The following is a 115,343-nucleotide window of genomic DNA, read 5'->3' on the forward strand; positions in this document are numbered from 1 at the left end:
ACACGCTGACACTGCGCGGCAGCGCAAAGGGAGACGGCTATACCATCGGCTTCGGCGACTGCATCGGAACCGTCCAACCACCGATCGAAAATCCGTTCAAACGCAACTGAAAATTAAAATCACCCGCAAGGGCACCGGAGGACACCCATGGCAAAGGCATTCGCATCCCAAGGCGACCTGACAGAAAAGAAAATCACGTTTGATGAGATCGGCGAGGGGCTTTACGCCTTTACCGCCGAGGGCGATCCGAACTCTGGCGTCATCATTGGCGACGACAGCGTCATGATTGTCGAGGCACAGGCGACCCCGCGCCTGGCCAACAAAGTGATCGAGTGCGTCCAATCGGTGACCGACAAACCGATTAGCCATGTGGTCCTGACCCACTACCATGCCGTTCGTGTGCTGGGCGCCAGCGCCTTCAACGCCCAGCAGGTGATCATGTCCGATGTGGCCCGCTCGATGGTCGTGGAGCGTGGGCAGGAGGATTGGGACAGCGAATTCCAGCGTTTCCCGCGCTTGTTTGAAGGCCACGAAAGCATCCCAGGCCTGACCTGGCCTACCACCACTTTCAGCGATAGCATGACGGTGTATCTCGGCAACCGCCGCGTGGACATCAAGCAGATCGGCCGCGCCCATACGGCTGGCGACGCGGTGATCCATGTGCCGGATCAAAATGTGATGTTCACCGGGGACATCGTCGAGGACCATTCGGCGTGCTATTGCGGCGACGGCCATTTCGAGGACTGGGGCGGAACGCTGGACGCGATCAAAGCCTATGACGTGGACGCCATCGCTCCGGGCCGCGGCGCGGCGCTGGTCGGAAAGGACGCAGTCGAGCGCGCCATTGAAAGCACTCGCGACTTCGTAAACTCGACATACGGCCCGGCCAAGCGTGTTGCAATGAAGGGCGGATCGCTCAAGGACGCCTGGGACGCGGTACGAAACTCCTGCGACCCCAAGTTCAAGGACTACGCGATCTATGAGCACTGCCTGCCGTTCAACGTCAGCCGTGCCTATGACGAAGCCCGTGGGATCACCCATCCACGCATCTGGACCGACAAACGGGATCTGGAAATGTGGGAACAGCTGCAAGGCTGATCCCCACCCTTCTCGCCCAAACTCGGCAAGGTCGGTATTCCGCTGCTCCGGGACCGAAATCCCCTCGCCTTCAAGTTTTAAGGCTGCCGATCAAAACGCATCAGACGCGGTGCGTCCCCCGGTCATCATTGTAGGCGGGGGCCATCGGTTTGGCCATTGCGCTGGATTTGGCCGGCAGGGCAATCCGGCGCGTCAAAACTGCTGCACAAGAAAACTGACGACATGTGGCATTTAGACCTCCAGACCGGCTGGGATTTGCACCGCAATGAAGAGCTGGAGGAGGAAAAATACGCAGACATCTGTATGCAACGCTGGGCGAGAATGTGGATATGAAATGGTCTGGTCGCCGATCTACACCTTCCGGTGTCGCCGCATGACCAATTTCCGCCACAGGCGCGAGGTCTTTGCTGGTGATGCTGCGCACCGGATATCGCCATTTGGGGCACGCGGTGCGAATTCCGGGTTTCAGGATGCCGACAACCGCCGTTGGAAGCTTGGCCTCGTCATTTTGGGAAAGGTGCCTGAGCCCCTTCTTGACACTGACGACGACGAGCAAATTTTTGGGATGCCACCCTCAAACAGACGGAACGCCATGCGTTTGCGCGGCCCCTTGTGAGTCCAGGACGTCTTATCCTCGTGCTGGCCAATCACATTGTTCACCATGAGACTCTCTAACAAGCGCTTGTAGCCTCGAAGTAGTGAATACTGAGGGCAGGAAACAATAGCGCCGGCTTGCTGCGTCAACATACAAAAATGGCAAATGAAGGCGGCCTAGAGAACAAGAAACGACACCTTGCCGGTATCGGCAAGAAAACTTTTTTCGACAACTTAGCACCACAGGTGCATGTACCGCTGCATCAAACCTACAGACCCGCTGACGGCAGAAAGTAGGTGCGTTTTTCGCACCCTTGGTGCCTTGTGTGTTGGCGGCAGTGCCAATCTCGTGCCAGGTTGACAACTGGAAAGGGCCAAAAACCTTTTTCAGACCATTTTTGGACGTTAATCGAAAGAACAAGGCCATCATGAAAACAGTCGACAAAGCCATGAGCCTATTGCGTCAGTTCTCGCTGGAAAATCTGGAAATCGGATTGAACGAATTTGCGCGCGCCACCGGCGAAGACAAAGCCGTGGTTCGCAGGTTGCTGATTTCACTCACCAAACATGAGTTCATCGAACAAAATCCAGAGAACCGAAAGTATCGGCTTGGACACGCCTTTCTGTCATTGGCACGATTGCGAGAAGCCACAGTTCCGATGATCAAAGCCACACAGGTCGTTTCGCAGTGGTTGTCGGCGCAGGCAAATGAAACCGTTCATGTTGGCATCCCCGGAGCCACCGGTATGTCGACCGTGTCCTTCACTCTGCCTCCTCGGGGGAACGTCATAAACCTCCGCCCCGCAGATACTTATCCGTACCATTCTTCGTCTTCTGGGCTCGCTTTTTTGTCATTCTGTTCCGACGAAACCCGAGAGCGATTATTGGCGCAAAATCGTGAAAAACTAACTAAATTTACCGTGACCGAGGTCGATGAGCTCCTCAAGCTCATAGCTCAGAATCGTGACCGCGGATATTCCACGACTCGCAACACAGTCGAATTGGGTGTGGCAAGCGTGGCGATGCCTTTCTTCACCGATGGCAAAGACCCGGCAGGCACCATAGCAATTGCCGTTCCGGACCTGAATATGGACGACGCGCGTTGTGACGAATTGGCTAAGCTGTTGAAAACAGCAGTCGAACAACTTGAGACCGCGCTGACCGGTTCTGCGCGGCAAACAGGCGCGGGATAAGTTGTCCTTTGGCGTCTTTTTTTGATACGGTGCGATAATCGCACTGGTGGTGCTTTTTTCTTTGCGCTACCCTTTTACTCTGTCAAAAAATACGGGTTCGCGCGAATGAGGTCCGCACTCCAAAAGGCCTGATTTGCAACCAGTTGAAAACCTGCGGATTGCCTGCAACGCGGGCTGAAAGGTTGATGTGATGGCCCACTCTCTTCCCGAACAGGCACCTGTTGTGATTGTCGGCGGCGGAATTATCGGCGTGTCGACTCTGTATCACCTGGCAAAGCGTGGCGTGCCAGCCGTTCTGGTCGAGCGTCGGAAAATCGCAAGCGGCACGACCTGGCATGCAGCGGGGATCGTAGGGCAACTTCGTGACAGCACCGCGCAGACAGAGCTGGGCAAATATACAGCACGCCTGTTTCGCAGTCTGGAAGAGGAAACCGGGCAAGCCACTGGATACAAACCGAACGGCACGATTAACCTTGCGATTGGCGATGTGCGGCATGAACAGCTGCTGCGCAGTCATGATCACGCGGTTCGGATGGGGATCGAGACTTTCCTCCTGTCGCCGGAAGAACTGAAAGAAAAGTGGCCCTGGATCGAAGCGGATGACGTGAAATCGGCCTTTTTCGTGCCGTCAAACGGTCAGGTGAACCCTTTGGACGTATCGGTGGCGCTCAGCAAAGGGGCCCGCGCCTTGGGGGCGCAAGTGTTCGAGGACACCAAGGTCAATCAGCTGATTATTCGTGATGGCAAGATTACCGGAGTCGAGACGGATAAAGGTGTGATCGCCACGAACAAAGTGCTGCTGGCAGGCGGCATGTGGAGCCACCTGTTCGCCAAAGCGCACGGCGTCACGGTGCCGCTGCACGCGACCGAGCATTTCTACATCGTCACCGAACCAGTCGACGGTCTTCCAAAGACACAGCCGATCCTCAACATCGCCGAGGAAAGGACCTACTGGAAAGAAGATACCGGCAAGCTGCTGATCGGCTCGTTTGAAAAGCACGGCAAGCCTTATGGCAAGGACGGTATCCCCGAAGATTTCGAGTTCGACGAACTGCCCTTTGACATGGAACATGTCGAACCGAACCTCGAAAAGATGTTCGAACGTATGCCCGCCTTGGGTGAGATGGGCATTCAGACTTTCTTTAACGGGCCCGAGAGCTTCACTCCGGATGGCCGCCCCTATTTGGGCCCGACAAGCGAGATTAAAGGCTTGTTTGTAGCCACGGGCATGAACTCGAACGGCATCCTGAACTCGGGCGGTGTTGGCCTGACAATGGCGGAATGGATGACTCAAGGGGCTCCGTCGCGCGGGATGGGTCCGATGCTGGCCCGCCGGGCGCACCCGTTCCAGCGCAACACCAAATACAACCACGACCGCAGCGCAGAATCCGTGGGTTTCCACTACGGAGTCAGCTGGGTCGGCCGACAAATCCACTCGGCCCGTGGCGTACGCCGCGTTCCCCTGCATGACCGCCTCAAGGAAGCGGGCGCGACCTTTGCCGAACGGATCGGGTGGGAAATGCCGATGTATTACGACCCGCAACAGAAGGGTTGGAACGAAGAACCAAACCTATGGTGGAAAGACTGGTCTGGCCATGTGCAGACCGAATGCCTAGCCGCCCGAGATGACGCAGTTCTGATCGACCAGTCGATGTATTCAAAGATACAAGTTCAGGGCCCGGATGCGGTCAAGGCGCTGAACAAGGTCTGCGGCGCACAGATGGATGTCGAGGTTGGCACTTCGGTCTACACTCAGTTCCTGAACGCACGCGGCGGGATCGAAGCGGATGTTACCGTGACCCGCACCGCGCATGATTGCTTCATGGTCATCACCGGCCACCCCAGCCAGATGCGCGATCAAGGCTGGGTCAAGGACCATGCCGATCCGGACTGGCGTTTCGAGGTATTCGACGCGACCTCGGCCTATGGCTTGATCACGATCCACGGCCCCAAGTCCCGTGAGATTCTGGCGGCCATTTCAGGCGACGACCTGTCAAATGAGGCTTTCCCCTTCGGCGCAGCTCGCGAGATCGACATGGCCTATGCCCGCGGTTGGGCCATCCGTCGTTCGTTCCTGGGTGAGCTCGGGTATGAGCTGATGATGCCCACCGAATTCGTGGCTGGCGTTTATGAGGCGCTAATGGAGGCAGGAGAACCACGCGGCCTGCGCCATATGGGTATGTTTGCGATGAATGCGTGCCGCTTGGAAAAGGGCTTCCGACACTTTGGCCACGACATCGCAGAAGATGATACACCTTACGAGACCGGGCTTGGCTTTGCCGTGGCCCTGGACAAGGAAGACGACTTCCTCGGCCAGGCCGTTCTGGCCGAGCAAAAGGCAGGCGGCGCGGCTACCGGTTCCCGAACCGTGTCGTGTATTGTCCAGGGCGTGGATGCCAAATCCGGGCCTTACCTGATCCACAACGAGCCGGTCTGGAAAGACGGCCACATCGTGGGGCATGTGACGTCCGGCGATTGGGGGTTCCGGCTTGAGGCGATGGTCGGTTTGGCAAGCCTGCACCGCGACGAAGGAGTTTCAAAAGCCTGGATCGACGAAGGCGGCTTTGACGTGCAGATCGCCGGAAAAATGTACCCGCTGAAGGTACAGCTGGCTCCGTTCTACGATCCCAAAGGCGAGATAATGCGCGGTTAAGGAAGCCAAGGCAAAGGGAGGATTTCATGGTGGACAAGACCATTCTGGTCATCGGTACCTACGACACAAAAAATGACGAGCTGGAATTCATGGCCAGCAAGATCCGCGCATTGGGCGGTAGTGTGACAACACTGGATGTCAGTGTGCTGGGCGATCCCGCCAAACCGACCGACTATTCGAAACATGACGTGGCCAAAGCTGGCGGCAGTTCCATTCAGGCAGCAGTCGACAGCGGCAGCGAACATGTGGCCATGCAAATTATGTCCGCCGGTGCCTGTGTATTGGCCCGCCAGATGCACGAAGAAAGCCGGATTGACGGTGTGATTATTTTGGGCGGCACAATGGGTACAGATTTAGCCTTGGATGTCTGTCAGGCCCTGCCGATCGGCGTGCCAAAATACGTGGTATCGACTGTATCCTTTTCGGCTTTGATCCCGGCAGAACGCCTGTCGCCCGACATTCAGATGATCCTGTGGGCCGGAGGGCTTTATGGATTGAACGCGATCTGCAAATCCTCGCTGGCGCAGGCAGCTGGTGCTGTCCTGGGTGCAGCCCGCGCCGCAGAACCCGCTGTCAGTGGTCGCCCCGTGGTGGGGATGACATCGCTTGGCACGTCCTGCCTGAAATACGTCAAAACCCTCAAACCGGCACTTGAAGAACGCGGTTATGAAGTGGCGGTGTTCCACGCTATGGGCATGGGCGGCATGGCTTTTGAACAAATCGCAAGCCAGAATGGGTTCGTCTGCTTGATGGACTTTGCCGGCTGTGAACTGGGCAACCTGATGGCTGGCTCTGTCGTAAACGCGGGCAAGGACCGGCACCGCGCAGCAGGGCGTGCGGGTATCCCGCAAATTGTGGCTCCGGGATGCATGGACCTGATTGATTTTGCCGGTTGGCAGGACATCCCGGAACAGTTCAAGGACCGTCCAATCCACACCCACAACAAGCTGGTCAAGAACACCTACTATAACGCCGACGAACGGTGTGAGATTGCCCGGGAAATGAACAAACGTCTCGGGGAAAGCAAAGCGCCGACGCATCTGATCATCCCGCGCGAGGGGATCGAGGAATGGGATCGCCCGGGTGGCGATTGTCACGACGCTGAGGGGCTGGCGGCATTCATCGGGGAACTCAGCGCCACAGTCGCACCCTCGGTTCAGGTCACAGAATTGGACGCGCACATCAACGACCCCGAATTCAGTGCCGCAGCGCTGGAGATTTTCGACCAATGGGTTGCCGACGGAAAAGTCCCCGCAGGCATCAACTGACCAAACTACGCAACAATTTTCGTCACTAGGGAGGACATTATGACGAACGTTTTCAAAATGGCTTGTGCGGCCACCATACTTAGCGCAACAGCGGCTCTCGCCGAATACCCTGAAAAGCCGGTTTCCTTTGTCGTGCCGTTCCCACCGGGTGATTTGGAAGACGTTCTAACCCGCATCATCGCTGACAAGTTTCAAGAAATGTACGGTGTTCCGGCAGCCGTGGTAAACAAGCCCGGCGGTGGCGGAGGCCCGTTCCCGGGGGCTGTCGAGGTGGCAGGCGCACCAGCGGACGGCTACACGATCGGCTCGTTCGTGATCGATGTGCCGGTCGTTGGGCCGGAAATCGGCATTCCGGAATTGAGCCCGAACCCGTTTGATCCGGTCGGCATCTTTATGACCTACCCGTTCGTGATCGCCACCCTGAAAAGCCAACCCTATAGCAACTGGGAAGAACTGGCTGACTATGGCAAAGAGAACGATGTTTCGCTTGGTCACTACGGCTCGTTCCTTGCACCGACACAGGTAACATTCGCCGCAGCGCAAAAAACCGGATGGGACTTCGGCTCCGAGGCAGCGTTCGATCTGCTGGACTGCAACGTTCTGGCCTCGGGCGATGTGGATATCGTCAATGCCACGATCCAGACTCTGTTGCCCTGCATCGACGATCTGACGATCCTCGCAACCATCGGCGAAGAGCGTACGCCGCTGACACCGGATGCACGGACCGTGGGTGAGATCGTTCCCGAACTGCCCCTGTCGCTGTGGAATGGTCTGTTTGTGCCCAAGGGTACGCCGGATGATGTGAAAGCCAAGATCGAAGCAGCCGCTACTGCGGCGCTGGACAGTGACGCCGCCAAGACTCTGGCGCAGGAAACCGGCGTGCTGATCTATTGGAAAGACGCTGCTGAATCGAATTCTCAGATCGAGTCTGACATCGAGGTCAACGGCGTAATCACTGAACTGCTGGAGTAACGGCCAAGGTGTGAGGGGTGGCAAACCCCTCACACGCTTCCAGAACGTTAAACCAGCTCGCTTCAGATCAGGGAAGAGGACCAGTCGTGACACGCATCAAGTTTTTCCAGGAACTGTTTCAAAGATACCGGCGCCCCGGGGACAAAGTCTTTGCTGTTGTGTTCCTGCTGTTTGCCCTCTTCCTGTTCAGCCAACTGGGCGAGCAAACCCAGTGGGTCAAACGCACGAAATGGTTTGCGCAGCCGTCGCTTTGGCCGACCGTTGCGGTGTGTGGGATGGTTTTATTTGGCGCCTTTCATGCATTGGGCTCGTTCGTCTCTCCGCGCATTCCCGGCCGTTGGCGCGAGGTCGTGTTCTGGCTTCGCTCGCTGGAATATGTGCTGTACTTCCTGATCTATGTGGTTCTGGTGCCGCTGTGTGGTTACCTCCCCTCAACACTGGTTTTCGCTCTTTTTCTGTCGCTACGGGCCGGGTTCCGCAGCAAACAGGCATTGGGGCTGGTCGTTCTTTTCGCGTTCAGCGTCGCGATAATTTTCCGTGGCTTTCTGCAGGTCAAAATCCCCGCCGGACAAATCTACAATCACCTTCCCGATGCGCTCCGAGCCTTCGCGTTGACCTATCTCTGAGGCTGACATGGACACTCTTCTTTCCGGTATTTCGCTTCTTGCACAATGGGACGTAATGATCGCCCTGATCATAGGTTCCATCGGCGGTGTCATCATCGGTGCACTGCCCGGCGTCGGCCCTGCTGTTGCCATTGCCATTCTGTTGCCCGCAACCTTCGCATTCGAGCCGATCGTTGGTCTGACCCTTCTGTTGGGAATTTACGGCTCGTCCATGTACGGCGGTGCCATCCCTGCGATTCTGATTAATACGCCCGGTACGCCAGTGAATGCGCTGACAACTTATGACGGTTATCCCATGACCAAACGCGGTCAGGGCCACCGGGCATTGTCACTGGCCTATTCAGCATCATTTTTCGGCGGCATCTTCTCGGTCATCTGCCTAATCGTGCTGTCACCCCTTCTGGCCCTGATCGCACCGCATTTCGGCAGCCGAGAGATTTTTCTGGCCGCATTCATGGGTATCCTGCTGGTTGTTGTGGCGCATCGCGGTCAGACCTTTGCCGCCGGTATGCTCGCCTGTTTCGGTATCTTTCTGAATACTGTCGGTCTTGAGCCCGTCAAATATACGCGCCGCTTCACGTTCGAGCAAAGCTGGCTGACGTCGGGATTCGATCTGATCGTTGTGGTGCTGGGCTTGTTCGCGATCAGTCAGGCCTTCTTGCTGCTGATAGACAAGGATCACGCACCCAGTGACACGCATGTCGAAGGCAACATGTTTTCCGGCTTGAAAGAGTTGCTGGGGATCAAACGCATCGCAGGCGTCTCCTCCTCCTTAGGCGTCTTGATGGGTATGATCCCCGGCGTCGGTGAATTCACCGCGCAATTCCTCTCTTACACCTACGCGCAAAAAACGTCGAAAGACCCGGAATCCTTCGGCAACGGCTCTCCCGAAGGTCTTGTCGCATCCGAGGCCGCAAACAACGCAGTCCCGGGTGCGGCGATGATTCCGCTGTTGGCCCTTGGCATCCCGGGCGAAGCGCTGACAGCGATGATGCTGTCGGTGTTTTATGTCCACAACGTGATCCCCGGCCCACAGCTGTTCGAAAACCAGCTGGACTTTGTCATGGCGCTTTATGTGGCGCTGATCCTGCTGAACGTGATTGTTCTGGTGTTCCTGCTGTTTTCGACCAATCTGTTGTTGAAGATCATCCAGATCCCGACCCGGTTTCTGGGCATCATGATCCTGACTCTGTCCTTCATCGGCGTATATTCCCTGCGCAACTCCATCACCGACTGTGCCGTTGCAGCGGGGTTCGGTGTGTTTGGTTTGATCCTCAAACGGCTGAACTTGCCGATCGTCCCGATCATTCTGGGCATGGTTCTGGGCGGCATCATGGAGGTCAAGCTGCGCAGCGCCATGGCGGCGGTCAAAACTCCGATCGATTTCATCAGCCGTCCGATTGCCGCGATCATATTCATCATGATCATCGGCATCCTGATCCTACACGTCCGCACCCTGATCAAAGAGCACAGGGCCAAGACCAAACCCGAGCCGCTCGGACCGGATACCGAACATTCAAGCCAGCAGGGATAACAACATGTTGAACCAGGAAAAAATCGACGGGCTGAGATATGCCGACATTCCCTTGCAAGGAAATTTTGTTGATGGACAGATCGTTCCGTCAGCCTCGGGCAAAACGCTGGACGTTCTGTCCCCGATAAACGGTCAGGTCATAACCCGGATTGCCGAAGGCGAGACAGAAGACATGAACCGAGCCGTGGCTTCGGCCCGGGTGGCGTTCGAGGACGGTCGCTGGTCCCGCATGGCCCCGGCGGCACGAAAGAAAGTGCTGTTGCGTCTGGCCGATCTGATCGAAGAACGGGCGCTCGACATCACGGTTTTGGGGGTTCGCGACAACGGGACCGAGATCAACATGGCCCTGAAGGCCGAAGCCCTGTCTGCGGCCCAAACCTTTCGGTATTACGGCGAGGCAATCGATAAGGTCTATGGCCAGATCGCTCCGACCGCGCACAACATTCTGGGCCTCGTACATCACGCGCCAGTCGGAGTCGTCGGCGCGATTGTTCCCTGGAATTTCCCGCTGATGATCGGCAGTTGGAAGATTGCTCCGGCTCTGGCTGCAGGTAATTCCATCGTGCTTAAACCGGCAGAAAGCGCCTCGCTGTCGCTGTTGAAAATCGCCGAACTGGCGTCAGAGGCTGGTTTGCCCGACGGCGTCTTCAACGTTGTGACCGGCAAAGGCAGCGTCGTGGGCGAGGCTTTGGCACTGAGCCTGGATGTGGACATCATGGTCTTCACCGGGTCCGGTGCCACAGGGCGCCGGTTGCTGGAGTATTCGGCCCGGTCGAACCTGAAACGCTGCTACCTGGAATTGGGCGGCAAATCTCCCAACATCGTGTTCAACGACGCCAAAGACCTAGCCGAAGCCGCAAAAGTGTCAGCGGCTGGGATTTTTCGCAATTCAGGTCAGGTCTGCATCGCCGGCTCACGCCTGCTGGTGCAGGAAGACACTGCCGAGGACTTCATTGCGGAAATGGCACGCCACGCGCAGGCTTACCGCGTCGGCGACCCCCTGGATCTGAACAGCCAGATTGGTGCTGTGCATTCAATGTCAGAGCTCGAGGCCAACCTGGCCTTTGTAAACCGAGCCGAAGCCGAAGGCGCGGAATGCCGCTCGGGGGGCCAGCGTATCCTTAAAGAAACCGGTGGGTACTACATGCAGCCCACGATTATGGCCGGGGTCAAACCGGGCAGCGATCTGTTTCAGAACGAAGTGTTCGGGCCGGTGCTGTCAGTCACCACGTTCAGGGACGAAGACGAAGCGGTCGCGCTGGCCAATTCCACGGTCTATGGCCTGTCGTCAGGCGTCTGGACAGCCGACCTCAGCCGCGCCCACCGCATGGTCGATCGCATCCGCGCCGGGATCGTGCATGTGAACACCTATGGCGGTTCTGATCTGACCGTGCCGCTCGGGGGTGTGCGCCAGTCTGGCAATGGCCACGACAAATCGCTGCACGCGATGGAAAAATACTTCGACCTGAAATCCGCCTGGATTCAACTTTAACTTCTGGAATGACTGCGATGGCACTCTCTCCCAAATCTGCAGAGCTGATTGAACGGCGCAACAAGCTGTTGGGTCCCAATGTCTCGACCTTTTATGACGAACCCGTTCATGTCGTGAGGGCCGAGGGTGTCTGGCTGTGGGATGCGGATGGGCGTAGATATCTGGATTGCTACAACAACGTGCCGCATGTCGGGCACTGCAATCCGCGTGTGGTTGATGCGATCTGCCGTCAGGCATCGACCCTCAACACCCATACCCGCTATTTGCATGACGGTATTCTGGACTATGTCGAGAAGCTGACCGGCACCATGGACGCGTCGCTGGACACCGCGATCATGACTTGCACCGGGTCCGAAGCCAACGACATTGCCCTGCGCATGGCCGAGGGCATGACCGGTAAGCGGGGCGTCATCGCCACCGATGCGACCTATCACGGCAACACCTCACTGGTCAGTCAGTTGAGCAAATCGAACGTGCCGACCGTGGGTTTTGGCCTGGGTCAGTATTTCCGCTTTGTCAAAGCGCCCGACAGCTATCGCAACCCCGACCCCGACGGCACCAAATTCGCTGACGCTGTAGCCGAGCAGATCGCCGAACATGAGAAATCCGGCGTTGGGTTTGCCGCCTTGGTGCTCTGCCCCTATTTCCTGAATGAAGGCTTCCCGGACAATCCTGATGGCTGGCTGAAACCGGCGGCGGATGTGGTGCGCAAGGCCGGAGGCTTGCTGATTTGTGATGAGGTGCAATCCGGCTTTGGCCGCACCGGCACCCATATGTGGGCGCATCAGAAGATGGGCATCGTGCCCGATGTGATGACGCTGGGCAAGCCCATGGCCAATGGCCATCCGGTGGGGGCCGTGGTGACTCGGTCTGAAATTCTGGCGACCTTCCGCAAAGGGTACCGCTATTTCAACACCTTCGGCGGCAACCCGGTCTCCTGCGCAGCGGCCATGGCCGTGCTGGAAGAAATCGAAGACAAGCAACTGCTGGCAAACGCCAAATACGTGGGTGACCATGCCCGCGCGCGGTTGGAGGCATTGGAGCAGAAGTACGACTTCATCGGCGATGTGCGCGGGTCGGGCTTGATCTTTGGGGCTGAAATGGTGACTGACCGGGACACCAAGGAACCTGCCAGCGAATTCACCGACCGCGTGATCAACGAAATGCGCCAGCGGGGCATCATTCATTCCAAACTGGGGCGGCACAAGAACACGCTCAAGATCCGCCCGCCGATGCCATTTTCCACGGAAAATGCCGATCTGTTGTTCGACACGCTTGATGAAGTATTGGCGGAAACATCGCTATGACCGTTGCAGAGACGATCAAAAAGGCACTGTCGCTCTGGGGGTTCGGAGGCTCAGATTGCCAACTGGTCGCAGAGCGCGAAAACCGGGTGTTCAGGGTAGATCATCAGGGCCAGGTGTATGCCCTCCGCCTGCATCGGCCGGGATATCGCACCGATGCCGAGCTATGGTCGGAACTGGAATTGATGGCCGCACTGGCGAAAGGTGGGCTTTATGTCCCTGCCCCGATCGCTTCGGCTTCGGGAAAGTTCCTGCATGTGCTGGACGGGATTCAGATCGACGTTCTGACCTGGTTGTCTGGTGCCCCAGTCGGAAAGTCAGGGACCACTCTGGAGCTTGACGACCGCGCCGGATTGTTCCGCGGTATAGGGCGAGAAATGGCACGGATGCATGTGCTGACCGACGCCTGGACTCCACCCGAAGGCTTTACCCGCTGCGCTTGGGACCGCGCCGGACTTGTCGGTGAGAAACCTGTCTGGGATCGTTTCTGGGATAACCCTACCCTCTCTGACGAAATCCGAACCTTGTTCCTGAAGGTCCGGAATGTTGCGGTTCAGGAATTGCAACGCCTTGAACCGAATTTGGACTATGGCCTCATCCACGCCGATCTGGTCCGTGAAAATGTGTTGGTTGACGGTGACAAGTTGCAACTGATCGACTTCGACGACAGCGGCTATGGATTCCGACTGTTCGACCTCGCCACGACCCTGCTCAAGAACATCGATGAGCCCGATTATCCCGAGCTGCGCGCCGCCTTGATCGAGGGGTACAGATCTGTGCGCGACATCGACACCACGGCGCTGGACCTGTTCCTACTGCTCAGATCCGCAACCTATGTGGGCTGGGTCATCACCCGGATGGAAGAAGAAGGATCAGAAATCCGCAACGAAAGGTTCAAGCACAACACCCGCAAACTGGCGCAGGCCTATCTGGCGGGTCGGGAGGATTCATCATGAAACGATTTGACGGAAAAACCGCAATCATAACCGGTGCCGGAACGGGTATCGGTGCGGCAACGGCCTGTCGCATTGCCGAGGAAGGCGGCAATGTCATCCTGACCGGACGGCGGGTCGAACCTATCGAAGCCGTGGCCACCCGCTGTGATGGTATCGCGATTGCCGGGGATGCATCGTCTGCGGAACACATGGATCACCTCGTCGCCACTGCACAGGACAAGTTCGGCGGCCTTGACATGATGGTCTGCAACGCTGGTGGCTTTGGGTTTGGCACATTGTCGGACATCACGGATGACGATTGGGCCAAGGCCGTGCAGGCCAACCTGAACACAGCCATGGTGGCCGCACGATCCGCGATGCCTGCGCTGATCGAACGGCGAGGCAACTTACTGATGATGGCATCAATTGCCGCCTTGGCTGCCGGTCCCGAGGCGTGCGGATACGTCACTATGAAGCATGGGCTACTGGGCTTGACCCGATCAATTGCCCGCGACTTCGGCCCAAAGGGCGTTCGCTGTAACGCCATCTGCCCGGGGTGGGTGCGTACAGAGATGGCCGATGCTGAAATGGCGGAGCTGGTCGAACGAAAGAACCTGACTTCGATCGAAGAGGCCTATGCCCTTGTGACGCGCGATGTGCCTATGGGGCGTCCCGCCACTGGCGATGAAGTCGCTGCCGCCGTGGCGTTCCTGTGCTCGGGCGATGCGTCCATGATTACCGGCGCAACCCTGACCGTGGACGGCGGTGCAACCATAGTCGACGTCCCAACGCTGGCATTTTGATAACCCGGCTCTGTTTGAGCCAAAGACGACCAAAAGTTTCGATGCCGACAGGCAATCTACGGAGAACCATGAAATGAAAGACTCCAATTTCTTGAAAGAAAACAACGCCCGGCATTTCTGGCATCCGATGGCACATCCTGGCGACAGCCAGAAGAACCCGCCCACCATTCTGACCGGCGGTGAAGGGGTAAGTATCGTCGATATTGACGGGCATAAGGCCATCGACGCTGTAGGCGGTCTGTGGAACGTCAATCTGGGCTATTCCTGCGACCCGGTAAAGCAGGCCATCTCCGAACAGTTGAACGCCCTGCCCTATTATTCAACGTTCCGCGGCACCAGTAACGACAAGGCCATCGAGCTCTCTTATGAGCTGGCTCAGTTTTTCGCCCCCGACGGGTTGACCCGCGCGTTCTTTACATCAGGCGGTTCAGACTCGGTCGAAATCGCACTGAAACTGACGCGGCAGTATCACAAGGTGCGCGGTGAGGCCGGGCGTACCAAGTTCATCAGTCTGAAACAGGGCTATCACGGCACGCATTTCGCGGCCGCCTCGGTCAATGGCAATCAAAAGTTCCGTGCTGCCTATGAACCGATGCTGCCGGGTTGCTTCCACATCCCGGCGCCCTGGACATATCGCAACCCGTTCGACGAGACCGACCCCGAACGCCTAGCGCAACTTTGCGTCAAAGCGCTGGAGGCCGAAATCGCCTTTCAGGGCGCGAACACCGTAGCTGCCTTTATCATGGAACCGGTTCTGGGCGCAGGTGGAGTGATCCCGCCACACAAAAGCTTTATGCCAATGGTGCGCGAGGTCTGCTCGAAACACGGTGTCCTGCTGATCTCGGATGAAATCATAACCGCATTTGGCCGCACCGGCAGCGAAAGCGGCGCACGGCATTGGGGCGTGCAGCCCGACATCATGACCACCGCCAAGGCCATAACCAACGGCTATTTCCCATTCGGCGCGACGATGATTTCCGGTTCAGTCGCCGAGGTGTTCGAAAGCGACACCACTGGCAAGGCCTCGGTGGATCAGGGTTACACCTACTCAGGCCACCCTGTCGGGGCGGCAGCGGCGCTGGCCGCGCTTTCGGAAATCAATCGTCTGCGGGTTTGGGAAAATGCAAGCCCGCGTGGGGATGAGCTGTTTGCCGGATTAAAGAAGTTGGCCGACAAGTATGATGTAATCGGCGATGTGCGCGGCGGCGAAGGCCTGATGTGCGCGCTGGAACTGGTCTCGGACCGGTCAACCAAGGCACCGGTCGCAAAGCATCTGCCGTTGCAGGTGCAGAAAGCGGCCTATGAGGACGGTGTGATGGTCCGGGTATCAGGCAACAACATCATCTTGTCGCCACCGCTGATCATCACATCCGACGACGTCGCCAAGATCCTGTCGGCGCTCGATACTGGTCTGGCGTCGCTGTAAGGGTGGCCTTTCAGGGTCATGCAGGGGCGATTGCCTGCTTGACCGCGAGAGCCGCTTTATCGTCGACCGAACCGGCTTGCTTGGAATAGATCAGGAATGAAACAGAAGGACCCCAGTATGACCGCTCCGATCTATGCCATTGGTGATATTCACGGACAACTGGGGCAGCTTGAAACCGCGCTGTCCCGAATAGAGCGAGATGGCGGTCCAGATTCCCAGATCGTGTTTCTGGGCGACTACATTGATAGAGGTGCGCATAGCCGCGAGGTGATCGACCTGCTGGTCGAGGGTCTTGCCACGGGCCGAAACTGGGTTCCCCTGTTGGGCAATCACGACCGGATGTTTGCGATGTTCATGGAAGACTATCCCCGCCATGACTCTCAGTTTCTGGTTGGGTATCATTGGCTCGACCAACGGATCGGCGGTATGGAAACGCTTCGGTCCTACGGGGTGGAAGTGTCCGATGGGGATCGGCTCTATCAAGTACATCAACGCGCGCGCGCGGCGGTCCCGTCAAATCACGTCGAATTTCTGCGAAACTGTCCCTATTTCCACCAGCGGGACGAGTTACTTTTTGTTCACGCTGGGATCAGGCCCGGAGTGCAATTGGAAGATCAAAGCAAAGATGACCTGATCTGGATTCGTGGCGAATTCCTGAACGAGACAAACGAACATCCATGGTTGGTGGTGCATGGGCATACACCAGTGCGAAAAGCGGAACATTGGGGAAACCGCATTAATCTTGATTCAGGCGCTGGTGTCGGGCGTGCAATAACCGCTGCTGTGTTCGAAGGACGGACCTGTTGGGAATTGACAGATCAAGGTCGCGTTCGGCTGGACCCTAAGTTTGGCGTGGCATCGACCACTTAGTGCAGGTCAGGCGCTGGTTTCGTTTCGGCACGTTGTCCTATGAGGCGCCCGGAGTGGTCGACATCAAAACCCAACAAGACCGGCGCACGATCCGAGTTGGGTTCCCTAGAACCCTGATCCCAGCCCCATCCCCGGCTTGCAGACACATCGCTTGACCAAAACACTCTTCACGAAATCTACCCAAAAGTGCCAGTCGTCGAAAAAACACTTATGTCAGCTGAATTTTGTGCACACATTTCTGCGGATATTGACGAGCCTCAGCACAGATTGGAATGGTGCAGCACTAAATCTGTTCAAGCGCGGCACTGCCTTTGCCCCGCCGCTCGGACGGGAAAATCGTAACCTTCATCATGCCGTTCGAATACTTTTAAACCTGATTGGCGATGTACTGGTGTACCCGCGTTTCGGCGCTTTCGGACAATAGCGCGCTGGCAACGCGCCATTCCACATCTGCGACCTGCGCGGCCGAGGCCACCACACTCAGGGCCAACCTGTAAATCGCGGAAACCTAGCAAAGAAAAGTTCGTGCTGATACCGGTAAATATCCGCTACATAGTTCCGCATTTGTAATAACATCTGTGCCGCATCCGGAGAGCGTGAATGTCCGCAAGAATGCCCAAGATCCCTTCACTCAAGCTATTCGTCGAGGTCATGCACGCAGGCACGATTGCTAAGGTCGCCGAGCAGATGCACCTGACGCCGTCTGCGGCCAGTCGGATGTTGTCTGCATTGGAACGCGATCTGGAACTCACGCTGTTCCGCCGTGAGCGGCAGCGGCTGATGCCGACCGAGGCGGCGGAAACTTTCCTGCCCGAGGCCATGCGCGCGCTGAACGTAATGGATGAACTGCCCCGAATATCTGACGCTATACGCGACGGCGCGAATAGGGAACAGTTGATCCGTATCCTGAGTTTCCCGCGCTTGGCGGAACAAATCATGCCAGCTGCCGTGCAACGATATTATAGGGAAACCGGCTCGGATACGCGCATCAACATCAGCGTCGAAGCGCGCCAAAACCTGAAACGATGGGCAGCGTCACGCATGTTCGACGTCGCCCTCACCTCGGTTCCTGTCGTCCATCCCGGTGTACGTGGAGAGCCGATCATAGACTTTCCTCTGTGTGTGACTTTGCATCGCGATCATCCTTTGTCAGGAGACCGCGAAATACCGGTACAAGCCCTGGCGGATGCGCCCCTGTCGTTAATCGAGGAGGGTTCGATTTTGCGCCAACGTATTGCAAAGGTGTTTGACGAAGCAGGGCTTGTTCCAAATGTCCGCCAGGAAAGCGGGACAGTTGACGTGTCGATTTATATAGGGTTGGCGGCTGGCAGCATAACAATAAACGATGGGATTTTCCCCAAATCGTTGTTAGAACAAGGTTTTGTTTTGCGCCGCCTGAAAACGCAGCATAGCGTTCCAGTCGGTTTCGTTATCCCCCTCGACCGCAAAGTCGAAGGGGCCGCTGCTCATTTCATGGACGCAATCCGGCACGAGGTTCTGGCCTATCGCAACAACCTGAACAAAGTACTGGATGCCGATTGACCCAAAGTCTCAGATACTTTCCAGATTGACCTCTTTGCCGGGGACAGGCGAGGCCGCAATCGACCCTGCGCCTCTTACAACATCATAGCCACCCAACGCTTCGATCCGGGCCAGCTGATCGGCTTTGCTGCGCGCGTCCATAGCTTCGGGGTCGATCCGTTCGCGCAGCAGCGCGACCAACTCTGCCTCTTTCGGGTGGCTGCTCTTATTGGCAAGCAAATCATTTGCCTCATCAGGATCAGAGGCCAGATCAAACAGCTGATTGGGCATGTTTACGTGGTAAATCAGCTTCCAATTGCCATCTCTGATCAGAAAGCTGGAATTTAGGCTGCCCATGGCGTGATATTCGACAAAGCCTGGCCGCGGGTCCTGCCGCCCGTCGATCACCTGCAAGAGCGAACAGCCTGGAAGGCCTTGGTCATGTGATGTGGACACGTCGAACAGATCCAGAATTGTCGGAAACAAGTCCACGTGACCGACGCAATCAGAAACCGTCTTAGCCTCTGGCAAACCAGGACCCGCCATAATCAGGGGGACACCGGTAGAATGCTCATGTAGATTGGCTTTGCCCAAAATGCCGTGGGCGCCGATTGCCTCGCCGTGATCAGATGTATAGGCCATCCATGTCGTGTCGGTAAGGCCCAGATCATTCGCCTTGTCGATCACCTTGCCGATCTCCGCGTCGGTTTGGCTGATTAGCGCACAATAGCCCGCATAAGCCTGTCGCATGAAGGTTTCGTCCATACCTTCGGGCAGTTGGTTCATCCACGCCAGATAGGCCATCGCCGGGTGGTCGTAACGATCAGGCGCATCCCAAGTCGACGGCAAAGGCATGTCCTTGGGTGGGTACAAATCCCAGAATTCCTGATCAGCTCGGAACGGCGGGTGCGGGCTGGGATACGATACGATCAAGGCCCACGGCTCAGGGTTATCGGCGTTTTTGTGCAACCATTCAATCGCCCGTTCAGTGATCTGACGGTCGTAGATCTGATAATCGGTCTGGCCCGGGCCCGAGTTGCCGTAAATCGCCTTGTGCCCCGAGCGGCTTGGCACGCCTTCTTCGGTCGCCCGCAGCAACGTCAGCGGAGACCCAATGCCGCCAACGACGTGCATCGTGTGAATTTCCTCGGTGAATCCGTTGTCGTCCTTTTCTGAGCGGTAATGCAGTTTCCCTATGGCGGTGACCGAAATACCTTCATCCCGCAATCGATGATGCCAGGTTTTTATCGCCCCGTCGTACATCGTTGCGTTGTCCCAATACCCTGTCTGATGCGGGTAGCGCCCGGTTGCAATCGCGGCGCGTGCCGGGCAGCACAATGTCGTGGCGGCATAGGCATTCTCGAAAAGGACACCGCGCCGTGCCAGACAATCAAGGTTCGGAGTCCGCACATGTGAATGGCCTGCGGCGCCAAGAAAACTGCGCGCATGGTTGTCCGTTACAAATAAGATCAGGTTGTTTGTACGTGTCATGATTTCCCGCCAATTTTGCCGTATTGGCGTCGATAGATATCCTCAATATCTGCCGAAGTTGTTGCGTTTTTGGAAACACCTGCTTCCGAATTCAACGTCGTTGTTCGCGTGGTTTTGCTACTGGCAATTTTCGCTCGATCCGAAGACAAAGCGCTTGCAAAGAGATACTTTTCGAAAAGCCCAATGGATGAACGTCACATCCAGCTTTTGACCGTATTACGTAGGGTTTCAGTCGCCAAAGCTTGGATCTGGCCGCGTTCATCATCTTCGGCGATGCTCACCATTAACAGCAACGACACGGCCAGGCGCATTGCAAACTTGATCTGGATCGCAGAGAACTGTTGGCTCGAATAGGCTAGGACGTTGTCACGCACCGTGTTTACGATATCGGCCTCATAATTTTTGTCCGCCTCACGGATTCGATCATTCATCATCATCGCCTTGGTCAACTCGACGGCCAATGAATGGTCAAAGGCAGTGTGCTCTTCGATGTGCCGACGGAACAGATAAGCCGCCAAGTCCGCGGCGTTCATTGGTTCGGTCAGTTCATTCAATGCCTGTATGTTTACGCGTTTTTCTTCAGCGAGCCACTCGTCATACAGGCGTCGAAAGATGTCATCCTTGTGGGCAAAGTACCGATAAACCGTGCCGATCCGGCATCCGACGGCATCCGCGACGTGGTTTGTCGTAAAGTTCTCGAACCCACGATCAACAAGGACTTGTCGAGACGCTGTAAGGATTTCCTCCACTTTTTCTTGTGCGCGTAGTTGAAGCGGTGTTTTGCGCATCGCGCTCTTTTCTCTTCTAAAATTTCAGCATTCGCGTGAGTTCGCCCAACCAACTTAGCAACTTCAAATACGAGGAACCAGCAAGGTCGCAGAGTGCAGCTCATAAAAATGATTATTTACTCATTTTTATAATTCTCGTAGCGCCCCCAACTATCGAGGCAACAATTTTGAGGTCATCATGTCCTGCGATGAAGTGGATCAGGCATTCCTGCGCACAGAACTTAAGGGCACCCAAAGCGAAAACACTTTTGCTGGCGCGCTGAGTTTTATGCGTCGTAAGTACTCGCGCGATCTTTCCGGGGTGGACGTGGCAGTCACCGGAATCCCGTTTGATTGCGCAGTATCGCACCGGCCCGGCGCCCGGTTCGGACCAGCAGCTATTCGCAAGGCATCGGCCCATTTCGCGACCGGCCCGATCTGGCCCTGGCGGTTCGATCCCTTTGATACCCTCGCCGCTATTGATTATGGCGACTGTCCAGTCGACTACGCGAATGCACCATCTATCGACGCAACGATTGAAGACCACGTCCGCCCGATTGTCGAAAGCGGAGCTTATCTGCTGTCGCTCGGTGGCGATCACTATTGCTCGTACCCGCTTCTCAAGGCGGTTGCTGCGGCCCATGGGCCTCTGGCCCTGGTTCACTTCGATGCGCATCGCGATGTCGAACCGTCCGACAACCGCGTGCAGGACCATGGGGCGATGTTCGGCTACGCAATCGAAGACGGAGTGATTGACCCCCAAAAAACTGTACAGATCGGCATTCGCACCACCTTTGAAGACGAAGGTGACTACGGTATGACCATCCTCGGCGCAGACAAGGTGCACGCCAGTCGCGCAAGTGAAATCGCTAAAATTGTTCGCGAGGTTGTGGGCGATAGCAAATCGTATCTGACCTTTGACATTGATTGCCTCGATCCCGCTTTCGCTCCGGGCACCGGAACGCCGGTCCCCGGCGGCTTGAGTTCCTGTCAGGCCCTCGCGATCTTGCGAGAACTTACCGACATCAATTTTGTTGCATCCGATTTGGTCGAGGTCCTGCCCGCCCACGACGTCAGCGACACCACAGCGCTGGCGGCGGCGATGGTCTGCGCCGAAATGCTCTGTCTTCGGGCAGCGCGTGTACGCCAGGCATCCTGACCAAACCAGCAGAGGGCCAAATGCACCGCTTTCACAAACAACTCTCTGGGAGGAGAACCAATATCGACGAAAGACTGTTGGAGAGTTGTAAGCCGAAACGGGCATCGACCTCGTCTATGATGTCAACGAAAGCAACGAAACGCTAAAAACCAAACTGTTGGCCGGAAACGCAGGCTATGGCGTTGTCGTGCCTTCAGCCTCATTTTTTAAACGCCAAATTCAGGCACGTGTCTTTCAGCCATTCAACATGACGAAACTGCCCAACGCGAACCATCTTTGGGGCGCGATCCGCAACAGAACGGGCGTCTACTCTGGCGTAACTGACCATTCCGTCACCAATATGTGGGGCCCACCAGAATCGGCGTGAACCTTCCCCGCGTGCGCGAGTTTCTTAGGGAAGATGCTCCCATCGGTTCCCGGGAGCTGGTCTTTAACCCAAAGTACATGGAAGAACTGTCCGAATTTGGCGTCCACTTCCTGGATGCACCAACGGAAATCATCCCGTCTGCGCTGAAATACATCGGCGAAAACCTGATTGCACAGGACACAAAGGGCTGCGACCGGAATGTGAACGAAAATCAAGTCAGGTATTTCAAGGCAATCGTGCCATTGCGGCTTCTGACCTTGAAGGTGGTCGCAAATTTGGTCGCGTTGGCAAAAGGTTCCGAGTGTCCGCCTGTTGGAAACGGCCAGTTGCTATTGGATAGCACTTGCCTTGGATTGCGCCGCAGGCTTTGTAGCTGACCCAGCCACCTATTTTCTGCGATCTAGGCGAGCAACTGGAATATGCGGCTGATCAGAAGCTTTCCCTCAATACTATCTATCAACTAGATATATTGTAATTAAACACATCGCCCCAACACCTGTAGAAGCATCGCCGAAACAGGAGATATCACTATGACAAAGAAGATCACCATAATCGGCGCCACCGGGCATCTGGGCCATCGCGTTACCACCAAGCTCATCGAAAAAGTCGCGGAAGTGACCGCCATCGTGCGGGACCCGAAAGCGGCAAAAACAAAGCTGCCCGCAGGGGTTCACCTTGTGCAGGGAGATGTATCTGATCCGGCCAGCCTGGTATCAGCTTTGCAAGGGACTGAGACGCTTTACATCACACTGAACACCGAGTCGCTGGACACCACCCTGCCCTTCCACACCGAACGGGAAGGCGTGATCAATATCGTCGCGGCAGCAAAAGAAGTCGGCGTTCAGCACATCATGCAAATTGCAGGTGTTGACTATGCCTATCCCGAGTTTTCAACCGAAGGCTTGGCATATGGAACCAATGCGATCCGCAAGCATGGGATCGACGCCATCAAAGCGTCCAGTATCCCTTATACATTCTTCTATTGCTCGTTCTTTCTGGATTCACTACCCAAGCTTTTGATGGATAACCAACTGGCCGTGATCGGAAATCACGTCCATCCGATCTGGTTCACAAACTCCAGCGACTTGGCGGAACTGGTGTTCAATGCCATCGGCAATGATGCGGCCAAAAACAAAGAATTCGCGGTTCAGGGCCAGCAAGCCAAAACTTACACCGAAGCGGCGACCGAATTTTTGGAGACTTACGCCCCCGAGGCAGAAGTCATTCAATTGCCGATGGAGGCGGTTGGACAGATGGGCCTGCCGGAAGATCAGGCCACTTTTATTGAGCACGTTCTGACATTCGTTCAGCAACTGAAGGAAGAACAAGTGGCCGGTGAAACATGGGAGGCTCTTGGCGCGCCAAAATACACGATCTCCTCATTCGCCAAAGAGCTTCGCGAGGAAGCTTAAGCCGAAGCAGAGTTCTGAATATTGGCGGATTTTGCCAGTTTTTTCACCAGATTGGCGGTTGCCTGGCCCATCGGCCTTTCGAATGACCAGACCATATCCACCGCGCGCTCGGCATAAGGTTTGGTCTCGAATTGCAGCGGCAGGATTTTAAGGGCGCCAGTTTGAATGAAGGCATCTACCGCATGCAAGGGCAGCGCCGACCACCCCAGGTCGGCCTGCACAAGCTCGATGGCCTCGGCTGTGGTACTGACCTGCCAGATCGATGGCGAGGCCTTAAGGATCGCACTGTTGGGATTATCGGCCTCTTTCAATAAGATCTGACGATGCAGGCGCAACTCCTCCCATGAAACCGACGACATATTCGCCAGCGGGCTTTCCGGATGGCTGACGCAGACCAGCCTCAGAGTTCCCAACGAGCGAAAGTCGAGCGCTTCTGGGATACCCTCGGGTTCCAGAATAATACCCAGATCCACCGCGCCCTGAACGACCAGCCGTTGAATTTCCCCGGCGGTAAATGACTGGATTTCCACATCAACGGATGGGAATTCAACGCTGAACGCGCGGATGATCTCTCCTAGGTTGGCCAGCTTGATATGCGGCGCCATGGCAAGCGTGATGCGGTTCTCTACGGTCATGGACAAGGCATCGGCAACGGCCAGAAACCTGCTGCGGCGTTCCAACAGAATTTCAGCCTGCGAGATCAACGCCTCACCAGCCTTGGTCAGGGTCGGGTACCTTCGGCTACGGTCGAAAAGCGTCAGATCCAAATCGACCTCAAGATTGGCAACCAATGTGCTGATCACCGATTGCGCTTTTTTACATTTTCGGGCTGCCGCGGAAAATGACCCCTCGCCGTGGGTTGCGACGAATGCCTCTAATTGCTCAAACGATGCGCGCATAGCGGTGCTCTGCCATCTATCTATTTACCATATGGTATCCACCTTTATTGATCTCTCCACCCAAGTACAACCGTTACAAGGACATAAATTCAGGAGAACACACATGAGCTTTGGCGGTCGGGTTGTACACGCAGTACTGTTTGAGGTCTTCGCGCTTTTGGGCATTGCGCTATTGCTGCCGATGATCTCGCATGTTGATGTCCACAAAACACTGATCCTAGGTGTGTTCTTTTCTTTGGCAGCGATGCTGTGGAACGTGGTTTTCAACACAGGGTTCGATTGGTACCTGGCGAACATCCGCAGAAACACGCACAAGTCGGCGGCGGTGCGGGTTGTTCATGCTTTGCTGTTCGAGGGGACATTTGTCGCGCTGACCCTGCCTGTTCTTGCCTGGGCCCTGGGTCTGACAATAAGGGGCGCAATGAAACTGGAAGCAGCGCTGATCGTGTTTATTCTCATCTATACATTTTTCTTCAATATTGTGTTTGATTGGTGTCGCGTGAAACTCACCAACCCGACGGTGTGTTGACCGGGCAAATTGTAACCCCGCGTCGTCGACGCCGAGTGAAAACAACCCGTCGCGGAATACAAGATTTGACGACATCCGGCCGGTTTGATCGAGCGCCCGATGCCAAGTCTTTCTATCCGTTTGCGGACACTTGTTCGCATTTGCCGCCCAGTGAATTGTCCCAGAATGCGTTCGGGAACGGTCAGCTCAGGTCTTCACCTTTTTGGCACCGTTAAGGTCTGCCTCGAGTAGCGATTTCAATTTTGGACGCCAGACGTCTGCCAAAGCGTCTTCACGTGTCACCAACGAGATGTTTCGAAACAATGGCCGAGGCTCACAGGGCAAGACAAGAACCTGGTCTGCACCGTAACGAATGACATCCGCTTTTGGCAAAAGCGCGTATCCGATCCCGTGTTTGACGCAGTTCACGATCGTTTCGATATTATCCAGGATGATCACATCATCGGACTTCAATTGCATTTGGTCGCAATGTTGGGCGATCAGTTTTCCAATGCCCGACGACGGGATGAAGTGCAGAAAGGGATAGGCTTGAGATAGCTCAGCTAGCCCGCCGGCCTTGCTGTACAATGGCGCTGTCACCACCATCTCTTCGCGGATAAGCGTTTCGCAGCACAGCCCATATGTTGCTTCGGAAATTTCCGTTACAACAGCCGCGTCCAGTTGGCCGTTTCGCACCTGTTCACACAATGCCTCGGACAGTCCTGTACTTGTGCCGAACACTGCTTTTGGAGCCATCTTCGCGGCGCTCGTGAGAAATCTGGGCAAGATCCGAGCGCCAGCAGAAGGGACAAATCCGATCCGGTAGGACCCCGTTAGTTCATGCGTTGACACGCAGCGCGATTTCAAAACCGAAAAGGCATCGACTATGGTCTTTGCGTCCTGGGCAACCCGAATTCCCAACGGGGTCAGCTTGGGCGGTCGGTACCTGCGATCGAACAATTGAGCCCCAAGTTCTTCTTCCAAGGACTTCATCTGCATGCTCACCGCCGACAACGTCATGTTTCGGATTTCCGCTGTGCGAGTGAAAGAGCTTTGTTGCGCGATAGTAACCAGAGTTTCAAAGGCTGAAATTTGCATAAATTCAACAAACCTTAATTTAATGGCAAAGTAAATTCGATTGAAAAAAACATGTCATACCTCACATACTCGTGAGCAGAGAGGATGACCCAATGTTTGATCAAGGAACAAATTCGTATCAGGCAATTGCTCGCGAACTGGCCGCCGGGTTTGCAGAACGAGCGGGTTATTGGGATGAAAACCGCACGTATTGTTGGGAAAACGTGCGCGAACTTACCGAAGCCGGGCTTATGGGGATGACGATCCCGACAAAGTTCGGGGGGCTGGGAGCCTCGTATTTTGACGTGGTTCTGGCGGTCGAGGAAATCGCCAAAGCCTGTGCACTGAGCGCCCGGATCGTGGTCGAGGCCAATATGGGCGGCATCAGCGCAATCATGGCGTACGGAACAGACGAACAGCGCGCCTTTGTAGCTCCGCTTGTCCTTTCAGGTGATAAGCCCGCAATTTGCATAACAGAGCCAACCGCGGGCAGCGCTGCGACCGAGATGCAGACGACCGCCCGGCGTGTTGGCTGCAAGTACTTGATAAACGGCACAAAACACTGGATCACGGGTGGCGGCGTTTCGAAGCTTTATCTGATTTTTGCGCGCGTTTTGGATGACGACGGAAAAGACAAAGGGATAACTGGTTTTCTGGTTCACTTTGACCCTGAAAACGGCATCGCCCCCAAAGGGTTCGATGTGATCCGCCACGAGCGGACCTTGGGTCTTTGCGGTATGCCCGAAGCTGAGTTGCGCTTTTCCGATCTGGAAGTTGATGAGCGGTTCGCACTGATAACTCCCTCAGGGATAAAACGCGGCTTTGCGGATCTGATGACCGCATATAACAGTCAGCGTGTTGGCGCAGGAACAGTTGCCATGGGCATTGCATCAGGTGCGCTGGAACATGCAAAAAGATACCTGCGCGAACGTCACCAATTTGGCCGCCCGCTGCAGGAGTTCCAGGGCCTACAATGGATGATTGCGGATATGGACACAGCGGTTCATGCGTCTCGTCTGATGTTGCACGAGGCTGTGCAAGCATTGGGTTCAGCTGGTTTTCCTGACATGATGATGGCGGCTCGGGCAAAGGCATTCGCCTCCGAACAGGCGGTGAAAGTGGTCAATGACGCCCTGCAAATTTTCGGAGCCCGTGGATATGGTGCCCAGGAACCGATCGAACGGATGTATCGCGACGTCCGAATGTTCACAATCGGTGGCGGCACTGCTCAGATTTTGAAAACACAGGTCGCAGGTTCGTTGTTGGGTATCAAAACACCGCAAACAAGGGATGGATACGCAAAGCTGGCGGGTCGGTCCTCGTTTACGAACTAACCTGACGCCCGGTTCTCGCTATAAGCTGTTCGAGTTTGACACGTTTATAAACACGCATGACGGGTTAGGCGCCCAACATGGTTTCGCACAGAAATAGACATTTTCTTTGTTTAAATGGCTCAAAATAAAGTTGCCACCCGAGCCCTTTTGAAGGCTGGATGGCAACTCAGTAGAAACTGTGCGGGGTAGCCGGCCAAGCAGCGCCTGAATTTCAACGGCGCTTATACAGAAACAAAACCTGACCGGTCGTCGTTTTATCTGATGTGCTTCCTCCTATTGCGGCGATAGCTGCGTTGGTGATTTCGTATTAGTCCTGATTGCTCCAGTGATCGCCATTTTTATAGTCATCGCGACGCTCTTCCGCGCGGTCCTGGGCATCTTCAAAGTTGTCTTTCTGGATCGCGCCGCCCACAGCACCAACTGCAGCACCGGCCGCAGCGCCACCTACGATGCTTTCGCCCGCAATACCGGCAACGGTGGCGCCGACAACCGCGCCTTTGATGGCTTTGTCAGTGACGTAGTCCGCCTGGGCTGCGGCCGCCATTGTGATCAGGATTGCTCCGGAGATTGGTGCGATAAAGAGGTTCTTGTTTGAGGTCTTCATTGGGTTCATCCTTGTTCTGGTCAGCAACCACTGCGGCTGCCGTGTGCCCATGAACTAGGTGGCCCGATGGCGGGTATTCTTTTGGAGACGGGACAAGGTTTTGTGGATCCTGGACATCTTCAGGATCTGTGGGTTTCAAAGAACAAATGGACTTACCGACCGGCCTTTCGGAACCTGGCGGGCGTCTCACCCGTCCAGCGCTTGAACGCCACCGAAAAAGCCGCCTGATCTGCAAAACCAAGCATGAAAGCTACGCGCGCGACACCCTCGCCACTGCGCAGCATTCGTTTGGAAAGATCACACAGCACGCCTTCCAACAGCTGCTTAAAGCTTGTGCCCTCGGCTGACAGGTGACGTGTCATCGTACGCCGGGTCAGCCCAAGCTCGCCGGCTATTTCATCCCCGTTCGGGATTGGCCCGGGAAGGCGTTCGCCAAGCATGTCCACGATGCGGTCCGCGAGGCTCTTGACGACGTCCGGTTGGGCTTTCAACTGCTCTTCTCCGTGCTTGCGCAAGTGCCCCAGCAAGGTAGGGTCAGCGGTCGGGATCCGAAAACTCATGCCGTTCGAAGGTAAGCACAGCGCGTAACCCGCTTTGAAACCTTCCACGGCACAACCCGCCATCTCGGCCAGAAATCGGCAATGCTCGGCGTCGTCCGTTTCCAACTCAATAGAAATGGGTCCCAGCCCGCCAGACGTGATCTGTTGCACGCGCCTATAGAGACCAAACAGCAACATTTCGCGATGTCGAGGATATTGATGAGCTGGGATCACGTTACTTTCCAGCGTGATCTTTGGAGCATCCGGCGCTCCGACCACGTATAGTCGCAGATCCGGGTCCTGCATCGCGTAAAACCGCTGGGTCATTGCCAATGCGTCTTCAATCGTTTCGGCAGCCCGTACGATATACGCAAGCAGCGTTCCGGGGCCTTGCGCGGACAAACCAACGTGAGCGGCAAAAGTCTTGTCTTCAAGCACTCGGCACGCGGTCTCAACTGCCCCCGCTTCATGCAGCAGCTCCACAGTCGCATCGGGCCCTTCGATCACGTCCGACGGGGCCCCCGCCATTTCAAGAATTTCAGGAAACGGAATGCGGGCACCGGGCTGCTGCGCGTAGAGACGCCCGACATGTTGCAGTCTGTACGCGCTGATGCGTGGCACCTGTGCTTCCTCCCCTGACAATGCAGGCAATTGTCCAGAAGCCAACAACAAATGTCCAGAACCCAAAGGATCGCCAGCGCGATGGTGGTTAGTTCGCGGTCATCAGAAAGGAAAAGACCATGATCTACTTCGCAAGGTACTACCGCGTTTTCAAAGCAATCCACGCGTCCGCAAAAAATGAGTGGTCCGGCGCAAATGTCCACGTGCCGCTGAAACGGGCACTTGGCGAGAAAACGCCTAAGGGGCCTCGTTGGGACCCGCCCTACGTCCCGCCGCAACAGCCCTCTGAACCGACACAACAACCAACCGGAAGCTGACCTTCCAATCGTTCAAAACACTACAGCCGCATCCTGGCTGCGTTAGCAAAAGGACCTGAAACATGAAACCACCTGCGTTCCTGATGGCCGCCGCACTCGGCGTCATCTCAACCCCCGCCTTCGCCGCTGGCGGCGACCCCCGTTGGTGGGTCGCGCCCGGCCAGACCGACAGCTACGCCTGGGTCGGCCTGATCGTTTTCTTCCTGGCGATCCTGCTGATCGTTCACCTCTATGCCCGCTTTGACCGTTACACCGAGCACAAGGCAATCGGCACGCCCCTGCGCACAACTATTCCAGTAATGCTGAGTGTCGCTTTGGCTTACGAACTGATGCCGGCCTTGAGCCATTTCAGCAATCTGTTGCCGGCTGCCCTGATCCTGACCGCAATCGCCCGCGACTTCATGCTGTGGTGGCGCCCATCCGATGAGGAGACGGTAAAATGATCGAACTTCTCGTTACATCCTTCCCGTTCGTTCTGCGCGTGATTTACCTGAAATGGCGCGGAATACCCGTTACTCTATATAACGTGCATCGGGCGATCTTTTTGTGGTTCGTGCTGGCCCTGATCGTCTTCTTCGCCGTGTTCTATTACTACCCCAAGTCCTACACAGGCCTTGTGCCGTTCAGAACCGTTCCGGTTGTGGCCGAGAATGGCGGAACAGTCACAGAAGTCTATGTAAAAGGTGGCGATCTCGTAGAGCCGGGTGATCCGTTATTTGCAGTCGAGAATTCGTCCGAAAAAGCTGCCGTGGATTTCGCAACGCGTAAAGTTGAGGAAATCCAAAGCGCGAAACTGGCCGCTGAACTTCAGGTCGAAACTGCGCAGGCCGTGCTGGACGCCGCAGTGACCGCGAGGGAACAGGCAGAGCTTGTTCTGATGGATCATCGCGCCCTTCAAGCCAAAAGTTCCGCCGCATTCCAGGTGAGCCAGTTGGAACGGGCCCAGGCCACACTGGAAACCCGGGAAGCGGAAGTTGAGGCTGCTACAACTCAATTGGGTGTGGCGCAGGTTCAGGCGACTGCCGTGTTGCCGGCACAGCTTGCATCTGCTCGCGCGTCGCTGAAACAGGCCGAGGTGGAACTGGCCAAAACACTCACGCTCAGCTCTGTCGATGGAGTTGTCGAGCAGGTCACGCTCAACGTCGGATCACGCGCAGCCCAGGCAGCGATGAGCCCCGCCATGCTGATTGTACCGGACCGAAAAGATGTTGAGCGCGGACGTATCGTTGCCGGGTTCTCGCAGGTCTCGCGCACCGAGTTGTACGAAGGCATGGCGGCTGAAGTGGCCTGCGAAAGCAACTTCAACATTTCGATGCGCAATACCATCTTGCCTGCGCGGATCGTGCGTATTCAGGACTCGATCTCTTCCGGCCAACTTGCACCCAGCGGTCGCCTGATCGAGCCCAGCGAAAAGGTGAAACGTGGCCAGATCGTCGTACATCTTGACCTTGTGCATCCGGAACACCGTGACCTTCTGGTTCCAGGCAGCGGTTGTATTGTGCAGTCCTACACCACCAACCTGGAAGGCAATATGGAAGGCACAATTGTCGCGCACGGAATCCAGGCCATGGGGATCATCAAGGCAGTTGGCCTGCGGATCAAAGCGTGGTTTGGCCTAACTTCTGGCATCGGATTGATCGGCGGTGGACACGCTTGATCTCCCAGCAAAAAACCTGACTAAAGCCCGCGTCTCCCAGCGTTTGCAGGGAGACGCATTTATTGGTGCATTTTGTGATCTTTTGCGTAAACAAGACGCTCGAAACCGGTCATTTCTAGGCTGGGTCCGCTACCGCAGTCTGTTGGGCCAGAAAACCACGGTAACCAACAAGAACTATCAAATCGTAAGCCCAGACCTAAAAAACAGTCCTTTAGCCGCCAACGTAAACACCATCCTTTGGGCGGTAGAAGATCTTTTGATCGTGGAGCCGACCAAGAAGATCTTGAATGCGATGAAGGGCGTCTTCCCTTTCCGCCTTATCGTCTTCATTTTCGTCAGCGGCCTCATGCGACAATGAATTCAAGGCTCGCCTCAGTGAGACTTCTATAAGATCAATGTCCTCAACAGACAGTTCGAACATATCGTTGTATTGGGGCATAACAGGACTCCGACTATGCGCATGCCACTAGAGTGCCTTGTGGGCGGTTTGTTTTCCAGCTTTCCTCGTCTGTCGTTCAATTCCGCCCCGCCAATGGGCGTTTCTTTGCCCCGCAGACCCGCCAAGACAATCCTGATCTTCTCTTCGGCTGAGTAGTGCTTGCGCGTCTTACGCTTGATGCCCTTGACCAACTTGTCAGCGGCGTCCTTCGATGTTCTGGTTTTCTTGGTCATCTTCGCTCCATATAGGCTTCGATGAACCAGAAATCCTTCGTTGCTCAAACCCGTAAATCCGTCCGGAAGGGGCTGACGTTAGACAGAAATCCTCAGATCATAAGTGGACCGCAAAGAGTGACGCAACGATCCTTGAGGTTTTGATTGTCCTGACAATCATTACCATGATTGCGGCTGTGGCGGGGCCGCGTTTGATTGGTTATCTAGGTCGAGCGAAGTCCGAGACTGCCAAGTTACAGGTGAAACAAATCGGCGGCGCATTGCAGCTGTTCGATATTGATACCGGTCAATACACAGCCAACTCCGAAGATCTCAATGTTCTAATCAGCTCTCCTCCGGGGGACCCATCCTGATCGGGCCGTATCTGGATAATGCGGACGGGATGATCGATCCTTGTGGTCGTGCCTATATCTATACAGAACCAGACGATCAGGGCCAGCCGCGTGTAAGCAGTCTTGGCCGCGACGGTGCGCGCGGCGGCAGCGGAGAAGATGCCGGCGTCGCTTCAAATTAGCACACAACTGGAAATAACGTGGTCGACATGCGCTGCCGCAATCGCGACAAGCCATCGATAACTCACCGCCTGATGGACTGAGGCGAAGCGCTTGCCAATGGATTATTGCCGGCGCGTTTCGGCCCGCGTGATCCAGTCGGCTCCGGCATAAGCGATGGTAAGCACTTGGATCTCTTGCGCGTCCTCATCAATCGTAAAGGCAATGACGGCGCGACGGGCGGCTGGAATGGCACGCAGGCCAGGTAAAATGTGATCCCGCCGAGACCCTTTATGTGGCAAGTCCTGCAACCCCTGCGCAACGCGCGCGATTTCGTCGAGTTTGCGGCGCGCTGCCCGAGTCCCCGCGTAGTCCGAAATCAACTCTGCAATCAGACTTAGATCATCGGCGACTGCAGGGTGGTAACGCAGGCGGTAGGTCAATCGGAGGGATCCAGCCCGCGAATGGCGGCTGCGAACACACTGTCATGATCAACAAATGCTTCACGCGGAGTGTCTGCACGGCGTCGGATTTCATCAGCCATAGCCTCAAGCGCGGTTTCGCGGGCTTGCTCATCCTCGATCATCCTCTCAACTGCGGCAGCCACCGCGGCAGAGGCCGAAGCATAGACACCCTCACCCACCTTATCCTTAAGAAACTGGTGGTGCCGGTCAGTAAAGCTGAGCGTGGTTTTGACGGTCATCGAACCTTCCTTTCGAAGTAATACTTGGTCATACCTACAATCAAGTCAAGTGGCAGAACGCTGTGTCCGTCAGAGGATTTGAGTTTTTCAGACAAGGGAGAAACCCTGAGATCCGCGAACGTGTCGGACATGGATTTCTAGAAACAGTTGCTGAGTGGTGCCGCGCGGGAATAGCGGCAACTTAGCATGTGTTTCTCTACCTGTCCGCTTCGCAAACTTGGTCTCAGGTCTCAGGCAAACTCGACCACGATCCTAAATTGGCGTCCCAGATGTTGCATTTGTGCAAACGGCGTGGCGAATCCACAAAAGAGCGATCAATAAAAAAATAATCTCCTTTTACTTGTGCATATCCTGCCTGAGATGGTGATGGGGAAAAGTCAAAAAATAGGTTGTCGTTCTTTGCGAGCGCAGCTTATGCCCGTCGGTTTTGGCAAAGTCGGTTGCGGAGTGCACGGGTGAAAATCAAATCAAACTTCCTAATTTCTGTTTCATTTTTCGCTTTGATTTCAACACAGTCTCTGGCAGCCCCGACATCTTCGTCAATAGTTGGAGATACTGTTACCAATCCTGTAACCGGCTTGGACACTACGGTCAGCGCGCTTATCGTAGACCCGGCTTCGACCCCAACCGCCGGAACAACGGCCTTTGTGGAAACAGCCGACGGCTACGTTTTTCTCGTGAAAGATGCGGGCGATACGATCTACAATTCTGACAATCCTCCGGCTGCTTTTGAAATTGTTTCCATAACCGGAACGACGGCACAAATCAGCAATTCGAGTGCTTCGGGCACGGCCAGTTTGTCCACCCAATTGACCGTTTCGCAGTACAACAGCAGCTTCAACAGTTCCGGCACTCCGGGTGGCGTGACCGCGCCGGTGGATGTCTCGGGACCAAATGGCGTGGATCAGGTTGTTTACGGTCAGGACGGAAGCAACGGTCGGGATGGCGCATTGTTTGTACCGCCAAGTTCAGGCGGCAATGGTGCCACAGGGCCCACTCAGACAAAAACCCTGAGCGGGGATGTCAATGCCACCAGTAACATTGGATGGCAGGTTGGCAGTGTCGGAGGCGACGGCGGGAACGGCGGTGACTCGTATCTGAGCTTTTGGGACGGGCGCGATGGTGGCGACGGTGGCAAAGGGGGCACGGTCAACGCGACGCAGGCGGCCAGCAGCACCATTCAAACGTCAGGTTCCGGCAACAAGGGTATTTTCGCGTTTAGCCGCAGCGGTGAGGCCGGAAACGGCGGCAGCGGTTTCGCGGCCCCGGGCGGCGGCACCGGCGGACACTCGGCCGACGGGGGTAATGTCACGGTCACCCAAGAAGGTACGATTTCAACAACCGGAGATTCCGCCGACGGCATCTACGCGCTTAGCGTGTCGAACAACGGCGGCAATGGTGGCTCTCAGTGGGGGCTGGTCGGGTCCTCTGGTGACGGCGGATATGGCGGCAACGGCGGAACTGTAACAGTCAACACCAAGTCCGGCGCCAGCATTTTAACGACTGGGAATTACGCAAACGGTATCTATGCTCAGTCGGTCGGTGGATCGGGCGGGTCTGCGGGAACAAGCGGAAACCTGTTGGTGTCGCTTATCGGCGGCGCAGATAATGGCGGCAATGGCGGTGAGGTGATTGTCTCGCACGCTGGTGCCATTGAAACCCGCGGCGATTTCTCGCGCGGGATTGTTGCACAGTCGGTCGGCGGCGGCGGCGGTTCGGGCGGAACCGCAGGCGGATTGGTTTCGCTATCGCTGGGCGGGGTCGGATCGAACGGCGGCAGCGGCGACGATGTCAGCGTCAGAATCGAGGGGACTGGCACTATTCTGACCTCAGGAACCGGCGCGGACGGTGTCATGGCTCAATCCATTGGCGGTAGCGGCGGTACTGGCGCGAACTCATATGGACTTGTCGCGATCGGCGGAACCGGGTCCAGAGGCGGATCAGGCGCTGCAGTCAGTGTAAGCAATTTTGGAAGCATCGTGACAGGTGGCGACGGTGCCCGAGGTATCATTGCCCAATCCATCGGCGGCGGCGGCGGAGACGGCGGATCGTCCGGCGGCATGGTCTCGGTTGGGGGTAACGGCAGTGGCGGTGGCGCCGGTTCGGACGTGACCATCGTGAATGACGGGATCATCACCACAACCGGAGACGATGCGATGGGCATTCTGGCCCAGTCTATCGGTGGCGGCGGCGGCAATGGCGGGTCGTCCGGATCTGTCGGTGCATTCGTTGGTGTGGCAATCGGCGGTGACGGCGGTAGCGGCGGCGCAGGTGGTGACGTCAACGTCACCTTGTCCAACACTGACAACACCCAACCGTCATCCATCCAAACATCGGGTGATCGCTCGACGGGTGTCTTTGCTCAATCTGTCGGTGGCGGTGGCGGCAATGGCGGTGGCGCAGTTTCAGTCGCCGTCGGCGCATTTGGGGCCGCGTCAATTTCGGTTGGGGGTTCCGCTGGTGATGGCGGAAATGGCGGAGAAGTCACTCTGACCGGCACCAATTCGGCATCTGTGCAGACCAGTGGGGATGATTCCGTTGGGATCTTGCTGCAGTCGGTCGGCGGCGGTGGCGGTAATGGCGGATATGCCGTTTCAGTCGCAGTGTCCGGCGGTCCGGTTTCCGGATCACTGGCCGTTGGGGTTGGCGGAGACGGCGGCACGGGCGGCATAGGCGGGCCTGTTACCGTTGGCCAATTCAACAGCAGCGGTGTTGGCACGGCTGCGGGTTTCGAAGGCACCGTTGTCACCACCGGCAACCGCTCGACCGGTATGTTGTTCCAGTCCGTCGGCGGCGGCGGCGGTAACGGTGGTTTGGCTGTCGCAGCGACCGGAGGTGCCTCGGCTCTGTTTTCCGGAAATGTCTCTGTTGGTCTCGGCGGTCAGGCCGGCAGCGCCGGGGATGGTGGTCTCGTCCGCGTCTATACTAATGCGGACATAACGACGACGGGCACGAACTCCAGCGGGATGATCGCGCAATCCGTCGGAGGTGGCGGCGGAAACGGCGGCGGCAGTATCGCTGCCGGGATCAGCGCAAGCGCAGGGGCCGCAGTCGGAATTAACGTTGGCGTGGGCGGAGACGGCGGCGGCGCAGGAATTGGCGGTGACGTCACCCTGATTGCCGGCGGAAATACAATTGAAACCAGCGGCGCATTCTCCAGCGGTGTCGTCGCACAGTCCGTTGGCGGCGGTGGCGGCAACGGCGGTTACAGCGTCGGGGCCAGCGCTGATTTCGGCGGTGCGGCGGCGGGATCTGTCAGCGTAGGTCTTGGCGGAAAAGCAGGCGGCGGTGGCGCGGGCGGCGCGGTGACCGCGCAGGTTGACGCGGACGTCACAACGCGCGGCGACGATTCCGGAGCTGTGATCGTGCAATCCATCGGCGGCGGCGGCGGCAACGGCGGATTTAGCGTTGCGGCTGGTCTGGCTGCGGGCGGTGCAGGTGCCGGCACCGTTGACGTCGGTCTGGGCGGCGACGGCGGCAGCGGCGGCATCGGCGGGACCGTCACTGGTGTTCGTGTGAATGGCGATGTTCGCACCGAAGGGCTGCGCTCGACCGGGGTGGTAATCCAATCCATCGGCGGTGGCGGCGGCAATGGCGGCTTCAATGTTACTGCTGGCGTCGCAGCGGGTGGTGCCGGTGCCGGTACAATCGGAGTCGGTCTGGGCGGAGATGGCAGCACAGGCGGCAACGGTGGCATTGTCGAAGGTCAGGTTGCAGGGAATGTCACAACGCTGTCCGACAATTCAGGCGGCGTCGTGTTCCAGTCTATTGGCGGCGGCGGCGGTAATGGCGGTTTCAATGTCACTGCAGGGATTGCGGGAGCAGGCGCAGGTGGAGGTGCCGTCACCGTGGGCCTTGGCGGCGACGGATCCGGTGGCGGGATTGGCCAATCAGTAACCGGGCGTGTCACAGGGACAGTCACCACGGGTGGCGCGGATTCCACGGCCGTGTTGGCGCAATCCGTTGGCGGCGGCGGCGGTAACGGCGGCTACAACGTCAGCGCTTCGCTAGCTGGCGCGGGTGTGGCCAGCGGCGCTGTATCGGTTGGACTTGGCGGTAATGGCGGCAGCGGCGCGGTCGGAGGAACAGTCGAGCTTACCACAACACAAAGTGTTACCACGACCGGAGACCGGTCGTCCGGTGTTGTCGCCCAATCCATTGGCGGCGGCGGCGGTAACGGCGGCTTTAACGTTTCAGGCACTGGCAGCGGTGCAGGCGTCGGCTCGGGCGCAGTCAGCGTCGGGCTGGGCGGCACAGGAGATGGCGGAGGAAACGGTGGCACTGTTTCCCTGACTTCAAACGGGAAAATCCTGACCCAAGGTGACTCTGCTACAGCGTTTCTGGCACAGTCGGTTGGTGGCGGCGGTGGTAACGGCGGCTTTAACGTCAGCGCGTCAGTCCAGGGATCGGGCACCGCGGGCGGCGCGGTCTCTGTTGGGCTGGGAGGTGCTGGCGCAGGCGGAGGTGACGGCAACACGGTCATCGCAACCTCTAACGACGCAGTTGAAACCCAAGGCGATCAATCGTCTGGCGTCGTGGCGCAATCCATCGGCGGTGGCGGCGGAAATGGCGGATTCAATGTGTCCGCTGTGATCTCTGGCGCAGGAACGGCGAGCGGCGCAATCGGTGTCGGGCTGGGCGGCTCGGGCGACACGGGCGGTGACGGTGGCAATGTCACGCTGACGTCAAACGGAACTATTTTGACCGATGGATTTGCCTCAGGCGGTTTTGTTGCACAGTCCCTCGGCGGCGGCGGCGGCAATGGCGGATTCAATGTCTCCCCGACTATCTCTGGCGCGGGAACCGCTGCGGGGTCGCTGTCAGTTGGCCTGGGAGGGTCAGGTGACGCCGGAGGCAACGGCACCCAGGTCACGGCCAAAACAACGGCGAATGTTGTAACCAAAGGCGACGCGTCCGTAGGTATTCTGGCCCAATCCGTAGGCGGCGGCGGTGGTAACGGTGGCTTCAATGTTTCGCCCTCCATTGCGGGCGCTGGCACCGGCGCAGGAACTGTCACCGTCGGTTTGGGTGGTTCTGGTGGCAGCGGCGGCAATGGTGGCATTGTTGGCCTGACCGTCGAAAACAGCGTTCGGACCGAAGGCGCGCAGTCGAGCGCAATTGTCGCGCAATCCATTGGCGGCGGCGGCGGCAATGGCGGCTTCAACGTATCTGCTTCCCTAACCGGTGCAGGTACTGGGTCCGGTGCCGCCGCTGTGGGGCTGGGAGGTCGCGGAACAGGTGGCGGCGACGCGTCTGCGGTAACTGCGAATGTCACCGGAAACATCGTGACATTGGGCGAAACCTCTACTGGCTTGTTAACACAATCCGTTGGCGGCGGCGGCGGCAATGGCGGAATGAACATTTCAGTCGCTGTTGCGGCTGCAGGAACCGGATCGGGCGGCGCATCGGTCGGCCTTGGCGGGGCATCGGGAACGGGCGGTGATGGCGGTACCGCAGAGGCGACTCTGACCGGGAACGTTTCGACACAAGGCGGCGACTCGGGCGGTGTCATCGTTCAAAGCCTTGGCGGCGGCGGCGGAAACGGCGGCATGAATGTCTCGGCCACCGTCACGGTGGCTGGCACCGGCAGCGGCGGTGCATCCGTTGGACTTGGCGGCAGCGGCGGCAGCGGCGGCAACGCGGATACTGCCAAAGGTACTGTGGTGGGCAACGTCACAACTGCTGGCGACAATTCAGGTGGTGTTCTTGTGCAATCTGCTGCAGGCGGCGGCGGCAATGGGGGGCTGAACGTCTCGGCGGCCGTGAACCTGTCGGGCACCGGCGGCGGAGCAGTTGGGGTCGGCATCGGTGGCTCAGGCGGAGATGGCGGCAATGCCAGCTCCGCTACGGGGTCGGTCACCGGGGATGTTGCGACTGCAGGCGAGAATGCAACTGGCGTTCTGGTTCAATCCGTAGGCGGCGGCGGCGGCAATGGCGGCCTCAACATCTCGGGCGCGATCAGCATTGCCCGCACCGGGTCTGGCGCTGCCGGTATCGGTGTCGGCGGATTTGGCGGCAGTGGCGGCACAAGCGGCGTAGTCGACAACACCTACGCGGGCGATGTCAGCACGGCCGGTTCCCGATCTGCCGGCATAGTCGCACAAAGCCTCGGCGGCGGTGGCGGCAATGGCGCTACGAACATCTCTGGCGCGATTTCCGTTGCCAGCAATTTCTCGGGCGGCCTTGGCATCGGCGTTGGTGGGTTTGGCGGCGACGGTGGCGCGGCGGATAACGTCACGCAGCGTGTCACCGGGAATGTCACGACAACCGGCGACGACTCGGTCGGCATACTGACGCACAGCCTTGGCGGCGGCGGCGGCAATGGTGGCACAAACATCTCGGCCGCCCTGTCCCTGTCCCGAACAACGAACGCGGCAGTGGGAATTGGCGTCGGCGGGTTTGGCGGCGGCGGCGCAAATGCCGGTACGCTGGTCCAATCGACCATTACAGGTGGCGTCAGAACCGAAGGTGACCGCAGTACAGGTATTCTGACGCAGAGCCTTGGCGGCGGCGGCGGCAATGGCGGCACAAACATCTCGGCATCGCTTGGCATCAGTCAGCAAAACGGTGGCTCTATCAGCTTGGGTGTTGGCGGCTTCGGCGGCGGAGCTGGTAATGGTGGCAATGTGACAAGCACCCTCCGATCCAACACGGGCACTAGCGGCGCAACCTCGGTTATTACGACGGGTTCGGACAGCATCGGCGTCATGGCTCAGTCCGTTGGTGGTGGAGGCGGCAATGGCGGTCTCAACGTTTCCGGCGCGGTCAGTCTGACTGGCAAATCCGGAGCTGCAGTTGGTCTAGGCCTTGGCGGCTTTGGCGGTGGCGGCGGTGATGCCGGTACGGTCTCACTGGACGTAGAAAGCGACGTGGTAACCGCAGGTGACGGATCACACGGCGTGTTCGCTCAAAGCCTCGGCGGTGGCGGTGGAACCGGCGGCGTGAACATCTCGGGCACTTTGTCTCTCACAAAACCATCGGGATCCGATACGATTTTCTCAGTCGCCGCAGGCGTCGGAGGATTCGGTGGATCGGGCGGTGACGCAAGCGCGGTCGATCTGGACTACACCGGAAGCGTTCAGGCGGTTCCGATGGTTCAGCAAACAGACGGCTCTTTCGCAGTTGATGAAAGCAAGGGGGCAAGCGGCATTATCGCGCAATCCCTCGGCGGCGGCGGTGGCAATGGTGGTACCAACGTATCGGGCGGACTGGCGATTAGCGGAAAACCCGGCGCCGGCCAGACGGATAGCAGCAAGTCCTACGCAGTTGTTGTTGGTGTCGGCGGTTTCGGCGGCGGCGGCGGTGATGCCGGAAACGTGGATGTGGATATCGAGGCCGGAAGTACAATCAGGGCGCATGGCACCGGGCAATCCGGTCTGCTGGCGCAATCCCTTGGCGGTGGCGGCGGCAATGGCGGGATGAACGTGTCCGGAGGGATAGTCTCGGACAGCTCGCTGATTGTTGGCGTTGGCGGATTTGCAGGAGATGGCGGCAAAGCTGGTGATGTAACGGTTACATCGCAGGCCGACATCACGGTGACAACCAACCCCGACGACATCTCGATCCCGGACGACACTACCTTCGAAGACAAACTGCGCGATTTCCTTGGGGACACGATCGTCGACGAGACCGAAGAACTGGCGTCGACCTTCGGACTGGAACGTTTGTTCATAGATATGGGCGTCTTCAACGAAGAAAAGCAGGATACTGACGGCTCGGCAGGTCTTATGGCGCAATCCATCGGCGGCGGCGGTGGCAATGGCGGCCTGAACGTTTCCGGGGGCATTGCCCTCAGCAAAGACGGCAAGATCCCTTCGGTGACCTTTGGTGTTGGTGGCTTTGGTGGCGACGGCAATGTTTCGGGCAATGTGACCGTGGACCATACCGGCGCTGTTTCAGTAGCTGGCAACTGGAAGCACGGTGTTCTGGCGCAGTCCATCGCTGGCGGCGGCGGCAACGGTGCGTTGAACGTGACCGGACAACTGAACTATGGCGACTCGAACAACTCCGACGGCAAGACCGATCTGAGCATCGTCGGTGGACTGGGCGGTCACGGTGGCACCGGCGCGGATGCGGGTGATGTATCCGTCACGCAAACCGGCAATATCGCGACAAACGGGTACCATGCCCGCGGTGTCTTTGCCCAAAGCATTGGCGGCGGCGGCGGCACTGGCGGGATCAATGCGACCTTTGTCGGCACCAAGGACAGCTCTCCTATAGCAATGGGCATTGGCGGCTTCGGCGGGGGCGGCGGTGATGCGGGCGATGTCACTGTGGCACGCGGCACTTCAGTCGCGACAGCCGGCACCATCCAGACTGACGGCGTTGGATCGCACGGCATTGAGGCTTCCAGCATCGGCGGCGGCGGCGGTGATGCCGGGATCAATGCTGTAGTAGGTATCAGCAAAACCACCGGCAGTCAGAGCAACGGCGGCACCGGCGATTCAACCGACCGCAAAACGCCGACCAACACGGGGGTCGATGACTCCGTGATTTCAAATTACAACGCCGTTCTGGATGAGCTGGAAGGCAAGGTGAACCCCGCAGATTCATCCGGCAACAAAACCGGTGTTTCAGCTGTAATTGCTATCGGCGGCGATGCCGGAACAGCGGGAGACGGCGGCACTGTGGATATAGATCACTATGGCGATGTCATCACCTTGCAAGACAGCAGCCACGGGATATTCGGTCAGTCCATCGGTGGCGGCGGCGGTAACGCTGCCCTGAACCTTGGCATGACCTACGAGCTGGCTTCGGATGCAACCAACAAAGGCTTTGGCCTGGCCATCGGCGGCGGGACTGGCGAAGGCGGTATTGGTGGCTCGGTCGATGTCCGCAACACAGGTAACATCACCACAAGTGGCGCTGACTCTCATGGTCTGTTCGCCCAGTCTGTCGGCGGCGGCGGCGGCAACGCGGGCTATAACTCTGCCTCCACATCGGTAGATGGCGGCAACGTGAACATTCAGATCGGTCGGACAGGTGGCACCGGTGGAAGCGGTGGCGATGTCTATGCAAGTTCGAACGGCGTCGTTCGCACCTCGGGCAACCGGTCCTACGGCTTCTTCGCACAGTCCATCGGCAATGGCGGTGGTAACTCGTCCTCGACCTCTATCAGCATTGGCACGCCAAAAACCGGCGACAGCAAAGGCAACAAAGCCAGCCTGTCCGTTGGGCTTGAAGGCGGTACCGGAGGCGCGGCGGGCGACGTTACGGCTGCGGTAGCAGGAACTGTGGCCACGGAAGGTTCGGATGCCCACGCCGTGTTTGCTCAGTCCGTTGGCGGCGGCGGTGGCAATGGTGGCAAAGCCAGCAACTCCGCCGGCAAGGGCACGTCCGTCGCGCTTTCCATTGGCGGCACGGGCGGCACCGGTGGTTTAGGCGGCAAAGTCGACGTTTCCAACACGGCACGCGTTGCGACCTTCGGAGACCGGTCGGTTGGCCTGATGGCGCAATCCATCGGTGGCGCGGGTGGTACCGGCGGTATGGTGCAGGCGGGCCAGTCAAACCTCGACACCATCAAAGCCGTCGTTAATCCATCGACAGTTGGCACAACTATTTCGGTCAACATTGGTGGCACAGGTGGCGACGGTATGACGTCGGACACGGTGACTGTCGTTAGCGACGGCATCATCACAACCGAGGGCACGATGTCTCATGGCATTTACGCACAGTCAGTCGGTGGCGGCGGCGGTATGGGTGGTCTGGTTGAAAACCGGATTATCAGCCTGCGCAAAGACATCGGTAACACCGCGACGCTGTCCATTGGTGGCAATGGTGGGACCGGAGCTATGTCTGCAGCTGTTTCTGTCACCAACCGCGACATGATCCAGACGACAGGCGACAAGTCCATTGGCATCTACGCGCAGTCTGTCGGCGGCGGCGGCGGCGATGCGCAACAGGTGCGCAACATCATATTGGGTCGGTCATCGGACGGGGCAACGACAAATGCCATTCTGATCGGTGGCACTGGTGGCACCGGCGGGTCCGGTAGCACGGTGACCGTCGTCAACGAAGCCGACGCCACAATTCGCACGACCGGTAGGGAAAGCCACGGCATCTTTGCGCAATCCATCGGTGGCGGCGGCGGCAACGGTGGCTCCACGATCTCGGTCGACGGGCGCTACGGCGGGGCTGAGGCCAGCACGCGTCGCGCGCTACAATTCGGGCTGGGCGGATCAGGCGGAATCGGCGGCACGGGCGGCGACGTCTCGGTGACCAACGCTGGTACAATCATGACGTCCGGCGCCGGCGCCCATGGTATCTTTGCGCAGTCCATCGGCGGCGGCGGCGGTAATGGTGGCAGTTCGATCACCGGAACGCTGCGCCTAAAGACGGGCGACAGCAGTTCTCCGACGGCGCAGTTGAACATCGGCGGTTCAGGCGGAAGCGGAAATGTTGCAGGCAACGTGGTCATCACGAACAACGGCGACATCCGGGTCGACGGCGCCGGAGCTTATGGCATCATGGCACAGTCCGTTGGCGGCGGCGGCGGCAATGGCGGACTGGCCGTTGCGATGGATGTCAACGACCTCAAGAACACCATGACCGGCAAGTCCTACTCGAAGATCGCCATTGGCGGATCCGGAGGAGACGGCGCTGATGGCGGCGACGTTACGGTCGACCATACGGGCTCTATCGTCGTGAACGCTGAGAACGGATTTGGCATCTACGCGCAATCCGTCGGCGGTGGCGGCGGCAACGCCGGGTATTCGGTGTCATCCCCGCTGGTCTCGGCGCTTGACTACACGATCTCACAGGCGTTGGGCGCGCGCGAAGGGTCGACCGGCACCGTGGGCACTGTGACTGTCAATTCGACCGGAGACATTCTGGTCAAAGGCGCAGGCAGCGAAGCTGTGTTTGTCCAGTCCGTGAACGGGGGCGGTGGCAATGTCGATACGTCTGTCGATTTCACCGGGTCCACTGCTGGCGCGACCGGCACCGTAATCCACAGCGATATCGCACTGGGGGGCGATGACGTGTCAGGCATGGCCGGCAATCAGGTTATGCAATCGCACAAGGGCAACATTGCCACGACAAGCAATATGTCCACGGCCCTGATGCTGCAGAGTATCGGCGGTGGTGGTGGTACGTCCGCGACCACAGTGGGTATTCAGGACGGCGACGGCATAGATATAACCGCCCGCCTGGGTGCGATAAATACGGACGACGCCAGCGGCGGAAACGTAGATGGCAGTCGGGCTGGTGATGTGGGCACCGATGGCGCCTTCTCGTCTGCAGGTACGACGCAGTCCATTGGCGGTGGCGGCGGTAAGCTGGTTCTGAACAGCGAAAGCGATGGCGGCGCAAGTACCGACCGGAGCGCGTCGGTCATTCTTGGTGCTGATCCCAGCTTCAGAAACGATGGCGGTGACATCAATCTGTCCCTAAACGGCAACGTTTTCACCAGCGGTGATCACGCCTTTGGTCAAAGCGTCCAAAGCATCGGTGCCGGCGGCGGTGAAGCTGTTGTTTCTGGTTTGGAGCGCATCGACGTAACGCTAGGCGCGCAAGATGACTCGACCGGCGACGGTGGAAGCATCGATACTGCCAACACAGGTGATGTGACCACCACTGGTAAAGGCTCGCACGGGTTTGTTCTACAAAGCATTGGTGGTGGAGGCGGCCTTGTATCCACCGACCTCGACGCCAGCCAGGTTTCAGTGAATCTGTCGGCGGCCAATGGTGGAGACGGCGGCGAGATTAAATTCACGCAGACCGGCAATATCATGTCGACCGGGGAAAATGCGATTGGGGTCGTTGCCCAATCCCTTGGCGGCGGTGGTGGTATCGTTGACTCGGTGTTCCGCGGTTCGGCCGGCGGCGTCGGCTCGGGTGGCGCCATTGAACTGAATGTGGATGGAAACGTCCTCTCGGTTGGCGAAGGGGGCATCGCGGTGTTCGCTCAATCCAAAGGACGCGACGGGGCGGACACAATGGCACTTGGGCTGGACGGCGTTGTCATGGGCGGCACCGGTCAGGTGGACTCGGTGGCTTCGATCATCTTGGACGGTGGCACCAACAATGTTCTGACTTTGTCTGAAAACTCTGTCCTGCTTTCCAGAAACGACCAGCTGTTGAATGCAAGCGACGGCAACGATCAGGTCACGCTTGCGGGCAAGGCGCTTGGGAACCTGGATCTTGGTGCGGGTACGAACGGCCTGACGATTGAGGAAGGTGCAACATTCTATGCACTGGATACGGTCAATCTGGGTGCCGCCGGACAAATGCAGGTGGACGGCAATCTGGTTCTGGGGAGCAATTGGAGCCTTAACGGAACTCTGTCCCCAACGGTTCAGTCAACCAACTTTGCATTCAGCGACAATGTCAGCCAGGTCACGAACGTCACTGGGAGCCTTGCCTTTGGTGCGACAGCAACATCGGTCTTCGACGTGTACTTCCTAACCTCGGGAGCATCCGGCGGTCGTAGCGACCTCATCAATGTTTCAGGGAATGCCACGATGGGCGGGACGCTGACGCCCCAGCTCAACACACTTCAACGCGCCCTGCCCCTGGTCATTATCAATCCTGAAGGAACCGTTTCGGATGCCGGAACGACAATACAGGACACGGTTGTATTGGATTACTCGATTGGCCTGAACGGCTCGACTTCGGACGGCAGTTCGATAGACCTCGTGATTACTCCGGACTATTCGACACCGGGCATGAATGCGAACCAGGCAGCGATCGGCGATTACATCAATCAGATTCTGAACGGACAAGGATCAGCTGCGCAAGGTGAGTTGTTCGCGTTGATCGGCAATATGCAGACAGAGGCCGAAGTTATTAACGCAATCGACAGCTTTACAACTGCGGATTACGCTGCAGATGCGGTGGATGCGTATTATGGCACACGAGTATTTGCCGAAGCTCTGCACAATTGCGAACGCTACACTGAATACCAGTCAGGAGACGATCCGCGCCGCTGCGTCTGGTTCGCGGGCGGCAGGTCCTTCTTTGACCGCGAGCAGACCGGAATTTATGACGAGTTGGATATCAACAACACCAACCTGTCCGCAGGTTTCCGACTGCCGGTCGGCGATGACCTCTACGCCGGATTTGCTTTGGGCCATGATCAGATCAGTCTTCGCAACGGGACACAGTACAACGCGACAGGTGATCGCTATAACCTCGGAGCGTCGCTCACCAAGTATATCGCCTCTTGGGAACTCGCTGCGATGCTCTCTGGTGGGTGGTCGGACTATGACACCGTTCGTTCGGGCGGGATCAGTGGAACCCTGCCAAACGGAACGGTTGTCGACACAATCGGCGTCAGCTCGATCAAGCACAAGATGAACCACCAAAATCTGCGCCTCAGCCTTGCCTACGATTACAGGTTTGCTGGCGGCAAATCCTACCTAAAACCGGAACTTGTATTGGACGCGACGCGCCTAGCCACAGAAAGCAACGGTAAGGCAACCCTGTCCGGCGTGTCGCTTCAGGATAGCAGCGACATGATCTATTCGATGACACCCTCGCTGGAAATCGGGACAGAACAGTATCTCACGTCTACACAGAAACTGCGCGCAAGCCTTCGTGCAGGTGCCATAATCTCGTCTCGTGACACAGTTTCGGTCAGCGCGGGCTTTTCAGGCGCAAGTTCTGCCGATGGCGGGTTTTCGAACACCAGCTTCATCGGCAACAAGCAAGGTCTGGTGTCCGCGGAATTGGGCCTCTACGCTATGGATGACAGCAGTTTCGTAAATCTCAATCTCGATCACATGTTCGGGGATTCCACCGAAAGCCTGCAAGTCAGCCTGGGGATCGGGGTCAAATTCTAATCAATGAGGTACAGCAGCATGAGAACCTGGAAATGCGCCGCGGCGTTGTCGTTTGGATTGATACAACCCGCCCTCGCACAAGAGAGTGCGGCACCGCCCTGGTCCGTCAATTGCAGCAATCTGGGAACAGGCACGGAACTTGTCTGTGAAATGACGCAGAGCATCGTCTTAAGTGAAAATAATCAGAGACTTGCCTCGATCGCATTTGTGAAATCGGCGGGCAATGACGAAACCGAAGCAGTTCTTACCCTGCCCTTCGGTTTGCTTTTCAGCGATGGGTTGACCGCAAAGGTCGATACGTCCGAGGTGGCCAAACTAGAGTTCCTGACCTGCGAAGCGCAAGGCTGTTTCGCCCGTTCTCCGGTATCATCGGATTGGATAGCGTCCATGCGCGCCGGCAAGCAGTTGACGATCGAGGCCAGAAACACCAACGAAGAACCGATATCCTTTGGCTTCGATCTGACCGGGTTCACTCAGGTGTCGGATCTTCTGCCGTAAGAGGCTGACGATAGCAGAAACCTTACCCTTTCCCGCAGACTGCCAAGTGCTAGTGGGATGCAACTTCCGTCTAAAGGCGCGCTGCTCGAAACCGAGTGAAAGCGCCACTAAACTAATTGGCAGGCACGGTGCGGGCTTGGGCCTCAAGTCCGCGCCATAATCTTGCGATTGCTGCACAAGACTTACAGTTTACAGACACGTCGATCCGTTTTTACTATCAAATTGCTTTATTCCAATATTTACAATCATGGGTGGCAATCGATGTCAGAGACTCTGAATTTACACAAGTTCGAAAATCTAAGCCCGTTTCAGATCAAAGATGAGCTAATTAAACTGGCAAAGAAAGAGTCGCGCGCCACGACGTTGCCTTATCTGAACGCCGGGCGTGGTAACCCCAACTGGATTGCCACTAAGGCGCGAGAAGCGTTCTTCCTGCTGGGCCAGTTCGCAATGACCGAGGCTCAACGTCACCGAAATGTACCTCAGGTGGGTTTGGCGGGCATGCCACAAGGTCCGGGGTGTTACGACCGGCTCAAGGCGTATTGCGCAGCTTCTGAAAAACAAAGCACGCCCCCCGGCGCCGAGGCGCTCGCGGCTGCTGTAGATTTCGCAATACAGAAGTTCAATTTCGATCCCGATACATTTGTTCTTGAGCTGACCGATGGGATTGTCGGCGACCACTATCCGATGCCAGACCGCTGCCTCGTGCATAACGAAACGATTGTCCACGAGTACCTGATGTGGGCAATGTGCGCGGGGCATCGACCAAATGCCAAATTTGACCTCTTTCCCGTCGAAGGCGGAACGGCGGCAATGTGTTATATCTTCAAGTCACTCAAGAACCAAAGGCTGTTGAATGCCGGTGACACAATTGCATTGGGCACGCCGATCTTCACGCCTTACCTTGAGATGCCAGTGCTCGAAGACTATTCCCTGAACGTCGTGGATGTCTCTTCAAAAGAAGAAGATCACTTTCAATTGACGGACAAAGATCTGGAAACTCTCGCGGACCCTAAGGTCAAAGCGCTGTTTCTGGTTAATCCTGGCAATCCGTCGGCGGTCGCCATCAGCCCGGAAGCGCTAAAGAGGTTGGTTGATTTTGTCAAAACGCGCCGCCCGGATCTGATTATCCTCACGGATGACGTCTACGGAACTTTCGTTCCGAATTTCGAGTCTGTGATGGGCCACCTGCCAGAAAACACTATTGGAGTTTATTCCTACTCCAAATACTTCGGATGCACCGGATGGAGGCTGGGAACGATCGTGATCGCCCAGAACAACATCTTCGACAAGATGATTGCCGAAGCGCCTGCTGAAACAAAGGCAATAGTCGAAGCTCGCTATGAGACTTTGTCGCCAAATCCATCAGAAATGAAATTCATCGACAGAATTGTGGCTGACAGCAGGGACGTTGCGCTTAATCACACAGCTGGCCTCTCATTGCCGCAGCAAGTCATGATGACCTTGTTTTCGTTGGTAGAAATGATGGATGAGGACAAGGCATATCAAGCGTTCTGCCGCAGTATTCTGGATCATCGCTTTACCGAACTCGTTGAAGGATTGGGCATTGAGGTTCCCGATAACCCGTATTTCGACAAGTACTACGGGATAATTGATTTTGAGTTCTGGCTTCGCAAATACGTCGGTGAAGAGGTCGTGGAATGGATCAAGGAAAACGTCCACCCGCTCGACATCTCTTTCAAGCTTGCGCAGGATCACGGGATCGTCTTGCTGAATGGCTCAGGTTTCGACGCGCCAAACTGGTCGGCACGAGTATCCTTTGCGAACCTGGATGACAGCGCGTACCGACAAATCGGGCGGGCTGTACGGGCAGTCGCTATCGGTTACGTGCAAGCCTACCGCGCTTCAAAAGGTGTGCCGATACACGGTTAGAACAGCGCGCTTAAACAGAAAGCTTGCATGAGGTTAGCCGGAATGGTTAACGGGCGTCTTCTGGCCGATATTTTGGTCGGCCAGACAGGTGCGGAGGTGCTCTTTGACTAAGTCCTTTTAATTCTTGTCTTATGCGGATTTAAAAACTCAAGGGAACGAAGGCGACAACCAGCGGCCCCCACAAAGTCAGAAAGATATTCGCGACGGCATAGGTCATTGTAAACGCCGGTGTCGGCGTCGAATTGCCCGCCTTTTCCAGCAATGTCGCGAACCCCGGATTACCTGATCGAGACCCCGTCACGACCGCGCAGGCTTCGATCGGGTTACGAATGCGCAGTACAAAGTAATTGATCGGAAACTGAACGATCATCGGCATCAGTGTCACCACCACGCCCAAAAGCAACAGAGTGATCCCGTATTCCTGAATTGCCTGCAGCGCAGGCTGACCGGCATTTAGCCCGACTACACCAACGAAAACGGCCAAGCCAAAACTTTGCAGGAAGTTCGCCGCACCCCGGTTGATCCCCCCAATTTTTGGGCGCCGGATGCGCAGGTACCCAATAATAAGGCCCGTAACAAGACAACCAAGACCTGACCCAAGCGCCACCTTCGTTCCGGCAATTACAAAGCTGATTTCACCGATCAGATAACCAACAGCGACCCCGATACCAAGTGCAATGAAATTTGTCACCGACGCCGAAGGCGGGACGTAGCCGGCAGCCTTTGCGACGCGATCCAGGTCCTTTTTGTGTCCAACTATACTAACTTCGTCCCCAGCGTGGATTTCGGTATTGCGTAGCACAGGAACATCGTGACCCATGCGGGTGATCTTGGTGATGTGAAACCCTCGTCTTTGATCCGGGGTAAGCGCAGCGCGCAATTCCGCAAGAGTTTTACCAGCCAACTTATGATTGGTAATGACGACATTCCGCCTTTCTTCCACGATGATAAGTTCAGGTGGATATTCTCCGACCTCAGCGCCAGCAGCCTCTTCAAACCGGGTCAAAGCGGTGATGAGACCTGAAACCACGATCACGTCGCCTGCATCAAGCGCTGTATCGGGCTTGGGATCAAAGGGCGCCCCATCGCGTAAGATCCGCTCGACCAAAATATCGCTATCAAAGTCGGATTCGATTGCCTTCACAGACTGACCAACGATCTTTGCCCCGTCCTGGATGTGATAAGCGCGCGCCTCGAAACGGCTCATGGGAATAAACTCGCCTTCATCCAGCGTGCGGCCACCACCGCTCAGCTTCTGCGCGAGTTTGATCGCCTCCCGCCGCAAGTCCCAGCGCATCACAATAGGAATAACGCTGACTGCCAAAATCGGGCCGATCGACCCGAAGATATAAGTTACCGAATACCCAACGGCGATATTCGTCTTGAGTTTTTCTGCCTCTTCCGTCGCAAGCCCAAGAAGGTCGATTGCATTGCCGGCGGTTCCGATAATTGCGGATTGCGTCAATCCGCCGGCCGCCAAACCCGCTGCCAACCCTTTGTCCAGCCCCGCCCAAGTGGCGACGACAACGACGAAGAAAAGGCCCCAGAGAGTCATCATAAACGCCGCAAAGAGCTTGGTCAGAGCGGTACGGTTCAACGCCGCAAAAAACTGCGGTCCGCCATTGTATCCAACCATAAAAATAAACAATGAGAAAAAGACATTCTGAACATCGGGACTGAGGTTTATACCACCTATCTGGCCCACGAGAACTGCAACAATCAGAGTTCCTGCAATCCCGCCCAATTCAAATTTGCCAACTTTGAATTTGCCCACGCCGTATCCAAGGCCCAGGCATAAAAAAAGCGCCATAATCGGAAACGAACGAAGCTGGTCCGCAATCAATTCCATAGATACAACCTCAATCGTAGGCTCAATACTATCTTCAACCGACGGGGCAGATCAGATCGTTGCTGATATTCACCCATCTATATTATTGCGCCGGGTCGAAAACAGGTAAACACCGACAATGGTTTCGGTCAATCTATTGCTTTCTTTGGGACTAATCTTTGATCCTAAAGCAAGTCTACTGACACATTTTGTGGATGGTCGAGCCGAAAATTGGTCAAGGCAAGCTCCACATTGACCCTCGGTAGTTGATCTCTACTCGCTCGGAAGTTTTAAAATAGAGATCCTTCGTCATCTGCAGAAGGAGCACCAACCGCCAGCCGTGTATCCAAGGATAGCTGTTCTGTCGCGCAGAACTGAAAATCGGGACCGACCCGCAGATGCCTTTTACGCCAGTTCTTTCCGCATGTAGTCGTGAAAAAGCTCTGCGAACCGTTGCGTGGCGGTCGATCTGTACTGAGTTGGGGGGTAGACCGAGTAGATCCCTCCGGACGGAAGTGACCAATCTGGCAGAAGCTGGATCAATGATTTATCCGCTAGTTCCTTGCGCACGTAGAAATCCGGCAGGATCGAGATACCGGCCCCCTCAATCGTCATGGCTTTGATGGCTGGAGTCACATCGGCGGACAGGGCAGGCGCCATCTCAATATCTGCGGTCTCGCCTGACGGGGCCGAAAAGCGCCAGCGCAGCGGGTTGGACAAAGCCTGATGCTCGATAAACGGAATCTCAGTCAATTCTGCTGGCGACTTTAGCTCTCCCATTTCTCTGGCCAAACTGGCAGAGGCCACGACGATTTGCCGAAATCCGGCCAGTTTACGCGCGATGTTTGCTGAATCGGCCAACCACCCAACCCGATAGGCTATGTCAAATCGGGCTTCGACGGGGTCCATGCGCGTGTCACTCAACGTCAGATCTATTTTGACTGCCGGGTAAGCTCTCCGAAAACTCGCCACCACCGGAGCGACATATTCAGAGCCCAAATCAAGTGGTGCCGTGATGCGCAATGTCCCGGACGGTTCTGCGCTGCCACGACGTACCATAGCATAAGCCTCTTCCGCCTGGGCTACGGACGCCTGCGCGGCAGAGTAGAACGATTGGCCAATTTCGGTCAGGTTCAGATGGCGCGAATTCCGGACGACCAAAGTTGCCCCCAACTCTTCTTCGAGCAATTGCAATTGCTTGCTGACAACCGCCTTGCTCACACGCATGCGATCTGCTGCGGCCGTAATGGTTCCCGCCTCGGCTATGGAGACAAAGTACTCCAAACGGTTCAGATTTGATTTTGCCATCTTTTGTCATCTTTTCATTGACGCTAAGTATTCATAATACGCATTTAGATGACTTCATCGACTCCTTATTTGTGGCTCACCAGGTAACCGCGACAGCATAGAAAGGTTGCCGCCTGACAAAGGAGATGAAGATGAAGTCAATCCTGACCACGACCGCCGCCATTTTGCTTTCAACAGCTGCATTGGCTGCAGACCTGAACATCACCCATTTCACCCCCAACGAGGGCAGCCTATTTCCGGTTTCTTCGAACGTGATTGAGGGGCCGAATGAAGTACTGTTGGTCGACGCTCAGTTCGAAAAGGATGATGCCGAACAACTGGTGGAGATGATCCAGGCCACTGGTAAACCACTCACAACCGTGTTCATCAGCCACAAAGACCCTGATTTCTATTTCGGGCTGGACACGATCCGCACGGCTTACCCCGATGTCAAAATCGTCGCCACACCCGAAACGGTGAGGGGAATCGAGAAGACGATCCAGCTCAAATATGACTTCTGGGGACCTATCCTCGAGGCCAATGCGCCTTCAGAGCTGATCGTACCGGACGTGCTGGAAGGAGACAGCCTGACTGTGGATGGTGAAACCATTCAAGTGATCGGCCTGGATGGTCACGATCCTGCGCACACATTCCTTTGGGCACCGTCTGAAAAAACCGTTCTTGGCGGCGTGGTTCTCTATGAATACGTTCATGTTTGGCTTGCAGACAACCAAACGCCCCAAAGCCGCGATAGCTGGCGTATGACGTTGGATCAGATCACCGCTCTCAACCCCGAGCGCATCATCCCGGGTCATGTCGCTGGCAAAAGTGCCGAGGATGCCAGCATCATCGATTTCACCAAGGATTATGTTGCGGCATTCGAAGCCGCTGCGGAAAAGGCGGAAAACTCGGTCGAGCTGGTTGCTGCGATGCAAGAAGCCTATCCCGACTTCAAAAACGTTGGTGACCTGGAACTCAGCGCGCAGGTTATCACGGGCGAACGCTCCTGGCCTTGAATGCAGGACCTCACAAATAACCAGCATATGATCTGAAGGATTCCAAACCGGTAATTGGTTTGGAATTGAGGCTGGCCCCCTGCGGCGGTGGCCAGCCCCTATGCATGCTCGCAGCTTTACTCTTGGATTTCCTGAACCTTCATTACCAACTCATTCCAGTTGCGCTGGTTTTCTATGTCATGCTGCAACCCTTGTTCATCTGCGATAGTAAATCGCTTGATGGCCGGGGTTTTGCTTGTGGCCTGATAAAGCCAATAAGCTTCGGCTTTGAGGGCTTCATCGATGGGTTTATCGATGGACTCGTAAACCATCTGTTTGCACGCGTTGATCGACTCTGCCGGGAACTGTGCGATGCGTTCTGCCAGCGCGCTGACATAAGGGCCGATTTCATCCGGTTCGAGCGCCTTGTTGATCGTACCAAATCGCTCTGCATCGTCGGCGTCATAATCCTGCGCACTCAGAATGATCTCTAACGCGCGACCGAGACCGGTTTGACGCGCCATGCGTGACGCTCCGCCACCGCAGGGTAGGATACCCATGCCGACTTCCATCTGCATGAACTTGTACTTGCCGCGCGCCGCAAAGCGCATATCAAGGGCCAGCGCCAACTCGTGCCCGCCGCCCCGCGCATAGCCCTCCAGTTTGGCAATAGTTGCCTGAGGCACCTTGCTGATGCGTTCGCAGACCGATTGCAGGTCGAGCAACTGAGCGTCTTCGCGTGACACGGCCTCGACTGACATATCCTTGAGCAGTTCCGTGTCGTAGTGACAAACCCAAACCTCGGGATTGGCAGATTGGAAGATCACCACCTTTGTGTTGCGATCACGCTCTAACCGCATGGCAAGACTGTTGAGGTCAGCCAACATCTGCTGCCCCTGCACGTTTACCGAGCCAAAATCAAAGGTCACCGTCGCAATGGCGTTTTCGACTTTAACATCGAATGTATGGAAGTTTTCATATTTCATCAGGCAGTCCTTTCTTGATCCCCTGCATCACAGATGAGGGGGTGGGTTAATCCGGTTAGGTTGGGTGGACGTTGTTAACTGTGCTGGCGCACCAAGGCTTTGATCGTATCCATGACGTCCGCCGCATGCGTAACGTCCAACGCAGCGCCGTGCGGGTGTGCGAATGCGCCGCTGTCATTGTCAAAGTATGCGCCGGATGCGTCAGCAAAGCGCGAGCCAAGCGCAGCGTCGATCAGGATATCGGCGCCGATGCTCAGGTCATTACCTGCGACGCCAAATCCTTCTTTCACCATCTTCGATGCCAGCAGCGAACCGGGATTGACCGCGATCATCGCAGGTCCATTTGGCAAGACCTTGGTCCACTCGCGGGTCCAGATGGTGATGGCGAGTTTGCTTTGCGCATACGCGTCCATATCCGAAAGGCGTGTTGTTCCCTGCAAGGCCTCCAGTTTCACCGGTGCCTGCGCGGCCGAAGACAGATTCACCACGCGACCGTCTTCGGGCATAATCGGCAAAAGCAGCTCGGTCAGCAGATACGGCGCAAGCGTGTTGACGACAAAACGGATGTCCATCCCGTTATCCAGCACGGTCTGGGGGGCTTTCAACACGCCCGCATTGTTGATCAGCACGTCCAGCCTGTCGTGCTTATTGCGGATCGCATCAGCCAGGCCTTCCACCGCTTTCATGTCGGACAAGTCCGCGATGTACCCTTCGACCGAACCGCCGATCTGAGCAGCAGCGGCCTCCACCTTGGCAGCACTGCGACCATGGATCAGAACGCGGTGCCCGTCAGCGGCAAGTTTCCGGGCAGTGAGCAGGCCAATCCCGTCTGTTGAGCCCGTGATAAGAATAGTCTTGGTCATGTGATCCATCCTTTAGACAAAGTCGGGCAGCAGATTGTCCGCCAGCCGTTTGAGCATGTCGCCAACAGGCGCGTGATTGAACCGCAGGTTGAGTGCTACGTGGTTGATTCCCTGCGCCTCGATCTCTTGCAGGTAGCGGCGCAGGAAGACCGCACCAGACTGAAAGCCGAGATGTATAGGCCGCCCGGGCGCTGTCGGGTCATCAAGAAGATCGATATACAGCGACTGCATCACCGGTTTGTTGGCCTGCCCCGCAGCAGTTAATCGAGCTCGGTAGTCTGCTATCACCCGACCTTGCGACCCGGCATCGCGCGGGTACGTGATCCACCCGTCTCCGTTCTGGGCCACCCAATCTGGGGATTGCTGACTGCTGCCGGTAATCAGCATTGGCAGGCGCTTTCCGGCGGGCTTCGGCAGCATATCGATATGCCCGTTCAGTTGACCCTGTGCGCTTTCGTGGCGGGGGAATGGCGTGCCAACAGCCCGGATATAGTCGAAGCTATCGCGAAAGCGTGCGCCACGATCCGGATAGGTTTGAGCCATCGCCGGATACTCCTCGGGTCGGTCGCCGGAAGCCACGCCGAAAATCGTACGCCCGCAGGACAAGACATCGGCAGTGGCAGCCGCCTTTGCGACATGGGCCGGATGGCGCAAGGGCAGAATGATGCTGGCCGTACCAAGCGCGATCCGATCCGTCACCGCCCCCAACGAACCGAGGTAAACGAATGGGTCAAACATCTGACCGGCATCACCAAAACTCGGGACGTTAAAGGGCACGTCTCGCAGCCAAAGAGCGGAAAACCCCAGTTGCTCGGCCAGTTTTGCCATTTCGATATGGTCGCGCATCGTCGGTTCGGCCCCGACCGCGTACGCCTCGAGCGGCAACACCAAACCAATGCTCAACCGACCGGGACGGAACACGTTATTGTAGGCCGTGTTGATTTGAGCAAAGGCGTTGCCTTCAGTCTTGTCCAACATCGTCTCTCTCCTTCAGTACCGTACCAAAGTGCGGCTTTCGATACTCTTGCGGATGGTTGTGACCTCCGGGTCTTCGACCATATCCAGTGCGCTATGTGCGATCGACGGCAGCCCTTGATTGTCGTAGATATTGAAAAACGCCACCTCTTCCGGCGTCATCCTGGACCGGTAAAGCCATTCATGGCTCGGGTTGCCCACAAGGCCCATGATTTGGCCCTGCCGATCCGGATAGTTCAGGTCAAGCAGGATCCAGTCTGCAGGATCAATGCTCGACGGCCGGACAAAGCCAAGGGGAGCGCTGTTGATCGGTTGCGCGATGGGCCGCCAGACATTGATGAAGGCGTAATGCCCCTTGCACCACTCCGCCGCCTTTTCGACCCCTAGCAGATCGACCAGACGCTGCTTAGCTCCATCTTCGCTATAGTCGCTATGCACGTTGCGCGCTGGTTTACGAATTGCATCCGGATCATCAACGCGAACCGTATGGTCAAAGATCAAAACTTCTCGCGCACCCAGCCTGTTTGTCAAAAGCTGCTTCAACTCATGGTCATAGGTGGCGTGCCATGCATCACCTGCAAAATCCTGTACCGCACTAGACGCGGTAGCGAACTCTACGGCGTCCTGCATAAAACACACTGCGTCCGACGTTGAACGCGTGTCGCTCAGCGCAACCTGCGTGGGTTCAAGTTCGGGCGAAACAAGGTTCCCAGCGATGCCGCCTGCATCAAGATGAAATGCTTGCCGTTCGTTCTTGTGGACGTGGTAATTGACTGTGGCGGTGCGTGCCATTCCAGCAATCTCCTGCGATCTGTGCCTATTGTTGATCACAGATATGTCTTATAGATATTTGCGAATAAACAGTGCATTTCAGTATTCAAAATTCGGGAAACGCAGATAATGAGCATGGACACTGACGGGTTACGCCTGTTTGTTCTGGCCGCAGAGTTACTGAATATCAGCGCCGCCGGGCGGCAGTTGGGGATGGGACCGGCCGTGTCCAGCGCAAAGCTCGCCAAGCTGGAACACAGCATTGGCGCGGAACTCTTGCACCGCACTACACGCAAGGTTTCCCTATCTGTCGAAGGCGAAGACTTCCTGCCCTTCGCGCGCGAGATCCTTGCCCAAGAGGACGCAGCCATGGCGGCGCTTGGCAAGGGTAAGACCAATATCACGGGGACCTTGCGGTTTGCGGCCCCCAGCACCTTTGCGCAGCTCTACATCACGCCAATCCTTCCGAAATTCCTTAACCAACACCCGGATCTTACGCTGGATCTCCGCCTTTCCGATGTTCAGGTTGATCTGATCGAAGGCAGCTATGATCTGGCACTGCGCAACGCTCCGTTGCTGGATACCAGCCTAAAGGGGCGCAAACTGGCGGATGACACGCGGTTCTTGTGTGCCGCGCCCGCCTACCTTGATGCATATGGCTTTCCCGAAACACCCGCGGACCTCAACCACCACAAGCTTATCGCTTTTCGCCATCTTGGCCCGCGGCCACTCAAAAACGCAAAAGGCGATACTCTGGCGTTCGATCCCGGAGCAGCGCGCAGCCAGCTGATCCTGGACGACGGGCTAAGTCAGAAGCGCGCGACGCTAGCCGGTCTGGGCATTTCGATAAACGCGCTGTGGAGCGTACACGAAGAATTGGCCTCGGGGCGACTTATTCGAGTCCTGCCTGATTACGAAGGTGCCGAAGAAAATGTGCTATGGCTCATCTACCCCAAGTCCAACGTACTTTCACCCAAGGTGCGGGTGTTCATGGACTTCCTGCTCACCGAAATCGGAAGGGCACCGCCATGGCTGACCTAGATCAGGGGTTGATCTCGTTATTGAAGACAGACAGCCGTACATAGGCTCAACGAACGCGCGACTTCGGGCGCTTGCCGCCCGCGTTCAGTCAAGCTCGCCGTTTTCCGACATCAGGATAGCCAGCGGTCGAGTGGATTGGATTTGCGACAATATGATCATTACGACGGCCGTCAGTGGTATTGCGAGGATCGTACCGGCCAGACCCCACATAGCGGTCCAGATCGTCAACGAAAACAAAACCATGAACCCGCTTAGATTGACCGAGTTTCCAACCAGCCGGGGTTCGAGGTAATTGCCGACAAAAAGCTGTGCCGCCATCAGCGCGATGAAGGCCACGCCAGCGTGCCAGAGACCACTGAATTGCACGAGGCTCAACATCACGGGGAACAAAACACCCATAATCGAGCCCAAATAGGGTATGTAGTTCAAAAGGCCGATCAATATGGCCCAAAACAACGCAAACTCGATCCCCAAAAGCAGCATGATCGCAAATGAGATCGCCGCCAGAATAACATTGATCAAAGTCTTTGCGCTCAGGTAGCTGCCGATTTTCTGATTGATCTGCGCGACGATTTTCAGCGACCGGTCCGCGGATTCAGCATCGCCAAGCGCCTTTTGCAATTTTACGGGCATGCCGTTCAGGTCAGTGAGGATGAAAACGATGTAAAGGATCGTCATCATCAGAACCGTGCCGAAACCCTGCACGGTGGAAAGTGTTCCTTGCAAAAAGCCCAGGACATCAAACTTACCGGAAAGGGTTTGCTCGATTGAGGACCAGTCCGGCAGCTTTTTCACGCCCAACATGCTCATAACCGACTCGATCAGCGCGTTCAGGTTGGTTTGATAGCGTGGGATGTTGGCAGCCACGGCTTGCGCATTTGACTCAATGAGCACACCCATCAGAACCAGAAGCAAAAAAATCACGAGAAGTGCGAGCAAACGACGGGCCCGGCGCGGCATCCCGCGCAATCCCGGCACCCGCCCGATTGTTGAAGCAGTCGAGTCCAGAATATAAATCCCGATTATGCCCAAAAGCACAGGCAGAAGGATGCTTTTACCCAGCACCAGCAGCCAGCCAATGGCGACAGCAACGATCAGGCCAGACGCCAGTTTTGTTACATTAAACTGAAGCATGTCTTTGTTTTCGGTCCGTTCTGTTACCTCTTTTCTGCCGGGACCAACCTTCATATTCAACTGTTAATCAGTTTTCCGCCACACCTTCTGCCCGGTATCGGCTGCCAGGTGCAGGGGGTTTTTCGCAACCACCGGCAAAACACTGCGCGATTGACATCCACTCTCTGGCAACCGGTCCTTCCACATTTAGCGATGTATCCGCAATGTTACGGGTTTGGGCCGAGACCTGTGCAAATTCCACGGCCGAGCCCGTGATCCGGTTGTCACCCGGTTCACCGAATTCCCACAGTGCCCCTGACGGGGCAGTCAGTTCCAGTCGCGGCATGGTCTCGGGTATGGGCTTGCCGTTTACCTGATAGGCCCATCCAAAGGTGTTCACGCCCAGAACGACGATGTTTTTGACCCGATCCTGTTCGACGCGCTCACGACCAAGTATGTCGAAGACCTCTTGCCCGTGTGCCCAAGTCTCCATCTGGCGGGCCGTGATTGATGAGCGCACGGACATGTCCGGCCCGGCCCATTTCACGCGATGCTTTGGATCAAAGTCAGCCCAACGGGTGCCAATATCCTTATAGAGTTCCCTCCACGCGTCGCGAAGTTCGTTCCCGCGCAGAGAAATCGCCTCGTTTTCCGCAGGCCGCAGACCTTCGGATTTGGCCTTGGCAAACAAGGCTCCGATCCGGGCCGTAAACGCGTCAGGGTCCTGAAGTGACAGATCCGCCATCTGGTTCCAGTAGTGCAGATGAATAAGCACGTCGTTCAGCGTCCACCCTTTGAACTGGGTTACAGTTTCCCATTTGTCGGATGTGACATCCGCCAGTACGGCATGCAAAGCGTCGCTTTCTGCCAGAAAATCCGTTGCCTGTTGCACCGCTCAGTCCTCTAATGTTGTATTCAGCCGTTCTACAGCGGCCAGATAGTCTTGCTTGAACTCCCAAACCACCGCCGTGGCTGAGCTTGCCTGGTTCATCAAACCGACGCCCTGCCCGACCCAGTATGCCGAAAGTTCGTCAGCTCCTTCATGAATGAACTGCGCCGGCTTTTCGGCCTTGCGCAATGCTGGCTCGGACACCAGCGATAGATAGTGTATCACCAACGGGTCTGGCCCATTGGCTTCCCACGCTTCGGTCCAAGCGGACTTCAGCCGTCGGGAGTGTTTGCCTGCGCGCGACACCGGGGCGAGCACATCGCGGCAATGGCTGAATGCAAACAGTGGAAACTCGATGCCAAGCTGACGGCGCAGATCCGAACTCATCTACGTTTCCTCAATCTCGATCATGACGTCGCCCAAGGTCAGTTGCTGCCCTTCCCCGACATGAACAGCGGTGATCACACCGGTTACGGGTGCTGTGATCTGATGCTGCATCTTCATTGCTTCAAGAACGGCCAGACGGTCGCCTTTGGCGACGTTTTGGCCGAGTTCGGCCGCTACTTCGATCAGAAGGCCAGGCATGGGGGCAGTAACGCGACCGCCGGCAGCAGTTGTTTCATCCTGCGCGCCGGGGCGCAGGCGACGAAACGCCAATCGCTCGGAACCGATTGCTATCTGTGCAGTATCGCGTGTCAGACGGGTCATAGCATCCACAGTCTGATCGTTGATACGGGCGCGAACATTCCCATTGGCGTTGCTGACGAAAGTGATGTCGAATTTGGCGTCCTCAATCCAGACGGCCCACCCATCCGGTCGCGCCTGGGCACGCGCGTGTATCTCCGCCTCGCCATAGGCCAGCGTTGCACTGGACGGCAAAAGGGCTGCGCTGGACCAACCGAGTTGATCGGACGACACATACCCAGCCGCAGCCTTGGCCCGCGCTTGATCGGCGTCGAGCATCAAAGCCAGTGCCAATGCGGCGTCACGCCCCGTGACCTGATATGCGGGAAACCCATCAGGATATGCCCGGTCGAGAAATGTGGTCGTTGCATCGCCTTGGATAAAGGCATCTTGACCCAACACGTCAGTCAGAAAGGCCGAGTTGGTCATCGTGCCCAGCAATACAGTTTCCTTAACCGCCTTGATCAGCCGTGCCCTTGCGGTATCGCGGGTAGGACCATGCGCAATGATCTTGGCGAGCATGGGGTCGTAGAACGGAGACACCTCCTGCCCGGGCTGAATACCCGCATCAACGCGCACTCCGGGGCCGGTCGCCGGTTTCCAGACATCAACGGGACCGGTTGCAGGCAAGTATCCGTTCGACGGGTCCTCGGCATAAAGGCGCACCTCGATGGCATGGCCGTTCAGGGTTATTTCCTCTTGTGTAATCGACAGCGTTTCGCCCTGTGCGACAGCAATCTGCAACGCCACAAGATCAAGGCCCGTGACCATTTCCGTTACCGGATGTTCAACCTGAAGGCGGGTATTCATTTCAAGGAAGTAGAAGGCCCCTGACGGTTCCAACAGAAACTCGACCGTTCCTGCCCCGCGATAGTTGACGGCACGGGCAGCGTCGATTGCGACAGCCCCCATCTTCGCGCGCAGCTCAGACGTTATTCCGGGGCTCGGCGCCTCCTCGACAACTTTCTGGTAGCGACGCTGGACTGAACAGTCCCTCTCACCGAGATGGACCACATTGCCATGCGTGTCCGCAAAGATCTGCAGTTCGACGTGGCGGGCCTCGGTGATCGCTTTTTCAAGGATCAGCGCACCAGAGCCAAACGCGTTCTCTGCCTCGGATCGAGCCAGCGCGATTGCCTCGGGCAAGGAGCCCGCGTCCGGTACCAGACGCATACCACGCCCGCCTCCGCCCGCCGCCGCCTTAACCATGATGGGAAAGCCGATTTTTTCTGCGGCCTTGATCAAAGCAGTTTCGGATTGATCGTCACCCTCATACCCCGGAACGCAAGGCACGCCTGCGCAGATCATCAGGCGTTTGGCATCAGATTTGTCACCCATTAAACGGATCGCTTCGGCATCAGGCCCGACGAATGTCAGGCCCGCATCCTCAACCGCTGCGGCAAACTCCGCGTTCTCGGAAAGGAACCCATATCCCGGATGGATCGCCCCTGCCCCGGTTTTCTGGGCGGCGGCTATGATCCTGTCCCCGTTCAAATAGCTGTCACGAACCGGTCCCTCACCTACCCAGACCGCCTCGTCCGCCAGGCTCACATGCGGCGCATTTGCGTCTGCAGTCGTGTAAACGGCAACCGTTCGAAGCCCCAGCGATTGGGCCGTTCGAAGGATGCGCACGGCGATTTCCCCGCGATTGGCGACCAGAAGTGTATCGAATGCCATTGCTCAACCCCCTGCCCATTTGGGTTTTCGTTTTTCAAAGAAGGCTGAGATCCCCTCGTGCGCCTCATCTGAAAGCATTCGCTCCGCAAAGCTTTCAGCCGCCACCTTCCGCTGTTGATCTCGTGACTGGAATGGCATCTCGACCAATTGTCTTTTTATCGCCGCCATGGCTTGTGGAGCCGCCGCCTGAACCATGTCCTGAGTTTCACCCAGCGCTTCGCCCATGTCTTCACCTGCCACAACCTGATCCACCAAACCAAGTCGCTCCGCCTCGTGGGCATCAATCGTGGCGCCGGTTAACATCAATCGCCGTGCGGCAGGCATACCGATCCGGGCGACCACGAAGGGTGCGATCTGAGCAGGGGTAAGGCCAATGCGTGCCTCGGATAGGCTGAAATGAGTATCATCAGCGGCGATGACCAAATCCCCGGTACAAGCCAACCCAAATCCACCTGCCATTGCAGCACCTTCGACGGCCATAACTGTGAATTGCGGTAACGCGGCCACAGCGTCGAAAAGATCGGCCGCCCGTAGGCTTTGGCGGATGATGTCCTCGCGTGAAAGGTCGCCCTCGAAACTGGCCCTAAAGGCCTTCAAATCGCCGCCGGCGCAAAAAATGCCCCCGCGACCGCGAATTGTTACGCCCTGAACAGGCGCAGTTTGCAGGGCAGCACACAGTTCAATCAGCGCCTCAACCCGCTCGGTGGTCAAGGGGTTTCGCCGGTCTGGATCGTTGAACCAGACCGTCAACCACCTGCTGTCCTGTTCGAGATCGAGGTGAGGAGAGTTTGGCAGCATGATCAGAACCTGTGGACGCCGTACACGCTGGGTTTGACTGTTCGCGCCCGCCCTTCAAGGCAGGTTTCCAGACAAAAGCCCAGCACGCGCCGCGTGTCACGCGGATCGATGACGCCGTGGTCGATGCACCGGCCCGAGGTATAGAACGCGCTCTCTTGTTTGTTGAAATGCGCCGTGATCGCCGCCTTTTGTGCTGCCAGCTTGCTCTCGTCAGGTTCGATCCCTTTACGCTGGAAGCCGGTTCGGGCGACCATTTCCATTGTTCCCGCCGCCTGTTCGCCCCCCATCACACCAGTCGCGGCGTTCGGCCATGCGAACAAGAAATCCGGGTCGTAGGCATAGCCGCACATCCCATAGTTGCCCGCCCCGAAACTGGCACCGATATAGAGCGTGATCTTGGGCACATCGACCGAGGTCACGGCCTGAATCATCTTGGCACCATGCTTGATCATGCCGCCCTGTTCATATTGGGTGCCGACCATGAACCCGGTGATATTGTTCAGGAATATCAGCGGAGTGTCAGACTGACCGCAAAGCTGGATGAATTGGGACGCCTTGTTGGCACCGGCCGGGTCCAACGGGCCATTGTTACCAATAATACCGACAGAAATCCCATTGACTGCCGCCTGCATGCAGACCGTCGCCGGTCCGTATCCCGGCTTGAAATCCTCAAATTCCGACCCATCCACAATACGCGCCACAACTTCCCGAACATCGTAGGGAATTCGGTAGTCAGTCGGAACCACACCCGCGATCTCTTCGGGATCGAGTTTCGGCGGTTGCACCTCTTTGCGGCGGCGCGTTGGTAGGGATTTGTTCCAATCCAGCCGCGCCATCACACCTCGTGCCATTTCAATGCCATGCGCGTCGTCTTCGGCCAGATACTCGACCAGGCCGGACTTTGTGGCGTGCATCTCGGACCCGCCAAGATCGCGATCATTGGCCTTTTCGCCCGTAGCCGCATGGACCAAAGCCGCACCGGCTAAGGCCGCCATCCCGTTTTGCTTTACGCCTACCACGTAGTCGGCGAGCCCCGGCATATACGCCCCACCTGCTGTAGAAGGCCCGTGCAACACAGCGACGTTGGGCAGACCAGCGGCCGAGTGTCGGGCCAGATTGCGGAACAATTTACCGCCATTGGCCCAGAATTCGACCTTGTACTCCATCAGGTTAGCGCCAGCGCTTTCGACCAAATGCACAAATGGCAGGTTTTGTTTCAATGCCATATCCTGCGCGCTCAGGAATGCCACGCCCGACATCTCGACCATTGCCCCGGCTTTGATCCCTGCGTCATCGACGATGATCATGCAGCGCACGCCTGAAATGAACCCAATACCTATAATGAGTGATGCGCCTGGCACCGACTTCTTAGGGTCGTCAATATCAACGCAGTAGCCCGCCAACCCGTGCAGTTGCAAAAACGGCATTCCGGGGTCCAGCAAATGTGCAAGGCGGTCGCGCGGAGTGATTTGACCACGGGCTTCCATCCGCTCGCGCCGTTGTTCCGAGAGGGCGACGGGTCTGGCCTCAAGCGCGCGCATCTCATCGATGAGCGCCAGCATGTCGGCCCGGTTCTTGGCGTAGGATTCAGAGTCGCGGACGACCTTGCTGACGAAACCCATCAGGTATCTCCTTGCTCGGAATTTGCGCTAAGCCGCGCCGGAATTCTGATTGGCGTAGCCAAAAGGATCTGGGCAAAGCTTTTGCCTTGCGCGTCATTGCGCAAAGAGGCGATGCCGCCACCGCCCAGAACGTCGTGCAGAAGGATGTTCATGGAGTGTGTCCCGGGCACGTAGAACCGCTCAACACCCCCGGACAGGTAATCAGAAAATACATCGGCCAGTATGTCGTCCGTCAACGCAGACCAGATAAAGGGCAAATAGGCTGCGTGCCGGGCAATAACGCCCACGTTCACCTTGTCACCTTTGTCACCGGATCGCGCCCACGCCAAATCCTCCAGCGGACGGGTGACCCATTCGGCTGCTTTTTCAACGGTCGGTTCAGGAACATCATGCCTGACTTGCGCCGGTTCCTGCGGCGTCACATCTGGAAGATCGTAAGCAACCACTTGCCCATCCACCGTTAATCTGTAGGTGAGCGTGTCGTTCGGCAACAAAAACGAAAATAGGGCAACAACCGGCGAAGGCTTTGGGCGCCCTCCACCCGTGAAGATGTGTAGGCCCGGAGGCGCCGCCAATGCCGTTCCGGTCATTTCCCGCAGAAACAACCCAACCGCACGGGCGTCGTCGTGTTTCACGGCTGCCTTGAAGGAAATCTCTTCATAATCACCGTCGCCGGGTCGCCCTCCGAACGCCTCGAAGGAGACATCGCGATAGTCCGGAGCGCCCATTTGGTGCAGGAAACTGCGGGCGCGATCCAGTGCAGCTTGGGCAAAAACTTCTGCCTTTTGTCGGGCATCCCGCCCGTTCATCAGAAACGTCATTCCTGCACGATACCCGTCCGCCCATGTGGCTGACACCTTGAGTTGCCCGGTTGGCGCACGACCATTGGCGCCCGCTACGTGCACACGGTCTGGTGCAACCTGCTCTATTGCGACGTGTGAAAAATCACAGATTACATCCGGCAATATATAAGCCTGTGGATCACCAATCTCATAAAGCATTTGCTCGCAGACAGATGCGGGGGTCACGCAGCCAGTCGTACCTTCTGGTTTGGCCATGACCATTGAGCCATCTGCTTTGATCTCGGCAATTGGATACCCGATCCGAGCAATATCGCCTGCCAGATCCCAGTCGGTGAAGTTACCACCAGTCGCCTGGGGACCGCATTCGAGCAAATGGCCTGCCAACGACCCAGCCGCCAGTAGATCATGGTCGTCATGCCCCCAACCGAAATGATGCATGCAAGCCGCCAAAGTCAGCGCGCTGTCCACACATCGCCCTGTGATGACAATGTCGGCCCCGGCCTGCAGTGCGGCCACGATAGGACCGGCTCCGATATAAGCATTTATGGACGCGATTTTTTCAACCGCAGGCATCGGTGCTCCGGAAAACATCTCGGTTCGGTTGGCGAACTCGGATACCCGCGGCAACAAATCGTCTCCTTCAACAACCGCTACCTTCAGGTTCAGACCGAGTTCTGAGATTTTTGTTCGCACGGCTTCGGCGCACGCTGCTGGATTTACGCCCCCCGCATTCGACAAAACTCTAACGCCTTGCTCGGCAATCTGAGGCAAGTTCTGCGCCATGACTTCCGAAACGAAGTCCACCGCATAGCCCATTTGGGGATCTTTCAGACGCGCGCGCGCCATGATCGACATGGTGATTTCTGCCAGGTAGTCATAAACCAGAACATCTAGTCCCGGATCGCGCAGCAATTGCTTAGTGGCGTGAGGGGCATCCCCCCAAAACCCGCTTGCTCCTCCGATCCGCAGAGAATGCGTCACGCTACGTCCCTCCTCCCTGTCGGCCATCCGCACTTTACAGACCGACTGTTCTGTTTTTATGATTTGTCGATCACATCGGTCAACAGTGATCTGCCACTACGACGCCACGGAACATGACGGATACAACAACCAATAAGCAATCGGTGCAGGATCAGCGATCGCGGGATATGCAGGCCAGAATCTGCAACGCTGCGGTCGCTTGCCTGGATCAGCTTGGCTATGCAGAAACTACATTCGCCAAGGTTCAGGCTAAAGCAAACATCTCGCGCGGGGCCATCACGCATCATTTCCCCACCAAGCAGGCGCTGGTCGCCGCGACTGCGATGCGCCTTCTGGGTAACGCGCAGAACCCGATATGGCAGGATACTGCGACACCTCGGGTCTATGAGATGATCATGTCCTCATGGACCGGCATCGTGAATTCCTCGGGCGGGCGCGCTATCGTTGAAATCCTTGTCGCGTGCCGAACCGATGCGGAATTGTTTGAGTTGCTCGAACAAAGCTTACGGAATTGGGACAAATCCAACCTGAACCTGATCTCCAGCCGCTATGCCAGCATTACAGGTGAACGCGAAGACACCGAACTGCTTTGGAGTATCACCCGAAACTTCTTGCGCGGCTTGCTATTGCACGAGAAGTTCGTTTCGTCGCCCGAATACCTCACGCAAATGATGGATCGGTTTGCTCGAATGATGGAAAGCCAGCTTCAGGTTCGTCCCCACGAAAACGCCGAGATTGAGGAAGTCGAATGACAATGCCCTCCCCCTTCATGACCCCCGAACGCGAAGCCTTTCGCCGAGACTTTGGGCGTTTTGTCGATTCCGAAATCAAGCCAAATGTTGAACAGTGGGAGGCTAATCGGGGGGTTCCATGGGAGTTGCACGCCAAGATCGCCGAATTTGGCGTTTTTGGTTTTGGCATTGACGAAGATTACGGCGGTTTGGGATTCGACAACGCTTTCATGCGACATGATTACAGCGAATTACTGTTCGGGTGCGGGGCGTCCGGGATCGGCGCGGCTGTCGGAGGGCGCACGATTTCAATCAGCCCGATCGCAAAATTCGCCTCGGAAGAGTTCAAAAAAACGGTTCTGCCTGAGATCATCGCAGGACGGATGATGTCGGCCCTTGGCATCACTGAGCCCGGAGCGGGGTCGGATGTTGCCAACATCAAAACCCGCGCCGAGTTCAAGGGCGGGAAGTGGATTCTGAATGGTGAAAAAACCTATATCACCGGGGGGATGGATGCCGAGTGGTTTGTGATTGGGGCTCGCACCGGCGGCCCGGGGCTGACCGGGATCTCGCTGTTTTTGGTTCCGTTCGATGCGCCCGGGTTCAGCCGCACACCGCTGGGTGGCAAAATGGGCTGGCATAGTTCGCAGCAGGCGACATTGCATTTCGACGATTGCGAACTTGATGCGGACGCGCTTCTGGGGCCAGAAAACAAAGGCTTTATCGCGATCATGAACAATTTCAATTTTGAACGGCTGGGGCTGACGTCTGCCTCTCTGGGCATGATGAAACTGTGTTACGACAGCGCGCTTGAGTGGGCGCGCGAACGCGAGACCTTTGGAAAACGGCTGATTGAGCACCAGGTTATCGGTCACAAATTTGCGGAAATGTCCGCGCGGATAGACATGAACGAGGCCTATATCGAACGGATTTGCTGGACGATTGAACAGGGCCTGATGCCCGTGGCAGAGCTTGCCAAGGCCAAGGTGCAAGCCACCAAGTCGCTGGAGTTTGTCGCTTCTGAGGCGATGCAGGTTTTTGGCGGTGCGGCTTATATGCTAGGCAACCCCGTTGAGCGGGTCTGGCGCGAGATCAAAATCATGGCGATTGGCGGTGGATCAGAAGAGATCATGCGCGATTTGGCCGTGCGCCAGATGGGCCTGACGGGCCAATAGCGGCAGGCCTTACAGATCCGAAGCGCGGTACGCTCGGGGCGTCAGACCGGTCCATCCTCTGAAGGCGCGAATGAAGGAACTGGCCTCGCTAAACCCGGACCGGGCCGCGATGTCCTCGATAGACAGATCGGTTGTTGTCAGCAAACGCACGGCCAGATCCCGCCGAACTTGCTTGCGCAGGTCCGAGTAATCCACCCCTTCCCGCTTTAGGCTGCGACGCAACCTGTGGCTGGGCATGTTCAGACTACGACCGACTTCGTCCATATCTGCAAGCCGCCCTTCCCGTGTCAGGACAGTGTCGATGGCAAGAGCAGCTTCAAGCGCGAGGCCGATAGCTCCATCCAACGGCAGAAAAGCGTCCAGCGGAGTGCGACGGGCATATGCCATGGCCTGTTCTTCCGTGCGCACAAGGGGCAGCTTCATCAGGCTGCGCGGGATTGCAACGCCACTGCTGGACTGCTCGAACCGGATCGGTGCCTGCATGAACATCGCCCGATAGATTGGCGCATGGGCCGGGCTGGGATAGTCAAACCAGACCCGGTTGACCGCCCCTTTGTTTCCGGCCAGCCAGCTGAGCATGCGATTTACGAGCACCATGATCATCTCAACCGCGAGTTCGTTAAGCACGACGCGCCCAGGGATCCGCTCCATTTCGAATATGACGCTCTCGCCCTCTTCTCGGAACCGGTAGCGAAAGGAATTGTCCGCAACGTCCATGAACTGAACCGTTCGGCGATAAGCGTCCCCTAAGGTTTCCGCGTGGCTGGCGTAAGCGGCTAATATTGCGGTGCTTCCAATCCGTTGGGGTCGCTCCTGCAAACCGCCCAGTTCATCATCAAGCGTCAGGGTCACCGTTCGGACCAGTTTGACGAAGTCCGGATGAGACATTGGGCGGGTCGCGTTCTCCAACCCGGCGTGCCGGAGCATGGACGCGGGATCACCTCCACGCCGTGTCACACCCTGCAGAAGATTGACGGCAAAGACCGCCGGGATGAGAACCGCCATGAGCGTCAGATAATGTCTATTTTTTTGTTCCGCCAGATCATTGTTGCGCATCAGCCGCCCTGTCACTCTGCGCCTCAAATCGACTTTGGAGGATCCAATGGCGAACGCCGCCTATATCTACGATGCCATTCGCACCCCACGCTCTCGGGGAAAGGCCAACGGAACGCTGCACGAAGTCAAACCCGTCCAACTGGCCGCCGGACTTTTGCGCGAGTTGCAAAGCCGCCACGATCTGGATACCGCACGCGTAGGCGATGTGGTTTTGGGATGTGTTTCCCCGGTTGGCGATCAGGGCAGCGACATCGCGAAGGGTGCCGTACAGGCCGCACATTGGGACGAGTCGGTGTCTGGTGTCCAATTGGATCGGTTCTGCGGATCGGGGCTTGAGGCGGTCAACACCGCCGCCGCCAAGATCATCGCCGGGCAAGAGGATCTGATGGTTGCAGGGGGCGTTGAGTCAATGAGCCGCGTGCCGATGGGGTCATCCGGCGGTGCCATGTATCTGGATCCGGACATGATCATGGATCAACGCGCGGTGCCGCAAGGTATCGGCGCCGATCTGATCGCCACGATCGACGGGTACTCGCGTGAGGATGTGGACGCCTTCGCAATGGAAAGCCAGCGTCGCGCCGCTCATGCCCGTGACAGCGGCTGGTTCGACAAGTCCGTGGTACCGGTTCGCGACGAAGGTGGCCTGACCATTCTGGAGCGCGATGACTTCATCAAACCCGAGACGGATATGCAAAAACTCGGCGCGTTGAACCCGTCCTTCGCAGCTATGGGAAGCAATGGCTTTGACGACATGGCATTGTCGAAATACCCAGAGGTGGCGCGCATTAATCACGTGCACACGCCCGGCAACTCTTCGGGTATCGTGGACGGATCCGCAGCGGTTCTGATCGGATCGGAACAGGCAGGTAAAGATCTGGGGTTGACGCCGCGCGGACGCATCGTACAGGCGACGATGGTTTCCACTGATCCCGTCATCATGCTGGCCGGTCCCGGGCCGGCTGCCAAGAAATGCCTGGATAAGGCCGGTCTGACCGTGAATGACGTCGACCTCTGGGAAATCAACGAAGCCTTCGCATCGGTCGCCATGCGCTACATGAAAGATCTGGGCATCGACCACGAGATCACCAATGTCAACGGCGGCTCAATCGCGATGGGCCACCCGCTGGGCGCGACCGGCGCGATGTTGGTTTCGACAATGCTGGACGAACTGGAACGGCGCGATGCCAAGCGCGCCATGCTGTCGCTGTGTATCGGCGGCGGCATGGGCATCTCGACCCTGATCGAGCGCGTGTAAGAAAGGACCAGACCTATGGCATTTGCATATAAAAAAGACGCCAACGGCATCGTTACCGTCACCATGGACATGGACGGTCCAGTGAATGCGATGAACGACGCCTTTTTGCCCCAGTTCCTAGAAGCCGTGGACAGGATCGAAACCGAAGTGGGCCTAAAAGGGGTTATCTGGACGTCGGCGAAGGAAACATTCTTTGCCGGCGGCGACCTGAATATGCTGAAATCCATCGCCCCGGACGGTGTCGAAAAACTGTTCGAAAACGTCGAGGGGACCAAAGCCGTCATGCGGCGTCTCGAGACGCTGCCGGTTCCCGTTGTCGCCGCCATCAACGGCGCGGCGCTTGGCGGTGGGTATGAACTCTGCCTGGCCTGCAATTACCGCATCGCTTCTGAGAACCCGAAAACCAAGATCGGTCTGCCCGAGGTCACACTGGGCCTGCTACCCGGTGGCGGCGGTACGGTACGTCTCACTTGGCTGCTGGGACTGGAGGCAGCCATGCCGTTCCTGCTGGAAGGGCGTCAGGTCTCACCCTCCAAAGCATTGGCTGCGGGGCTAATCCATGAGGCCGTGGCCCCTGACCAACTGCTGGAACGCGCGCGGGAATACATTCTGTCAATTCAGGATGTCCAAACAGCATCGGTGCAGCCGTGGGACACCAAAGATTACAAAATCCCCGGTGGCCCTTCGAATTCGCCCAAAAACGCGCCGCGCATCGCGGGCGCAGCGGCGATGCTGTTCAAAAAGACCAAAGGGTTGATGCCCGCGCCAACTCGGATTTTGGACATTATGACCGAAGCCGCAGGACGCGTCGATTTCGACACCGCGCAGCGCTATGAAAGCCGCCGTTTTGCGTCTCTGGCACCAATGGCACCCACCAAGAACATGATCGAAACTTTGTTCTTTGGCATGAACAAAGTGAATGGCGGCGCGTCTCGCCCCAAAGACATCCCACGCTCGAAAGTCGAGCGTTTGGGTATTCTGGGTGCTGGAATGATGGGCCAGGGCATCACCTATTCAGCAGCTATGGCGGGTATTCCGGTTGTTCTCAAGGACACGACGCTGGCAGCCGCGGAACGCGGCAAAGCCTATACCGAAAAGCTGTTGACCAAGCGTGTCGAAAAGGGCCGCATGACAGCTGAGCAACGCGACGCCGCGCTGGCCCTGATCACCCCAACCGACAAGGGCGAAGACATCAAGGGCTGCGACCTGATTATCGAGGCGGTCTTTGAAAAGATCGACGTCAAGAACGCGGTACTGGCTGAGCACCAAGATTTGCTGGCGGAGGGCGGCTTTTGGGGCTCGAATACCTCGACTCTGCCTATTACCCGACTGGCAGAAAAGTCCGCCAAGCCCGAGAACTTTGTCGGCCTGCACTTCTTCTCTCCAGTCGACAAGATGCCGCTGCTAGAGATCATCGCAGGCGATGAAACCTCGGACGAGACTCTGGCGCGGGCCTTTGACTTTGCCCGTCAGATCAAGAAGACGCCGATCATCGTCGGTGACAAAACCGGGTTCTACACCTCACGCACGATAGGAACAAAGATGCTGGAGGCTGCGCAGCTCGTGGCGGAAGGTCAGGACCCACTGCGCGTGGACAACCTGTCACGCTTGACGGGAATGCCGACGGGGATGCTGTCGCTGTTGGATGAAGTGCAACTGAAACTCGTCGATGACATCTACAACACGCAGGTGCAGATGGGATTGCAGGACCCTGCGGATGAGGTGACACCCGAAGCCCGCAAGTTGGTGCGCGATCTGATCACCGAGCATGACCGTCTTGGCCGGGCAACAGGCAAAGGGTTTTATGACTACACCGCCGATGGCAAGGAAATCTGGTCCGGTCTGGCCGCCTGGCGCAAGGAAGGATCTGATCTGCCGGATCAGGACATTCAGGACCGCATCATGTTCCGCGCCATTCTGGAGACTCTGCGCTGTCTGGAAGAGGGCGTTCTTCGGTCGGTCGCAGACGGCAACGTAGGCTCAATTCTGGGTATCGGCGCCCCTGTTTACACCGGTGGATACATTCAGTTCGTAAACACATACGGCCTGGACAGGTTTGTTTCCCGCTGTGACGAACTTGCCAGTTTGTACGGCGATCGCTTTGCACCACCTGAAATTCTCAAGAAACACGCGGCAGACCAACAAGAGTTCCGCTAAAACCAGATTGCATTGCGGCAAGAGTGCGTCTTTGCTCTTGCCACTTGGCCTTTGGCCACAAGTTGTTAAGGAAACTTCTTTTTTGCAGCAGATTCGATCTCCCGCTCTTCGGGTGTCTGAGTTTTCCCTCGATCAAGCACGAAGGACCCTGAGTAAATTACCATCTCTAATCTCGGTCCGTTGCCTTTACGTTGTCTAAATTTCCTTCAGTGCCAAAAATTCATTGGCTTCATAACTCCTGGGTCTCGCGACGCGAGTATACGTTGGGCGCACAAATCCGGCACCCGTAGGAATACGAAGACCTAAAAATGAAGTAATGGCATTAGTTTGTATGTTGGGCCTTTCCGCATGTGGCAGTTACTCATTCAACAAACCACTTGCTGTCGACGGCACCCGAAACGGGAATATTGCGCAGGATGAAACCGAGTGCCGGGCGCTGGCCGCAAATTTCAATCCCGGCAAACAAGCGGGAAGTATCGGCGCGGAAGCAGTATTTGGCGCCCTGATCGGCAACCTGACCAGTTCCGCCGGAAACGCAGCCGAGGGTGGTCTCACCGGCGCAGCCATCAGGGGCGCACTGGGTGCCGCGGAAGGGTATTATGAAGACGAGGGAGCCCGTCGCCAAGTGCTGGTCAATTGCATGCTGAGCCGCGAGCACAAGGTCTTCGCCTGACGGCCGGAACATACAGGAGCGGCGCGTACTTTGAAAAATGCGGCCGCTCCCTCTTTTACCTTAAGTTCGCAAGGTAAGCGCAGCGGCGCGTCAGGACTGGATCCGCATGGCGGTTGAAAGTCCGAAATGGCCAATTTGGCGCACGGTTCGGGACATGCAGCGCCCGACGGAAAAAAACCTGCGGTTGAATTCATCCGCGCCGCGTTCCAGTCGCTCGGGGGTCATCTGTTTCGGCTGGAACACTGCGTGCGCTCCGTCGTAATCGCTCCAATTGTCCGATAGCAACCGGCCCTCGGCCTCAAGTTGCTTGTACATCCGGGATCCAGGGAACGGGATGGCGATGGCCGCTGCGGTACTATCCACTCCGGTCTCATGGTAGAGGTCGGCAGTTCTGGCAAAAATATCCGGGCTGTGTTCATCGAACCCAAGGATAGCCGCACTGTCGACGATGATCCCTCTTTCGTGGATACGAGCAATCTGGTCTTTCAGGTTCTCAGGTTTGACAAAGCCCTTTCCTGCCCGTTTCAACGCCGCCTTGTCGACAGTTTCGATCCCGATCAACAGATACTTGCAGCCTGACCGGGCCGCCGCATCCAGTAATTCCTCATCGTCTGCGATGCGGATCGTCGTTTCGCCGACCCAACTGATGCCCAAAGGTTCGATAGCGCGGAACAGTTCGAGCGCATAGTCGCGGTCTTCGGTCAGGTGGTCAGCGTGCAGTTCGACCCAGTCCGTTTGCATCGCTTCAAGCTCGGCCACGATGTCAGGAATGGGACGGTACCGGGTTTTTCCCAGCATCCCGGGGATCAGGCAGAAACTGCAATTATGTTTGCACCCCCTGCTCACCAACACTGACCACTCCCAGCGATAATCCTTGGCTTTGATCAGGTGTGTCGGATACGGGTTGAGTTTACTCAAATCCGCAGGCGTGCCGGTATATCTCGGTTTAAGCTGTCCCCGATCAGCATCTGCCAGAAAATCTTCCCAGATGTTTTCGCACTCTCCGGTTATCACCGCGTCCGCATAGTCCTTGGCCTCTTCCGGCAAAAACGTCGCGTGCAATCCTCCGATGGCCACCTGGACGCCCTTGGCCTTCAAGACCCGGGCAATTTCGTATCCGCGATTTGCATCCGGGGTCGAGAAAAAGATGACCGCGACGTCGGCATGAATACGCCGCGGATCGCATTTTCTGAGCACTTCATCGAACAGCAGAACATCCACCCAATCCGGCGTAGCCGCCGCTGCCGAGAAAATGCTTTGCGGCGGGCCGCCCCTGACGGATTTGTAGGCTTTGAAATCACTTTCGGCCGATGCTTTGATTAGACAGAGTTTCATGTGCTGCTCCTCAGAGTGGATGGCATCTCGCCGTTGGCGCCATTTTGCCAATCAGTGTTCGTCCGGCAAGACTATTGTTTGTCATTTTTGACAATAAACATTGAGGCAGTGTGTTTCAATGAAGCCATCAAAAATTTTTTGCACACGGATTGGTCTGAGTTTCATCACTTCAGGCTATGTCAACTTAATGGCTTATCATTTATGACAAATTATCATCGAACGACTCGCCAATTGAGGACATAATGGACATCTGGCTTTTCATCGGTCTCGGCTTACTATTGTGGGCCATCAGGGATCTGGTTTTCGGCTCTACTTACCTGTGGGAGCGGGTCACACGCGCGGAAAACCCGGGGACATACTGGATATGCGTGCTGGTGTGGCTTGTGATCGCGCTGGTAATTCTGGCGACGTCTCCCACCACCTATTCGCTGCTCTACTGACATTGATGGCCGGCCACCGCGTTTTGTTTTGGCAATTGGCGCGGGCCCGAAATGCGCCATTCAGCGGCTGGTCAGCGTGGCGCAGCCCGTGAAATCTGTCGTTTGCTGTAACGGGCAAAGTTACCGGGTGGGCTCCCGAACGAGCGCCGACCTTTTCAGGTGCCTCTACAGCAACTTGCCTAAGACATAGATCGAGCCGTGGTGTGCCAATCACTCCCCTAACCAAGTCCGCGGCCTGATTCTACAGGACTGTGACGAAGGGTCACCCAGACGACACCCGGGCGGCATGCAAGACGGCGGTGGATGGCCCATGCCCCGCGAAACTGGGAAAATTCGAAGCGCGACATCTTGAAACCGCCCCCAAGAATGTATACCGGTGTATACAAATCGCGATCGAGCCTGATGCCCGACGCTTACCCACATCAGAAGACTCAGACAAAGCGGAAACAGCCATGAGCCAGTATTCAGACTACTTGGATGAAATTGAAGCGCGTAAAAAACAAGGTCTTAGCCCGAAACCCATCGATGATGGTGCGCTAGTCAATGAAATCATCGAACAAATCAAGGATGCTGATCATCCGCATCGCGCGGATTCGCTGCACTACCTCATTTACAACACGCTGCCCGGCACAACCAGCGCTGCGGGTGAAAAGGCCCAGTTCCTGAAGGCCATTATTGTCGGCGACGTGGACGTTGAAGAAATCACTCCAGCTTTCGCATTCGAACTGCTTTCGCACATGAAGGGCGGCCCATCGGTGGAAGTGCTGCTTGATGTCGCATTGGGGGAAGATCAGGATATTGCGACCCAGGCGGGCGACGTCCTGAAAACACAGGTATTCCTGTATGAAGCTGATACCGAGCGCCTGAAAGAAGCTTACAAGGCGGGCAACAAAATTGCCGCCGATATCCTTGAAAGCTATTCCAACGCCGAGTTCTTCACTAAGCTGCCTGATCTGGACGAGGAAATCAAAGTCGTCACCTATATTGCGGCTGAAGGCGACATTTCCACCGACCTTTTGTCACCGGGCAATCAGGCGCACTCGCGCTCGGATCGTGAACTGCACGGCAAGTGCATGATTTCTGAGGCGGCGCAGAAAGAGATCGAAGCGCTCAAGATACAGCACCCCGACAAGCGCGTGATGTTGATCGCAGAAAAAGGCACCATGGGTGTTGGCTCGTCGCGGATGTCGGGTGTCAACAACGTGGCGCTTTGGACCGGCAAACAGGCCAGCCCCTATGTGCCGTTCGTGAATTTCGCGCCTGTTGTCGCAGGCACAAACGGCATTTCGCCGATCTTCCTGACAACTGTAGGTGTGACCGGCGGTATCGGTGTCGACCTTAAAAACTGGGTCAAGAAAGTAGACGAGAACGGCAATCCGATCCTCAACAACGACGGCAACCCGATCCTCGAACAGCGCTACTCGGTCGAAACCGGCACTGTGCTGACCATCAACACAAAAGAGAAAAAGCTCTACAGTGCAGATGGCAGTGAAGAACTGGTCGACATGGCGGGATCGTTCACGCCGCAGAAGATGGAATTCATGAAGGCCGGTGGTTCTTACGCCATTGTCTTTGGCAAGAAGCTGCAGACATTCGCGTGCGAGACTCTGGGCGTAGAGCTCAAATCTGCCTTCGCCCCGTCGAAAGAGATCAGCCACGAAGGCCAGGGCCTGACCGCGGTTGAAAAGATCTTCAACGCAAATGCACGCGGCACTACACCGGGCAAAACTCTGCATGCCGGTTCGGATGTGCGGGTCAAAGTCAACATCGTAGGTTCGCAGGACACAACTGGCCTGATGACCAGCCAAGAGCTTGAAGCTATGGCGGCCACAGTTCTGTCACCCAGCGTGGACGGCGCGTATCAGTCCGGCTGTCACACGGCGTCGGTTTGGGATCAGAAGGCACAGGCCAATACGCCCCGCCTAATGGCGTTCATGCATAAGTTCGGCCTGATCACGGCACGTGATCCCAAAGGCGTGTACCACTCGATGACGGACGTCATTCACAAAGTGCTGAATGACATCACCGTGGACGATTGGGCCATCATCATTGGAGGCGACAGCCACACGCGTATGTCCAAGGGCGTAGCATTCGGCGCTGACTCGGGCACGGTTGCGCTGGCACTGGCCACGGGCGAAGCAACAATGCCGATCCCGGAATCCGTCAAAGTGACTTTCAAGGGCGAAATGGCACCACACATGGATTTCCGTGACGTGGTACACGCGACGCAAGCGCAGATGCTGGCGCAGCACGGCGACAACGTGTTCCAGGGCCGGATTATCGAAGTGCATATCGGCACGCTGCTGGCGGACCAAGCCTTTACCTTCACCGACTGGACGGCGGAAATGAAGGCCAAGGCCTCGATCTGTATCTCCAACGACGACACGCTCATTGAATCCTTGGAAATCGCCAAGTCGCGTATCCAGATCATGATCGACAAAGGCATGGATAACGACGTTCAGATGCTGAAAGGCCTGATCGACATTGCCGACAAGCGTATTGCCGAAATTCGCTCGGGCGAAAAACCGGCTCTGCGTCCGGATGACAACGCCAAATACTTTGCCGAGGTTGTTGTGGATCTGGACCAGATCGTCGAACCCATGATCGCTGACCCGGACGTCAACAACGCGGACGTCTCCAAGCGCTATACGCATGACACGATCCGCCCGATCTCTTACTACGGTGCAGAAAAGAAGGTGGATCTGGGTTTTGTCGGCTCGTGCATGGTGCACAAGGGCGACATCAAGATCGTGGCCCAGATGTTGCGTAACCTTGAAGTGGAATACGGCAAGGTCGAATTCAAGGCTCCGCTTGTGGTTGCCGCGCCGACCTACAACATCGTTGATGAGCTCAAAGAAGAAGGCGACTGGGCCATTCTGCAGAAATACTCGGGCTTTGAATTCGATGACCTTTTCCCGAAGCAAACCGCACGGACCGAGTACGAGAACATTCTCTATCTTGAACGTCCGGGCTGCAACCTTTGCATGGGTAACCAGGAAAAAGCCGCTAAAGGCGACACCGTTCTGGCCACGTCCACCCGCCTGTTCCAAGGCCGGGTAGTCGCGGACAGTGAAACGAAAAAGGGTGAATCCCTGCTGGGCTCGACCCCGGTTGTTGTCTTGTCGGCGATCCTTGGACGCACCCCGACGCTGGAAGAGTACAAGGTAGCAGTCGAAGGCATCGACCTGACCAAATTCGCGCCGCCGATGGAGGTTCCCGGGACCAGCCGCTCGGTCCATTTCTAAAACTTATACGGGCGCGGTAGTCATTTACCGCGCCCGTATAACTTAATGCATCTGAGGGTGGATGCCGCTGTGCCCGTTTCCCCGACCCTAACTCCCAAGTAGTTTCGTTAGTTTTCAAATTTGGGTGTGTCTTCTTTGTTCAGCAGATGCAGGGCTGCAAACGTGACTACGGCACCAGAAAGCAGATACAAACCCGCCGCCCAAAGACCGAACGCAGCGCTAAGCCCGATGCCGACAAGCGGCGCGAAGGCCGCGCCGAAAATCCACGACAGATTTGTTGCCATCGCAGACCCAGAGTAGCGATACTGCGCCGGAAAGCGCTTGGGAACGATTGCGCTTGCTTGTCCATATGCAAGGCCCAACACCAAGAAGCCAGAGATAATGAAGGCGTAGGGGAAATGCGCCATGGTTCCGATCATCAGGCTCAAAACCACGATCAGGATTGAACTGACTCGGATTACAGTCCGCCGATTGTAGCGGTCCGCCAGCACGCCCGATGCTATTACCGTCAGAATAGCAAGAGTACCCCCAATGAGCTGAACGGTCAGAACTTCGGGGATTTCGTATCTTTCGTAAATGGCCGCGAAGGCAAGCGGGAACACTGTGACCATGTGGAACAGCGCATAGCTTGCCAGCGGCAGGAATGCGCAAAGGAGGATCGTTCTGCCCTCATTTTGAACCAGCTCTTTTAGGGGCGCGGATTTTGTGACTTCCGGGTCGACCCCCAGATCGGAGTTCAGCAAGCGCACCCGAGCGTACAGAGACACGACATTGACCGCCATGACGGCAAAGAACGCGAACCTCCAACCCCACTTCAGGAACTCTTCGTCCGTCAGAAAGCCCTTGAGTACGAAAAAGATCGACGCGGCGACGACAAATCCGATGGGGCCACCCAATTGGGGAACCATTGCATAAATGCCCTTGCGATGCTCGGGTGCGGCGTTTTGCAACTGCAGAGTCAATCCGTCCCAGGCCCCACCCAGTCCCAGACCCTGCAGGATGCGCAGAACCGCCAAAAACACCGGTGCAAGCCAGCCGATTTTCTCGTACCCGGGCAATAATCCGATCGCCACGGTCGATGTTCCCAGCAGAAATAGCGCCAGCGTGACCTTTCCGACCCGGCCGATTTTATACTGCAATGTGCGCCCGGCAAGACTGGCCACGGGGCGCGCCAGGAACGCCAGAGAAAAGATCGCAAAAGACGCCAATGTACCCGACAACGGGTCAAGCATCGGGAAGAATAACTTGGGAAAAACCAGGGCCGATGCGATGGCGTATACAAAAAACCCAAAAAAATCAGTGACTCGCGCCATAACGACAGTCGTGATCACTTCGTCAATCGTGGCTGTGTAGCGCGGTGTGTTATCAACGCTGGTCATGATATACTCCTGTCTCGACCGTTCGGGATACCCATCGTTTCCGGAGCGTCAAGCCAAAGGTAAGTCTGTGGGTCATCATTTGTCGCATTGCACCACGAGACTGAAAACAGCACAAGAGGCCACGCAAGCAGAGGTTCATGGAATGTCTCGCCAGCTTAGCAACTCTTCCATCCAAAACCGATCCAAGAGACGCAAGAAAATGAAGCGCGCATTTCCCGCGGCAGCATTGTTGCCGCCAATCGCACTGGCAGGATGCGATATGGTTGTCCTCAATCCATCCGGTGATGTCGCCGTTCAGCAGGCCGATTTGATTTTGTATTCAACCGTCTTGATGCTGATCGTGATCATCCCGGTCATGGCGTTAACGGCTTTCTTTGCCTGGAAATATCGTGAATCGAACAAGGACGCGACATACGAGCCTGACTGGGATCATTCCACCAGCCTTGAGATTATCATCTGGTCCGTTCCTCTGGCGATTATCATCTGCCTTGCGGGCCTGACATACGTTGCCACTCACAGGCTGGACCCGTTCGAGCCGTTGCGACGCGTTTCAGATGGGCAAGAGATCGATCCCAATGTCGAACCCATGGTGATTCAGGTTTCGGCGATGGACTGGAAATGGTTGTTCATCTACCCGGAAGTAGGCATCGCGACCGTCAACGAAGTTGTTGCGATCGTGGATCGACCGATCAGGTTCGAAATCACCTCAACCACCGTTATGAATTCGTTCTTTGTGCCTGCGCTCGCAGGGCAAATCTATGCCATGTCAGGCATGCAGACTGAGTTGAACGCCGTGATCAACGAACCCGGTATCTATGACGGTTTTTCGGCAAACTACAGCGGTGAAGGTTTTTCGCAGATGCGCTTCAAGTTCCATGGCAAGGATCAGGCAGATTTTGATGCCTGGGTTGAACAGGTGCGTGCGCAGGGAACCGAGTTGGACCGGGAATCGCTCGCTCAACTGAACCAGCCCAGCATTTCCCACCCTGTGACCTATTACAACACGGTCGAAGACGGATTGTGGGACAAGATCGTCAACCTGTGCATCGAGGATGATACGCTTTGCCTCAATGATATGATGATGGTGGATGCCTTGGGCGGTGGTGGCCTTGAGGGGCTTTGGAACCGCGAAATGTTCCGTGGCATCTGCTCAGCCGATGATCCCGGCGCACTGATGGCGATGATCCGTCCCGAAATGCGCATCCGCAAAGACGAAATTATCACCGCGATGACGCTGGTTCCTCCAGCGGCCGCGAACTGACCTGAAACGAATAAGAACTGGAAAGATAACGCTATGTCGCTATCTCACGAAGTCGCTGAGGGTATCGCCAATGTCTCGGGCGTGGACCCATTTTGGGGCAAATTGTCTTGGGGCGTGTTTCCCTTCTATGAGCCGATCGTGCTGGTCACGTTCATCGTTGTCATGCTTGGCGGTCTGGCTGTGGTCGGAGCGCTGACCTACTACCGCCTCTGGGGCTATCTCTGGAAGGAATGGTTCACCAGCATCGACCATAAGAAGATCGGGATCATGTACATGGTTCTGGGTCTGATCATGTTGCTGCGTGGCTTTGCAGATGCGCTGCTGATGCGGGGTCATCAGGCTATCGCCGCCAGTGGCGGTGAGGGCTATCTGAACGCTCACCACTATGACCAGATCTTCACCGCCCATGGCGTGATCATGATCTTTTTCGTGGCGATGCCCTTTGTCACCGGCTTCATGAACTACGTCATGCCGCTGCAGATCGGCGCGCGGGATGTGGCCTTTCCGTTCCTGAACAATCTTAGCCTTTGGCTGACCATCTCGGGCGCCGTGCTGATTATGCTATCGCTGTTTGTGGGTGAGTTCTCGACTGCGGGCTGGCTGGCCTATGCGCCTTTCTCGGGGCTCGAATACAGTCCGAGCGTCGGCATGGACTATTACCTCTGGTCGCTGAACATTGCCGGGGTCGGGACAACTCTGTCGGGCATCAACCTTGTGGTGACGATCATCAAGATGCGCGCGCCGGGCATGACACTGATGAAGATGCCGGTGTTCGTCTGGACGACGCTGTGCACCAACATCCTGATCGTCGTAACGTTCCCGGTATTGGCCGCAACGTTGGCACTTCTGACGGCGGACCGCTATCTGGGCACCCATTTCTTTACCAATGATCTGGGCGGCAATCCGATGATGTATGTAAACCTCATCTGGATTTGGGGTCACCCCGAAGTCTACATTCTGATCCTGCCCATCTTTGGTATCTTCTCGGAAATCGTGCCTACATTCACCGGTAAGCGACTGTTTGGCTATACCTCGATGGTTTACGCGACCTGCGTGATCATGGTGCTCAGCTATATCGTCTGGCTGCACCATTTTTTCACCATGGGAGCCGGTGCCAACGTGAACGCCTTCTTTGGTATCACCACGATGATCATCTCGATCCCGACCGGGGCTAAAATCTTCAACTGGCTGTTCACCATGTATAAGGGACGCATCCGGTTCGAGACCCCGATGCTGTGGGTCATGGGCTTTATGCTGACATTCGTGATCGGCGGTATGACCGGCGTTCTGCTGGCTGTGCCCCCGGCAGACTATGTGCTGCACAACTCGCTGTTCCTGATCGCGCATTTCCACAATGTGATCATCGGCGGTGTGGTGTTCGGCATCTTTGCAGGCATCATCTATTGGTGGCCCAAGGCGTTCGGCTTCAAGCTGGAGCCATTCTGGGGCAAGGTCAGCTTCTGGTGCTGGCTGATCGGGTTCTACTTGGCCTTCATGCCATTGTACGTTCTGGGCCTGATGGGCGTGACCCGCCGTATCAGTCAGTTCGAAACAACCTTCTATTCGGTCTATTTCGTGATCGCTCTGGTTGGCGCGTTGTTCGTCGCTGCAGGTATCGCGGCGTTCCTGGTGCAGATTTATGTCTCGATCCGCAATCGTGATGCGCTGCGCGATGTCACGGGCGATCCGTGGAATGGACGTACGCTGGAATGGTCGACCTCTTCACCGCCGCCTTACTATAACTTCGCTTTCACGCCGCGTGTTTATGAGCTGGACGCCTTCACCCAGATGAAGCGCGAAGGGTTTGTGCGCCCCACCGATGGTTTCGTTCCGATCCACATGCCGCGCTATACGGCTACGGGCATCGTCATGGCCGGGTTCCTGACCGTCATGGGCTTTGCTCTGATCTGGCATATCTGGTGGCTGGCTGCGGTCAGTTTCGCTGCGACACTGGTCTATGGCATCGGCCATACGTTCAACTACGACCGCGACTACTATGTCCCGGCAGATGAAGTGAAGGGTATCGAAGACCAGCGGACACAACTGCTGGCGGGGGCTGCGGAATAATGACGGATACAAGTACGGATCAGCCGAAAGAGTTCTTCGTCATCGAAGAGCCCCATCACGGGGAAGATCACGAAGAGCATCACGAAAACGGAACCATGCTTGGGTTCTGGATCTATCTGATGAGCGATTGCCTGATATTTGGCATCCTCTTCGCAACTTACGCCGTTCTGGGCCGTAACTATGCGGCCGGTCCAGCCCCTGTCGACTTGTTCGATATCGAGATGATTTTGGTGGCGACTTTCGCACTGCTGTTCTCATCGATCACTTACGGGTTCGCAGTTCTACGGATGGAGATGGATGACCTGCGCGGTACAGTGCTGTGGTTGATCGTTACCGGGTTGTTCGGGGCCGGGTTCCTGTATCTGGAACTTCTGGAATTCACCCACCTCTGGCATATCGGCGCGACACCGATGGCCAGCGCCTTCCTGTCGTCATTCTTTATTCTCGTCGGCACGCACGGTTTGCACGTTCTGGGCGGCAGCATCTGGCTGATCGTCCTTCTCTCGCAACTCGGGCTGCACGGTCTGACGCCCGAGAACAGGCGAAGGGTTATGTGCCTGTCCCTCTTCTGGCACTTCCTTGATCTGATCTGGATCGGTGTCTTTTCCTTGGTCTACCTGACGGGGGTTCTGCTATGAGCGATCACGCAAAAGGGGTTGGCGGCACCTTCAAATCCTATGTCATCGGCTTCCTGCTTTCGGTCGTTCTGACGCTGATCCCGTTCTGGATTGTGCTGGGCGACGTGATGGACAGTGCGGGTTGGGCAGTTGCAATCATCTTCATGATGGGTGCGATGCAAATGCTGGTTCACATCCACTATTTCCTGCACGTCACGCTGAAAGCCGAGGAAGGCTGGCAGGCAATGTCGCTTGGTCTTACCGTTCTGCTTCTGGTGATTGTGCTGGCCGGATCAATTTGGGTCATGTTCAACTTGGATGCCAATATGATGCCCGCACATGAACAGATTGAGCGGGTTCGCAACCTGCCATGAGCGATCAAACCACCGTCCGGCGGCCCGGATGGGTTACGGCACTGTTGCTGGCGCTGTCGGCGGTAATGATTGTCGTATTTGTCCTGTTAGGCAATTGGCAGATCAGGCGGCTGGCATGGAAGCAGGACCTGATCGCCGCCGTTGATGCAAGGGTATTTCAGGACCCGGTTGGTTTGCCTGACAGCTTTGACGCAGACAAGCATGCCTATTTGCGCGTGTCCGTAGAAGGTGAGTTTCAAGAGGACTCGGTTGTTCTGGTCAAGGCCGTAACGGAGATCGGGCCCGGCTATTGGGTCATGATGCCACTGCATACGGATCAGGGCATTCTTTGGGTTAACCGGGGCTACGTCCCGCCAGATTTTAGTACACTGGAACATTGGGCCGAACCGGCAACCCCAGTGAACGGTTTGCTACGCCCGACCGTCGAAGGCGGAACGCTGCTCGAGAGCAATGATCCGGCAATCGATCGCTGGGTTTCACGGGACACCCGCGAAATGTCGCGCGCCCGGGATCTCGGCACCACCTTGCCCTTTTTCGTGGATGCAGACCATCAAGGCGCTCCAGGAACCTGGCCGCGTGGCGGCCTGACGGTGATCCGCTTTAACAATTTGCACCTGTCCTATGCGTTGACTTGGTACGCTATGGCCGCATTGTTCGCCGGCGCGCTTGTTTATGTCATTCGCAGCACCCGGCGCAAAAATCCTAACGTGCCCTAACTCAGTTTCCGTGCTGACGTCACTTTCGAAACAGACATTCGCCTGCTTTTGCGGGCGCAAATGGGAACGTGGCACGCAGTTCAGACTGACATGACACACGTTCCCAGCACCAAAAGGCTACTTTGCACCCACCCGGCGATCACCGATCCAAGCCCGCTGATCCCATGCGCTGATCTGTTCGACCATCCATCTCATCACCGAACCCTCCACAGACGCGTTGCTGGTTAGAAAATCGACAGGGTAAATGATTGAGTTTTGGGCAAATTCGTAGTTCATCACCGCAAGCTCGCCCCCCCCCCGCACTTCGCTTTGAACGGTATCCACCGGCTGCTCTGCCCACCCCATGCCGTTCAGGACCATCGTTTTCCTTGCCGCAGAACTGGCGGAGATCCAGATGTTCGGACCAAAATGCCGGTCGTTCGGCCCAACGATTTGACGATGGTGCGTCAAATCCATCCGGCTGAGCGACGTGTTTTTCGCGAAGGGATGACCCGAAGTGCAAACGGGCACACAACTTTGGAACCCTATTCCTCGACAATGATAGCCCGGATCCGAAGCTTCTGCCTGCACCACAAAAGCGGCGTCCGCCTCGCCGGTTTTCAACGCCTTCAATGCGGATTTCTTCGATGTTTTTTCGATAGTCAGTTCAAGTCCCGAAAACGTCTCGGACAGGTCGACGAACAGCTTGCAAAGTCGCTCGACCTACAGCCCTTCCTCAACAAACAGTGCGAACTGGGTTTAACCGAACCGCTGAATGCTTCGGCCTGCGCGCGAAATACACCCTCGCTCTCAAGGACCGCCCTAGCATGTTTCAAGAGAGCTTTCGCTTGCTCGGTCGGGACAGGCCGATACGCGCTGCGGTCAAAGAGAAACGCATCAAGGTCGATTTCCATGTTCGATATCGTGGTGCTGATCCAGATTGTGTCCTACCCAATTTCCGCGCTGCCGCCGAAAAGGAACCGCATTCGACGGCTGCCACGAACGTCTTCAACTGATCGATATCCGGCACGAGCACCATCTGAAAATCGGATGGAGATTAGCTTTCTATACCGACGCTCCATCTGATCAAAGCGCTCCCAGTCAACCATCCCGCACACCCCGGAGTGCCCGGTTGAAAGCCGTTTGCCCACTTGTGCTCGCTTTTGTAGTGAGTCCGATAGCTTCAAGCGCTGTGACGGCCCAGACGGAGGCTTGGGACATGTCGCTGGCCATTGATCTGCCTAGCCAATGTGACGAGCCCCCGGTTTCGCATCCTATTGAAGGTCTCAAAAACTACAGACAAGTGACTACGCCAGGCGGCCGGATCAAACCCGGCATCTTGTTTCGTTCGGATCAACTCTATGATCTGTCTGAGACAGCGGTTACCGACCTGAACGCACTGGGCCTTGAAACGATTGTCGACCTCCGATCCCATGACGAGCTAGAGACGCACCCCAATTTGCGCATTGACTCGGTAGACTTCGACGTCAACTTGCCGATTGGCTCGAATCCCGCCGATATCGAGAAGATCATGCCTCTTGAAGTTGCTGCGCAAATCCGTCCGATGTGGGTCGATGGCAAGTTCGAAGAATTCGACAAGTTGCTTGAAGACCATGATGTCGATCTGAACCAGACAAGGATCAACTGCGATCAGGATTTTGCGACAAAGTTCGATCCGCAAGTGTCCCGGTTTCTGCATCTGCTGACCGACAGCAACGATTTTCCGCTGCTGTTTCACTGTGCTGGCGGCAAAGACCGGACCGGGTTCATGGCCGCCGTCACCCTCCTGACACTCGGCTATTCGAAAGAAGACGTAGTGCGGGACTACCTATCCACGAATGTTTATACATTCGTGGAACTGGAAAACTGGTTAGGCAAGGCCCTCAATCGCTGCGCCCAGCATTTGGTGCGCACCCCGAACAGATCGAAGCATCGCTGCGGATCATCACAGACAAATACGGCTCGTTCGAAACCTACAGGCGAGACATTCTTGGCATCAGCGATCACGAAGTCGATGCGATCAAGGAGAACCTGCTGGTCTAGAACCAGGCACCTCAAAGCCGCCTTTAGACCGCTCAGTCAAAACACCAACGGCAGACTACCACTTTCGTCGGCGATCTGCCGGGATGCCCTTTTAACGGGCGTACCGGCAGATTTTTTTGCCTAATTGTTTCAGCCGCGCAGCTCTCCAACCAGAAAGTCTAGAAATACGCGGACTTTGGGGTCAACATAACGCCGCGAAGGATAGACGGCATAGAGCGCCGTTTCATTTGGCGTCCAGTCGTCGAGCGCAACACAAAGCCGCCCCGATGCCAAGTCGTCTGCCACATACATGCGCGGGATGAGGCTGAGTCCGAAACCCGCTCGCAAAGCATCACGAACCGCCAGGCTGGAAGAAACTTGATAGCGGCCTTTGACCGGGACCGTCTCGGTCCGATTGCCTATGCTGAAAGACCATTTCTTTGCATGCCCGGACAGGGTGAATTGGATGCAATCGTGTTGCACCAGATCGCCGGGCTGTTGCGGAAACCCATGCCTTTCAAAGTACAAGGGCGATGCGCAAAGCACATGCTCCATCGTTAGTAGTTTCCGTGCGATCAGATTTGAATCTTCCAGGCTGTCGCTGCCGCGCAGGACTATGTCGAACCCCTCTTCGATTAGGTTGACCCTGCGGTCATCAAGATTGAGATCCAGTGACAGATCTGGATAGCGGTCCAGAAACCTTGGGATAGCTTCAGACAGGCTGACCAGCGTCACGGTCATTGGAGCACTGACGCGCATCAGTCCGGATGGTTTGCTTTGGTTGGCCTGGATCGAGCCATCGGCCTCTTTCAAGTCGTCCAGAATCCGGACCACACGCTCGAAATACACCGCGCCAGCTTCAGTCAGGTTCATTCGGCGTGTCGTGCGATTGATCAACTGAGTGGACAGGTGCGCCTCTAACTCGCTGACATTTTTACTGATCGCCGCCGGAGAAAGCCCCAGTTTGCGCGACGCGGCTGCAAAGCTGCCGTGCTCAACGACAGTGCGAAAAACAGTCAGTGCGGTCATTTGGTTCATTTTTATTCACTATCAGTGAATTATCTTTTTACCAATCCCCGTATTCTCCACTGAAAGACATGAGCGTATCTCAAAGCCATGACGCAAGCGTGGCCGTTCATCGCAGCTCACGCGCCGAAATCAAACCGAAATCTACGGATTGGAGAGCCCTACATGCAGCATACCGCAAGAACCCCGGATCACCCGATCGAACCGCTTTTTCTGTCGCGCTGGTCCCCGCGCGCTTATGATGCCTCGACGATACCAAAGTCCGATCTTCTGACTATTCTGGAGGCAGGGCGGTGGGCGCCATCCGCCTACAACGTGCAACCGTGGCGGTTTCTTTACGCCCTTCGCGAGGACGGTCACTGGTCGGATTTTTGTTCCCTCCTCGATCCGTTCAATCAGCAATGGGCAAAAGACGCATCCGCGCTGATATTTTTGATTTCGGACACCGTGATGCCCGGCGATCAGGATCGGCCCGACGCGATGTCCGGCTATAACAGCTTCGATGCGGGCGCTGCGTGGATGCAGATTGCGTTACAGGCCACAGCCTTTGGCTACGCCGCCCATGCAATGGCAGGCCTTGAGTTTAGCGCCGCGCCGAAGGTGTTGAATTTGCCAGATCGCTTTCGGCTGGAAATCGGGATTACCATCGGTCGCCAATCGGACACAGCCCGCCTGCCGGACGCGTTGCGGTTACGAGAGGTTCCGAGCGGCCGGATGCCACTGGATCAGATTTCCTTCTCAGGCGCGTTTCCAGATCGTCTCAATACAATAGCTGCAGAATAGGAGGCTGCGATGACCCTGCATCAGAATACATCGCTCCCACTCTCTGGTTCCGGGTCCGTGTTTCAAGTTCACGGCCTGATGCTGGTGGCCACTTGTCTTGTTGCGACTTCCTTTCCGGTCGTGGCGGCCATAACCGACGATCTCAACAGTGTTGTGCTGACCTTCATTCGTTTTGCCCTGGCAACCCTATTGTTCGCGCCACTCGTTGCACTGCGATACGGAATTGTGCGGCCAAGCCTACGCGATCTCGGGCGCTATGGGGTGCTCAGCATCCTTTTGGTGACGTTCTTCTGGTGCATGTTTGCTTCGCTTCGGGTGACAACACCGCTGAACACAGCTGCAGTCTTTGCGCTGAGCCCTGTTATCACTGCGGTTTTCGCAGCGGTCTTGCTCGGCGAGCGGTTGACTCTGGCGGCGCGGATCGCGCTTCCGATCGGCACATTAGGAGCGATCTGGGTCATTTTTCGTGGCAATCCCAAGGCACTGCTTACGCTTGAAATCGGTAACGGAGACCTTTTGTTTTTGGCGGGGACAACTGCGCTGGCCAGCTATAGCACTTTGATAAAGGTTCTTCATCGCGGTGAACCCATGGCGCGTATGACCTTCTGGATTCTCGCCACGGGCGCAATCTGGTTGTTTGTGTTATCGCTCCCCAGCTTGGGCAACGTTCAGTGGGCCGCCATTCCGGGCAGGGTGTTTGCCGGAATCGCCTATCTGTCAGTTTTCACCACAATCGTCACGTTCTTCGCTTTTCAATGGAGCACAACGCGGATCGGGCCGACAAAAGTCGTTTCCTACACGTTCCTGAACCCGGCGTTGGTTCTTCTGATTGGGCTCGCGCTTGGAGAAAGCCTGCCGCCCTTGGCGACGTGGCCCGGCGCAGTCCTGACAATAGTAGCGACAATTGTTTTGCAACAGGACATTGCGCCCCGGAAACGACAGAAACGCCCGAGCGATGCCTCTGCCGTAGTTACCTCAAGCTAACCCCTTAAATGGCGAAGAGCCGCACGGATGCTTTAGAAAGCATCCGTTGCCGGATCGAACATTATCCGAAAAAGTGCACCTTGTTCGACAGGTTCCGAACGAATACGCGCACCCACCTGTTTCAGCACTGCAACTATAATGGCCAACCCCATGCCAGTACCTCCAGCATTCCGGCGTGTCGTAAAGAATGGCTCAACAATCCGTTCATGATTTCGGCTGGAAATCCCGATCCCGTTATCCCTGACCGTCAAACTGGCAGTCTCGGCGTCGTAAGTGATATCAATTCTCGTGGCCGAATGCTGATGCGCGTTTTGAAACAGATGGTGCAGCACGATCTGACTTTGATCTGCAGACAAAGGAAGAGAAACACCAGCGTCTGCATGCAAGTTTATTTCCAAGTCGGTGAACTCCGCTGCCGCGGAGGCTACAATTTCCTCAAGCGACGTTTGCGTCCTGTCAGTCTGGACAGAAGCCCGCGCCAATTCGCGCAGACGTTCCAGCAGCGCATTCATGCGCAAGCCTTCTTCCTGGATGTTTTTCACCAGTTTCTGGTGCCGTACACCCGACGCATCAGGACCCGCATCGGCAAGCAGTTCTGCCGCGCCAAGGATCGCCGTGACGGGGGATTTCAACTCGTGCGTGACATGGTTGGTATAGGTTTCGATCGCGGCAGACCGATCCGACAGTGTCGAGGCCATTGATACTACGTTATGACCCAGATCCGCCAATTCGCGCACACCGTAATGCCGTACCGGATCAGGCACGGGTTTGAGCCCGCTCGCCACATCCCGGCTCTGAATGCTGAGATCGCGAATAGGCTTGGAAATCAGCCGCCACATCAGGAACCCGACGAGGGCTGCGGACAACACCATGAAGGCCGCGACGGACCCCAATGTATAACGCTCCTGAAACAGAAACTTGCGCAGATCCAAGGGCGTCCGCGACAGATAGACCGCACCGATAACCCGGTCGTTTACAATGACGGGATGCGCAACGAAGACACGATAAGACGTGTCCCGGCTGATAGAGTTCAATAGATGCCGGTCTGTCTGGTCGTCCCTGAACCGCAGCAATGTGACCGTTTCGCCCTTTAATGCCTGCGCCACTTCGGGGATGTGACCCACCGATCCGCTAACCGACCCACTGCTGGCAACGATTTGGCCGGAATGATCCACGAACAGATAACCCGACAGCGTTGTTTTCTTGCTCGCTGCCGCCAGTTGGGAAAGGGACTGGGAAATCGCTATGTAGGGCGGGTGGAGTGTTTCAGATGTCTCGACCGGATCGGGACGCGGGGGCGAAACCCAGCCACGAAACAAATCCAGTCGGGGCGGAATGGGATGATGGTCTTGCGCAAGGCGCGCGATCTGTGCTTCTGAAAGTCTCTGACCGGCCTCTGGCAAAGGCTGGTGTTGAGCAAATGCAGCCGCGTAAACCTCCGCAAAGATGGCGGCTTGGGCTAGCAGACTGCGTTCGGTTTCGCGGGCAAACTGGTTGCTGGACAGGCGTGCACCCAGAACACCGATGATCGGTAAGGCCACAAGCCCGAGACAGACCAACGAGATCACCAGCGCAAGTGAAGGCCGCCATTTCCTTGTGACCTTCAGCACTGACAAACACCCAGCTTCACGCCTACACCGTGGACAGTCTGAATCAGGTCCGGGTAGCCTGCGGTGCGCGCTTTTTGGCGAATGTTTCGAATGTGGCTGTCCACTGTTCGACCCGAGAGATAGGTGTTTTGCCCATAGACGCGCTCGATCAGCTGAGACCGGGAAAACACCCTGTCCGGAGAGTTTGCTAGCGTCGCCAAAACCGAAAACTCGATCCCGGTGAGCTGCAGTTCGACCTCTGCAAGGGTGCAGCGATGGGCTTTTTCGTCCAAACGCAGGTCCTGAACAACGGTTACGTCATCCGCCGGGGCCGGCGAGGCCGCGCGGGCTAGGATGGCGCGGATGCGCAGCACCAGTTCACGCGGACTGAAGGGCTTGGTGACGTAGTCATCCCCTCCCAGTTGGAAACCCAGAATGCGGTCAATCTCTTCATCGCGCGCGGTCAGAAAGAGGATCGGCACGTCGGTCTTCCGGCGAAGTTCCCGGCAGGTGTCCAATCCATCCATGTCCGGCATGCCAATATCCAAAACAACAAGATCGGCAGGCGTTTCGTCAAATCGGTCCAGAGCCTCCAGCCCGGTTGCGGCTTCGGTAATCTTGAAACCGGAGTCCTCCAGCGCAAAGCGCACCACGTCCCGTATACGGGCATCATCATCTGCAATCAGGATTTGGTTTGCCATGGTCTTCAATCGCCGCTGTCGCGTGGGTGTTCCGATCACAGATCACACTGGTGTTGGCACGGTCAAGTGAGCCATTTGCCCTGTTGCGAACCTGTGGCTTGCGCCAGGTGATTTCGCCGTCAAGCCACCAAGCATCCGTGCGCAGTTTGTACGGAACAAAACTCATGCCGATTTGCCCTTTGCTCGGGACAGGCGCAAGGCTCCCAATGCCAACAAGGTAATAATACCGAAAAGGGTTTGAGGTTCCGGTGTGGAAGACCCGCTGAAGCCACTGTTTGGGTAGGCCTGCGCGCTCACGCCAGCCACTTGCGGCAATGGAACCGAAGACTTTCTGACAACTGCGTCGCCTTCGTTCACAATAGCGTTCGAAACCGCAACGAACGAGGTGTAACGAGTCTGCAAATTGAAGCCCAAGCCAAGTTTTGCAATACGGTTCTTCAATTGCCCTTCTTCACCATCCTGAACGGCAATGGCCCGGTCCAGATCAGCGATTTTGCTGCGCGCCCAAGTCAGCGGGATTGAAGCGCTAGTGCTCTGCTCACCCTCTGGATCTGGTTTCGCGGGCAAATTCAGGGACAGAGGCATATTGGCTTTGCGGCCCTGAACCAGCCCCTTGACCTGAACATCGGCCGATCCGCCGCCTTCGTATCGGGCCAAAACTCGAACCGAGCCGCCATCGAACAGATCCGGTATCCGCTGCGGAACGACGTCCGTAACATTCAGCCCGCCCCAATCAATCGAGATGTCGGTCAACACGGGTGACTTCAGATCGCGCGCGAGAGTTTCTGCTACCTCTGAAGCGTGTTCCGTCGGATCGACATAGCGGGCATAACCGCGCCCCTCATCCGCCATGGCATCAAGCAGGTAGCGGTTCACTGACGTGCCCACACCGAATGCATAGATCCGGGCATCGCCGATCCGGCGGCGGATCGTTTTCAACACACGTGCCTCGTTGCCAATGTAGCCGTCGCTCAGGAAAACCACGATGCGCAGAGTGTTAGCGGGTTGCCGGGTTGCAAACGCGTGGCGGATGGCATTGTCGATCTCAGTTCCACCTCCTGCCCGCAAACTGCGCACATAACGCTGGCCCGCTGCAATGTTGCCGCGCGTTGCAGGCACGGCACCGGTCGCAAACTCCGACGACTCGGAGGAAAACCGGATCACACGGAAGTAATCCTCGAGGCGTAGCCCCTTCAACGCGGCCTCCATGAAACGTTTGCTTGCGTCCAAGGGCTCACCGTTCATAGAGCCGGATGTGTCCAGCACAAACACCAGTTCACGGGCCGCGATCTCGTCCGCCTCGGGCATTTTCGGTGGCTCGATCATCAGTGATACAAAGCCGCCCCGCGCGTCGTAGTGCGACAGGACCCCGGCCGTTGTGTCCTCGCCCCCAAGTTCGTAGCGCAGAACTACGTCGCGATTGTCGATCACACGACCATCCGAGAAGGACGCGTCGACCGAGTTCTCGGTCCAGTCAATATCCAATTCATGTGTCGCGCTCTCTAGCATGGAAATTGGAACGGCGGCATCCAAGGTCACATCAAGCGATACCCGTGCGGGATCGATGATATCTGGGATCGTCAGACCGGAAACTGGTGGATATGCGGGGAGCTTTGCGACATTCCAACTGCCCACAGGCCCCGTCGCTGCAGGCTTGCCTTCATCAACTGCGTACTCTGCCAAGACAGGATCCGCTGGGCCTTCATCGCTGTTTGCCCCCCCTTGGTACCGGGGACCAACAACCAATGGTAAAACCAGTTCATACGCACCGTCGATCTTGGGAACCGACTGCACATAACTGAGGGTGACGGCAACGGGCTGGCCCGGCATCAGGTTCGCTATGTTCTGCGTGAACATGTTAGGTCGATGCTGGGTCAGCAGGGTAGCCGCCTTGCCCTCCTGCTCGGCTTTTTTGAACGTCTGTTCCGCCTCGGCCTTACGCTGAATCTGCGCCTGAACCACTTCGTCACCGACCTGCATCTGCATGGAATAGACGGCCGCATTCTGACTAAGCGGGAAAAGGTATTCCGCAGACATGGGAAATTCCGTGGGGTTGGCGAATACCTGACGGACCCGAACCGTTGCCATATTCCCCTGAATATCAACCTTGAGGTCGGATTTCAGCAATGGCATGTCCACCTCCCCCCCCGCAGTAAAACCTACCACGCGACCGGCAAGGTCATCCACGGTCTGAGCGTATGCCTCGGATGTCCAAACTCCGGGCAGTAGAAAAAATGTCAGAGAAACAATCTGTCGTATCATATGTCCGTTCCTTTGATGGATTGAATGTCGAGGGATGCAAGCGCCGCCGCGTCCAGTTCCGCGCCAAGCTTGGGATCCAACGTCCAGGGTGTGATCCGTTGAACACTGCTCCAGGTGCCGCCCGATCCATTCATCCAACGCCAGATCGCCTCACCCACGCTGGGTGTGACCTGCCCGGATTGAGATACGTAGCTGACCACTACCCGCCACTGGTCCCCATCGGGGCCAATCGCCTGGTAATAAGCGCTGGGGACGCCGTTGTATCGCGTGCCGAGAAAGCGAACCTTGTATCCCAAACCGCGCAGACAGATTTCAGGCGCATGCAGGTGACGCAAAGGCGCCCGCGTACTGACCACATTCAGACCCAGCGGACCGAATTGCGCCTTTTGCGCTTCGCCGCCATAGGTTTCGAAATAGGTAGCTTCCAGCGGTGTCAGCGGCACGTCCTGAGCCCTGATTCCATGGATTTGGGCTGGCATCTCCGGCCCATTGACCATGCCGGAAATATCCACCGGATCAGGCTTCAGTGAGACAATTGCCAAACTCGCGAGCAGACAGATCAGACCCGCCGGCAAGGAAAGGCTCGTAGACGCGTAACATCTCGAGGGGGCGTTGTCGGCAACGCCGGCGTTGCTCGGTCGATAGAACAGTGCAAAGGGCAGAACAGTCAGGCCAAGCGTCACTAACCCTACGAGCGAGTGCCAAGGTTCAGCCATCACATCCAAACCATTGACAAGACCAATAGCCAGTATTGAAATACGCAGGCTGTTTCCCAACGCCGCGCAAACGACCATCGCCAACAGGCTTGCTCCCGCAGTCAGAAAACACGGGCGCATGATCGCGTTCTGGGTTACGATAAAAGCCAGCGACAGCAATAACCCCGAGGCCCCTGAACACGGCAAGTCCACAAGAATATCGCGTTGTTCCAACGTGATACGCACCCCGTCACAACCAACGTCGGCAAACATGAGCCTGAGCATCTGGCACGAAATATCCGCCGAGATCATTTGCAATGGAAATCCCAGGGTGCGCTGCAACACCACTTCGGTCGGTAGGGAAAACAGAAACAGCACTGCCATCCAGAACGGTGACAGGTCAAAGGGTCTTTGTTCCAGGCGCAACAGCCGGACAACGGCAAAGACGTCCACCGCAAGCGCCAGAGCGCCGAGGATATTGATGGCCAATACCTGACCCAATAACCGGATTAAGGCCGCCGTGAACAAAAGCACCAGAACCGGGGCTTTGGCACTGCTTCCATTGGCCTTACCGCTTATCAGGCTGGCGCAACCCAGACCGACAATCAAAACGACGTAGAGATATCCGTATGACCCGTAAGCCGGACTTACCCAACTTTGGACAAGCCAATGCACGGGTTGCGCCGCGAGGATTGCGGAGGCCGCCGCCATTGCGGCCCATGTCAGGGGTTCGGTGATCGTTCTTTTCATACCGCCAGAATTGCGGACGAATGCGCACTTCCTCTGCCTAAGATGTGCAGAATTTCATGAAATCGAGTGCGTTAGGACGCGGCTGGCGCTCGGTACAACCGGCGCATCACCATGGGAGTCAGGTACATCGGAATCTGATAGGCACCGATAAAAACCAATATGGGCGCGGTGATGTCGGGCGGCAGAGCGAGAAAAAAAATCGCGACATTTCGGTTTCCGGCGATCAGAGAGATCGCGCTGGACTTTTCTGCCGCCATCCGGCCGCGCGTCAGGAAAAACGAAAACACCTGGGCGCCGAAATTGGCCAGACATGCGAACACGATCCAGAAAACCGCGACCCCCGGATCAACCAGCGCGGTCGCAGTGACCGATGGCATCAATCCGATGACAAAGACGGCCAGTGTGATCGTAGCCAGCCCTTCGATGTTCTTGAGGACCGCTAGAGTTGGATTACGCAAGAACAACCGACGCAGCGCGACGGCGGAAAGCGTCGCAACCGCAATCGTCAGGAACAGGCGAAGCACGGCGGTCAGGACAGACTGAATGTCGCCCAGTTCAGGCATCATCAAGAAAATGGGAAACGCAGTCAGTGGCAAAACCGCAGTACCAATCACCATCAGACGCAACGCATGTTCGGCCGGGTATCCCATCATAAGGCACATATTGGCGCTTCCGGAAATCGACGGTGCAGAGGCCATGATGAGCAGAGACAGGAACACTGCCGTGCCTGTCCAACTGCCCAGAAACCCGATTGCCAGGACCAACATTGGTATGCCCAGCTGAAACGCGGCGACCGTTTTCACCACCTGATGCAGATCCGCCAAAGACCCCAAAAGCGACGCGGGCTCCATTCGCAGCACCGTCAGAAACAACAAAAACGCCACCAGCGGCGGTAGCAACGCCCGCATCGGCTCCGCCAATCCCGGCAGCAGCAATCCGGCGGCCAGCCCTGCTACCAGGACGTAAGGCCCATGGCGGGCCGCCAGATGGAGAGGGTTCATTTCCTGCTACCCGCCGGGGCTCTGGCGCAGGTTTTCTGGTAGCCAGGTGGCCAGGTCAGGGAACCAGATCAGGACAAACACCATCAGCACCATGATCAGGAACATCGGGATTGCGGCACGCGCGATATAGCTCATTTCGTGGTTCGTCATGCCTTGCATTACGAACAGGTTGAACCCGATCGGCGGCGTGATCTGCGCCATCTCAACGACGACGACGATGAATATCCCGAACCAGATCAAGTCGATCCCAGCATCGCGGATCATCGGCTCAACCACAGCCATGGTCAGCACCACCGAGGAAATACCGTCCAGGAAACAGCCCAGAACGATATAAAAGACCAACAGAACCATCAGTAGTTCGAACCGCGTCAGTTCCCACCCTGCGATCAGGTCGGCCAACCCGCGCGGAAGACCGGTGAACCCCATGGAAAGAGACAGGAATGCAGCCCCCGCAAGGATCAACGCGATCATCGCGCTGGTTCGGGTCGCACCCATCAGGCTTTCGGTGAAGGTCTTCCAAGTGAGCGATCCTTGCCCTGCGGCCAGCAACAATCCTCCGATCACACCAAAGGCAGCCGCCTCGGTCGCGGTGGCATAGCCCAGATACATTGACCCAATCACCACCATGATCAGCAGGATCACGGGCAACAGGAAACGCGAGTTTCTCAGCTTCTCGGAAAAACTCAGCTTGTTTTCGGTGTTCGGGTTCCAGTCTTTCCCGAACTTCGAATAGATCGCGACATAACCCATGAACATTGTTGCCAGTACCAACCCCGGCAGGATGCCCGCAAAGAACAGCTTGGTGATCGATTCATTGATGGTCACGCCATAGACAATCAGCGTCAGTGAGGGCGGGATCATCAAACCTAGCGTCGCAGCGCCAGTCAGCGTACCAATGATCATCCGCTCGGGGTAGTTGCGTTTGCGCAGTTCAGGGATCGACATTTTGCCGACCGTCGTCAGCGTTGCTGCCGACGATCCGGAAACGGCGGCGAAGACCGTGCACCCCACGATATTGGTATGCACCAACCCACCGGGCAAAGGCGCCATCCATGGCGAAAGGCCCTTGAACATATCCTCGGATAATCGCGTTCGATACAGGATTTCGCCCATCCAGATGAACATTGGCAGCGCCGTCAGGGTCCATGAAGAGGACGCCGACCAGATGGTTGTGATCATCACATCGCCTACTGGCCGCGTGGTAAACAGTTCCATCCCGACCCACGCGACGCCCATCAGCGCTAGGCCAACCCAGACACCAGTGCCGAGCAGAGTGAAAAGGACAAACAGAAAGAGGATAATGACAGACAGGTTTTCCATGCGCTCACTCCCCGTGGCTTTGATCGGCCAGATCGCGGACGATACGGTGTTCGCCACGGAACAGGACATGGATCAGGTGATCCGTCAGGGCGATGGCCAGAATGACAGCGCCGATTAGCATCGTTGATTGTGGAATCCAGAGCGCGGTTTTGTCCTGCCCCTGGCTGACATCGTTGAACTTCCAGCTCCAGTAGACAAAGCGGTAGGCGTACCAGCAGAAGTACCACATCACGGCGGAACCGATGGCAAAGCACCAGATTTCCAGAATGCGACGCACCCCGTCCGGAACCGCGTTCAACAGGATCGAAACACGTATATGGCTGCCCCGATTCAGCGCATTGGCAAACGCAAGAAATGACGCCGCGGCCATTGCGTAACCGGCGTAATCGGGTGCTCCGGGGAACACCTCGCCTGTCCAACGGGCCAGCATCTGCACCACGATGAGCAGAAGAATGGCGATCAGGCTAAGCGCCGCCAGAACCCCTGCTGCCTGATAAATGAAATCCAGTACGGACCGAAGCCCTCGCAATGCCGCCATGTTGTCCCCGCGTCGTTGTTATTGGATATGAAACGGGCGGCAGTATGCACCGCCGCCCGGAAGGGGATGATTACTGAGACGCGTTGAAGGAATCGACGATTGCTTTGCCCTCGTCGCCCGCGGCCTCAAGCCATTCGTTGGTCATGGTGACGCCAATCTCTTTCAACTCATTCGTCATCTGCTCGGATGCCGGACCAACATTCATGCCGCCATCGCGAAGTCCCTGCAGCGTAAAGCCAGTGTATTCCTTGGCGCGCCAGTTGCCCGCATATTCCGCCAGTTCGGCGCAGGCCTTGATAACGTTCTTGTTCGCGTCGGATACGCCAGCCCATACATCCGAGTTGACCATCACATAGTTGCGCGGCAGCCAGGCATCCACTTCGTAGAAATAGTTCAGGCTTTCCCAGACTTTCCGGTCATACCCGGTCGACCCCGACGACACCATCGAGTCTGCAACACCGGTTGCGAACGCCTGACTGATTTCAGCGGCTTCGATGGTCACTGGAAGCATACCGGTGAGTTCCGCCAAGCGAGATGTCGCGTTGTTGTAGGACCGGAACTTGATGCCTTCCATATCGGCGACCGAGTTCACTTCGTTCTTGAAGTACAGGCCCTGCGGTGGCCACGGCACGGCATAAAGCAAGGTCAGGTTCTGCTCTGCCAACAGCTTTTCAATCGAGGGCTTCGCAGCTTCCCAAAGCTTGGCGCTATCATCAAATGAAGTTGCCAGGAACGGAATGGAATCGAACCCAAACAGCGCGTTTTCGTTCTGGTGACCGGACAGTAGCCGCTCGCCAATCGGCGCTTGCCCGGTCTGAATTGCGCGTTTGATGTCAGCGCCCTTGAACAAGGAACCAGACGGATGGGTGACGATTTCGATCTCACCACCGGTCCCGGTCGTCACGCATTTCGCAAATTCCGCGCCTGTTGCCGAGTGGAAGTTTGACGCCGAATAGGCCATGGGCATATCCCATTTTTCGGCCATCGCCGGAACAGTTGCAGCGGCGGTCAAAGCGGTTGCTGCCAGAAGGCTTGTCAATTTCTTCATCATTTTCTCCCTGTCTAATTCTAAGTTGCCGATGTTTTTCACCAGTATTTATCAAGTCGCGTAACGTGACGGAGCATACACGCTCATGTCAGTGTTCGGCGTCCGACCCGCAATCATTTGCGCCAGCAGACGTCCTGTTTTCGGCCCGCCCGTCAAACCGATGTGATGGTGTCCAAAGCCCATGTATGCACCTTCAACGCCCGGCACCTCGCCGATAACGGGGATCGAGTCCGCCGGTGCGGGCCTGTGTCCCATCCATTCCACTTCCTCCTTCCATGTCACTCCCGGAAAGGCCGCCCGGGCGTTCTTGCGCATCAGATCAAACGGCGCGCGCGAAGGCGCAGCGTCGAGCCCGCCGAATTCGACAATTCCCGCCAGCCGAATGCGTCCCTCCATGGGCGTGGCCACGAACTTGCCCGAGGCCACCATAACCGGACTGCGCGGCATGGCAGAAGGCTCTACCAATTCAAGATGATAACCACGTTCACTTTCAAGAGGAACAGAAACACCCAATTGTTTGGCCAACGGGCCAGACCAGACTCCGGCCGTCACGATTGCCGTGTCGCAGGAAATCGTCTCACCGTCGGCCCGCACGCCCGTCACCCGGTCGTCGTCGCGAACAACATCGTCGACAGAAGCCCGGATAATCCTGCCACCGTTTTCCTCGACATGCGCGGCCAAGTCTTTCACGTATCGGCCCGGGTCAGTGATATGGCCGTGATCCGAGAGTTTTGCAGCGAACCCGATATCTTGGCTGAAGACCGGATCGTAGGCGTGAAAGGCCTGGCCTTCCAGCTCCTCCCAATTAAAGCCGTGCCTGCGCCGGACATCCCAGCCAAAGGCGTCTCCTTCAAAATGGGCGCGGTTTTCGTACAGAAACAAGTAATCAGATGGCACGATCCATTTCTCGGCCCCGGTGCCTTCGGCCAGCGCCTTGTGATCATTCAGACTGTCGCCCACGATCGGCGCCAGCGCGGCTGCAATCCGCTCCACGTCATCAGAGTTCGCGTGTTTCAGATAGCGCGTAAGCCATGGGATTAGCTTCGGTAGATACCCCCATTTCAAGAACAGCGGTTGAGTGGGACTAAGCAGCATTTTCGGCGCTTTGCGAAGCAATCCCGGAACGGTCACCGGAATGATTGAACAAGACGCCAGCACCCCACCATTGCCATGCGAGGTCCCCTCACCTGGCCCAGCTTTGTCGATCAGGATCACGTTGTGACCATCCCGTTGCAGCCAGACGGCTGCCGAAACGCCAACAATACCAGCGCCAATAATGGCTATGGTCTTCTGTACGCTCATGCGGCCACGGCTTTCGACACTGCAAAGTGGTCGAGCCTGCTCAGATCGGGTTTTGCGCCCAAACCCGGGCCGTCGGGGACAATAACCTCGCCCCTCTTCACCTCGAAGGGTTCTTCCAAAATGTCCTCAGCCAGGAAGTATGAGGCCTGATAGAACTCGCAGCCCAAGGTTACTTCCGGTGTCGCGGCGATCATGTGGGTGCCCGCCAGATGCGCCAATCCGGCCTCAAACATATCTCCACCATAGGCGCTCAGGCCATGCGCGGCGGCGATACGGGCAACAGTTTGACCACGTGTCAGACCACCGGATTTCATGATTTTCACCGAAACACCGTCGCAAATTCCTTCACGAGCGGCGCGCTCCATGTCCTCGGGGCCAAAAACACTTTCATCAGCCAGCAAGGGCACATCCGTCATTTGCCGCAGCTTTGCCATCATACCGTAGTGATGTGCCCGCACGGGTTGCTCGATGAAGTCCGGCTTGAACTGCGCCACATCCCGCACCTGAGAAGGCGCGTCCTCGATGCTGAGGCCTTGATTATAGTCGACACGTACCGAGAATTCGGGACAGTTCTGGGCCAAATACTCCAACCGCATGATGTCGAAAGCGTGGTCTTTGAACCCGGTCTTCAGTTTGACGATCCGAACCCCATCTTCCCGCAGGCGCGCGAGCAGTTCGATATCCCGCGAAAAATCAGGATTGGCGATTGAGCAGCTCAATGGGATCGTGTCCCGGCATTTTCCGCCCAACAGAGACCAGACCGGTACGGCGGATATCCTGCCGGCAAGGTCAAGCAAAGCCGTTTCCAGCGCTGCCTTGGCCTCGGTACAATGCGCCACCGCATATGCGGCCCGAGACATTATTGCGGCCCTGTCGGCGACCCTTGCGCCTATGACCAAGGGCCGCAGATAGCGATCGAGCGCCGCGTATGTCGCCTCGGGCGTACCGGTGAACACCGACCAGGGCGACGCCTCGCCAAAGCCCTGAGTGCCATCCTCAGACGTCAGCCGCAGGACAACAACCTCGCAAACACCTTCGACGGACCCAATTCCGTGATCGCGACGGGATGTGACCGGCAGTTCAAGATGCCACAGGTCGTATCCAATGATTTTTTGTGTCAGATCGCCCATTCGTCCTCTCCGCGATGGAACGAAGCCTGCCTTGACCGTCATATCATTTCAAATACTATATTTTCGTAGGTCCATCATAAGAAATGATGAGGTAAACCGTGTCGCTGCGCTTTCGTCAGTTGCAGGCGTTTCACGCCATTATGGAAACCGGAACCGTTACTGGGGCCGCATCGGTGCTTGGAATTTCACAACCCGGCATCAGCAACCTGCTTGCGCAGTTGGAGCGAGAAGCTCGGCTGCCTCTGTTCGAACGCAACAAGGGCCGGCTGCTACCGACCCCCGAGGCAGAGCTGTTGTATCGCGAGGTCGATACTGTGGTGCGCGGCTTGGATCACGTTGCTCAGGCCGTTTCTGATCTGCAGAACAAGCATCCCGGGCAATTGCAGGTGGCGGCCCCTCATCTTCTATCGTTCGGCTTTATGCCGCGAGAGATTGCGCGATTTGCCAAATCACGTCCCAACCTGTCCGTCAGCTTTCAATCGCAGTATTCCTCAAAAATTCAGGAATGGGTCATTTCCGGCCTGTTCGAGATCGGCATCGTCGAGATGCCAATTCTCCACGACACACTGAACTATCAGGTCTTTCACTTCGAAACGGTGGTAACCTTTCCGGAAGGCAGCCATTTGGCCGCTTATGACGTGTTAACGCCAGAGCTTTTGGAAAATGAAGCCTTCATCGTCATGGGCCCCGAACATCAGACCCACCGTCGAACCCGCGACATCTTTCAGGCCGCTGGGCGATCGTGGCAAACCCGGATTCACACGCATTTGTCCGAGAACCTGTTGAGTTTCGTCAAACAGGGTATGGGCGTCGCAATGATCGACCCTTTCACGGTCACGTTCGATGGCGAGAGCGGGTACCAGACCCGCCCATTTAGTCCGGCCGTGACGCTGGACCTTGCCATCATCACAGCCAAGGGACGGCCACTATCGACGATCGCGCAGGAGTTTCTGGCCCAGTTGACCCCGTCGATTGCGTCTTATGCCACCCATTCGGAGACCGGAGCCGCGGCTTCGTGAAGCTGCTGAGAATGAATGTCGACCAGTGTCGGACCATTATGCTCAACGGCTTTCTTCAGGACTTTGCTCAGGTCATCCAGATCTTTCACAGTCCATGATTTGACACCAAAGGCCGAGGCGACGGCGGCATGATCGGTCCGGTTAAAATCAACGTTGTAATAACGCTGACCAAAACCCGCATCCTGACCTGCCTTGATCCATCCGAAGACCGAATTTGAGAACACGATCGAGGTGATCGGCATGTTGTGTCGCACCATCGTTTCAAACTCACCGCAAGTGAAACCGAAGGAACCGTCGCCCATCACCGCCAGCGTCTTGACCGATGGTCGACCCACGTGCGCCCCCATGGCAGCCCCCAATGAATACCCCAACGCACCATGTGCCCGGTTGGTGATAAAGTGTCGCCCTGGCTTGCGCCAACGGTAGTGGGCGCTGAAATAGGGGCAAGGCGTACCGGGATCAGCGACGACAATCGCATCGTCATCAAGAATATCCATCAGCGAGGCCATCACGGCCTCGGGCCGGATCGGAGTTTCCCGGCTGGCGGCAAGCGGGGCAAATGCCGCCATCTTTGCTTCCCACGCCGCACGGGCCTTGGCAGCACCGCCCAGGTTGGGCAGATCGTTCCGCGCCTCCAAGGCGCTCGCCAGTGCCTCAAGCGCAAGCCGGGCATCGGCGCAAATAGCCACCTCGGTCTGATAGTTTGCACCGATGACCATCGGATCACTGTCGATATGAATGATTGTGGTATCCCGCGCGGGGCTGCGCCAGCGTTCCGTCGTGACCGACCCCGCACGGCATCCGACAAAAACGACGACATCGGCTTGATCCACAACGGCCCGAGTCGCCGGAACGCCTCCGTTGGAGCCCACAACGCCCAGCGCGAGCGGGTCGGTTTCGGCAATCGATCCCTGCCCGGAAACAGTCGTCGCAACGGGTATGTCCAACAGGCCCGCAACCCGGCGCAACGCATCAGTGGCCCTGGACAGAACCGGCCCGCCTCCACATACGATGACGGCAGACTTCGACCTGGTAAGAATGTCAGCGGCGGCTTCGATTGCATCCAGATCAGGACCGCCTCGCTCAGCCGGATAGCTGCGGTGTCGGGCATCCGCCCAAATCTCGGCTTCGTCCACCTGCCCCTTTTGCGTGTCGAAGGGCAGAGCTAGATGAGTTGCACCCGGTGTGCCGGTTGTCATCGCCCGAAACGCCGCGCGCACCATCGCTGGCAATCGTGCCGCGTCATCCAGCGAAGCGTTCCATTTCGCCAGCGGTTTGAACAGTGCAGGTTGATCCAACTCGGTCAAAGGGTATTTCCCACGGCTTGTCGTGGCGACATCCGAGGTGATCGCCAGAATGGGAACCGAGCTTTCATTGGCTTCGACCACACCTGGCAGGATATAAGTCGCTCCGCCTCCGGACGGACCTTCGCACACACCCGGCTTGCCGGTCACACGGGCGTAGCCGTCCGCCATGTAAGCCGCGTGCCGTTCGTCCCGCGTCAGAATGTGCTGAATTCCGTGATCCATCCGCGCCAACGCGTCATAGAAGGGCAATGTGGTATCCCCGCACAAGCCGAACATGTGCTTCACGCCATGCGCCTCAAGCATGCGCACCATCGCCTCGGCTCCGGTCAGATAATTCGTCCCTGTCATGGCTTGTGATTCCTTTATGTTCGATCTGCACACAGCACTGTATACAGTTTTGTATATTGATTTCAAGCGCGGCCTGTGGCACCTGTGGGCCGAAGGAAAAAGGACGATTTCCATGGCAGGTCCACGCGTTGACAACATCTACGATCAGGTAAAGGCGATGGCCGTCTCGTTTCGGCTTCGGCCCGGCGACAGGTTGAACGAAGTAGCGCTATCAAAAGAACTGGGAGTCAGTCGGACCCCCTTGCGAGAAGCGTTGAACCGGCTGGTCGCCGAACGGCTGTTCGATTTTCGCCCCGGCCAGGGGTTTTTCTGCCGCCCGCTGGATGCGCAAAGCGTGTTTGACCTGTTCGAACTGCGCCAGATCATCGAGGTCGCCGCTGTGCGTGCCGCCTGTGAAAAAGCGTCTGACGAAGAACTTCAGGCGCTGCATGATGAGCTTTATGCGACAGGCATTGAAATCACCGGCCTGACGATCGAAGAAGCCGTCAGCAGGGACGAGGCATTCCATCTGGGCATCGCCAACCTGTCCGGCAACAACGAACTGCTACAGACCCTGATCCGGATCAACGAGCGAATCCGCTATATCCGCTGGATTTCAATGAGTCTGGACCGGGTTCAGCGTTCGAAGGACGAACACAAGCGGGTCATGCAGGCCCTTCTCAACCGCGAGGCGGATGAGGCTGCACATGTGTTGGGCGCTCACATTGCCAAACGTATGGATCAGGTGCAGGACGCTGTACGCCACGGGATTTCCAGCATCTACATGGAAGGGTCCGAAGACATCTCGGCCCGCATCATCGAGGAGGCATAATGATGATCGCCCAAGGCGGAAAATCCATATACGGCGCATCTGTTGGCATTCTCATGCTGGATGCCCAATTCCCTCGAATCCCCGGCGATATGGGGAATGCGCTGACATGGCCGTTTCCGGTGCTCTACCGCATCGTGCGGGAAGCCTCGCCGGATCGGGTGGTCCGGCACAGGGCCGAAGGTATGCTGGATGCGTTCATCGACGCCGCGCGCGAACTGGTCAAAGATGGTGCAGATGGCATCACCACAAATTGCGGATTCCTGTCCCTGTTCCAGCAAGAACTGTTAGAGGCGGTCCCGGTCCCGGTCGTGACATCCTCGCTGATGCAGGTCGACATGGTGAACCGCATTCTTCCCGCCGGGAAACGCGCTGGTATTCTGACGATATCAGCATCCACGCTGACCAAAGATCACCTGCGCAGCGCCCAGGTGCCCGACGGGACACCCATCGGCACTACAGAAGGCGGGAGCGAATTCACCCGCGCGATTCTGGGGAACGAACTGACTTTGGACATCGACAAAGCTCGCGCCGACAACATTGACGCTGCGCTGGCCTTGCAATCCGAAAATCCTGACCTGGGCGCCATCGTCTTAGAGTGCACGAATATGTGCCCTTACGCGGCAGATATTCGGCAAGCGACGGGGTTGCCGGTCTTTTCCATTGTGACATTGGTCAGTTGGTTTCAGGCCGGACTCGTGCCGCCGCGCTTCACTGAGGCCTGACCAAAGCGCCCGCGTTCAAAAAACGCACCAAGACGTGCATTGCGCTTGTCGCCAAAAGTCCTTATGCGTCCCGCCCGCCGGTCGCAGCCTACCCGGCTATCAAAACAAGGACTGAAAAAATGAAAACTACTTTGGTCTGCTCAGGCGGACTGGATTCCGTGTCGCTGGCACATGTGTTGGCGGCGGACGGGCATCTTTCGCGGCTTGTGTCCTTCGACTATGGCCAGCGCCACACCAAGGAACTTTCTTTCGCGGCGGCCTGTGCTGAACGGCTGAACGTACCCCATCACGTAATCGACTTGCGGTCGGTCGGAGCGTCTTTGACCGGCTCAGCCCTGACCGACGACGTTGACGTACCGGATGGGCACTACGCGGAAGATACAATGAAAGTAACCGTCGTCCCCAATCGCAACGCGATCATGCTGACAGTCGCATATGGTGTGGCTGCCGCGCAGGGGGACGACGCGGTTGCTGCTGCCGTGCATGGCGGTGATCACTTTATCTACCCTGATTGCCGCCCCACGTTTACGGGCGCTTTCAATGCCATGCAGCGAGCTGCGCTGGACGGCTATGCGGATGTGGCGCTGCACGTACCTTTCGTTCACCGCAGCAAGGCGGATATTGTTGCCGAGGGCGCTCGTGTAGGCACTCCGTTCGATCAGACGTGGTCATGTTACAAGGGCGGCGATGTTCACTGCGGCCGTTGCGGCACCTGTGTCGAGCGGCGCGAGGCGTTCGATTTGGCCGGCGTACCGGACCCCACCGAGTACGAAGACGCCGAATTCTGGAAATCGGCCATTGCAGAGGCACAGGTCTGATGTACCGGATCACCAAAGAGTTCCACTTTTCCGCCTCGCACCAGCTGACACACCTGCCGGAAGACCACCAATGCGCCCGCATGCATGGGCACAACTATATTGTCGTGGTCGAACTGGCCGGAAAGGATCTAAATGCCGACGGGTTCGTGCGTGATTATCACGAGCTCAAACCGCTCAAGACCTATATCGATGACGAGTTTGATCACCGGCACCTGAATGAAGCGCTGAACGTGGTCTCGACTGCGGAAAACCTCGCGCGGCATTTCTTTGACTGGTGTTTTGACCGGTGGCCTGAAACCGCTGCGGTCCGAGTGTCCGAAACACCCAAGACCTGGGCCGAGTATCGCCCATGACCCTACGGATTTCCGAAATCTTCGGCCCCACAGTACAGGGCGAAGGCGCGCTTATTGGCCAACCGACGGTCTTTGTGCGCTCGGGCGGATGCGATTTTCGCTGCAGTTGGTGCGACAGTCTGCATGCCGTAGATAGCGCCTATCGCCACGATTGGACCGCGATGGAGACTGAGGCCATCTGGGCGGAGGTTCAGCGTCTTTCAGGTGGACGGCCCCTGACCGTGTCTCTGTCTGGCGGCAACCCTGCCATTCAGGACTTTGGCCCGCTGATCAAGCATGGGGTTTCTCGAGGCTATGCTTTTGCATGCGAAACTCAGGGTTCGATCGCCAAACCGTGGTTTTCCGACCTTGCAATTCTGGTACTCAGCCCGAAGCCGCCCAGCAGTGGCGAGGAGATGAACTGGGCCGCATTCGAAGCTTGCCTGGCTGAGCGTCCAGATCAAACGGCCTTGAAAATCGTGGTCTTTGACGACGCCGATTTCAACTGGGCTCGCGACGTCGCCGATCAGTATCCGGACCTGCCGCTGTATCTGCAGCCCGGCAACCCTGAAACCGACCCCTCCAGCCCTGTTGATCTAACCAATGCCACCAACCGCTTGGAATGGCTGATCGACAAAACATTGAATGCCGGATGGTTCACACCACGCATTCTGCCTCAGCTACACGTTCTGGTCTGGGGCAATAAACGCGGCGTCTGACCCGCAGGAGAGACAAGATGACCGACAGTATCTACAGCAACCTCACCCAACTGGGTGGTGAAACGAAAATGCCCGCCAGCCCGGAAGAAGCCGTGCTGGAGCGGGTACAGAACCCGCAGGCAGACGTGGATTACAATGTGCGCTTCACCGCGCCAGAATTCACCTCGCTCTGCCCGATGACCGGGCAGCCCGACTTTGCCCATCTGGTGATCGACTATGTGCCCGATCAGTGGTTGGTGGAAAGCAAGGCGCTCAAACTGTTTCTGGGCTCGTTCCGCAACCATGGGGCGTTCCACGAGGATTGCACGGTTTCGATCGCGCGCCGCCTGCAAGAGTTCCTGGAGCCCCGGTGGTTGCGCATCGGCGGATACTGGTATCCGCGCGGCGGCATTCCGATCGACGTGTTCTGGCAAACCGGTCCAATGCCCGAAGGCGTCTGGATTCCCGATCAAGGCGTGCCCCCATACCGCGGGCGCGGTTAAGACGGTAAGAGTTGGGCGGTGGGCGAAACCCACAAGCCGGGAGTTTAGACTCTGGCTTTTTCGAACGCTGCCCAAGCCGCCTGAAACGTTTCGAAGTCAAAGCCCGGCTGACTGGCCGCGTCCAGAACAATGCGCTCGGTCGTCAGCAGTTTCTGGATTGCCCCTTCCAGCTGGGTGACCACATCCTCCGGCACAACCAGCGCGCCGTGACGGTCAGCGTGTATCAGATCACCCGGATTGACCGTCAGGCCAAAGATCGAAACGGGCGTGTCGATCTCGCGCACATGAACAAAACCATGGCTTGGCCCCACCGACCCGGCGACCACGGGGAATCCTTCGGGCACGTCGCCGAGATCGCGCATAACGCCATTTGTCAGGGCTCCGGACATACCGAACCCCTTGTGGACCGTCGTGTTGATCTCGCCCCAATAGGCACCAATACAATCCGGATAATCCACGTCCTCGATCACGGCGACTGAGGGGCCGGGCGCTTCGGCCATGTATTTGTAATAGGCCATGCGGCGGGTCTTAATGACGTCCGCCGCCTCGGTTGGTGGATTGACCGCCGCGATTTTTGCTGTCCGGGCATACCCGACTATAGCGGGTTCATCAGGTGCCGAGCACAGCATGGTGCCTCGGGTGAAGCTGTCGAACCCACGCTTGCCCTGCGCCACTTCGATGGCGTTGCAAACGGTGGGGGTGTCGACCTCGCGGAGCAAAGTCAAAAGGGACGGCGTCATGTGTCCTCCAACCAGCGGATCAGAGCCGCTGTCGTTTCATTTGGTTTTTCCAATGTGGGCAGGTGACCTGCCCCGTCGATGACTTCGAGACTGCTGTTTGGCAGCAGGTCATGCATCAATTCATGGCGTTCAACCGGGCAAAGTCCATCTTCCCGCCCACACAGAACCAACGTTTTACCGGGATAGGCCGACAACGTCATTCGCTGGTCCGGGCGATCCATCAGCGCCTGCGACTGACGCAGAAAAACATCCGGCCCCAGATCAGTGGCCATCGCCATGCACAAATCCAGAATGGCCCCTTGGCGCGGGCCGTCGGCCAAGTAATTCGGCTTCATCTCGTCGCGCATGACGTGCCACAACCGACCTTCGCCCACCGCCGCCATCTGGGAGCCGCGGCGGGATTTGACCTCGGGCTTTTCGGCTAGTGGATTGGTATCCAGCAGCGCCAGCCTTTCCACACGTTCAGGAGCCTGCCGCAGCACTTCCATCGCTACGATACCGCCCATCGAAAGGCCAGCCAGCGCAAAGACTGATGGCGCGCGTCGCAACAGATCAGCCGCCATGTCCTGAACGCTATCGTGACCGCACAACGGAAAAGTCATTACGGGCATCCGGCTGGACAATGCCTCGATCTGCGGGCCAAAGAGGCGGGCATCACACATCATGCCCGGCAAAAGGATCAAGGGTGTCATGCCGAAGTCAGCTTTGCCCCCTCGGACAGCGCGGCCAGCTTGGCATAGGCGATCTGAGGGTCGACCGCGCCAAACCCCGCAAAAGTTCCGAAACCGCAATCACTGCCAGCGATCACCCGATCCACACCGACGATGGCGGTGAACCGTTCGATCCGTTGGGCTACAAGTTCAGGGTGTTCCACAAAGTTGGTAGTTGTGTCGACAACACCGGGAACGAGAACTTTGTCATCAGGTATCTCGGTTTTGCGATCACGGAACACCGTCCATTCATGCGCGTGACGCGGGTTTGAGGTTTCGAACAGCACATAGCGCGACTTGGTCGCCATCAGCGTACTGAACACCTTGTCCATCGCGATGTCGCAGCAATGCGGCCCCTCGTAATTGCCCCAGCAGATGTGAACGCGAACGCGATCCTGCGGAACGTTCTCAAGCGCGTGGTTCAGCGCCTCGACATGCATGTCGGCTATCTTGACGAATTCGTCGTCCGAGAGGTCTGTGAACAACATATGGCGCGAAAGGGCCAGGTCAGGGCAATCCAGTTGCAAATCCAGACCGGCTGCCACGATAGTTTCGTATTCCTCTTTCATGGCGTCGGCAAGCGCTGCCAGATAGGCCTCACGCGTGGGGTAGAAATCGTTCTGCAGGAAAAGGGAAACAACGCCTGGCGATGCGGCGTTCATGAACCCATGCTCGGCACCATGCTGCGCCATCGCCGCCTTCAGATTGGCGATGTCCTTTTCAAGCTCGCCCTGCCCTTTCGAGCGCACATCTCCGGTACACATCGGACGCGCGTATTGCGGCGTACCGCCATCATTGGCCAACCGTTGCAAAAAGCTGGGAAACATTTTCAGATCGGCCGGCGCGTTACGCGGGCTGTCACCCGAGAAGCCTGTATAGCGATCCTTCACATACGTCGCATACGAGATCTTCGAGGTCTCGCCGTCACTGACGATGTCGACCCCGGCCTCGACCTGTTTGCGCACGGTTTCCGAGACCGCGTCGGTCATGCAGGCATCAAAGGCGTCAGTGCCGTAAGGTTTTTCATTTTCGCGGGCGAAGATGAAGTCCACCACTTCCTGCGTACGTGGCAGAGACCCAACATGTGTGGTTTTGACGGTCATCAGAGCCTCCTCAGATTTTTCGCGCCATCAGAACAGTATGGCTTTGGGTTTCGGGATCCTCGGCCAGAAACCCGGTCATCAGCAGCCCGTTTTCTTCCAGACACACGGCATAGTCAGCGGGCGACAAAGAGGCGTGATAGACAAGCTCTTCGCCTACCGTGCCGCTAACTTCGCCCGCACGCGGACCGACGGTCAGCATCAGCATGCCACCAGATCGCAAGTGGTCGGACATACGGGCAATACAGGCTTTTTGTTCTTCCGCTGTCAGGTGGAAGAAGCTGTTCCATGCGATGATACCGTCGAATTTCTGACCCAATTCGAACTCCCGCATATCGGCCAACCGCCAATCGCCATCGGGCCAACGGTCGCGGGCAATGGCAAGCATCGCTTCGGAAAAATCGACACCCGTGACATCAAAGCCTTCGGCCTTGAACCAGCGCGCAATCGGATCGCCGGCCCCACAGCCCAGATCCAGCACGTGATCTCCAGGCTTGAGGCTGGCTGTGAAGCGCGCCAACCAGCGCGCTTCGAACAAGGCCTTTGAACGGCGCTTATCGTATTCCGTTGCTTGCCGTTCATAGACGGCATGGGTGTCTTGCGGGTCTGCATTCATCCTGTCCAGGTCGCTCCTGCCGGGTCATCGGTTGCGGTGATCCGGTACAGGCCTGCCTGCCCGGTCATTGAGGGTTGAACGCTATAGGATTCGCCGGGAAGAACCAAAGCTGTATCACCAGCGGACAAGGTAACCTCATATCCGTCGATCGAAAGACGCCAATGGCCGCTGGCCGGCATCAGAACAACTGGTTTATCTGCAGCCACTGGCTCGGTCATACAGGACCCACGCCCAAGGAAGTCGACCTCGAAACCGGGCTTGTCCTTGATCAGGCTATTCTCACCGATCACCGGCGCGGGCTTGTTGGCCGACAACGCCATCAAATCCCAATAGCGCGCGACGTACTTTCCGACGACCTCTTCGACCGGAACCTCGGGGTAGTTTTTCAACTCCTCCTCGGACAGCAGCGGCATTGGGCGGACATTGTGAGGCAGTTCCTGACCCTTTTTGCTGTCATAAAGAACGCCGTTGTCGCCCAGCATCAGACCATGCGCCTGCGCGTCTTCGATCACTTGCGGAGCCCAGGTTACACCGCCGCCCGCATCGTCACCCCCAAGGATTGACATGATCATGCCATAGTCCTGACCAACGTTTTCGAAACCACGGAAGATACCGGTCGGGATGTCGAAGATATCGCCCTCCTCGGCAATGAACTCACCCGCCGTTCCATAACGCCCCCAGAAAAACCGCCAACGACCTTTGGCCACAAAGAACACCTCGGCCGTCGTGTGGCTATGCAGAGAGTTTCGGCACTTCGGCGGCTGGCCCGCGGCGCCTATATTGAAGCCGATCTTGTCGGTGATGTGCACGTGCTGATCCGGGGATTCCGAGACACCGCCGCCAATGATCGTGAAGTTCTCCTTCTGATCGCTGCCCGGCGTGTGGGCGTCGATGAATGCGGTTTTGCACGGTTGGAGTTCACCATAGCGAACAATGCGGGAAGAGATGGTTGATTTCGACATTTTGTAAGTTCCGATGCTACGTTTTCAGGAAAGATGGTTCGCGTGCTTGTGCAGCGCGCACGCTCACTCTCCCGGCGGACGCAGGTTCAAACGCCGGGCACGTAGGCTTTGGCGGTGCATATGGTAGCGCCGAAGGGTCCCGGTCTCACGCAGGCCATCCACAAGTATGCGATATGCGACCGGGCGGGCCACTCAGGCTTCCTCACTCTGCACCAGGATCTGTTTCCAGACCGAAGTTTCGTCGAACAAAGTGTATTCGCGGCGCAATTGCGGTTGGCCGCCAATCAGGGCGCCGAATTCCGCATGGCTGATACCGAGGACATAGACCTGCGCGCCGGTTGGCGCACCAAAAACGCCCCAACCGTCGTGCTTGCCCCAAAGGCTCCAGCGTATCGCGGCGCGGGGTGGCATATCCGGGTCGTCGCGGCCGATCTGGTGCTCGATCTTGAATTTGGCATTCGGGAAGCTCGCCCGCAAACCCATCCAGAAACGGTCGACTGCATCCCAGCCATGTCCGGTCACGCCGCCCACATATTCTGACTGAACGGCCCGGTCATACTCGGACTCGATCGCGCCCATGTCGGCATTCATGATCCGGGTCAGAATGTCGGCGTAGCGATGGCCCCACTCGTTGTCATTTCCGCGGCCCTTGTACGGACCCGGCTGATCGATTTCGGGGGTCAGGGGTTTGACGCAGTTGTCCGGGCCGCCCTCGCGGACGATCAGATCGGCGGCATATTCCTTGGGGTCCCAGCCCATTTGGCGCACGATGGCGCCTTGGTCACGGATCAGCCACTCGTCATTGATCTGATTGTCGATGGCGTGGCAGTCGGCCAAAATCCGATAACGCAGCTTTGTTCCGGTTGGCTTGCCATAAACGCCCTCGGCCAGATGCGTGGCCGTTGAGATGATACGATGAGAACTCAGCATCCCTTCTTCGGGGGTGCCGGACCAGATCACGTCCTCGCCCAGCAATTGCCGGTCCGGAAACTCGGCCAGTGTCGCCATGGTCGCACCGATTACGTTCTGATTGCCCAGCACCACTGAACCGGGCGATCGCACGACAATGTCTTCGCTGTAATAGTCGTGCAGGGTCGCAATACCCCGGTCTTCCCAAATCTCTTTGGTGATGCCGATGATATAGTCGGGAAAATCCCGGAATTTGGGATCAAAGCCTTTCATGATTTCATCCTTTGCGGAGTCCAGCCTTTGGGCAACCGTGCTGATGTGCGCACGATCAGTGGCCCATCAATCGCGACTTTTCGTGCTGTGGCGGCTGTCGGGTTTCCAATATGATCCATCAAAGCGTCGACAGTCTCGGCAACCATCAGATTGGCCCGTTGACGAATGGTGGTGAGGTTATAGGCAAGCCAAGCTGCCTGTGGGACGTCGTCGTATCCAACTACGGACACATCCTCGGGTACCCGCATTCCCAATTCGAAACGGATGACGTCCATGACGGCGAGCGCCATATGGTCATTGGCGACGAACACTGCATCCGGTCGTTTTTGCGGCTCGACATCGAACATCCGACGCGCAGCCAAACGCGCCTTCTCGGTGTGAAAATCTCCGATTTCATGGGCGTACAGGTCTTGATCCGCATCGCTGAGCGCTGCGCGGAAGCCGGCCTCGCGGTCTCGCTGGGTTGAGGCACCCTGCCAACCGGCGATATAGGCGATACGACTGTGCCCGGCCGCGATCATAAATTCCGCGACTTTGCGACCACCGGCATAGTTGTCAGACGTGACCGACGTGATCCCGTCAAGGTCCTGGCTGCGGTTGAACAAAACCACGGGCACGCCTGCCTGCTGGCACCGGGTGGCAATATCGGAAGACATCGCAACAGATGCCAGAACGACGCCATCGACCTGATAGTCGAGGATTTCCTCCATCACGTCATCAATGTTTCCGGCGGTTCTGGAGGCCATGAAGATCAGAACGTGATAGCCCTGTTCCTGCAAGGCATTGGACAGCTTCTCAAGCGCTTCGGGATAGAAATAGTTGTCCAGATAGGCGACCACCAACCCGATGATGCGACTTTTGCCCGACACCATCGCACGCGCCAAAACGTTGGGACGATAGCCAAGTTCAGATGCAGCCTTACGAACTTTCTCTTCGGTCTTCTTGCTGACCGACGCCCCGGGCGTAAAAACCCGGCTGACTGCGGATTGGCTGACACCGGCAAGCTGGGCGACCTGAAGGGATGTTACTTTTTCAGCCATCAGTCTGCCGTCCAACCTCCGTCAATCAACATCGAGGTGCCTGTGACCAAGGCTGAGGCGTCTGAGGCGAGGTAGCGGACAGCGCCCATGATGTCTTCGACCTCCCCCACGCGATCCAGCTTGATCTTTTCCATGATCCATGCGGCGCGTTCAGGGTTGTCGAACGTTGATTGGGTCAACGGTGTTCGGATGAAGGTCGGGCAGACCGTGTTAATCCGGATACCCTGCTTTCCCCATTCGATGGCCATAGATTTGACCATGCCTTCGAGCCCGTGCTTGGTCGCGCAGTAGAGTGCGCGGTCGACCCCCCCGACATGCCCCATCTGGCTGGAAATGTGGATGATGGACCCCCGCTTCCCGGCATCTATCAAAGCGCGCGCGGCGTAGGCCGAAAGGAAGTAGGCCGAACGCAGGTTTACTCCTGTGACAATA

General features: G+C 56.9%; 99 protein-coding genes and 1 pseudogene (1 of these 100 running past the window's edge). 52 read left to right on the plus strand and 48 right to left on the minus strand.

What is annotated here, in order from left to right:
• The first annotated feature begins 147 nt into the window (after positions 1-147).
• From ACR0J0_RS13490 to ACR0J0_RS13555, 14 genes are all read left to right on the plus strand, one after another.
• The gene (locus tag ACR0J0_RS13490) at positions 148-1,098 is read left to right on the plus strand and encodes an MBL fold metallo-hydrolase (protein ID WP_480664669.1); all 951 of its coding nucleotides are present in this window, start codon (positions 148-150) and stop codon (positions 1,096-1,098) included.
• Positions 1,099-1,471: 373 nt separating this feature from the next.
• Complete coding sequence (locus ACR0J0_RS13495) at positions 1,472-1,714, plus strand: FAD-dependent monooxygenase (protein ID WP_480664670.1); 243 nt, start codon at positions 1,472-1,474, stop codon at positions 1,712-1,714.
• Positions 1,715-2,120: 406 nt separating this feature from the next.
• Positions 2,121-2,885 (plus strand): IclR family transcriptional regulator, encoded by a 765-nt coding sequence (locus tag ACR0J0_RS13500; RefSeq protein ID WP_480664671.1) that lies wholly within the window; start codon positions 2,121-2,123, stop codon positions 2,883-2,885.
• Between the two features lie 190 nt (positions 2,886-3,075).
• Positions 3,076-5,538: an FAD-dependent oxidoreductase gene (locus ACR0J0_RS13505; protein WP_480664672.1), complete on the plus strand. Its 2,463-nt coding sequence runs from the start codon at positions 3,076-3,078 to the stop codon at positions 5,536-5,538.
• Positions 5,539-5,564: 26 nt separating this feature from the next.
• On the plus strand, positions 5,565-6,806 hold the full coding sequence (locus ACR0J0_RS13510; protein ID WP_480664673.1) for a Tm-1-like ATP-binding domain-containing protein: 1,242 nt from the start codon (positions 5,565-5,567) through the stop codon (positions 6,804-6,806).
• Between the two features lie 39 nt (positions 6,807-6,845).
• Entirely contained in the window at positions 6,846-7,778 is a 933-nt protein-coding gene (locus ACR0J0_RS13515; protein ID WP_480664674.1) for a tripartite tricarboxylate transporter substrate-binding protein, read from the plus strand.
• A gap of 86 nt (positions 7,779-7,864) precedes the next feature.
• Positions 7,865-8,404 carry a tripartite tricarboxylate transporter TctB family protein gene (locus tag ACR0J0_RS13520; protein WP_480664675.1) on the plus strand — a complete coding sequence of 180 codons (540 nt, stop codon included), beginning with the start codon at positions 7,865-7,867 and terminating at the stop codon, positions 8,402-8,404.
• Between the two features lie 7 nt (positions 8,405-8,411).
• Positions 8,412-9,938: a tripartite tricarboxylate transporter permease gene (locus ACR0J0_RS13525; protein ID WP_480664676.1), complete on the plus strand. Its 1,527-nt coding sequence runs from the start codon at positions 8,412-8,414 to the stop codon at positions 9,936-9,938.
• Between the two features lie 4 nt (positions 9,939-9,942).
• Positions 9,943-11,430: an aldehyde dehydrogenase gene (locus tag ACR0J0_RS13530; protein WP_480664677.1), complete on the plus strand. Its 1,488-nt coding sequence runs from the start codon at positions 9,943-9,945 to the stop codon at positions 11,428-11,430.
• Positions 11,431-11,447: 17 nt separating this feature from the next.
• On the plus strand, positions 11,448-12,737 hold the full coding sequence (locus tag ACR0J0_RS13535; protein WP_480664678.1) for an aspartate aminotransferase family protein: 1,290 nt from the start codon (positions 11,448-11,450) through the stop codon (positions 12,735-12,737).
• A complete protein-coding gene (locus ACR0J0_RS13540) occupies positions 12,734-13,690 on the plus strand; it encodes a phosphotransferase enzyme family protein (RefSeq protein ID WP_480664679.1) in 957 nt (318 codons plus the stop codon). Before ACR0J0_RS13535 ends, ACR0J0_RS13540 begins: the two co-directional genes overlap by 4 nt.
• Complete coding sequence (locus ACR0J0_RS13545) at positions 13,687-14,472, plus strand: SDR family NAD(P)-dependent oxidoreductase (RefSeq protein ID WP_480664680.1); 786 nt, start codon at positions 13,687-13,689, stop codon at positions 14,470-14,472. Before ACR0J0_RS13540 ends, ACR0J0_RS13545 begins: the two co-directional genes overlap by 4 nt.
• 73 nt (positions 14,473-14,545) lie before the next feature.
• Positions 14,546-15,898, plus strand: a complete 1,353-nt coding sequence (locus ACR0J0_RS13550) for an aminotransferase class III-fold pyridoxal phosphate-dependent enzyme (RefSeq protein WP_480664681.1) — start codon at positions 14,546-14,548, stop codon at positions 15,896-15,898.
• A gap of 96 nt (positions 15,899-15,994) precedes the next feature.
• Positions 15,995-16,768, plus strand: coding sequence for a metallophosphoesterase (locus ACR0J0_RS13555; RefSeq protein ID WP_480664682.1), 774 nt, complete (start codon positions 15,995-15,997; stop codon positions 16,766-16,768).
• 367 nt (positions 16,769-17,135) lie between these two features.
• Here the strand turns inward: ACR0J0_RS13555 and ACR0J0_RS13560 are convergent, their stop codons facing one another.
• Entirely contained in the window at positions 17,136-17,258 is a 123-nt protein-coding gene (locus ACR0J0_RS13560) for a hypothetical protein (RefSeq protein WP_480664683.1), read from the minus strand.
• Between the two features lie 110 nt (positions 17,259-17,368).
• On the opposite strand from ACR0J0_RS13560, the gene ACR0J0_RS13565 reads away from it, so the two are divergent.
• Positions 17,369-18,310, plus strand: a complete 942-nt coding sequence (locus ACR0J0_RS13565; protein ID WP_480664684.1) for a LysR family transcriptional regulator — start codon at positions 17,369-17,371, stop codon at positions 18,308-18,310.
• A gap of 9 nt (positions 18,311-18,319) precedes the next feature.
• On the opposite strand, the gene ACR0J0_RS13570 is transcribed toward ACR0J0_RS13565, so the two are convergent.
• Together ACR0J0_RS13570 and ACR0J0_RS13575 are read right to left on the minus strand one after the other, a co-directional pair.
• Positions 18,320-19,780, minus strand: coding sequence for a sulfatase family protein (locus ACR0J0_RS13570; protein WP_480664685.1), 1,461 nt, complete (start codon positions 19,778-19,780; stop codon positions 18,320-18,322).
• 194 nt (positions 19,781-19,974) lie between these two features.
• Positions 19,975-20,568: a TetR/AcrR family transcriptional regulator gene (locus ACR0J0_RS13575; RefSeq protein WP_480664686.1), complete on the minus strand. Its 594-nt coding sequence runs from the start codon at positions 20,566-20,568 to the stop codon at positions 19,975-19,977.
• Positions 20,569-20,746: 178 nt separating this feature from the next.
• Between ACR0J0_RS13575 and speB the strand changes: the two genes are divergently transcribed.
• The 3 genes from speB (at position 20,747) to ACR0J0_RS13590 (ending at position 23,485) form a co-directional block, all read left to right on the plus strand.
• Positions 20,747-21,706, plus strand: a complete 960-nt coding sequence (gene speB, locus ACR0J0_RS13580) for an agmatinase (RefSeq protein ID WP_480664687.1) — start codon at positions 20,747-20,749, stop codon at positions 21,704-21,706.
• Positions 21,707-22,069: 363 nt separating this feature from the next.
• Positions 22,070-22,450 (plus strand): hypothetical protein, encoded by a 381-nt coding sequence (locus tag ACR0J0_RS13585; protein ID WP_480664688.1) that lies wholly within the window; start codon positions 22,070-22,072, stop codon positions 22,448-22,450.
• 153 nt (positions 22,451-22,603) lie between these two features.
• Positions 22,604-23,485 (plus strand): SDR family oxidoreductase, encoded by an 882-nt coding sequence (locus tag ACR0J0_RS13590; protein ID WP_480664689.1) that lies wholly within the window; start codon positions 22,604-22,606, stop codon positions 23,483-23,485.
• Here ACR0J0_RS13590 and ACR0J0_RS13595 read toward each other — a convergent pair.
• Positions 23,482-24,384 (minus strand): LysR family transcriptional regulator, encoded by a 903-nt coding sequence (locus ACR0J0_RS13595; RefSeq protein WP_480664690.1) that lies wholly within the window; start codon positions 24,382-24,384, stop codon positions 23,482-23,484. The genes ACR0J0_RS13590 and ACR0J0_RS13595 overlap by 4 nt on opposite strands.
• On the opposite strand from ACR0J0_RS13595, the gene ACR0J0_RS13600 reads away from it, so the two are divergent.
• Entirely contained in the window at positions 24,278-24,913 is a 636-nt protein-coding gene (locus ACR0J0_RS13600) for a PACE efflux transporter (protein WP_480664691.1), read from the plus strand. The two genes, ACR0J0_RS13595 and ACR0J0_RS13600, sit on opposite strands and share 107 nt — an antisense overlap.
• A 186-nt stretch (positions 24,914-25,099) precedes the next feature.
• On the opposite strand, the gene ACR0J0_RS13605 is transcribed toward ACR0J0_RS13600, so the two are convergent.
• Positions 25,100-25,990 (minus strand): LysR family transcriptional regulator, encoded by an 891-nt coding sequence (locus ACR0J0_RS13605; RefSeq protein ID WP_480664692.1) that lies wholly within the window; start codon positions 25,988-25,990, stop codon positions 25,100-25,102.
• A gap of 92 nt (positions 25,991-26,082) precedes the next feature.
• On the opposite strand from ACR0J0_RS13605, the gene acdA reads away from it, so the two are divergent.
• Entirely contained in the window at positions 26,083-27,303 is a 1,221-nt protein-coding gene (gene acdA, locus ACR0J0_RS13610; protein ID WP_480664693.1) for a 3-sulfinopropanoyl-CoA desulfinase, read from the plus strand.
• Between the two features lie 307 nt (positions 27,304-27,610).
• Here acdA and ACR0J0_RS13615 read toward each other — a convergent pair whose 3' ends face one another.
• Both ACR0J0_RS13615 and ACR0J0_RS13620 read right to left on the minus strand, forming a co-directional pair.
• Entirely contained in the window at positions 27,611-27,907 is a 297-nt protein-coding gene (locus ACR0J0_RS13615; RefSeq protein ID WP_480664694.1) for a hypothetical protein, read from the minus strand.
• A gap of 152 nt (positions 27,908-28,059) precedes the next feature.
• On the minus strand, positions 28,060-29,067 hold the full coding sequence (locus tag ACR0J0_RS13620; RefSeq protein ID WP_480664695.1) for a helix-turn-helix domain-containing protein: 1,008 nt from the start codon (positions 29,065-29,067) through the stop codon (positions 28,060-28,062).
• A 379-nt stretch (positions 29,068-29,446) separates the two neighbouring features.
• Here ACR0J0_RS13620 and ACR0J0_RS13625 point away from each other — a divergent pair, with 379 nt between their 5' ends.
• The 3 genes from ACR0J0_RS13625 to ACR0J0_RS13635 are packed head-to-tail and all read left to right on the plus strand — an operon-like array spanning position 29,447 to position 31,399.
• Entirely contained in the window at positions 29,447-29,827 is a 381-nt protein-coding gene (locus ACR0J0_RS13625; RefSeq protein WP_480664696.1) for a hypothetical protein, read from the plus strand.
• Positions 29,824-31,041: an HlyD family secretion protein gene (locus tag ACR0J0_RS13630; protein WP_480664697.1), complete on the plus strand. Its 1,218-nt coding sequence runs from the start codon at positions 29,824-29,826 to the stop codon at positions 31,039-31,041. The genes ACR0J0_RS13625 and ACR0J0_RS13630 overlap by 4 nt, the downstream gene beginning before the upstream one ends.
• Positions 31,028-31,399: a hypothetical protein gene (locus ACR0J0_RS13635; protein WP_480664698.1), complete on the plus strand. Its 372-nt coding sequence runs from the start codon at positions 31,028-31,030 to the stop codon at positions 31,397-31,399. Before ACR0J0_RS13630 ends, ACR0J0_RS13635 begins: the two co-directional genes overlap by 14 nt.
• Before the next feature lie 179 nt (positions 31,400-31,578).
• Here ACR0J0_RS13635 and ACR0J0_RS13640 read toward each other — a convergent pair.
• Positions 31,579-31,713: pseudogene (locus tag ACR0J0_RS13640) on the minus strand (IS3 family transposase); the annotation flags it as partial.
• Positions 31,714-31,877: 164 nt separating this feature from the next.
• Between ACR0J0_RS13640 and ACR0J0_RS13645 the strand changes: the two are divergent.
• The gene (locus ACR0J0_RS13645) at positions 31,878-32,066 is read left to right on the plus strand and encodes a type II secretion system protein GspG (RefSeq protein ID WP_480664841.1); all 189 of its coding nucleotides are present in this window, start codon (positions 31,878-31,880) and stop codon (positions 32,064-32,066) included.
• Positions 32,067-32,077: 11 nt separating this feature from the next.
• The gene (locus ACR0J0_RS13650; RefSeq protein ID WP_480664842.1) at positions 32,078-32,227 is read left to right on the plus strand and encodes a type II secretion system protein GspG; all 150 of its coding nucleotides are present in this window, start codon (positions 32,078-32,080) and stop codon (positions 32,225-32,227) included.
• Between the two features lie 102 nt (positions 32,228-32,329).
• Here the strand turns inward: ACR0J0_RS13650 and ACR0J0_RS13655 are convergent, their stop codons facing one another.
• Both ACR0J0_RS13655 and ACR0J0_RS13660 read right to left on the minus strand, forming a co-directional pair.
• Entirely contained in the window at positions 32,330-32,647 is a 318-nt protein-coding gene (locus ACR0J0_RS13655; protein ID WP_480664699.1) for a type II toxin-antitoxin system RelE/ParE family toxin, read from the minus strand.
• Positions 32,644-32,907: a type II toxin-antitoxin system ParD family antitoxin gene (locus ACR0J0_RS13660; RefSeq protein ID WP_480664700.1), complete on the minus strand. Its 264-nt coding sequence runs from the start codon at positions 32,905-32,907 to the stop codon at positions 32,644-32,646. The genes ACR0J0_RS13655 and ACR0J0_RS13660 overlap by 4 nt, the downstream gene beginning before the upstream one ends.
• Before the next feature lie 455 nt (positions 32,908-33,362).
• Here ACR0J0_RS13660 and ACR0J0_RS13665 point away from each other — a divergent pair, with 455 nt between their 5' ends.
• The 3 genes from ACR0J0_RS13665 (at position 33,363) to ACR0J0_RS13675 (ending at position 49,079) form a co-directional block, all read left to right on the plus strand.
• Entirely contained in the window at positions 33,363-46,688 is a 13,326-nt protein-coding gene (locus ACR0J0_RS13665) for a hypothetical protein (protein WP_480664701.1), read from the plus strand.
• A gap of 18 nt (positions 46,689-46,706) precedes the next feature.
• Positions 46,707-47,186, plus strand: coding sequence for an invasion associated locus B family protein (locus tag ACR0J0_RS13670; RefSeq protein ID WP_480664702.1), 480 nt, complete (start codon positions 46,707-46,709; stop codon positions 47,184-47,186).
• Between the two features lie 261 nt (positions 47,187-47,447).
• A complete protein-coding gene (locus tag ACR0J0_RS13675; protein WP_480664703.1) occupies positions 47,448-49,079 on the plus strand; it encodes a bifunctional aspartate transaminase/aspartate 4-decarboxylase in 1,632 nt (543 codons plus the stop codon).
• 139 nt (positions 49,080-49,218) lie between these two features.
• Here ACR0J0_RS13675 and aspT read toward each other — a convergent pair whose 3' ends face one another.
• Both aspT and ACR0J0_RS13685 read right to left on the minus strand, forming a co-directional pair.
• Positions 49,219-50,928: an aspartate-alanine antiporter gene (aspT, locus tag ACR0J0_RS13680; protein ID WP_480664704.1), complete on the minus strand. Its 1,710-nt coding sequence runs from the start codon at positions 50,926-50,928 to the stop codon at positions 49,219-49,221.
• A 384-nt stretch (positions 50,929-51,312) separates the two neighbouring features.
• On the minus strand, positions 51,313-52,215 hold the full coding sequence (locus ACR0J0_RS13685; RefSeq protein WP_480664705.1) for a LysR family transcriptional regulator: 903 nt from the start codon (positions 52,213-52,215) through the stop codon (positions 51,313-51,315).
• A gap of 131 nt (positions 52,216-52,346) precedes the next feature.
• Between ACR0J0_RS13685 and ACR0J0_RS13690 the strand changes: the two genes are divergently transcribed.
• Positions 52,347-53,210, plus strand: coding sequence for an MBL fold metallo-hydrolase (locus ACR0J0_RS13690; protein WP_480664706.1), 864 nt, complete (start codon positions 52,347-52,349; stop codon positions 53,208-53,210).
• Between the two features lie 116 nt (positions 53,211-53,326).
• On the opposite strand, the gene ACR0J0_RS13695 is transcribed toward ACR0J0_RS13690, so the two are convergent.
• From ACR0J0_RS13695 to ACR0J0_RS13710, 4 genes are all read right to left on the minus strand, one after another.
• Positions 53,327-54,175 carry an enoyl-CoA hydratase/isomerase family protein gene (locus ACR0J0_RS13695; protein WP_480664707.1) on the minus strand — a complete coding sequence of 283 codons (849 nt, stop codon included), beginning with the start codon at positions 54,173-54,175 and terminating at the stop codon, positions 53,327-53,329.
• A 74-nt stretch (positions 54,176-54,249) separates the two neighbouring features.
• A complete protein-coding gene (locus ACR0J0_RS13700) occupies positions 54,250-55,038 on the minus strand; it encodes an SDR family NAD(P)-dependent oxidoreductase (RefSeq protein ID WP_480664708.1) in 789 nt (262 codons plus the stop codon).
• A 12-nt stretch (positions 55,039-55,050) separates the two neighbouring features.
• The gene (locus ACR0J0_RS13705) at positions 55,051-56,016 is read right to left on the minus strand and encodes an LLM class oxidoreductase (RefSeq protein ID WP_480664709.1); all 966 of its coding nucleotides are present in this window, start codon (positions 56,014-56,016) and stop codon (positions 55,051-55,053) included.
• Positions 56,017-56,028: 12 nt separating this feature from the next.
• On the minus strand, positions 56,029-56,805 hold the full coding sequence (locus ACR0J0_RS13710) for a CmcJ/NvfI family oxidoreductase (protein WP_480664710.1): 777 nt from the start codon (positions 56,803-56,805) through the stop codon (positions 56,029-56,031).
• 114 nt (positions 56,806-56,919) lie between these two features.
• Between ACR0J0_RS13710 and ACR0J0_RS13715 the strand changes: the two genes are divergently transcribed.
• On the plus strand, positions 56,920-57,825 hold the full coding sequence (locus ACR0J0_RS13715; protein ID WP_480664843.1) for a LysR family transcriptional regulator: 906 nt from the start codon (positions 56,920-56,922) through the stop codon (positions 57,823-57,825).
• Between the two features lie 84 nt (positions 57,826-57,909).
• Here ACR0J0_RS13715 and ACR0J0_RS13720 read toward each other — a convergent pair whose 3' ends face one another.
• The 7 genes from ACR0J0_RS13720 to ACR0J0_RS13750 form a co-directional block, all read right to left on the minus strand.
• Positions 57,910-58,959 carry an AI-2E family transporter gene (locus tag ACR0J0_RS13720; protein ID WP_480664711.1) on the minus strand — a complete coding sequence of 350 codons (1,050 nt, stop codon included), beginning with the start codon at positions 58,957-58,959 and terminating at the stop codon, positions 57,910-57,912.
• 67 nt (positions 58,960-59,026) lie between these two features.
• On the minus strand, positions 59,027-59,830 hold the full coding sequence (locus ACR0J0_RS13725; protein WP_480664712.1) for a TIGR03084 family metal-binding protein: 804 nt from the start codon (positions 59,828-59,830) through the stop codon (positions 59,027-59,029).
• Between the two features lie 3 nt (positions 59,831-59,833).
• Positions 59,834-60,214, minus strand: coding sequence for a hypothetical protein (locus ACR0J0_RS13730; RefSeq protein WP_480664713.1), 381 nt, complete (start codon positions 60,212-60,214; stop codon positions 59,834-59,836).
• Positions 60,215-62,188 carry an acetyl/propionyl/methylcrotonyl-CoA carboxylase subunit alpha gene (locus ACR0J0_RS13735; RefSeq protein ID WP_480664714.1) on the minus strand — a complete coding sequence of 658 codons (1,974 nt, stop codon included), beginning with the start codon at positions 62,186-62,188 and terminating at the stop codon, positions 60,215-60,217.
• 3 nt (positions 62,189-62,191) lie between these two features.
• Entirely contained in the window at positions 62,192-62,986 is a 795-nt protein-coding gene (locus tag ACR0J0_RS13740; RefSeq protein ID WP_480664715.1) for an enoyl-CoA hydratase/isomerase family protein, read from the minus strand.
• A 2-nt stretch (positions 62,987-62,988) separates the two neighbouring features.
• A complete protein-coding gene (locus ACR0J0_RS13745) occupies positions 62,989-64,608 on the minus strand; it encodes an acyl-CoA carboxylase subunit beta (protein ID WP_480664716.1) in 1,620 nt (539 codons plus the stop codon).
• Positions 64,608-66,392, minus strand: a complete 1,785-nt coding sequence (locus tag ACR0J0_RS13750; RefSeq protein ID WP_480664717.1) for an acyclic terpene utilization AtuA family protein — start codon at positions 66,390-66,392, stop codon at positions 64,608-64,610. The genes ACR0J0_RS13745 and ACR0J0_RS13750 overlap by 1 nt, the downstream gene beginning before the upstream one ends.
• 113 nt (positions 66,393-66,505) lie before the next feature.
• Between ACR0J0_RS13750 and ACR0J0_RS13755 the strand changes: the two genes are divergently transcribed.
• Together ACR0J0_RS13755 and ACR0J0_RS13760 are read left to right on the plus strand one after the other, a co-directional pair.
• On the plus strand, positions 66,506-67,144 hold the full coding sequence (locus ACR0J0_RS13755) for a TetR/AcrR family transcriptional regulator (protein ID WP_480664718.1): 639 nt from the start codon (positions 66,506-66,508) through the stop codon (positions 67,142-67,144).
• Entirely contained in the window at positions 67,141-68,298 is a 1,158-nt protein-coding gene (locus ACR0J0_RS13760) for an acyl-CoA dehydrogenase family protein (RefSeq protein WP_480664719.1), read from the plus strand. Before ACR0J0_RS13755 ends, ACR0J0_RS13760 begins: the two co-directional genes overlap by 4 nt.
• A gap of 9 nt (positions 68,299-68,307) precedes the next feature.
• On the opposite strand, the gene ACR0J0_RS13765 is transcribed toward ACR0J0_RS13760, so the two are convergent.
• Positions 68,308-69,303 carry an AraC family transcriptional regulator gene (locus ACR0J0_RS13765; RefSeq protein ID WP_480664720.1) on the minus strand — a complete coding sequence of 332 codons (996 nt, stop codon included), beginning with the start codon at positions 69,301-69,303 and terminating at the stop codon, positions 68,308-68,310.
• A gap of 97 nt (positions 69,304-69,400) precedes the next feature.
• Between ACR0J0_RS13765 and ACR0J0_RS13770 the strand changes: the two genes are divergently transcribed.
• From ACR0J0_RS13770 to ACR0J0_RS13780, 3 genes are all read left to right on the plus strand, one after another.
• On the plus strand, positions 69,401-70,609 hold the full coding sequence (locus tag ACR0J0_RS13770; RefSeq protein ID WP_480664721.1) for an acetyl-CoA C-acetyltransferase: 1,209 nt from the start codon (positions 69,401-69,403) through the stop codon (positions 70,607-70,609).
• A gap of 15 nt (positions 70,610-70,624) precedes the next feature.
• Positions 70,625-72,766 (plus strand): 3-hydroxyacyl-CoA dehydrogenase NAD-binding domain-containing protein, encoded by a 2,142-nt coding sequence (locus ACR0J0_RS13775; RefSeq protein ID WP_480664722.1) that lies wholly within the window; start codon positions 70,625-70,627, stop codon positions 72,764-72,766.
• 316 nt (positions 72,767-73,082) lie between these two features.
• The gene (locus ACR0J0_RS13780) at positions 73,083-73,439 is read left to right on the plus strand and encodes a hypothetical protein (RefSeq protein WP_480664723.1); all 357 of its coding nucleotides are present in this window, start codon (positions 73,083-73,085) and stop codon (positions 73,437-73,439) included.
• Between the two features lie 90 nt (positions 73,440-73,529).
• Here ACR0J0_RS13780 and ACR0J0_RS13785 read toward each other — a convergent pair whose 3' ends face one another.
• Positions 73,530-74,774, minus strand: a complete 1,245-nt coding sequence (locus ACR0J0_RS13785; protein WP_480664724.1) for a B12-binding domain-containing radical SAM protein — start codon at positions 74,772-74,774, stop codon at positions 73,530-73,532.
• 242 nt (positions 74,775-75,016) lie between these two features.
• Between ACR0J0_RS13785 and ACR0J0_RS13790 the strand changes: the two genes are divergently transcribed.
• A complete protein-coding gene (locus ACR0J0_RS13790) occupies positions 75,017-75,214 on the plus strand; it encodes a hypothetical protein (protein ID WP_480664725.1) in 198 nt (65 codons plus the stop codon).
• 452 nt (positions 75,215-75,666) lie between these two features.
• Complete coding sequence (locus ACR0J0_RS13795; protein ID WP_480664726.1) at positions 75,667-78,459, plus strand: bifunctional aconitate hydratase 2/2-methylisocitrate dehydratase; 2,793 nt, start codon at positions 75,667-75,669, stop codon at positions 78,457-78,459.
• 107 nt (positions 78,460-78,566) lie between these two features.
• Here the strand turns inward: ACR0J0_RS13795 and ACR0J0_RS13800 are convergent, their stop codons facing one another.
• Positions 78,567-79,838 carry an MFS transporter gene (locus ACR0J0_RS13800; RefSeq protein ID WP_480664727.1) on the minus strand — a complete coding sequence of 424 codons (1,272 nt, stop codon included), beginning with the start codon at positions 79,836-79,838 and terminating at the stop codon, positions 78,567-78,569.
• 199 nt (positions 79,839-80,037) lie between these two features.
• On the opposite strand from ACR0J0_RS13800, the gene cyoA reads away from it, so the two are divergent.
• From cyoA to ACR0J0_RS13825, 5 genes are read left to right on the plus strand one after another with little or no spacing between them, the layout of a single operon-like run.
• The gene (gene cyoA / locus ACR0J0_RS13805) at positions 80,038-81,099 is read left to right on the plus strand and encodes a ubiquinol oxidase subunit II (protein WP_480664728.1); all 1,062 of its coding nucleotides are present in this window, start codon (positions 80,038-80,040) and stop codon (positions 81,097-81,099) included.
• A gap of 33 nt (positions 81,100-81,132) precedes the next feature.
• Positions 81,133-83,166: a cytochrome o ubiquinol oxidase subunit I gene (cyoB, locus tag ACR0J0_RS13810; protein ID WP_480664729.1), complete on the plus strand. Its 2,034-nt coding sequence runs from the start codon at positions 81,133-81,135 to the stop codon at positions 83,164-83,166.
• Positions 83,166-83,804 (plus strand): cytochrome o ubiquinol oxidase subunit III, encoded by a 639-nt coding sequence (gene cyoC / locus ACR0J0_RS13815; RefSeq protein WP_480664730.1) that lies wholly within the window; start codon positions 83,166-83,168, stop codon positions 83,802-83,804. Before cyoB ends, cyoC begins: the two co-directional genes overlap by 1 nt.
• Positions 83,801-84,157: a cytochrome o ubiquinol oxidase subunit IV gene (gene cyoD, locus ACR0J0_RS13820; protein ID WP_480664731.1), complete on the plus strand. Its 357-nt coding sequence runs from the start codon at positions 83,801-83,803 to the stop codon at positions 84,155-84,157. Before cyoC ends, cyoD begins: the two co-directional genes overlap by 4 nt.
• Positions 84,154-84,873: an SURF1 family protein gene (locus ACR0J0_RS13825; RefSeq protein WP_480664732.1), complete on the plus strand. Its 720-nt coding sequence runs from the start codon at positions 84,154-84,156 to the stop codon at positions 84,871-84,873. The genes cyoD and ACR0J0_RS13825 overlap by 4 nt, the downstream gene beginning before the upstream one ends.
• 117 nt (positions 84,874-84,990) lie before the next feature.
• Here ACR0J0_RS13825 and ACR0J0_RS13830 read toward each other — a convergent pair whose 3' ends face one another.
• Both ACR0J0_RS13830 and ACR0J0_RS13835 read right to left on the minus strand, forming a co-directional pair.
• Positions 84,991-85,557: a substrate-binding domain-containing protein gene (locus ACR0J0_RS13830; RefSeq protein ID WP_480664844.1), complete on the minus strand. Its 567-nt coding sequence runs from the start codon at positions 85,555-85,557 to the stop codon at positions 84,991-84,993.
• 127 nt (positions 85,558-85,684) lie between these two features.
• Positions 85,685-85,891: a LysR family transcriptional regulator gene (locus ACR0J0_RS13835; protein WP_480664733.1), complete on the minus strand. Its 207-nt coding sequence runs from the start codon at positions 85,889-85,891 to the stop codon at positions 85,685-85,687.
• A gap of 180 nt (positions 85,892-86,071) precedes the next feature.
• Between ACR0J0_RS13835 and ACR0J0_RS13840 the strand changes: the two genes are divergently transcribed.
• Positions 86,072-87,019: a tyrosine-protein phosphatase gene (locus tag ACR0J0_RS13840; protein WP_480664734.1), complete on the plus strand. Its 948-nt coding sequence runs from the start codon at positions 86,072-86,074 to the stop codon at positions 87,017-87,019.
• A gap of 5 nt (positions 87,020-87,024) precedes the next feature.
• On the opposite strand, the gene ACR0J0_RS13845 is transcribed toward ACR0J0_RS13840, so the two are convergent.
• Positions 87,025-87,912 carry a LysR family transcriptional regulator gene (locus ACR0J0_RS13845; protein WP_480664735.1) on the minus strand — a complete coding sequence of 296 codons (888 nt, stop codon included), beginning with the start codon at positions 87,910-87,912 and terminating at the stop codon, positions 87,025-87,027.
• A 153-nt stretch (positions 87,913-88,065) separates the two neighbouring features.
• Between ACR0J0_RS13845 and ACR0J0_RS13850 the strand changes: the two genes are divergently transcribed.
• Both ACR0J0_RS13850 and ACR0J0_RS13855 read left to right on the plus strand, forming a co-directional pair.
• The gene (locus tag ACR0J0_RS13850; RefSeq protein WP_480664736.1) at positions 88,066-88,683 is read left to right on the plus strand and encodes a nitroreductase family protein; all 618 of its coding nucleotides are present in this window, start codon (positions 88,066-88,068) and stop codon (positions 88,681-88,683) included.
• A 9-nt stretch (positions 88,684-88,692) separates the two neighbouring features.
• Entirely contained in the window at positions 88,693-89,667 is a 975-nt protein-coding gene (locus ACR0J0_RS13855; RefSeq protein ID WP_480664737.1) for a DMT family transporter, read from the plus strand.
• Positions 89,668-89,699: 32 nt separating this feature from the next.
• Here the strand turns inward: ACR0J0_RS13855 and ACR0J0_RS13860 are convergent, their stop codons facing one another.
• The 10 genes from ACR0J0_RS13860 to ACR0J0_RS13905 form a co-directional block, all read right to left on the minus strand.
• A complete protein-coding gene (locus tag ACR0J0_RS13860; protein WP_480664738.1) occupies positions 89,700-91,277 on the minus strand; it encodes an ATP-binding protein in 1,578 nt (525 codons plus the stop codon).
• Positions 91,271-91,957, minus strand: coding sequence for a response regulator (locus ACR0J0_RS13865; RefSeq protein ID WP_480664739.1), 687 nt, complete (start codon positions 91,955-91,957; stop codon positions 91,271-91,273). Before ACR0J0_RS13865 ends, ACR0J0_RS13860 begins: the two co-directional genes overlap by 7 nt.
• 162 nt (positions 91,958-92,119) lie before the next feature.
• The gene (locus tag ACR0J0_RS13870) at positions 92,120-94,219 is read right to left on the minus strand and encodes a VIT and vWA domain-containing protein (RefSeq protein WP_480664740.1); all 2,100 of its coding nucleotides are present in this window, start codon (positions 94,217-94,219) and stop codon (positions 92,120-92,122) included.
• Positions 94,216-95,664 (minus strand): exosortase T, encoded by a 1,449-nt coding sequence (gene xrtT / locus ACR0J0_RS13875; protein WP_480664741.1) that lies wholly within the window; start codon positions 95,662-95,664, stop codon positions 94,216-94,218. Before xrtT ends, ACR0J0_RS13870 begins: the two co-directional genes overlap by 4 nt.
• A 71-nt stretch (positions 95,665-95,735) precedes the next feature.
• Positions 95,736-96,665, minus strand: coding sequence for a hypothetical protein (locus tag ACR0J0_RS13880; RefSeq protein WP_480664742.1), 930 nt, complete (start codon positions 96,663-96,665; stop codon positions 95,736-95,738).
• Between the two features lie 6 nt (positions 96,666-96,671).
• Positions 96,672-97,985, minus strand: a complete 1,314-nt coding sequence (locus ACR0J0_RS13885; protein WP_480664743.1) for a TRAP transporter large permease — start codon at positions 97,983-97,985, stop codon at positions 96,672-96,674.
• A 4-nt stretch (positions 97,986-97,989) separates the two neighbouring features.
• Positions 97,990-98,523 carry a TRAP transporter small permease gene (locus tag ACR0J0_RS13890; RefSeq protein ID WP_480664744.1) on the minus strand — a complete coding sequence of 178 codons (534 nt, stop codon included), beginning with the start codon at positions 98,521-98,523 and terminating at the stop codon, positions 97,990-97,992.
• 70 nt (positions 98,524-98,593) lie between these two features.
• Complete coding sequence (locus ACR0J0_RS13895; protein ID WP_480664745.1) at positions 98,594-99,571, minus strand: TRAP transporter substrate-binding protein; 978 nt, start codon at positions 99,569-99,571, stop codon at positions 98,594-98,596.
• A gap of 51 nt (positions 99,572-99,622) precedes the next feature.
• Positions 99,623-100,873 (minus strand): NAD(P)/FAD-dependent oxidoreductase, encoded by a 1,251-nt coding sequence (locus tag ACR0J0_RS13900; RefSeq protein WP_480664746.1) that lies wholly within the window; start codon positions 100,871-100,873, stop codon positions 99,623-99,625.
• The gene (locus ACR0J0_RS13905; RefSeq protein ID WP_480664747.1) at positions 100,870-102,003 is read right to left on the minus strand and encodes an enolase C-terminal domain-like protein; all 1,134 of its coding nucleotides are present in this window, start codon (positions 102,001-102,003) and stop codon (positions 100,870-100,872) included. The genes ACR0J0_RS13900 and ACR0J0_RS13905 overlap by 4 nt, the downstream gene beginning before the upstream one ends.
• Before the next feature lie 98 nt (positions 102,004-102,101).
• Between ACR0J0_RS13905 and ACR0J0_RS13910 the strand changes: the two genes are divergently transcribed.
• Positions 102,102-103,022: a LysR family transcriptional regulator gene (locus ACR0J0_RS13910; protein ID WP_480664748.1), complete on the plus strand. Its 921-nt coding sequence runs from the start codon at positions 102,102-102,104 to the stop codon at positions 103,020-103,022.
• Here ACR0J0_RS13910 and ACR0J0_RS13915 read toward each other — a convergent pair.
• Positions 102,983-104,677: a thiamine pyrophosphate-binding protein gene (locus ACR0J0_RS13915; RefSeq protein ID WP_480664749.1), complete on the minus strand. Its 1,695-nt coding sequence runs from the start codon at positions 104,675-104,677 to the stop codon at positions 102,983-102,985. The two genes, ACR0J0_RS13910 and ACR0J0_RS13915, sit on opposite strands and share 40 nt — an antisense overlap.
• Positions 104,678-104,789: 112 nt before the next feature.
• Here ACR0J0_RS13915 and ACR0J0_RS13920 point away from each other — a divergent pair, with 112 nt between their 5' ends.
• The 6 genes from ACR0J0_RS13920 to queF all read left to right on the plus strand — a co-directional run bounded on the left by ACR0J0_RS13920 (position 104,790) and on the right by queF (position 108,561).
• Positions 104,790-105,488, plus strand: coding sequence for a GntR family transcriptional regulator (locus ACR0J0_RS13920; RefSeq protein ID WP_480664750.1), 699 nt, complete (start codon positions 104,790-104,792; stop codon positions 105,486-105,488).
• A 2-nt stretch (positions 105,489-105,490) separates the two neighbouring features.
• Positions 105,491-106,210, plus strand: a complete 720-nt coding sequence (locus tag ACR0J0_RS13925; RefSeq protein ID WP_480664845.1) for an aspartate/glutamate racemase family protein — start codon at positions 105,491-105,493, stop codon at positions 106,208-106,210.
• Between the two features lie 119 nt (positions 106,211-106,329).
• Complete coding sequence (queC, locus tag ACR0J0_RS13930; protein WP_480664751.1) at positions 106,330-107,028, plus strand: 7-cyano-7-deazaguanine synthase QueC; 699 nt, start codon at positions 106,330-106,332, stop codon at positions 107,026-107,028.
• A complete protein-coding gene (gene queD / locus ACR0J0_RS13935) occupies positions 107,028-107,381 on the plus strand; it encodes a 6-carboxytetrahydropterin synthase QueD (protein ID WP_480664752.1) in 354 nt (117 codons plus the stop codon). The genes queC and queD overlap by 1 nt, the downstream gene beginning before the upstream one ends.
• Positions 107,378-108,079: a 7-carboxy-7-deazaguanine synthase QueE gene (gene queE / locus ACR0J0_RS13940; RefSeq protein WP_480664753.1), complete on the plus strand. Its 702-nt coding sequence runs from the start codon at positions 107,378-107,380 to the stop codon at positions 108,077-108,079. Before queD ends, queE begins: the two co-directional genes overlap by 4 nt.
• 17 nt (positions 108,080-108,096) lie before the next feature.
• Positions 108,097-108,561 carry a preQ(1) synthase gene (gene queF / locus ACR0J0_RS13945; protein ID WP_480664754.1) on the plus strand — a complete coding sequence of 155 codons (465 nt, stop codon included), beginning with the start codon at positions 108,097-108,099 and terminating at the stop codon, positions 108,559-108,561.
• Between the two features lie 44 nt (positions 108,562-108,605).
• On the opposite strand, the gene ACR0J0_RS13950 is transcribed toward queF, so the two are convergent.
• The 8 genes from ACR0J0_RS13950 to ACR0J0_RS13985 form a co-directional block, all read right to left on the minus strand.
• Complete coding sequence (locus tag ACR0J0_RS13950) at positions 108,606-109,301, minus strand: RraA family protein (protein WP_480664755.1); 696 nt, start codon at positions 109,299-109,301, stop codon at positions 108,606-108,608.
• Positions 109,298-109,993 (minus strand): alpha/beta fold hydrolase, encoded by a 696-nt coding sequence (locus ACR0J0_RS13955; RefSeq protein ID WP_480664756.1) that lies wholly within the window; start codon positions 109,991-109,993, stop codon positions 109,298-109,300. The genes ACR0J0_RS13950 and ACR0J0_RS13955 overlap by 4 nt, the downstream gene beginning before the upstream one ends.
• Positions 109,990-111,114: a cobalamin-independent methionine synthase II family protein gene (locus tag ACR0J0_RS13960; protein WP_480664757.1), complete on the minus strand. Its 1,125-nt coding sequence runs from the start codon at positions 111,112-111,114 to the stop codon at positions 109,990-109,992. The genes ACR0J0_RS13955 and ACR0J0_RS13960 overlap by 4 nt, the downstream gene beginning before the upstream one ends.
• A gap of 10 nt (positions 111,115-111,124) precedes the next feature.
• Positions 111,125-111,727, minus strand: coding sequence for a class I SAM-dependent methyltransferase (locus tag ACR0J0_RS13965; protein ID WP_480664758.1), 603 nt, complete (start codon positions 111,725-111,727; stop codon positions 111,125-111,127).
• Positions 111,724-112,689, minus strand: a complete 966-nt coding sequence (locus ACR0J0_RS13970; RefSeq protein ID WP_480664759.1) for a cupin domain-containing protein — start codon at positions 112,687-112,689, stop codon at positions 111,724-111,726. The genes ACR0J0_RS13965 and ACR0J0_RS13970 overlap by 4 nt, the downstream gene beginning before the upstream one ends.
• A gap of 192 nt (positions 112,690-112,881) precedes the next feature.
• On the minus strand, positions 112,882-113,871 hold the full coding sequence (locus ACR0J0_RS13975) for a nuclear transport factor 2 family protein (protein ID WP_480664760.1): 990 nt from the start codon (positions 113,869-113,871) through the stop codon (positions 112,882-112,884).
• The gene (locus ACR0J0_RS13980) at positions 113,868-114,911 is read right to left on the minus strand and encodes a LacI family DNA-binding transcriptional regulator (protein ID WP_480664761.1); all 1,044 of its coding nucleotides are present in this window, start codon (positions 114,909-114,911) and stop codon (positions 113,868-113,870) included. Before ACR0J0_RS13980 ends, ACR0J0_RS13975 begins: the two co-directional genes overlap by 4 nt.
• A protein-coding gene (locus tag ACR0J0_RS13985) for an SDR family NAD(P)-dependent oxidoreductase (RefSeq protein WP_480664762.1) crosses the window boundary here: on the minus strand, positions 114,911-115,343 show its 3' portion. Its footprint extends 332 nt past the window's final position; 433 of the gene's 765 nt are visible here — the last part of the coding sequence; its start codon lies off the right edge, out of view; it ends in the stop codon at positions 114,911-114,913. Before ACR0J0_RS13985 ends, ACR0J0_RS13980 begins: the two co-directional genes overlap by 1 nt.

The organism is Ruegeria sp. BF12 (genome assembly GCF_056538705.1).

Excerpts from the sequence above, each read along its gene's own strand:
- ACR0J0_RS13490 (WP_480664669.1), top strand. The coding sequence starts at position 148 with ATGGCAAAGGCATTCGCATCCCAAGGCGACCTGACAGAAAAGAAAATC.
- ACR0J0_RS13495 (WP_480664670.1), top strand. The coding sequence starts at position 1,472 with ATGACCAATTTCCGCCACAGGCGCGAGGTCTTTGCTGGTGATGCTGCG.
- ACR0J0_RS13500 (WP_480664671.1), top strand. The coding sequence starts at position 2,121 with ATGAAAACAGTCGACAAAGCCATGAGCCTATTGCGTCAGTTCTCGCTG.
- ACR0J0_RS13505 (WP_480664672.1), top strand. The coding sequence starts at position 3,076 with ATGGCCCACTCTCTTCCCGAACAGGCACCTGTTGTGATTGTCGGCGGC.
- ACR0J0_RS13510 (WP_480664673.1), top strand. The coding sequence starts at position 5,565 with ATGGTGGACAAGACCATTCTGGTCATCGGTACCTACGACACAAAAAAT.
- ACR0J0_RS13515 (WP_480664674.1), top strand. The coding sequence starts at position 6,846 with ATGACGAACGTTTTCAAAATGGCTTGTGCGGCCACCATACTTAGCGCA.
- ACR0J0_RS13525 (WP_480664676.1), top strand. The coding sequence starts at position 8,412 with ATGGACACTCTTCTTTCCGGTATTTCGCTTCTTGCACAATGGGACGTA.
- ACR0J0_RS13530 (WP_480664677.1), top strand. The coding sequence starts at position 9,943 with ATGTTGAACCAGGAAAAAATCGACGGGCTGAGATATGCCGACATTCCC.
- ACR0J0_RS13535 (WP_480664678.1), top strand. The coding sequence starts at position 11,448 with ATGGCACTCTCTCCCAAATCTGCAGAGCTGATTGAACGGCGCAACAAG.
- ACR0J0_RS13540 (WP_480664679.1), top strand. The coding sequence starts at position 12,734 with ATGACCGTTGCAGAGACGATCAAAAAGGCACTGTCGCTCTGGGGGTTC.
- ACR0J0_RS13545 (WP_480664680.1), top strand. The coding sequence starts at position 13,687 with ATGAAACGATTTGACGGAAAAACCGCAATCATAACCGGTGCCGGAACG.
- ACR0J0_RS13550 (WP_480664681.1), top strand. The coding sequence starts at position 14,546 with ATGAAAGACTCCAATTTCTTGAAAGAAAACAACGCCCGGCATTTCTGG.
- ACR0J0_RS13555 (WP_480664682.1), top strand. The coding sequence starts at position 15,995 with ATGAAACAGAAGGACCCCAGTATGACCGCTCCGATCTATGCCATTGGT.
- ACR0J0_RS13565 (WP_480664684.1), top strand. The coding sequence starts at position 17,369 with ATGTCCGCAAGAATGCCCAAGATCCCTTCACTCAAGCTATTCGTCGAG.
- ACR0J0_RS13570 (WP_480664685.1), bottom strand. The coding sequence starts at position 19,780 with ATGACACGTACAAACAACCTGATCTTATTTGTAACGGACAACCATGCG.
- ACR0J0_RS13575 (WP_480664686.1), bottom strand. The coding sequence starts at position 20,568 with ATGCGCAAAACACCGCTTCAACTACGCGCACAAGAAAAAGTGGAGGAA.
- speB (WP_480664687.1), top strand. The coding sequence starts at position 20,747 with ATGTCCTGCGATGAAGTGGATCAGGCATTCCTGCGCACAGAACTTAAG.
- ACR0J0_RS13590 (WP_480664689.1), top strand. The coding sequence starts at position 22,604 with ATGACAAAGAAGATCACCATAATCGGCGCCACCGGGCATCTGGGCCAT.
- ACR0J0_RS13595 (WP_480664690.1), bottom strand. The coding sequence starts at position 24,384 with ATGCGCGCATCGTTTGAGCAATTAGAGGCATTCGTCGCAACCCACGGC.
- ACR0J0_RS13605 (WP_480664692.1), bottom strand. The coding sequence starts at position 25,990 with ATGCAAATTTCAGCCTTTGAAACTCTGGTTACTATCGCGCAACAAAGC.
- acdA (WP_480664693.1), top strand. The coding sequence starts at position 26,083 with ATGTTTGATCAAGGAACAAATTCGTATCAGGCAATTGCTCGCGAACTG.
- ACR0J0_RS13615 (WP_480664694.1), bottom strand. The coding sequence starts at position 27,907 with ATGAAGACCTCAAACAAGAACCTCTTTATCGCACCAATCTCCGGAGCA.
- ACR0J0_RS13625 (WP_480664696.1), top strand. The coding sequence starts at position 29,447 with ATGAAACCACCTGCGTTCCTGATGGCCGCCGCACTCGGCGTCATCTCA.
- ACR0J0_RS13630 (WP_480664697.1), top strand. The coding sequence starts at position 29,824 with ATGATCGAACTTCTCGTTACATCCTTCCCGTTCGTTCTGCGCGTGATT.
- ACR0J0_RS13645 (WP_480664841.1), top strand. The coding sequence starts at position 31,878 with ATGATTGCGGCTGTGGCGGGGCCGCGTTTGATTGGTTATCTAGGTCGA.
- ACR0J0_RS13660 (WP_480664700.1), bottom strand. The coding sequence starts at position 32,907 with ATGACCGTCAAAACCACGCTCAGCTTTACTGACCGGCACCACCAGTTT.
- ACR0J0_RS13670 (WP_480664702.1), top strand. The coding sequence starts at position 46,707 with ATGAGAACCTGGAAATGCGCCGCGGCGTTGTCGTTTGGATTGATACAA.
- ACR0J0_RS13675 (WP_480664703.1), top strand. The coding sequence starts at position 47,448 with ATGTCAGAGACTCTGAATTTACACAAGTTCGAAAATCTAAGCCCGTTT.
- aspT (WP_480664704.1), bottom strand. The coding sequence starts at position 50,928 with ATGGAATTGATTGCGGACCAGCTTCGTTCGTTTCCGATTATGGCGCTT.
- ACR0J0_RS13685 (WP_480664705.1), bottom strand. The coding sequence starts at position 52,215 with ATGGCAAAATCAAATCTGAACCGTTTGGAGTACTTTGTCTCCATAGCC.
- ACR0J0_RS13690 (WP_480664706.1), top strand. The coding sequence starts at position 52,347 with ATGAAGTCAATCCTGACCACGACCGCCGCCATTTTGCTTTCAACAGCT.
- ACR0J0_RS13695 (WP_480664707.1), bottom strand. The coding sequence starts at position 54,175 with ATGAAATATGAAAACTTCCATACATTCGATGTTAAAGTCGAAAACGCC.
- ACR0J0_RS13700 (WP_480664708.1), bottom strand. The coding sequence starts at position 55,038 with ATGACCAAGACTATTCTTATCACGGGCTCAACAGACGGGATTGGCCTG.
- ACR0J0_RS13705 (WP_480664709.1), bottom strand. The coding sequence starts at position 56,016 with ATGTTGGACAAGACTGAAGGCAACGCCTTTGCTCAAATCAACACGGCC.
- ACR0J0_RS13710 (WP_480664710.1), bottom strand. The coding sequence starts at position 56,805 with ATGGCACGCACCGCCACAGTCAATTACCACGTCCACAAGAACGAACGG.
- ACR0J0_RS13715 (WP_480664843.1), top strand. The coding sequence starts at position 56,920 with ATGGACACTGACGGGTTACGCCTGTTTGTTCTGGCCGCAGAGTTACTG.
- ACR0J0_RS13720 (WP_480664711.1), bottom strand. The coding sequence starts at position 58,959 with ATGCTTCAGTTTAATGTAACAAAACTGGCGTCTGGCCTGATCGTTGCT.
- ACR0J0_RS13730 (WP_480664713.1), bottom strand. The coding sequence starts at position 60,214 with ATGAGTTCGGATCTGCGCCGTCAGCTTGGCATCGAGTTTCCACTGTTT.
- ACR0J0_RS13735 (WP_480664714.1), bottom strand. The coding sequence starts at position 62,188 with ATGGCATTCGATACACTTCTGGTCGCCAATCGCGGGGAAATCGCCGTG.
- ACR0J0_RS13740 (WP_480664715.1), bottom strand. The coding sequence starts at position 62,986 with ATGCTGCCAAACTCTCCTCACCTCGATCTCGAACAGGACAGCAGGTGG.
- ACR0J0_RS13745 (WP_480664716.1), bottom strand. The coding sequence starts at position 64,608 with ATGGGTTTCGTCAGCAAGGTCGTCCGCGACTCTGAATCCTACGCCAAG.
- ACR0J0_RS13755 (WP_480664718.1), top strand. The coding sequence starts at position 66,506 with ATGACGGATACAACAACCAATAAGCAATCGGTGCAGGATCAGCGATCG.
- ACR0J0_RS13760 (WP_480664719.1), top strand. The coding sequence starts at position 67,141 with ATGACAATGCCCTCCCCCTTCATGACCCCCGAACGCGAAGCCTTTCGC.
- ACR0J0_RS13765 (WP_480664720.1), bottom strand. The coding sequence starts at position 69,303 with ATGGCGGTTCTCATCCCGGCGGTCTTTGCCGTCAATCTTCTGCAGGGT.
- ACR0J0_RS13770 (WP_480664721.1), top strand. The coding sequence starts at position 69,401 with ATGGCGAACGCCGCCTATATCTACGATGCCATTCGCACCCCACGCTCT.
- ACR0J0_RS13775 (WP_480664722.1), top strand. The coding sequence starts at position 70,625 with ATGGCATTTGCATATAAAAAAGACGCCAACGGCATCGTTACCGTCACC.
- ACR0J0_RS13780 (WP_480664723.1), top strand. The coding sequence starts at position 73,083 with ATGGCATTAGTTTGTATGTTGGGCCTTTCCGCATGTGGCAGTTACTCA.
- ACR0J0_RS13785 (WP_480664724.1), bottom strand. The coding sequence starts at position 74,774 with ATGAAACTCTGTCTAATCAAAGCATCGGCCGAAAGTGATTTCAAAGCC.
- ACR0J0_RS13790 (WP_480664725.1), top strand. The coding sequence starts at position 75,017 with ATGGACATCTGGCTTTTCATCGGTCTCGGCTTACTATTGTGGGCCATC.
- ACR0J0_RS13795 (WP_480664726.1), top strand. The coding sequence starts at position 75,667 with ATGAGCCAGTATTCAGACTACTTGGATGAAATTGAAGCGCGTAAAAAA.
- ACR0J0_RS13800 (WP_480664727.1), bottom strand. The coding sequence starts at position 79,838 with ATGACCAGCGTTGATAACACACCGCGCTACACAGCCACGATTGACGAA.
- cyoA (WP_480664728.1), top strand. The coding sequence starts at position 80,038 with ATGAAGCGCGCATTTCCCGCGGCAGCATTGTTGCCGCCAATCGCACTG.
- cyoB (WP_480664729.1), top strand. The coding sequence starts at position 81,133 with ATGTCGCTATCTCACGAAGTCGCTGAGGGTATCGCCAATGTCTCGGGC.
- cyoC (WP_480664730.1), top strand. The coding sequence starts at position 83,166 with ATGACGGATACAAGTACGGATCAGCCGAAAGAGTTCTTCGTCATCGAA.
- cyoD (WP_480664731.1), top strand. The coding sequence starts at position 83,801 with ATGAGCGATCACGCAAAAGGGGTTGGCGGCACCTTCAAATCCTATGTC.
- ACR0J0_RS13825 (WP_480664732.1), top strand. The coding sequence starts at position 84,154 with ATGAGCGATCAAACCACCGTCCGGCGGCCCGGATGGGTTACGGCACTG.
- ACR0J0_RS13835 (WP_480664733.1), bottom strand. The coding sequence starts at position 85,891 with ATGGTGCTCGTGCCGGATATCGATCAGTTGAAGACGTTCGTGGCAGCC.
- ACR0J0_RS13840 (WP_480664734.1), top strand. The coding sequence starts at position 86,072 with ATGTCGCTGGCCATTGATCTGCCTAGCCAATGTGACGAGCCCCCGGTT.
- ACR0J0_RS13845 (WP_480664735.1), bottom strand. The coding sequence starts at position 87,912 with ATGAACCAAATGACCGCACTGACTGTTTTTCGCACTGTCGTTGAGCAC.
- ACR0J0_RS13850 (WP_480664736.1), top strand. The coding sequence starts at position 88,066 with ATGCAGCATACCGCAAGAACCCCGGATCACCCGATCGAACCGCTTTTT.
- ACR0J0_RS13855 (WP_480664737.1), top strand. The coding sequence starts at position 88,693 with ATGACCCTGCATCAGAATACATCGCTCCCACTCTCTGGTTCCGGGTCC.
- ACR0J0_RS13865 (WP_480664739.1), bottom strand. The coding sequence starts at position 91,957 with ATGGCAAACCAAATCCTGATTGCAGATGATGATGCCCGTATACGGGAC.
- ACR0J0_RS13870 (WP_480664740.1), bottom strand. The coding sequence starts at position 94,219 with ATGATACGACAGATTGTTTCTCTGACATTTTTTCTACTGCCCGGAGTT.
- xrtT (WP_480664741.1), bottom strand. The coding sequence starts at position 95,664 with ATGAAAAGAACGATCACCGAACCCCTGACATGGGCCGCAATGGCGGCG.
- ACR0J0_RS13880 (WP_480664742.1), bottom strand. The coding sequence starts at position 96,665 with ATGAACCCTCTCCATCTGGCGGCCCGCCATGGGCCTTACGTCCTGGTA.
- ACR0J0_RS13885 (WP_480664743.1), bottom strand. The coding sequence starts at position 97,985 with ATGGAAAACCTGTCTGTCATTATCCTCTTTCTGTTTGTCCTTTTCACT.
- ACR0J0_RS13890 (WP_480664744.1), bottom strand. The coding sequence starts at position 98,523 with ATGGCGGCATTGCGAGGGCTTCGGTCCGTACTGGATTTCATTTATCAG.
- ACR0J0_RS13895 (WP_480664745.1), bottom strand. The coding sequence starts at position 99,571 with ATGAAGAAATTGACAAGCCTTCTGGCAGCAACCGCTTTGACCGCCGCT.
- ACR0J0_RS13900 (WP_480664746.1), bottom strand. The coding sequence starts at position 100,873 with ATGAGCGTACAGAAGACCATAGCCATTATTGGCGCTGGTATTGTTGGC.
- ACR0J0_RS13905 (WP_480664747.1), bottom strand. The coding sequence starts at position 102,003 with ATGGGCGATCTGACACAAAAAATCATTGGATACGACCTGTGGCATCTT.
- ACR0J0_RS13915 (WP_480664749.1), bottom strand. The coding sequence starts at position 104,677 with ATGACAGGGACGAATTATCTGACCGGAGCCGAGGCGATGGTGCGCATG.
- ACR0J0_RS13920 (WP_480664750.1), top strand. The coding sequence starts at position 104,790 with ATGGCAGGTCCACGCGTTGACAACATCTACGATCAGGTAAAGGCGATG.
- ACR0J0_RS13925 (WP_480664845.1), top strand. The coding sequence starts at position 105,491 with ATGATCGCCCAAGGCGGAAAATCCATATACGGCGCATCTGTTGGCATT.
- queC (WP_480664751.1), top strand. The coding sequence starts at position 106,330 with ATGAAAACTACTTTGGTCTGCTCAGGCGGACTGGATTCCGTGTCGCTG.
- queD (WP_480664752.1), top strand. The coding sequence starts at position 107,028 with ATGTACCGGATCACCAAAGAGTTCCACTTTTCCGCCTCGCACCAGCTG.
- queE (WP_480664753.1), top strand. The coding sequence starts at position 107,378 with ATGACCCTACGGATTTCCGAAATCTTCGGCCCCACAGTACAGGGCGAA.
- queF (WP_480664754.1), top strand. The coding sequence starts at position 108,097 with ATGACCGACAGTATCTACAGCAACCTCACCCAACTGGGTGGTGAAACG.
- ACR0J0_RS13950 (WP_480664755.1), bottom strand. The coding sequence starts at position 109,301 with ATGACGCCGTCCCTTTTGACTTTGCTCCGCGAGGTCGACACCCCCACC.
- ACR0J0_RS13955 (WP_480664756.1), bottom strand. The coding sequence starts at position 109,993 with ATGACACCCTTGATCCTTTTGCCGGGCATGATGTGTGATGCCCGCCTC.
- ACR0J0_RS13960 (WP_480664757.1), bottom strand. The coding sequence starts at position 111,114 with ATGACCGTCAAAACCACACATGTTGGGTCTCTGCCACGTACGCAGGAA.
- ACR0J0_RS13965 (WP_480664758.1), bottom strand. The coding sequence starts at position 111,727 with ATGAATGCAGACCCGCAAGACACCCATGCCGTCTATGAACGGCAAGCA.
- ACR0J0_RS13970 (WP_480664759.1), bottom strand. The coding sequence starts at position 112,689 with ATGTCGAAATCAACCATCTCTTCCCGCATTGTTCGCTATGGTGAACTC.
- ACR0J0_RS13975 (WP_480664760.1), bottom strand. The coding sequence starts at position 113,871 with ATGAAAGGCTTTGATCCCAAATTCCGGGATTTTCCCGACTATATCATC.
- ACR0J0_RS13980 (WP_480664761.1), bottom strand. The coding sequence starts at position 114,911 with ATGGCTGAAAAAGTAACATCCCTTCAGGTCGCCCAGCTTGCCGGTGTC.